This window comes from Variovorax sp. Root473 (assembly GCF_001426505.1).
GTDB lineage: Bacteria > Pseudomonadota > Gammaproteobacteria > Burkholderiales > Burkholderiaceae_C > Variovorax.
On the sequence record NZ_LMEV01000015.1, the window covers coordinates 167771 to 279239 of the forward strand.

The 111469-nt window shown below is 68.1% G+C and carries 115 protein-coding genes, 1 tRNA gene and 1 pseudogene (1 of these 117 only partly in view); 49 read left to right on the top strand and 68 right to left on the bottom strand.

Annotated elements, in window-relative coordinates; all coding sequences use genetic code 11:
• Positions 1-70 precede the first annotated feature (70 nt).
• From ASD34_RS10455 to ASD34_RS10470, 4 genes are all read left to right on the top strand, one after another.
• Positions 71-523, top strand: coding sequence for a MarR family winged helix-turn-helix transcriptional regulator (locus ASD34_RS10455; protein ID WP_056576710.1), 453 nt, complete (start codon positions 71-73; stop codon positions 521-523).
• A gap of 75 nt (positions 524-598) precedes the next feature.
• The gene (locus ASD34_RS10460; protein ID WP_056576713.1) at positions 599-1024 is read left to right on the top strand and encodes an organic hydroperoxide resistance protein; all 426 of its coding nucleotides are present in this window, start codon (positions 599-601) and stop codon (positions 1022-1024) included.
• A 190-nt stretch (positions 1025-1214) separates the two neighbouring features.
• On the top strand, positions 1215-2333 hold the full coding sequence (locus ASD34_RS10465) for a DUF2855 family protein (protein WP_157609673.1): 1119 nt from the start codon (positions 1215-1217) through the stop codon (positions 2331-2333).
• A gap of 33 nt (positions 2334-2366) precedes the next feature.
• Positions 2367-3410: a serine/threonine protein kinase gene (locus ASD34_RS10470; protein ID WP_056576719.1), complete on the top strand. Its 1044-nt coding sequence runs from the start codon at positions 2367-2369 to the stop codon at positions 3408-3410.
• On the opposite strand, the gene ASD34_RS10475 is transcribed toward ASD34_RS10470, so the two are convergent.
• The gene (locus ASD34_RS10475; protein ID WP_056576722.1) at positions 3411-4307 is read right to left on the bottom strand and encodes a LysR family transcriptional regulator; all 897 of its coding nucleotides are present in this window, start codon (positions 4305-4307) and stop codon (positions 3411-3413) included.
• Between the two features lie 90 nt (positions 4308-4397).
• Here ASD34_RS10475 and ASD34_RS10480 point away from each other — a divergent pair, with 90 nt between their 5' ends.
• From ASD34_RS10480 to ASD34_RS10500, 5 genes are read left to right on the top strand one after another with little or no spacing between them, the layout of a single operon-like run.
• Positions 4398-6107: an acyl-CoA dehydrogenase family protein gene (locus ASD34_RS10480; RefSeq protein WP_056576724.1), complete on the top strand. Its 1710-nt coding sequence runs from the start codon at positions 4398-4400 to the stop codon at positions 6105-6107.
• 37 nt (positions 6108-6144) lie between these two features.
• A complete protein-coding gene (locus ASD34_RS10485; protein ID WP_056576727.1) occupies positions 6145-7134 on the top strand; it encodes a Bug family tripartite tricarboxylate transporter substrate binding protein in 990 nt (329 codons plus the stop codon).
• Between the two features lie 31 nt (positions 7135-7165).
• Entirely contained in the window at positions 7166-8125 is a 960-nt protein-coding gene (locus ASD34_RS10490; protein ID WP_056576730.1) for a tripartite tricarboxylate transporter substrate binding protein, read from the top strand.
• Positions 8126-8145: 20 nt separating this feature from the next.
• On the top strand, positions 8146-8619 hold the full coding sequence (locus ASD34_RS10495) for a PaaI family thioesterase (RefSeq protein WP_056576733.1): 474 nt from the start codon (positions 8146-8148) through the stop codon (positions 8617-8619).
• Positions 8616-9761: a CaiB/BaiF CoA transferase family protein gene (locus ASD34_RS10500; protein ID WP_056576736.1), complete on the top strand. Its 1146-nt coding sequence runs from the start codon at positions 8616-8618 to the stop codon at positions 9759-9761. The genes ASD34_RS10495 and ASD34_RS10500 overlap by 4 nt, the downstream gene beginning before the upstream one ends.
• Before the next feature lie 18 nt (positions 9762-9779).
• On the opposite strand, the gene ASD34_RS10505 is transcribed toward ASD34_RS10500, so the two are convergent.
• The 4 genes from ASD34_RS10505 to ASD34_RS10520 all read right to left on the bottom strand — a co-directional run bounded on the left by ASD34_RS10505 (position 9780) and on the right by ASD34_RS10520 (position 14540).
• Entirely contained in the window at positions 9780-10313 is a 534-nt protein-coding gene (locus ASD34_RS10505) for a hypothetical protein (RefSeq protein ID WP_056576739.1), read from the bottom strand.
• On the bottom strand, positions 10310-12355 hold the full coding sequence (gene htpG / locus ASD34_RS10510; RefSeq protein WP_056576741.1) for a molecular chaperone HtpG: 2046 nt from the start codon (positions 12353-12355) through the stop codon (positions 10310-10312). Before htpG ends, ASD34_RS10505 begins: the two co-directional genes overlap by 4 nt.
• Positions 12356-12516: 161 nt before the next feature.
• Complete coding sequence (locus ASD34_RS10515) at positions 12517-13566, bottom strand: ABC transporter substrate-binding protein (RefSeq protein ID WP_056577233.1); 1050 nt, start codon at positions 13564-13566, stop codon at positions 12517-12519.
• A gap of 65 nt (positions 13567-13631) precedes the next feature.
• Complete coding sequence (locus ASD34_RS10520; RefSeq protein ID WP_056576744.1) at positions 13632-14540, bottom strand: LysR substrate-binding domain-containing protein; 909 nt, start codon at positions 14538-14540, stop codon at positions 13632-13634.
• A gap of 100 nt (positions 14541-14640) precedes the next feature.
• Between ASD34_RS10520 and ASD34_RS10525 the strand changes: the two genes are divergently transcribed.
• Together ASD34_RS10525 and aqpZ are read left to right on the top strand one after the other, a co-directional pair.
• Positions 14641-15651 (top strand): zinc-dependent alcohol dehydrogenase family protein, encoded by a 1011-nt coding sequence (locus ASD34_RS10525; RefSeq protein WP_056576746.1) that lies wholly within the window; start codon positions 14641-14643, stop codon positions 15649-15651.
• 163 nt (positions 15652-15814) lie between these two features.
• On the top strand, positions 15815-16519 hold the full coding sequence (gene aqpZ / locus ASD34_RS10530; RefSeq protein ID WP_056576749.1) for an aquaporin Z: 705 nt from the start codon (positions 15815-15817) through the stop codon (positions 16517-16519).
• Between the two features lie 24 nt (positions 16520-16543).
• Here aqpZ and ASD34_RS10535 read toward each other — a convergent pair whose 3' ends face one another.
• The 5 genes from ASD34_RS10535 to ASD34_RS10555 all read right to left on the bottom strand — a co-directional run bounded on the left by ASD34_RS10535 (position 16544) and on the right by ASD34_RS10555 (position 21092).
• Positions 16544-16882 (bottom strand): hypothetical protein, encoded by a 339-nt coding sequence (locus ASD34_RS10535; protein ID WP_056576752.1) that lies wholly within the window; start codon positions 16880-16882, stop codon positions 16544-16546.
• Between the two features lie 141 nt (positions 16883-17023).
• Positions 17024-18382 (bottom strand): sensor histidine kinase, encoded by a 1359-nt coding sequence (locus ASD34_RS10540; RefSeq protein ID WP_056576755.1) that lies wholly within the window; start codon positions 18380-18382, stop codon positions 17024-17026.
• Positions 18379-19035, bottom strand: a complete 657-nt coding sequence (locus tag ASD34_RS10545) for a response regulator (RefSeq protein WP_056576757.1) — start codon at positions 19033-19035, stop codon at positions 18379-18381. Before ASD34_RS10545 ends, ASD34_RS10540 begins: the two co-directional genes overlap by 4 nt.
• A 98-nt stretch (positions 19036-19133) precedes the next feature.
• Positions 19134-20255 carry a winged helix DNA-binding domain-containing protein gene (locus ASD34_RS10550; RefSeq protein ID WP_056576761.1) on the bottom strand — a complete coding sequence of 374 codons (1122 nt, stop codon included), beginning with the start codon at positions 20253-20255 and terminating at the stop codon, positions 19134-19136.
• A gap of 12 nt (positions 20256-20267) precedes the next feature.
• A complete protein-coding gene (locus ASD34_RS10555) occupies positions 20268-21092 on the bottom strand; it encodes a pseudouridine synthase (RefSeq protein WP_056576764.1) in 825 nt (274 codons plus the stop codon).
• Positions 21093-21257: 165 nt separating this feature from the next.
• Here ASD34_RS10555 and ASD34_RS10560 point away from each other — a divergent pair, with 165 nt between their 5' ends.
• The 3 genes from ASD34_RS10560 to ASD34_RS10570 all read left to right on the top strand — a co-directional run bounded on the left by ASD34_RS10560 (position 21258) and on the right by ASD34_RS10570 (position 24121).
• The gene (locus ASD34_RS10560; RefSeq protein ID WP_157609674.1) at positions 21258-22400 is read left to right on the top strand and encodes an MGDG synthase family glycosyltransferase; all 1143 of its coding nucleotides are present in this window, start codon (positions 21258-21260) and stop codon (positions 22398-22400) included.
• Positions 22397-22891, top strand: a complete 495-nt coding sequence (locus ASD34_RS10565; protein ID WP_056576770.1) for a hypothetical protein — start codon at positions 22397-22399, stop codon at positions 22889-22891. The genes ASD34_RS10560 and ASD34_RS10565 overlap by 4 nt, the downstream gene beginning before the upstream one ends.
• A 108-nt stretch (positions 22892-22999) precedes the next feature.
• The gene (locus ASD34_RS10570; RefSeq protein WP_056576772.1) at positions 23000-24121 is read left to right on the top strand and encodes a zinc-binding dehydrogenase; all 1122 of its coding nucleotides are present in this window, start codon (positions 23000-23002) and stop codon (positions 24119-24121) included.
• Positions 24122-24204: 83 nt separating this feature from the next.
• Here the strand turns inward: ASD34_RS10570 and kdpE are convergent, their stop codons facing one another.
• The 20 genes from kdpE to ASD34_RS10660 all read right to left on the bottom strand — a co-directional run bounded on the left by kdpE (position 24205) and on the right by ASD34_RS10660 (position 42644).
• Positions 24205-24906, bottom strand: coding sequence for a two-component system response regulator KdpE (gene kdpE / locus ASD34_RS10575; protein WP_056576775.1), 702 nt, complete (start codon positions 24904-24906; stop codon positions 24205-24207).
• An 8-nt stretch (positions 24907-24914) separates the two neighbouring features.
• Positions 24915-27659, bottom strand: a complete 2745-nt coding sequence (locus tag ASD34_RS10580) for a DUF4118 domain-containing protein (protein WP_056576778.1) — start codon at positions 27657-27659, stop codon at positions 24915-24917.
• Positions 27660-27672: 13 nt separating this feature from the next.
• Positions 27673-27804 carry a hypothetical protein gene (locus ASD34_RS28485; RefSeq protein ID WP_265590126.1) on the bottom strand — a complete coding sequence of 44 codons (132 nt, stop codon included), beginning with the start codon at positions 27802-27804 and terminating at the stop codon, positions 27673-27675.
• Positions 27794-28150, bottom strand: a complete 357-nt coding sequence (locus tag ASD34_RS10585) for a hypothetical protein (protein ID WP_056576781.1) — start codon at positions 28148-28150, stop codon at positions 27794-27796. The genes ASD34_RS28485 and ASD34_RS10585 overlap by 11 nt, the downstream gene beginning before the upstream one ends.
• Positions 28151-28164: 14 nt before the next feature.
• Positions 28165-28758 carry a potassium-transporting ATPase subunit KdpC gene (kdpC, locus tag ASD34_RS10590; protein ID WP_056576785.1) on the bottom strand — a complete coding sequence of 198 codons (594 nt, stop codon included), beginning with the start codon at positions 28756-28758 and terminating at the stop codon, positions 28165-28167.
• A gap of 13 nt (positions 28759-28771) precedes the next feature.
• Positions 28772-30880, bottom strand: a complete 2109-nt coding sequence (kdpB, locus tag ASD34_RS10595; protein ID WP_056576788.1) for a potassium-transporting ATPase subunit KdpB — start codon at positions 30878-30880, stop codon at positions 28772-28774.
• 13 nt (positions 30881-30893) lie between these two features.
• The gene (gene kdpA, locus ASD34_RS10600) at positions 30894-32702 is read right to left on the bottom strand and encodes a potassium-transporting ATPase subunit KdpA (RefSeq protein ID WP_056576791.1); all 1809 of its coding nucleotides are present in this window, start codon (positions 32700-32702) and stop codon (positions 30894-30896) included.
• 1 nt (position 32703) lies between these two features.
• The gene (gene kdpF / locus ASD34_RS10605; protein ID WP_056576794.1) at positions 32704-32802 is read right to left on the bottom strand and encodes a K(+)-transporting ATPase subunit F; all 99 of its coding nucleotides are present in this window, start codon (positions 32800-32802) and stop codon (positions 32704-32706) included.
• Complete coding sequence (locus ASD34_RS27880) at positions 32799-32939, bottom strand: hypothetical protein (protein ID WP_200937568.1); 141 nt, start codon at positions 32937-32939, stop codon at positions 32799-32801. The genes kdpF and ASD34_RS27880 overlap by 4 nt, the downstream gene beginning before the upstream one ends.
• Before the next feature lie 122 nt (positions 32940-33061).
• Positions 33062-34177, bottom strand: coding sequence for a YeeE/YedE family protein (locus ASD34_RS10610; protein ID WP_056576797.1), 1116 nt, complete (start codon positions 34175-34177; stop codon positions 33062-33064).
• A gap of 42 nt (positions 34178-34219) precedes the next feature.
• Positions 34220-35944: a thiosulfohydrolase SoxB gene (gene soxB, locus ASD34_RS10615; protein ID WP_056576799.1), complete on the bottom strand. Its 1725-nt coding sequence runs from the start codon at positions 35942-35944 to the stop codon at positions 34220-34222.
• A 19-nt stretch (positions 35945-35963) separates the two neighbouring features.
• Positions 35964-36617 (bottom strand): sulfur oxidation c-type cytochrome SoxX, encoded by a 654-nt coding sequence (soxX, locus tag ASD34_RS10620; RefSeq protein ID WP_056576802.1) that lies wholly within the window; start codon positions 36615-36617, stop codon positions 35964-35966.
• A gap of 12 nt (positions 36618-36629) precedes the next feature.
• Positions 36630-37436, bottom strand: a complete 807-nt coding sequence (soxA, locus tag ASD34_RS10625; RefSeq protein WP_056576805.1) for a sulfur oxidation c-type cytochrome SoxA — start codon at positions 37434-37436, stop codon at positions 36630-36632.
• A 67-nt stretch (positions 37437-37503) separates the two neighbouring features.
• A complete protein-coding gene (gene soxZ / locus ASD34_RS10630; protein ID WP_172438442.1) occupies positions 37504-37815 on the bottom strand; it encodes a thiosulfate oxidation carrier complex protein SoxZ in 312 nt (103 codons plus the stop codon).
• Positions 37816-37860: 45 nt separating this feature from the next.
• Entirely contained in the window at positions 37861-38319 is a 459-nt protein-coding gene (soxY, locus tag ASD34_RS10635; protein WP_056576806.1) for a thiosulfate oxidation carrier protein SoxY, read from the bottom strand.
• Between the two features lie 19 nt (positions 38320-38338).
• Positions 38339-39391, bottom strand: a complete 1053-nt coding sequence (locus tag ASD34_RS10640) for a c-type cytochrome (protein ID WP_056576809.1) — start codon at positions 39389-39391, stop codon at positions 38339-38341.
• Entirely contained in the window at positions 39375-40736 is a 1362-nt protein-coding gene (soxC, locus tag ASD34_RS10645) for a sulfite dehydrogenase (RefSeq protein WP_056576812.1), read from the bottom strand. The genes ASD34_RS10640 and soxC overlap by 17 nt, the downstream gene beginning before the upstream one ends.
• A gap of 19 nt (positions 40737-40755) precedes the next feature.
• Complete coding sequence (locus ASD34_RS10650) at positions 40756-41073, bottom strand: c-type cytochrome (RefSeq protein ID WP_056576815.1); 318 nt, start codon at positions 41071-41073, stop codon at positions 40756-40758.
• Positions 41074-41217: 144 nt separating this feature from the next.
• On the bottom strand, positions 41218-41688 hold the full coding sequence (locus ASD34_RS10655; protein WP_056576817.1) for a hypothetical protein: 471 nt from the start codon (positions 41686-41688) through the stop codon (positions 41218-41220).
• Entirely contained in the window at positions 41685-42644 is a 960-nt protein-coding gene (locus ASD34_RS10660; RefSeq protein ID WP_056576820.1) for an MBL fold metallo-hydrolase, read from the bottom strand. Before ASD34_RS10660 ends, ASD34_RS10655 begins: the two co-directional genes overlap by 4 nt.
• Positions 42645-42755: 111 nt before the next feature.
• Here ASD34_RS10660 and ASD34_RS10665 point away from each other — a divergent pair, with 111 nt between their 5' ends.
• Positions 42756-43169: a DsrE family protein gene (locus tag ASD34_RS10665; protein ID WP_056576823.1), complete on the top strand. Its 414-nt coding sequence runs from the start codon at positions 42756-42758 to the stop codon at positions 43167-43169.
• A gap of 40 nt (positions 43170-43209) precedes the next feature.
• Here the strand turns inward: ASD34_RS10665 and ASD34_RS10670 are convergent, their stop codons facing one another.
• Positions 43210-43536, bottom strand: a complete 327-nt coding sequence (locus ASD34_RS10670; RefSeq protein WP_056576828.1) for an ArsR/SmtB family transcription factor — start codon at positions 43534-43536, stop codon at positions 43210-43212.
• A gap of 287 nt (positions 43537-43823) precedes the next feature.
• Here ASD34_RS10670 and ASD34_RS10675 point away from each other — a divergent pair, with 287 nt between their 5' ends.
• From ASD34_RS10675 to ASD34_RS28155, 6 genes and pseudogenes are all read left to right on the top strand, one after another.
• Positions 43824-44930, top strand: coding sequence for an efflux RND transporter periplasmic adaptor subunit (locus tag ASD34_RS10675; RefSeq protein ID WP_056576831.1), 1107 nt, complete (start codon positions 43824-43826; stop codon positions 44928-44930).
• Entirely contained in the window at positions 44927-48025 is a 3099-nt protein-coding gene (locus ASD34_RS10680) for a MexW/MexI family multidrug efflux RND transporter permease subunit (RefSeq protein ID WP_056576834.1), read from the top strand. The genes ASD34_RS10675 and ASD34_RS10680 overlap by 4 nt, the downstream gene beginning before the upstream one ends.
• Positions 48026-48038: 13 nt before the next feature.
• Positions 48039-49478 carry an efflux transporter outer membrane subunit gene (locus ASD34_RS10685; RefSeq protein ID WP_157609675.1) on the top strand — a complete coding sequence of 480 codons (1440 nt, stop codon included), beginning with the start codon at positions 48039-48041 and terminating at the stop codon, positions 49476-49478.
• A 38-nt stretch (positions 49479-49516) separates the two neighbouring features.
• Positions 49517-50182 (top strand): helix-turn-helix transcriptional regulator, encoded by a 666-nt coding sequence (locus ASD34_RS10690; protein WP_056577243.1) that lies wholly within the window; start codon positions 49517-49519, stop codon positions 50180-50182.
• Positions 50183-50234: 52 nt separating this feature from the next.
• The coding region (locus ASD34_RS10695) for a superoxide dismutase (RefSeq protein WP_414929868.1) at positions 50235-50561 on the top strand (327 nt) is incomplete at its 3' end.
• A gap of 4 nt (positions 50562-50565) precedes the next feature.
• A pseudogene (locus ASD34_RS28155) lies at positions 50566-50668 on the top strand (Fe-Mn family superoxide dismutase); the annotation flags it as partial.
• A gap of 62 nt (positions 50669-50730) precedes the next feature.
• On the opposite strand, the gene ASD34_RS10700 reads toward ASD34_RS28155, so the two are convergent.
• Together ASD34_RS10700 and ASD34_RS10705 are read right to left on the bottom strand one after the other, a co-directional pair.
• Positions 50731-53292 (bottom strand): hypothetical protein, encoded by a 2562-nt coding sequence (locus ASD34_RS10700; protein ID WP_056576837.1) that lies wholly within the window; start codon positions 53290-53292, stop codon positions 50731-50733.
• A 111-nt stretch (positions 53293-53403) separates the two neighbouring features.
• Positions 53404-53781, bottom strand: coding sequence for a VOC family protein (locus ASD34_RS10705; RefSeq protein ID WP_056576840.1), 378 nt, complete (start codon positions 53779-53781; stop codon positions 53404-53406).
• Between the two features lie 208 nt (positions 53782-53989).
• On the opposite strand from ASD34_RS10705, the gene ASD34_RS10710 reads away from it, so the two are divergent.
• A complete protein-coding gene (locus ASD34_RS10710) occupies positions 53990-54979 on the top strand; it encodes a Bug family tripartite tricarboxylate transporter substrate binding protein (RefSeq protein WP_056576844.1) in 990 nt (329 codons plus the stop codon).
• Positions 54980-55088: 109 nt separating this feature from the next.
• On the opposite strand, the gene ASD34_RS10715 is transcribed toward ASD34_RS10710, so the two are convergent.
• Genes ASD34_RS10715 through ASD34_RS10730 form a run of 4 tightly spaced genes read right to left on the bottom strand, consistent with a single transcriptional unit; the run spans position 55089 to position 57459 of the window.
• Positions 55089-55346 (bottom strand): hypothetical protein, encoded by a 258-nt coding sequence (locus tag ASD34_RS10715; protein WP_056576847.1) that lies wholly within the window; start codon positions 55344-55346, stop codon positions 55089-55091.
• Between the two features lie 16 nt (positions 55347-55362).
• Positions 55363-56136, bottom strand: a complete 774-nt coding sequence (locus ASD34_RS10720) for an SDR family NAD(P)-dependent oxidoreductase (RefSeq protein ID WP_056576850.1) — start codon at positions 56134-56136, stop codon at positions 55363-55365.
• A 58-nt stretch (positions 56137-56194) separates the two neighbouring features.
• A complete protein-coding gene (locus ASD34_RS10725; protein ID WP_056576854.1) occupies positions 56195-56674 on the bottom strand; it encodes a hypothetical protein in 480 nt (159 codons plus the stop codon).
• A 20-nt stretch (positions 56675-56694) separates the two neighbouring features.
• Entirely contained in the window at positions 56695-57459 is a 765-nt protein-coding gene (locus tag ASD34_RS10730) for a Crp/Fnr family transcriptional regulator (protein ID WP_056576857.1), read from the bottom strand.
• 84 nt (positions 57460-57543) lie between these two features.
• On the opposite strand from ASD34_RS10730, the gene ASD34_RS10735 reads away from it, so the two are divergent.
• The 7 genes from ASD34_RS10735 to ASD34_RS10765 all read left to right on the top strand — a co-directional run bounded on the left by ASD34_RS10735 (position 57544) and on the right by ASD34_RS10765 (position 66086).
• Positions 57544-59535: an AMP-dependent synthetase/ligase gene (locus tag ASD34_RS10735; protein ID WP_056576862.1), complete on the top strand. Its 1992-nt coding sequence runs from the start codon at positions 57544-57546 to the stop codon at positions 59533-59535.
• A gap of 55 nt (positions 59536-59590) precedes the next feature.
• Positions 59591-60376 (top strand): ABC transporter ATP-binding protein, encoded by a 786-nt coding sequence (locus ASD34_RS10740; protein ID WP_056576865.1) that lies wholly within the window; start codon positions 59591-59593, stop codon positions 60374-60376.
• 2 nt (positions 60377-60378) lie between these two features.
• A complete protein-coding gene (locus tag ASD34_RS10745; protein WP_056576868.1) occupies positions 60379-61308 on the top strand; it encodes a branched-chain amino acid ABC transporter permease in 930 nt (309 codons plus the stop codon).
• A 1-nt stretch (position 61309) separates the two neighbouring features.
• Positions 61310-62374: a branched-chain amino acid ABC transporter permease gene (locus ASD34_RS10750; protein ID WP_056576871.1), complete on the top strand. Its 1065-nt coding sequence runs from the start codon at positions 61310-61312 to the stop codon at positions 62372-62374.
• Between the two features lie 74 nt (positions 62375-62448).
• A complete protein-coding gene (locus ASD34_RS10755) occupies positions 62449-63780 on the top strand; it encodes an ABC transporter substrate-binding protein (protein ID WP_056576875.1) in 1332 nt (443 codons plus the stop codon).
• A gap of 97 nt (positions 63781-63877) precedes the next feature.
• Entirely contained in the window at positions 63878-64690 is an 813-nt protein-coding gene (locus ASD34_RS10760) for an ABC transporter ATP-binding protein (RefSeq protein ID WP_056576879.1), read from the top strand.
• Positions 64691-64838: 148 nt separating this feature from the next.
• On the top strand, positions 64839-66086 hold the full coding sequence (locus ASD34_RS10765) for a phenylacetate--CoA ligase family protein (protein ID WP_056576882.1): 1248 nt from the start codon (positions 64839-64841) through the stop codon (positions 66084-66086).
• 110 nt (positions 66087-66196) lie between these two features.
• Here ASD34_RS10765 and ASD34_RS10770 read toward each other — a convergent pair whose 3' ends face one another.
• A complete protein-coding gene (locus tag ASD34_RS10770; RefSeq protein ID WP_235510026.1) occupies positions 66197-67480 on the bottom strand; it encodes a M48 family metalloprotease in 1284 nt (427 codons plus the stop codon).
• A gap of 105 nt (positions 67481-67585) precedes the next feature.
• Between ASD34_RS10770 and ASD34_RS10775 the strand changes: the two genes are divergently transcribed.
• The gene (locus ASD34_RS10775; RefSeq protein ID WP_056576885.1) at positions 67586-68560 is read left to right on the top strand and encodes a tripartite tricarboxylate transporter substrate-binding protein; all 975 of its coding nucleotides are present in this window, start codon (positions 67586-67588) and stop codon (positions 68558-68560) included.
• Positions 68561-68643: 83 nt separating this feature from the next.
• Here the strand turns inward: ASD34_RS10775 and ASD34_RS10780 are convergent, their stop codons facing one another.
• The gene (locus tag ASD34_RS10780; protein WP_235510027.1) at positions 68644-70731 is read right to left on the bottom strand and encodes a carboxypeptidase regulatory-like domain-containing protein; all 2088 of its coding nucleotides are present in this window, start codon (positions 70729-70731) and stop codon (positions 68644-68646) included.
• Positions 70732-70945: 214 nt separating this feature from the next.
• Between ASD34_RS10780 and ASD34_RS10785 the strand changes: the two genes are divergently transcribed.
• Entirely contained in the window at positions 70946-71929 is a 984-nt protein-coding gene (locus ASD34_RS10785) for a helix-turn-helix transcriptional regulator (protein ID WP_056577249.1), read from the top strand.
• A gap of 64 nt (positions 71930-71993) precedes the next feature.
• Here the strand turns inward: ASD34_RS10785 and ASD34_RS10790 are convergent, their stop codons facing one another.
• Positions 71994-74123 (bottom strand): PQQ-dependent dehydrogenase, methanol/ethanol family, encoded by a 2130-nt coding sequence (locus ASD34_RS10790; protein ID WP_056576892.1) that lies wholly within the window; start codon positions 74121-74123, stop codon positions 71994-71996.
• 142 nt (positions 74124-74265) lie between these two features.
• On the opposite strand from ASD34_RS10790, the gene ASD34_RS10795 reads away from it, so the two are divergent.
• Complete coding sequence (locus ASD34_RS10795; RefSeq protein WP_056576895.1) at positions 74266-75537, top strand: helix-turn-helix domain-containing protein; 1272 nt, start codon at positions 74266-74268, stop codon at positions 75535-75537.
• Position 75538: 1 nt separating this feature from the next.
• On the opposite strand, the gene ASD34_RS10800 is transcribed toward ASD34_RS10795, so the two are convergent.
• A complete protein-coding gene (locus ASD34_RS10800; RefSeq protein WP_056576899.1) occupies positions 75539-76399 on the bottom strand; it encodes an IclR family transcriptional regulator in 861 nt (286 codons plus the stop codon).
• Positions 76400-76521: 122 nt separating this feature from the next.
• On the opposite strand from ASD34_RS10800, the gene ASD34_RS10805 reads away from it, so the two are divergent.
• From ASD34_RS10805 to ASD34_RS10820, 4 genes are all read left to right on the top strand, one after another.
• Positions 76522-77802 (top strand): 3-isopropylmalate dehydratase large subunit, encoded by a 1281-nt coding sequence (locus ASD34_RS10805; protein ID WP_235510028.1) that lies wholly within the window; start codon positions 76522-76524, stop codon positions 77800-77802.
• A complete protein-coding gene (locus tag ASD34_RS10810) occupies positions 77799-78314 on the top strand; it encodes a 3-isopropylmalate dehydratase (protein WP_056576905.1) in 516 nt (171 codons plus the stop codon). The genes ASD34_RS10805 and ASD34_RS10810 overlap by 4 nt, the downstream gene beginning before the upstream one ends.
• A gap of 94 nt (positions 78315-78408) precedes the next feature.
• The gene (locus ASD34_RS10815) at positions 78409-79290 is read left to right on the top strand and encodes an isocitrate lyase/PEP mutase family protein (RefSeq protein ID WP_056576908.1); all 882 of its coding nucleotides are present in this window, start codon (positions 78409-78411) and stop codon (positions 79288-79290) included.
• A gap of 45 nt (positions 79291-79335) precedes the next feature.
• Complete coding sequence (locus ASD34_RS10820; protein ID WP_157609676.1) at positions 79336-80334, top strand: Bug family tripartite tricarboxylate transporter substrate binding protein; 999 nt, start codon at positions 79336-79338, stop codon at positions 80332-80334.
• Between the two features lie 19 nt (positions 80335-80353).
• Here ASD34_RS10820 and ASD34_RS10825 read toward each other — a convergent pair whose 3' ends face one another.
• The 4 genes from ASD34_RS10825 to xylF form a co-directional block, all read right to left on the bottom strand.
• Positions 80354-81514, bottom strand: a complete 1161-nt coding sequence (locus ASD34_RS10825; protein ID WP_056576914.1) for an ROK family transcriptional regulator — start codon at positions 81512-81514, stop codon at positions 80354-80356.
• Position 81515: 1 nt separating this feature from the next.
• On the bottom strand, positions 81516-82319 hold the full coding sequence (locus ASD34_RS10830; RefSeq protein WP_056576917.1) for an ATP-binding cassette domain-containing protein: 804 nt from the start codon (positions 82317-82319) through the stop codon (positions 81516-81518).
• 1 nt (position 82320) lies between these two features.
• Positions 82321-83511, bottom strand: a complete 1191-nt coding sequence (locus ASD34_RS10835) for a sugar ABC transporter permease (RefSeq protein ID WP_056576920.1) — start codon at positions 83509-83511, stop codon at positions 82321-82323.
• A gap of 140 nt (positions 83512-83651) precedes the next feature.
• Positions 83652-84674 carry a D-xylose ABC transporter substrate-binding protein gene (xylF, locus tag ASD34_RS10840; RefSeq protein ID WP_414929871.1) on the bottom strand — a complete coding sequence of 341 codons (1023 nt, stop codon included), beginning with the start codon at positions 84672-84674 and terminating at the stop codon, positions 83652-83654.
• 292 nt (positions 84675-84966) lie between these two features.
• Here xylF and ASD34_RS10845 point away from each other — a divergent pair, with 292 nt between their 5' ends.
• From ASD34_RS10845 to ASD34_RS10855, 3 genes are read left to right on the top strand one after another with little or no spacing between them, the layout of a single operon-like run.
• Positions 84967-85989 (top strand): thiamine pyrophosphate-dependent dehydrogenase E1 component subunit alpha, encoded by a 1023-nt coding sequence (locus ASD34_RS10845; protein WP_056576926.1) that lies wholly within the window; start codon positions 84967-84969, stop codon positions 85987-85989.
• Entirely contained in the window at positions 85980-86942 is a 963-nt protein-coding gene (locus ASD34_RS10850) for an alpha-ketoacid dehydrogenase subunit beta (RefSeq protein WP_056576929.1), read from the top strand. The genes ASD34_RS10845 and ASD34_RS10850 overlap by 10 nt, the downstream gene beginning before the upstream one ends.
• Before the next feature lie 21 nt (positions 86943-86963).
• Positions 86964-87413, top strand: coding sequence for a MarR family winged helix-turn-helix transcriptional regulator (locus ASD34_RS10855; RefSeq protein ID WP_056576932.1), 450 nt, complete (start codon positions 86964-86966; stop codon positions 87411-87413).
• On the opposite strand, the gene ASD34_RS10860 is transcribed toward ASD34_RS10855, so the two are convergent.
• The gene (locus ASD34_RS10860; protein WP_056576935.1) at positions 87401-88177 is read right to left on the bottom strand and encodes an SDR family oxidoreductase; all 777 of its coding nucleotides are present in this window, start codon (positions 88175-88177) and stop codon (positions 87401-87403) included. The genes ASD34_RS10855 and ASD34_RS10860 overlap by 13 nt on opposite strands.
• A gap of 122 nt (positions 88178-88299) precedes the next feature.
• On the opposite strand from ASD34_RS10860, the gene ASD34_RS10865 reads away from it, so the two are divergent.
• Complete coding sequence (locus ASD34_RS10865) at positions 88300-89229, top strand: LysR family transcriptional regulator (RefSeq protein ID WP_056576938.1); 930 nt, start codon at positions 88300-88302, stop codon at positions 89227-89229.
• Between the two features lie 71 nt (positions 89230-89300).
• Positions 89301-90341: a Bug family tripartite tricarboxylate transporter substrate binding protein gene (locus ASD34_RS10870; RefSeq protein ID WP_056576941.1), complete on the top strand. Its 1041-nt coding sequence runs from the start codon at positions 89301-89303 to the stop codon at positions 90339-90341.
• 18 nt (positions 90342-90359) lie between these two features.
• Here ASD34_RS10870 and ASD34_RS10875 read toward each other — a convergent pair whose 3' ends face one another.
• Positions 90360-90689, bottom strand: a complete 330-nt coding sequence (locus tag ASD34_RS10875) for a DUF1840 domain-containing protein (RefSeq protein WP_056576944.1) — start codon at positions 90687-90689, stop codon at positions 90360-90362.
• Positions 90690-90700: 11 nt separating this feature from the next.
• Positions 90701-91972, bottom strand: a complete 1272-nt coding sequence (locus ASD34_RS10880) for a class I SAM-dependent methyltransferase (protein WP_056576947.1) — start codon at positions 91970-91972, stop codon at positions 90701-90703.
• A gap of 119 nt (positions 91973-92091) precedes the next feature.
• On the opposite strand from ASD34_RS10880, the gene ASD34_RS10885 reads away from it, so the two are divergent.
• The 6 genes from ASD34_RS10885 to ASD34_RS10910 are packed head-to-tail and all read left to right on the top strand — an operon-like array spanning position 92092 to position 99038.
• Entirely contained in the window at positions 92092-94476 is a 2385-nt protein-coding gene (locus ASD34_RS10885; protein WP_056576950.1) for a bifunctional salicylyl-CoA 5-hydroxylase/oxidoreductase, read from the top strand.
• A gap of 1 nt (position 94477) precedes the next feature.
• A complete protein-coding gene (locus ASD34_RS10890; protein ID WP_056576953.1) occupies positions 94478-94957 on the top strand; it encodes a MarR family winged helix-turn-helix transcriptional regulator in 480 nt (159 codons plus the stop codon).
• Positions 94954-95808: an enoyl-CoA hydratase family protein gene (locus ASD34_RS10895; RefSeq protein ID WP_056576957.1), complete on the top strand. Its 855-nt coding sequence runs from the start codon at positions 94954-94956 to the stop codon at positions 95806-95808. Before ASD34_RS10890 ends, ASD34_RS10895 begins: the two co-directional genes overlap by 4 nt.
• 8 nt (positions 95809-95816) lie before the next feature.
• Complete coding sequence (locus ASD34_RS10900; RefSeq protein ID WP_056576960.1) at positions 95817-97010, top strand: acyl-CoA dehydrogenase family protein; 1194 nt, start codon at positions 95817-95819, stop codon at positions 97008-97010.
• Positions 97011-97014: 4 nt separating this feature from the next.
• Positions 97015-98643, top strand: a complete 1629-nt coding sequence (locus tag ASD34_RS10905) for an AMP-binding protein (protein WP_056576963.1) — start codon at positions 97015-97017, stop codon at positions 98641-98643.
• Complete coding sequence (locus tag ASD34_RS10910) at positions 98640-99038, top strand: RidA family protein (RefSeq protein WP_056576966.1); 399 nt, start codon at positions 98640-98642, stop codon at positions 99036-99038. The genes ASD34_RS10905 and ASD34_RS10910 overlap by 4 nt, the downstream gene beginning before the upstream one ends.
• A gap of 205 nt (positions 99039-99243) precedes the next feature.
• On the opposite strand, the gene ASD34_RS10915 is transcribed toward ASD34_RS10910, so the two are convergent.
• The 18 genes from ASD34_RS10915 to rplN form a co-directional block, all read right to left on the bottom strand.
• Positions 99244-99320: transfer RNA gene (locus ASD34_RS10915), tRNA-Met, on the bottom strand.
• An 18-nt stretch (positions 99321-99338) separates the two neighbouring features.
• Positions 99339-99737 (bottom strand): 50S ribosomal protein L17, encoded by a 399-nt coding sequence (gene rplQ, locus ASD34_RS10920; protein ID WP_056576970.1) that lies wholly within the window; start codon positions 99735-99737, stop codon positions 99339-99341.
• An 87-nt stretch (positions 99738-99824) separates the two neighbouring features.
• Positions 99825-100814, bottom strand: coding sequence for a DNA-directed RNA polymerase subunit alpha (locus ASD34_RS10925; RefSeq protein ID WP_056576973.1), 990 nt, complete (start codon positions 100812-100814; stop codon positions 99825-99827).
• Positions 100815-100956: 142 nt separating this feature from the next.
• Positions 100957-101580 carry a 30S ribosomal protein S4 gene (rpsD, locus tag ASD34_RS10930; protein WP_056576976.1) on the bottom strand — a complete coding sequence of 208 codons (624 nt, stop codon included), beginning with the start codon at positions 101578-101580 and terminating at the stop codon, positions 100957-100959.
• A 130-nt stretch (positions 101581-101710) separates the two neighbouring features.
• On the bottom strand, positions 101711-102115 hold the full coding sequence (gene rpsK, locus ASD34_RS10935) for a 30S ribosomal protein S11 (RefSeq protein ID WP_009124825.1): 405 nt from the start codon (positions 102113-102115) through the stop codon (positions 101711-101713).
• Between the two features lie 12 nt (positions 102116-102127).
• Positions 102128-102493 carry a 30S ribosomal protein S13 gene (rpsM, locus tag ASD34_RS10940; protein ID WP_013544105.1) on the bottom strand — a complete coding sequence of 122 codons (366 nt, stop codon included), beginning with the start codon at positions 102491-102493 and terminating at the stop codon, positions 102128-102130.
• Between the two features lie 23 nt (positions 102494-102516).
• Entirely contained in the window at positions 102517-102630 is a 114-nt protein-coding gene (gene rpmJ, locus ASD34_RS27080; protein ID WP_013544106.1) for a 50S ribosomal protein L36, read from the bottom strand.
• 66 nt (positions 102631-102696) lie between these two features.
• Positions 102697-104010, bottom strand: a complete 1314-nt coding sequence (gene secY / locus ASD34_RS10945; RefSeq protein WP_056576979.1) for a preprotein translocase subunit SecY — start codon at positions 104008-104010, stop codon at positions 102697-102699.
• A 27-nt stretch (positions 104011-104037) separates the two neighbouring features.
• Entirely contained in the window at positions 104038-104469 is a 432-nt protein-coding gene (rplO, locus tag ASD34_RS10950) for a 50S ribosomal protein L15 (protein WP_056576982.1), read from the bottom strand.
• A gap of 11 nt (positions 104470-104480) precedes the next feature.
• Positions 104481-104663, bottom strand: a complete 183-nt coding sequence (gene rpmD / locus ASD34_RS10955; RefSeq protein ID WP_019653974.1) for a 50S ribosomal protein L30 — start codon at positions 104661-104663, stop codon at positions 104481-104483.
• A gap of 35 nt (positions 104664-104698) precedes the next feature.
• Positions 104699-105217 (bottom strand): 30S ribosomal protein S5, encoded by a 519-nt coding sequence (gene rpsE / locus ASD34_RS10960; protein WP_056576983.1) that lies wholly within the window; start codon positions 105215-105217, stop codon positions 104699-104701.
• Between the two features lie 18 nt (positions 105218-105235).
• Positions 105236-105601, bottom strand: a complete 366-nt coding sequence (gene rplR / locus ASD34_RS10965; protein ID WP_056577252.1) for a 50S ribosomal protein L18 — start codon at positions 105599-105601, stop codon at positions 105236-105238.
• A gap of 14 nt (positions 105602-105615) precedes the next feature.
• Positions 105616-106149: a 50S ribosomal protein L6 gene (gene rplF, locus ASD34_RS10970; RefSeq protein ID WP_056576986.1), complete on the bottom strand. Its 534-nt coding sequence runs from the start codon at positions 106147-106149 to the stop codon at positions 105616-105618.
• 24 nt (positions 106150-106173) lie between these two features.
• Positions 106174-106569, bottom strand: a complete 396-nt coding sequence (rpsH, locus tag ASD34_RS10975; RefSeq protein WP_056516708.1) for a 30S ribosomal protein S8 — start codon at positions 106567-106569, stop codon at positions 106174-106176.
• 20 nt (positions 106570-106589) lie between these two features.
• Positions 106590-106895, bottom strand: a complete 306-nt coding sequence (rpsN, locus tag ASD34_RS10980) for a 30S ribosomal protein S14 (protein WP_056576989.1) — start codon at positions 106893-106895, stop codon at positions 106590-106592.
• Positions 106896-106903: 8 nt separating this feature from the next.
• Entirely contained in the window at positions 106904-107443 is a 540-nt protein-coding gene (gene rplE / locus ASD34_RS10985) for a 50S ribosomal protein L5 (RefSeq protein WP_056576993.1), read from the bottom strand.
• Between the two features lie 11 nt (positions 107444-107454).
• The gene (rplX, locus tag ASD34_RS10990) at positions 107455-107787 is read right to left on the bottom strand and encodes a 50S ribosomal protein L24 (RefSeq protein ID WP_056576995.1); all 333 of its coding nucleotides are present in this window, start codon (positions 107785-107787) and stop codon (positions 107455-107457) included.
• A gap of 12 nt (positions 107788-107799) precedes the next feature.
• Entirely contained in the window at positions 107800-108168 is a 369-nt protein-coding gene (rplN, locus tag ASD34_RS10995) for a 50S ribosomal protein L14 (protein WP_009124801.1), read from the bottom strand.
• A gap of 254 nt (positions 108169-108422) precedes the next feature.
• On the opposite strand from rplN, the gene ASD34_RS11000 reads away from it, so the two are divergent.
• On the top strand, positions 108423-109568 hold the full coding sequence (locus ASD34_RS11000; protein ID WP_056576998.1) for an esterase-like activity of phytase family protein: 1146 nt from the start codon (positions 108423-108425) through the stop codon (positions 109566-109568).
• Positions 109565-110422, top strand: coding sequence for a pyrroline-5-carboxylate reductase (proC, locus tag ASD34_RS11005; RefSeq protein WP_056577001.1), 858 nt, complete (start codon positions 109565-109567; stop codon positions 110420-110422). Before ASD34_RS11000 ends, proC begins: the two co-directional genes overlap by 4 nt.
• Before the next feature lie 9 nt (positions 110423-110431).
• Here proC and ubiA read toward each other — a convergent pair whose 3' ends face one another.
• Both ubiA and ASD34_RS11015 read right to left on the bottom strand, forming a co-directional pair.
• Positions 110432-111295, bottom strand: coding sequence for a 4-hydroxybenzoate octaprenyltransferase (ubiA, locus tag ASD34_RS11010; protein ID WP_056577005.1), 864 nt, complete (start codon positions 111293-111295; stop codon positions 110432-110434).
• A gap of 99 nt (positions 111296-111394) precedes the next feature.
• A protein-coding gene (locus ASD34_RS11015; protein WP_056577008.1) for a Dps family protein crosses the window boundary here: on the bottom strand, positions 111395-111469 show its final stretch. The gene runs 510 nt beyond the window's last position; the window shows 75 of its 585 coding nt (coding positions 511-585); the start codon falls outside the window, past its right edge; its stop codon occupies positions 111395-111397.

Genomic DNA, 111469 nt, shown 5'->3' on the forward strand with positions numbered 1-111469 from the left:
AAGCAACCGCCAAAACCAATCCCAAACAACTACATTGCACACAATTGAATTGCGAACTACAATTCAGCCCATGCCAACGAAACCCAACACAGACGACCTGCTCAAGCTGGACAACCAGCTCTGCTTCGCCGTCTACTCCGCCTCCTTGGCAATGACCCGCCTCTACAAGCCGCTGCTCGAAAAGCTCCAGCTCACCTACCCCCAATACCTCGTGATGCTCGCCCTCTGGGAGCAAGACGGCCCCACCGTCTCCGCCCTCGGCGAACGCCTCTCGCTGGATTCCGGCACGCTGACCCCGCTGCTCAAGCGCCTCGAAGCCAACGGCTACGTCTCCCGCGTCCGCGATGTTGCAGACGAGCGCCGCGTCCACATCACGCTCACCACCGCAGGCCGCAAGCTCAAGTCCCGTGCCGCCAACGTCCCCGAGTGCCTCATGGCCGCCAGCGAATGCTCAGTGCCCGAGCTGATCGCCCTCACGCAGCAAATCCAGACCTTGCGCGACCGCATCCGCAAAGCCGCCTGATCCACACACAAACACCGAGTTCTCCCCGGCCTCCCAAGGAAGCCCTTTCACCACCCCAAGCCAAAGGAAATCACCATGACCACCAAGCTCGACAAAGTTCTCTACACCGCAGAAGCCCACACCGTCGGCGGCCGTGACGGCGCCGGCAAGTCCAGCGATGGCGCCATTGACGTCAAGCTGAGCTCGCCCGGTTCGGGCAAGCCCGGCACCAACCCCGAACAGCTGTTCGCGGTGGGCTACGCTGCCTGCTTCATCGGCGCCATGAAGGCCGTCGGCCCGAAGATCAGCGTCAAGGTGCCGGAAGACGTCGCCATCGACTCGAAAGTCTCCCTCGGCCCGACGAACGGCGGCGCGGCCTACGGCATCTCGGTGCAACTGGCGATCACGCTGCCCGGCCTCGACGACGCACAGAAGAAGCTGCTGGTCGACACCGCTCACCAGGTCTGCCCGTATTCGAACGCCACCCGCGGCAACATCGACGTGGAACTGACCATCGTCTGATTCCGCTCTGACGGTTTCGTGAAACAAGGCGCCCCGGCCACAAGCCCGGGCGCTTTTTTCATGTCTGTCTCACGGGTGACGCCGAAACGCACGCCGAGATAGCGCCTTTCACCAAGCTTGGCTAATGTGGCCGCACGTCTCGCCTGTCCCGCCCGCCCGTCCTCAACACACACCCGTGGAGATCGACCCCATGAGCACCACCCACCTCCTGATCCGCAAAGACCAGCTCGCCACCGCGCGCCTGCACACCGACACCACCGAACGGCCCCTGGCCGACGGCCAGGTGCGCGTGCGCATCGACAGCTTTGCGCTCACCTCCAACAACATCACCTACGCCGCGTTCGGCGATGCAATGAGCTACTGGCAGTTCTTTCCCTCCGAGGAAGAAGGCTGGGGCAGCATCCCGGTGTGGGGCTTCGCGAGCGTGGTGCAGTCGCTGCACCCGGGCGTGGCCGTGGGCGAACGGCTCTATGGCTACTGGCCGATGGCCACGAGCGCGGTGCTCAGTCCCGACCGGCTCTCGCCCGCGCGCTTCACCGATGCGGCACCGCACCGCGCCGAGCTGCCCGCGGTCTACAACCAGTACTTCCGCTGCAACGCCGACCCGCTGTACACCACCGACACCGAAGACCTGCAGGCGCTGCTGCGCCCGCTGTTCATCACCTCGTGGCTGATCGACGACTTCATGGCCGACAACGACTTCTTCGGCGCCACCACCATGCTGCTGTCGAGCGCCTCGAGCAAGACGGCCTACGGCACGGCCTTCCAGCTGCACCAGCGCGAAGGCATCGAGGTGATCGGCCTCACGTCGCCCGCCAACGTGGGCTTCTGCCAGAGCCTGGGCTGCTACGACCGCGTGGTGACCTATGACGCACTGGACAGCCTCGCGGCCGACACGCCGTGCGTGTATATCGACTTCGCCGGCAACGGCGAACTGCGCACCGCGATCCACGAGCGCTTCGCGAACCTCAAGTACAGCAGCTCGATCGGCGGCACGCACGTCGAGCAGCTCGCGGCCAAGGGCGCGGGCAAGACCCTGGCCGGCCCGCGCGCCACGCTGTTCTTTGCGCCGGCGCAGATCAAGAAGCGCACTGCCGAATGGGGCGCCGACGAATTCGGCCGGCGCATGGTGGCCGCGTGGCACCACTTCCTGGCCACGGTGACCGATGCCAGCAACCCCTGGCTGCACGCCGAGCACCACCACGGCGGCGAGGCGGTGCAGGCGGCCTACGCGCAGGTGCTGTCGGGCAAGGGCGACCCGCGCACGGGCCACATCCTCTCGCTTTACAAACAAGCGGGCGCACGCTGACCGGCACGGGGCCCGTGTGGCGACAATCGCCGCATGACCCCTTCTTCCGTCGCGCCCGCGAACACCCATCCTTACGAGAGCCTCACGCCCGACGTGGTGCTCGACGCGCTCGCGACACTCGGCCTGCACGGCGACGGCCGCCTCACCGGCCTGAACTCCTACGAAAACCGCGTGTACCAGGTCTACCTGGAAGACCCGGCCCCGCACCCTGCCGTCGTCGTCAAGTTCTACCGCCCTGGCCGCTGGAGCGAGGCCGAGATCCTCGAAGAGCATGGCTTCTCGCTCGAACTGGCCGCCGGCGAGGTGCCGGCCGTGCCGCCGCTGGCCTTCGACGGCAAGACGCTGCACCACCACGCCGGCTTCGCCTTCAGCGTAAGCCCCTACCGCGGCGGCCGCGCGCCCGAGCTGGACAACTTCGAGGTGCTCGAATGGGTCGGCCGTTTCCTGGCGCGCATCCACACCGTGGGCAGCGCCAAGCCCTTCGAGGCCCGCCCCGCGCTCGACCTGCAGACCTTCGGCCTGGACTCGCGCGACTGGCTGCTGGAGAACGACAAGATCCCGCTCGACATGCAGCGCGACTGGGAAAAGATGTGCAACGAGGCGCTGGACATGGTCCGCGCCACCGCCCTGGCGCTGCAGCCGCCGGCCTCCGACTTCAAGCCCCGCAAGCTGCGCCTGCACGGCGACGTGCACCCCGGCAACATCCTGTGGACGCCCACCGACCGCCCCGGCGGCGGCCCGCACTTCGTCGACCTGGACGACGCGCGCACGGGCTTCGCGGTGCAAGACCTGTGGATGCTGCTGTCGGGCGACCGCGCGCAACGCACGGCACAGCTGTCGGGCCTGCTCGACGGCTACGAGCAGTTCCGCGAATTCGATCGCCGCGAGCTGGCGCTCATCGAGCCGCTGCGCACGCTGCGGCTCATCCACTACAGCGCCTGGCTGGCGCGCCGCTGGGAAGACCCGATCTTCCCGATCAACTTCCCGTGGTTCGGCTCCAGCGACTACTGGAAAGGCCAGATCCTCGTGCTCGAAGACCAGTGCGAGCAGATGGCCGAGGAGCCGCTGTACGCGTGATCACTGAGTGGCGTTCGCGGCCAAGCTCTGCGCCACGCCTTCGAGCAGCCGCTCGACCAGCACATTGACCGGCCCGGCGCGCCACACGCCGTAGGCCTCCGACTGCGCCACCGCGCGGTCGAGCGGGCGGAACACCGCACCGCGCAGCGCCGAATGCCGCATCGCCTGCGGCACCAGCGCCACACCCATGCCCTGCGACACCAGCGACACCACGGCCAGCCAGTGCCGCACCTCATGGCGCACTTCGGGCGAGAAGCCCGCGTCGGCGCAGATCGACAAAATGCGCTCGTGGTAATCAGGTGACGCCTCGCGCGAGAACAACACGAAGGGCTGCGCGCGCAGGTCGGCCGGCGCCAGCACGCGCTTGCGCGCCAGCGCATGGCCCGCGGGCAGGCAGGCCACGAAGGGCTCCGACAGCAGCAAGCGATGCTGCAGCTCGGCCGGCATGCGGCTGGTGTGAACGAAGCCCAGGTCGAGCCGGTCGTGCAACAACTCGGCGATCTGCACGCCCGAATTGAGTTCGCTCAGCGTGATGCGCACGGCCGGGTGCCGCGCCTGGAACGCGCGCAGCGCGGGCGGCAGGCCGCGATAGAGCATGGCGCCGACGAAGCCGATGCGCAGCCGGCCCGCCGAGCCGGTGGCCACGTCGCGCGCCTCCGTCGCGGCCTCTTCGGCCTGCAGCAGCACGCGCCGCGCCGACACGCGCAGCGCCTCGCCCGCGGGCGTGAGCCGCACTTCCTTGCTGTTGCGCTCGAACAGGCGCGCGCCCACCGAGTCTTCGAGCTGGCGGATCGCCACCGACAGCGGCGGCTGCGACATCGCCAGCCGCCGCGCGGCACGCCCGAAGTGCAGCTCTTCGGCGAGCACGGAGAAGTAGCGCAGGTGCCGCAGTTCCATGAATAGTTAAATCAAATCGTACAAGACCAAATCGATATTAGACACGGATCGTTGACCACCCAACAATGCGGCGAAACAGGAGACGCCCGCATGCCCACACCCGCTGCTTCCGCTGCCACAGCCGCCGCGCACCCGATCCCCGATCGCCATGGCCAGAACCTCTTCACCGCCGACACCGAGCTGCACACGCTGCTCGCGCTGTACCTGCCCGAGGCCCTGCGCACCCACATGCGCCCGCACTTCGAGCGCCTGGGCGACCTGGCAGGCGGCCTGCTCGACGACCTGGCCGGCACCGCCGACCGCAACCCGCCCACGCTGAAGCAGCGCACGCGCACCGGCATCGACGAGCAGAAGGTCATCAAGCACCCGGCCTACGTCGAGATGGAGCGCCTGGCGCTCAGCGAATTCGGCCTGGCGGCCCTCTCGCACCGCGACGAGACGCTGGGCTGGAAGGGCAAGATGCCGCCGCTGGTCAAGTACGTGCTGACCTACCTCTTCGTGCAGGCCGAGTTCGGCCTGTGCTGCCCGGTCTCGATGACCGACTCGCTCACGCGCACGCTGAAGAAGTTCGGCACGCCCGAGCTGGTCGCCAAGTACCTGCCGCGCCTGACCTCGCTGGACTTCGACGAGCTCGCGCAGGGCGCGATGTTCATGACCGAGCAGGCCGCCGGCTCCGACATCGCCGCCACCGCCACCACCGCGCAGCGCCAGGCCGACGGCAGCTGGCGCCTGGCCGGCGACAAGTGGTTCTGCTCCAACCCCGATGCCGGCTTTGCGATGGTGCTGGCGCGCGCCGACGACGCGCCCGCGGGCATGAAGGGCGTGTCGCTGTTCCTGCTGCCGCGCGAGCTCGATGACGGCAGCCTCAACCACTACCGCATCATCCGGCTCAAGGACAAGCTGGGCACGCGCTCGATGGCCAGCGGCGAGATCCGCCTCGAAGGCGCGGTGGCCTACCTCGTGGGCGAGGAAGGCCGCGGCTTCCAGCAGATGGCCGACATGGTCAACAACTCGCGCCTGTCGAACGGCGTGCGTTCCGCCGGCCTGATGCGTCGCGCGGTGGCCGAGGCCGAGTACATCGCCTCCGAGCGCCGTGCCTTCGGCCGCGCGCTGGAGCAGATGCCGCTGATGCAGCGCCAGCTCGACAAGCTGCGCGTGCCGTCCGAGCAGGCCCGCACCATGGTCTGCCAGACTGCGCAGGCGCTCGCGCGCTCCGACGCCGGCGAGCCCGACGCGTACGCGCTGCTGCGCATCCTCACGCCGCTCATCAAGTTCCGCGCCTGCCGCGACGCGCGCCGGGTCACGGGCGATGCGATGGAAGTGCGCGGCGGCTGCGGCTACATCGAGGAGTGGAGCGACCCGCGCCTCGTGCGCGACGCGCACCTGGGCTCGATCTGGGAAGGCACCAGCAACATCGTCGCGCTGGACGTGATCCGCGCCGTGAAGCGCGAAGGCTCGCTGCCCGTGCTGCGCGCCCACGTCGACAAGCTCATCGGCGATGCCACCGGACTCACGCCGGCCTTTGCCGCCGCGCTGCGCGACACCATGGCACGCGCCTGCGCCCTGGCCGAGACCGCCGCGCGCGAAGGCGGCGACGTGCTCGCGCGCCAGGCCGCATCGGCGCTGTACCACTGCACCAGCGCCGCCGCGATGGCCTGGGAGGCCTCGGCCGGCGGGTCCGCCGCGCGCCTGCGCTGGGCGCAGCTCGTGCTGTTGCACCGCGTGCTGCCGCGCGACCCGCTTGCGCCCGACGCGCTGCCCGCCGACTGGCATGACGCCGTCGTCCGCACCACCGCCTGAGCCCCACCTTCCTCAAGAACAACGGAGACACCAACCCATGCGACACCCACTCAGCCTCCTCCTGGGCACCGCCTGCGCCGCACTGCTGCTCGCGGCCACGCCCGCCGCGCATGCGCAATCCGGCGCCTTCCCGACCAGGCCGATGACGCTGGTCGTGCCTTTCCCACCCGGCGGCCCGACCGACGCGATGGCGCGCACGCTCGCCGCCGAACTGCGGGACAAGCTCGGCCAGCCCATGATCGTGGAGAACCGCGCGGGCGCGGGCGGCAACATCGGCGCCGACTACGTGGCGCGCGCCGAGGCCGACGGCCACACGCTGCTGTTCGGCACCTCGGGGCCGCTGGCCATCAACGTCAGCCTGTACCGCAAGATCAGCTACGACCCGACCAAAAGCTTCGCGCCCGTGATCCAGGTCGGGTACCTGCCGAACATCCTGGTGGTGAACCCGGCCCTGCCGGTGAAGAACGTGCCCGAACTGGTCGCCTACGCCAAGGCCAACCCGGGCAAGCTCAGCTATGCCTCGTCGGGCAACGGCGCCTCGTCGCACCTGGCGGGCGTGCTGTTCAACTCGGTGGCCGGCACCGACCTGCTGCACGTGCCGTACAAGGGCACGGGCCCGGCGCTCAACGACCTGCTGGGCAACCAGGTCAGCATGACCTTCACCGACATCCTCACCGCGTTGCCCTACGTCAAGACCGGCAAGCTGCGCGCGCTCGGCGTGGCCACCGCGGCGCGCTCGCAGGCGCTGCCCGACGTGCCGACGATTGCCGAACAAGGGAACAAAGGCTACGACGTGAGCGTGTTCTTCGGCATCGTCGCGCCCGCCGGCACGCCCGCCGACCGCGTGACCAGGCTCAACCAGGCGTTCGCGGAAGTGCTGAACTCGCCGAAGGTCAAGCAGATGTTCGCCAGCCAAGGCCTCGAAGCATCGGCCGACACCTCGCCGCAGAAGCTCGGCCAGTTCATCGTGAGCGAGACGGCGAAGTGGAAGGACGTCGTCAAGAAAGCCGGCGCGCAACTCGACTGAATTTCAACCACCAAGAGGAGACAAGAGAAAAATGAAAAAGCTGTCACACCTGGTCGTCGCCGCCGCGCTGCTCGCAGCCGGCCCCGCGATCGCAGAGACTTATCCCCAGCGTCCCGTGACGCTGATCGTTCCCTACGGCGCAGGCGGCCCCACCGACCAGCACCTGCGCACCGTGGCCGAGGAGGCCGGCAAGGTCCTCAGCCAGCCCGTGGTGCTCGACAACCGCCCCGGCGCCAGCGGCACCAACGGCGCCGCCGCGCTGGTGCGCGCCGCGCCCGACGGCTACACGCTGGCCGTGCTGCCGGCCTCGGTGTACCGCGAGCCCTTCATCAACAAGGTGGCCTTCGATCCGGCGCGCAGCTTCTCGTACGTGGTCATGCTGTCCGACTACACCTTCGGCCTCGCCGTGAAGGCCGATGCGCCGTGGAAGACCTGGAAGGACTTCGCGGCCGACGCCGCACGCCGCCCCGGCAAGATCAACATCGGCGCCACCGGCGCGGTGGGCACCCCGCGCATCGTGATGGACGAGGCCGCCGACGCGGCCAAGGTGCAGTTCAACATGGTGCCCTTCAAGGGCGACGCCGAAGTCACCAACGCCATCCTGGGCGGCCACATCGACGCCGCGCCGCTGTCGGGCGTGGCCGTGCCCCACATCGAGGCCGGCAAGATGCGCTACCTCGCCATGCTCACGCCGCAGCGCGTGAAGCGCTACCCGCAGGTTCCCACGCTGCGCGACGAAGGCGTCGATGCGGTCATCGACTCGCCCTACGGCATCGCCGGGCCCGCCGGCATGGACGCAGCCCGCGTGAAGACGGTGCACGATGCCTTCCACAAGGCGCTCACGTCGCCCGCCAGCCTGCGCGTGCTGGAACAGCTCAACCAGCAGGCCAACGCGATGGACCCCGAGCAGTACCGCCGCTATGCCCTGGCCGCGACCGCGCGCGAGAAAGATCGCGTGGCACGGCTGCGCCAGCGCGGCCTGCTCGACTGACCCTGAAGACTGCAAGCCCCATGTCACACGACACGCCCACCTGGCCGCCCGAAGAGCCCGGCCTTCTCTTCGGCCTGCCGATGCCAATGGCGCGCAGCTTCGCGCTGCGCGGCGAAGCCGTCGGCGGCGACCTGGCGCGCGTGCGCATGCCCTACGACCCGGAGCGCACCAACAGCCGCGGCGACGTGCACGGCGGCGCGATCGCCGTGCTGTTCGACTGCACGCTCGCCAGCGCCGTTCGCGCGCACGCGCCCACGGCCTACGGCGTGGTCACGGTCGACATCACCGTGCACTACACCGCGCCCTGCGCGGGCGACGTGATCGCCACCGCCGTGTGCGAGCGGCGCGGCCGCGCGCTGTGCTTCGCGCGCGGCGAGGCACGCAGCACCGAGGGCGAGTTGCTCGCAATCGCCACCGGCACCTTCAAGCTGGTGGCGCGCGCCGCCGCCGCGCCCACCGCGCCTGTTTCCCTCGACCCAGCCCCCACCCCATGACTTCTTCCGCTTCGACCGGCGCCCTCGCGGGCATCCGCGTGCTCGACATCTCGCGCATCCTCGGCGGCCCGTACTGCGGCCAGATCCTGGGCGACCACGGCGCCGACGTGCTCAAGGTCGAGCCGCCGCAGGGCGACGACACCCGCACCTGGGGCCCTCCCTTCAAGGACGGCGTGGCTTCGTACTACCACGGGCTGAACCGCAACAAGCGCGTGCAGCACCTGGACTTCTCGACCGAGGAAGGCCGCGAGGCGCTGCTGGCACTGGTGGCCGAGGCCGACGTGCTGATCGAGAACTTCAAGACCGGCACGATGGAACGCTGGGGCATCGGCTACGAGACACTGTCGCAGCGCTTTCCGCGCCTGGTGTGGTGCCGCGTGTCGGGCTTCGGTGCCGACGGCCCGCTGGGTGCGCTGCCCGGCTACGACGCCGCGGTGCAGGCCATGACCGGCATCATGAGCATCAACGGCGAAGCCGACGGCGGACCGCTGCGCGTGGGCCTGCCGGTGGTCGACATGGTGACGGGCCTGAACGCGGTGATCGGGGTGCTGCTCGCGCTGCAGGAGCGAAACCGCAGCGGACGCGGCCAGTTCGTCGAAGCGGCGCTGTACGACAGCGGCCTCTCGCTGCTGCATCCGCACGCGGCCAACTGGTTCATGGACGGCACGGCGCCGCGCCGCACCGGCAACGCGCACCCGAACATCTATCCCTACGACGCACTGGCCACCGGCACCGACCCGGTCTTCGTGGCCGTGGGCAACGACCGCCAGTTTGCAAGCTTCTGCCGCTGCATCGGCCTGCCCGCGCTGGCCGACGACCCGCTGTACGCCACGGCCGGCGCACGCTCCATCCACCGCGACGGCCTCAAGCAGCAGCTCGAAGCTGCACTCGCCGCCTTCGACGGTCGCACGCTGGTCGACCAGCTGATGGCCGCCGGCGTGCCCGCCGCCCCCGTGCTGCCCGTGGCTGCCGCGCTGCAGCACCCGCACACGCTGCACCGCGAGATGGTGGTGGAAATGGAAGGCGGCTACCGCGGCATCGGCGCGCCCGTGAAGCTCAGCCGCACGCCAGCCAGCTACCGCCATGCGCCGCTGACGCCAGGCAACGCCTTCCTGCCGACCGACGACGAGGCGGCGCGCTGAGCGCCGGCCGCGTGCCCGTCAGGGCGCGATGGGGTTGCCGGGCGTGCCTGCTTCCCCGGCCACGACCGCTGTTTTCGCAGCGGAGGGGCGGTAGGACACGCGTGCCGCTGGCACGGATGCGGCTGCAGCTTCCGGCGGCCGGGCGATGGGTCGCGTGATGCCGGCCTTGGTGACGGTGACGGGCGTGCCCGATGCCGCAGCAGGCACCACCTGCCCGGGCGCGGGGGCCGTCTCGTACGGGTTGTGCAGCACCACGCTCTTTCCGACCCCAACGCCGGTGCCGACCGGCCCGACGCCGACCCCCACGCCGACACTGGCCGAGCCGGTGACGGCGCCGTTGTCGTGCAGCGCCACGCCCGCGCCGAGCGGGCCCCAGCCGGTGTTCAGGCCGACGGAAAAATTGCCGTCCTTCGTGGCGCCGAGCCCGAGCGAGAGCCCGGGCACCAGCGGAATGCCGATGTGATAGTGCGAACAGCCGCCCACCAGAAGCAACGACAGCAGCGCCGAGCTGGCGACCGCTGCGCGACGAACGATGCGCGGCCGGGCGTTCACACCAGCAGCGCGTTGACGCGCCTCACGTAGGCCGCAGGGTCGGCCGGCAGGCCACCTTCGGCCAGCAGCGCCTGGTCGAACAGGATGTTCGCAAGGTCGTCGAAATGCGCGGAGCCTTCGAGCTTCTTCACCAGCGGGTGCTCGGCGTTGACTTCGAGCACGGGCTTGAGGTCGGGCGCAGGCTGGCCGGCCTGCTTGAGCATGCGCGCGAGCTGCGTGCTCATGCCGCCGTCTTCCACCACGAGGCAGGCGGGCGAGTCGACCAGGCGCGTGGTCACGCGCACGTCTTCGGCCTTGTCCTTGAGCGCCTCCTTCAGCTTCTCGAGCAGCGGCTTGAACGACTCGGCGGCTTCCTCGGCGGCCTTCTTCTCGGCTTCGTCCTGCAGCTTGCCCAGGTCGACCGCGCCCTTGGCCACGCTTTGCAGCGGCGTGCCGTCGAACTCGCTCAGGTAGTTCAGCGCCCACTCGTCGACGCGGTCGGTCATGAGCAGCACCTCGATGCCCTTCTTCTTGAAGACTTCGAGCTGCGGGCTGTTCTTCGCGGCGGCGAGGTTGTCGGCCGTGATGTAGTAGATGGCGTCCTGGCCGTCCTTCATGCGCGCCTTGTAGTCGGCGAAGCTCACGCTCGCGACGTCGCTCGTGGTGGAAGCAAAGCGCAGCAGCTTGGCGATGCGGTCGCGGTTGCCCATGTCCTCGCCCAGGCCTTCCTTCAGCACCGCGCCGAACTCGGCGTAGAACTTGGCGTACTTGCCCGATTCGTCGGCGGCCGCGGCGGCGGTTTCGGCGGCGGTGGGCGTGTTCTTGTCGACCACGTCGCTGACATCGTTCAGGCCTTCGGTCGGCTCGGGGGCCGGCACCGATTCGCCCGAACCCACGTCGATCTTGCCCTCGACGCTGTCGGGCGCGGTCTTCTGCCTCTTCGCCAGGTCTTCGAGCATCGACAGCACGCGCTTGGTGCTGCCTTCGCGGATGGCCTTCACGTCGCGGCTTTCCTGCAGCAGCTCGCGGCTCACGTTCAGCGGCAGGTCGGCCGAATCGATCACGCCCTTCACGAAGCGCAGGTAGTTGGGCAGCAGCGCCTCGGCGTCGTCCATGATGAAGACGCGCTTGACGTACAGCTTGACGCCGGCGCTCTTGTCGCGGTTCCACAGGTCGAAGGGGGCCTTGGCCGGGATGTACAGCAGTTGCGTGTACTCGGTGCTGCCTTCCACGCGGTTGTGGCTCCAGGCCAGCGGCGCCTCGAAATCGTGGCTGATGCTCTTGTAGAACTCTTCGTACTGCTCGGCGGTGATGTCCTTCTTGGGACGGCTCCACAGGGCGTTGGCCTTGTTCACCGTTTCCCACTCGCCGGTCTTCACCATGTCGCCGGGCTGGTCGTTCTCGCCGTCTTTCCACTCTTCCTTTTCCATCAGGATGGGCAGGGAGATGTGGTCGGAGTACTTGCCGACGATCTGCTTGAGCTTCCAGGCGTTGAGGTACTCGTCGGCATCGTCGCGCAGGTGCAGCGTGATGCTGGTGCCGCGCGCGGCGCGCGTGATGTCGGCCACCTCGAAGTCGCCGGCGCCGCCGCTGACCCAGCGCACGCCCTGGTCGGCGGGCAGGCCGGCGCGGCGCGACTCGACCGTGATCTTGTCGGCCACGATGAAGCCCGAGTAGAAGCCCACGCCGAACTGGCCGATGAGCTGTGCGTCGGCCTTCTGGTCGCCGCTCAGGCGGCTCATGAAGTCTTTGGTACCACTCTTGGCGATGGTGCCGAGGTTGTCGATGGCTTCCTGGCGCGACAGGCCGATGCCCTTGTCGGTGAGGGTGAGGGTGCGGGCGGCCTTGTCGAACGACAGGCGCACGTCGAGCTCGGGCTGGTCTTCGTAGAGCTCGGGATGGTCGAGCGCCTCGAAGCGCAGCTTGTCGCACGCGTCGGACGCATTCGAGATCAGCTCGCGCAGGAAGATTTCCTTGTTGGAGTACAGCGCATGCGTGACGAGGTGCAGCAGTTGCGCGACTTCAGCCTGGAACGGGAGTTTGGTATTGGAAGAATCAGCCATGGGAAAGAAAGGGATCGAAGCCAAAAAATTCTAAGGCGAGCTGCCCGCGGGCGGGGCAGCGGCCTTGCCAACTGTATGAACTGGGGTTGTCGCGCCAAAAAACAACGAGTGCAAGGCCGGGCGAACTTTGTCACACGGCTGTCGGCTGCACGCCGCGATTTTCAGCGTGGCTGGGATTCGACCTCGCGCGTCCAGCGGTCGATGAGCCGCTTGCGCTCGGCCGCCTTGCCGTACTTCTCGAAGTCGTACTTGATGAGCTTCACGCTCTCCATCGACGGAATGCGGGGGTCGGGCTTGAAGGTCTTGTTGGCGGGCGACTGCAGACTGCCGGCCCTGGCGCCGATGGACTGGCCCGCAGGGCTCATGAGCCAGTCGTAGTAGCGCCTGGCGTTCTCCTTGTTGCGCGCGCCCTTCACGAGCGCGATGCCGCCGATCTCGAAGCCCGTGCCTTCGCAGGGCGCGGCAGTCTTCACCGGAAATTTGTCGTGCCGCCAGCGCTCGAAGCCGAAGATGAAGCTCACGCCGATCGCCACCTCGCCCTTGGCCACGTTGGGCGCCTGCGCCTGGCCGCTGCGCGTGTAGCTGGTCACGTTCCTGTGCAGCTTCTTCAGGTAGTCGAACGCGGGCTCCTCGCCCATCTGCTGCACCAGCCCCGCGATGACGGTGTAGGCGGTGCCGCTGGTGGCGGGGTGCGAGATCTCGATCTCGCCCTTGTACTCGGGCTTGATGAGGTCGGCCCAGCACTTGGGTTCGGCGAGCTTCTTTTTCTTCAGCAGGTCGGTGTTGAAGCCGAAGCCCATGGCGCTCGTGTAGAAGCCGCCCACCATGTTCTGCGACATGGCGTACTGGCGCACCGACCAGTCGTGCAGGTCGTTGATGTAGGCCGGGCGATACGGATCAAGCAGGCCTTGTTCGGCGGCCTGCAGGAACGGGTCGCCGGTGCCGCCCCACCAGATGTCGGTCTTGGGGTTGGCAGCTTCGGCGCGCAGCTGCGCACCGATCTCGCCCGTGCCCTTGTGGGCCTGCTGCACCTTGATGCCGGTCTCGCGCGTGAAGGCCGTGGCGGCCGCCTCGCACCAGCCCGCGTCGGTGCTGCACAGCGCGTTGACGGTGCCCTGCGCGGCGGCATGCGATGCCCCGAGCAGGAACGCCGCTCCCAGGCAGGCGAAGGCCAGGGCGCTCGCGGGGTGTCGCGGGGCGGATGAAGGCATGCGGATCTCCTCGTTGTTCGACATGGGGTGAAGGCGCAGGATAGCGCCCGCCTGCGTCGGCGGGCTCACCGCGCCGCCAGCAGCGGCGGCAGGTGCGCCACCAGCCAATCGATCACCACGCGCGTCTTCAGCGGCAGGTAGCGGCTCGGCGTACGGATCACGTGCAGCGGAAAACCGAAGGGCTCCGGCTCCTCGAACACGCGCACCAGCGTGCCGGCCGCGAGCGCGTCGGCCGCCAGCCAGGCCGGCAGCCGCGCCAGACCCATGCCGCCGATGGCGGCCTCCAGCAGCACCTCGGCGCTGTCGCAACGCAGGCGCGACGGCAGGGCCGTCTCGACCACCGTTGCGCCTTGGTGAAAGCGCCAGGGCGAGACCTGCCCGTCGCGGGCGTAGTACACGGCCTCGTGCGGCGCGACCAGCGCAGCAAGGTCGCGCGGATGGCCGCGCGCGGCCAGGTACGCGGGCGCCGCGCACAGCAGCATCCACTGCACGCCGACCGGCCGCGCCACGAGACCGGCGCTGTCGTCGAGCTCGCCGCTGCGGATGGCCAGGTCGAGCCCTTCTTCGACGAGGTCGACGCGCCGGTCGTTGAAAGCCAGCTCCAGCGACAGCCGCGGATGCTGGCGCGCCAGGGCCAGCAGCAGCGGCCCGACCTTGAGCCGCCCGAGCATCGCCGGCATGCTCAGGCGCACGAGGCCGGCGGCCGTGTGGCGCGCGGCGTCGGTGAGCGCCTCGGCTGCGTCCAGTTCGGCCAGCGCGCGGCGGCAGCGCTCGTAGTAGCCGTGCCCTTCCTCGGTGAGGCTCTGGCTGCGGGTGGTGCGCAGGAACAGGCGCGTATCAAGCCGCGCCTCGAGCCGCGCGATGCTCTTGGCGACGGCCGAACGGGTGACGTGCAGGCGCTGCGCGGCGAGCGCGAAGCTGCCCGCTTCCACCGCCGCGACGAACTCCTCGATGCCTTGCAGGCGTTGGCTCATTGGATACTTTCAAGCACCATTATTCGGAAAATTATCCACCACCGAATCTATTTGATCGTCAATAGCATCGAGGCCGATCCTTTCCGATGGAGCCTTTCCGATGCAAGAACCCGACGTGCTGCGCCGCTGGCAGCTTCCGACACTGGGCCGCGCCCACCTCGAACAGGCGAACACGCCGATGCCCTCGCCGGGCACAGGCCAGATCCTCGTGCGCGTGGGCGCGGTGGCGCTCAACTACCGCGACCTGCTCATGGTGCGCGACGGCATGGGCATGGCGCTCGACCTGCCTTTCACGCCCGGCTCGGACATGGCGGGCACCGTGGTGGCCGTGGGCCCGGGCGTGCGCCGCTTCGCTGTGGGCGACCGCGTGATCAACACCTTCTGGGGCGGCTGGATCGACAGCCACTGGCACGCCGACACCACGCTGCTCGGCGGCCCCGGGCCCGGCATGCTGGCGTCGCACGTGTGCATCGACGCGAACTGGGCCGTGGCCGCGCCCGCCACGCTGAGCCTCGAAGAGGCGAGCACGCTGCCGTGTGCCGGCCTCACGGCGTGGTTCGCGCTGGTCGAAACCGGCGCCCTGCGCGCAGGCGAGACGGTGCTGGTCCACGGCACCGGTGGCGTGGCGCTGTTCGGTCTGCAGCTCGCGCGGCTGCATGGCGCGCAGGCCATCGTGGTCACGGGCAGCGCCAACAAGCAGGCCGCCGCGCGCGCACTCGGCGCCACGCACGTGCTGGCGCGCGACAGCGACTGGCCCGCCGAGGTGCGCCGGCTCACGCGCGGGCGCGGCGCCGACCACGTGCTCGAACTGTCGAGCGGCCCCGACCTCGACCGCTCGCTGCAGGCCGTGAAACAGGGCGGGCGCGTGTCGATCATCGGCATGCTCGGCGGCGACACGCTGAGCGCGTCGTTCTACGCGATGGTGCTCGGCCGCGTGACGGCGCAAGGCATCGGCGTCGGCCATCGGCGTGCGCTCGAAGACCTCGTGCGCGCGGTCGATGCCAATGCACTGAAGCCGGTGATCGCGGCGCGCTATGGCTTCGATGCGCTGCCTGCCGCGCTCGACCATCTGGAACGCGGTGCGTTCGGCAAGGTCGTCGTGACCATGTGATGCTTCACGCAGGTGCAGATGCTGCAGGGCACAAATCCACGCCAATCGTGAACAGTTGCCGATACGTGCACCGGTTTGCTCGACGCCTTCATTTCCCGTTCCTAGAATGCGCCCGCGCTCGGCCCCCGCCGCACGCGCTTTCTCAACTTCAGGATGGAGCGTTATGGAACACAGTACCTACAAAAAGTGGTCTGCAGAATTCATTGGTACTTTCTGGCTCACGCTCGGAGGCTGCGGAAGCGCAGTTCTGGCAGCGGCCTTTCCGGGCGTCGGCATCGGCCTGCTCGGCGTCTCGCTGGCCTTCGGTTTGACGGTGGTCACTGGCGCCTATGCGCTCGGTCCGATCTCGGGCGGCCACTTCAATCCGGCCGTGTCGATCGGCCTGGCCGCCGCAGGCCGCTTCAAGGCCGGGCAGCTGCCGGGCTACATCGTGTCGCAGGTGCTGGGCGCCATCGCGGCGGCTGGCGTGCTGTACCTGATTGCCACCGGCAAGCCGGGCGCGGACATCGGCGGCTTTGCCACCAACGGCTACGGCGAGCACTCGCCCGGCAAGTACGGCATGACGGCCGCCCTCATCAGCGAAGTGGTGATGACCGCCGTGTTCCTGATCGTGATCCTCGGCGCCACCGCCAAGCGCGCGGCCGCCGGCTTCGCGGGCATGGCCATCGGCCTGTGCCTGACGCTGATCCACCTGGTGTCGATCCCCGTGACCAACACCTCGGTGAACCCGGCGCGCAGCACCGGCCCGGCCCTGTTCGGCCCGTCGTACGCGGTGTCCGAACTGTGGCTGTTCTGGGTCGCCCCGATCGCGGGCGCGATCATCGGCGCGGTGATCTACCGCGCACTGCTCAGCAGCAACGACGACTGAGCTGATGAGCCTTTGGCAGCGGACTCAGCTTCCGCTGCCCGACTTCACCATCGGCAGTGAAGTCGATTGCCCGATGGGCTCCGTGCCCGTCGGGTGCGACGCCGCATAAGCGCCGGCCTGGATGTCGGACACCGGCGTCATCGCACTGACTGCCGGCGCCGACGTCGACTGGCCGATCGGCTCCGTGCCGCTCGGACGTGCCGCCGCCATCGCGCCGGCCTGCACGTCCGGGTTCTCCGGCGAATTCATCTGCAGCGGATGGAAGTCCGAACCATCGGTGGTTTCGGCGGATGCATTGACCGTACCCAGGGCCGCGAACGCGGCGAAGGAAGCAACGGCAAGAAGTCGGAACGAAGTGCGCATGGTGTGTTCTCCTGAGGGCAGGTTGTCTCCGGTCACATGCCGTCGCGCGGACCGCGCGGCAGGACCTGCAGCCACTCTAGGCAGGCTGACTGAGGCCAGCGTGAGCGAAGAATGAGGTGGGCGTGAGCACCGCCGCGCCCTCTATGCCGGCAGCAGCACCCGCGCCCTCAGCCCCGGCCCGTCGTCGCGGTTGCGCAGTTCGATGCGCAGCCCGTGCCGCTCGGCCGCCGTGCGCGCAATCGCCAGGCCCAGCCCGCTGCCGCCCGCCGCCGCGCCCGGCATGCGAAAGAAGCGATCGAACACACGCTCGAGCTCGGCCGGCGGAATGCCGGGTCCGTTGTCGAGCACATCGACCACCGCCTGCCCCTCGACCTGGTGCAGCCGCACATCGACCACGCCGCCTTCGGGCGCGCAGCGCAGCGCGTTGTCGATCAGGTTGTCGAACACGCTGTGCAGTTCGGCGGCGGGCGCGGTGACGACGGCACTGGTGAGACCTTCAAAGCCCACGTCGATGCGCCGCGCGTCGGCGAGCACCATGCGCTGGCCCAGGCTGTCGCGCAGCAGCGTCTCGATGTCGACGCGCTCGCCCAGCGCATCCGACGGCGGCGCGTCCTGCCGCGACAGTTGAAGCAATTGCGCGATCAGATGCTGCGCGCGCGTCACGCCGGCTTCGAGCTGGTTGAATCGCTCGGTGGCTTCGCCGGCCGGCACGTGCGCGCGCAGGTTCTCGATCTGCAGGCCAATGGCGGCCATCGGCGTGCGCAGCTCGTGCGCTGCGTCCTGCACGAAGCGCCGCTGCGTGGCGAAGGCGCTGCGCACGCGCGACAGCAGGTGGTTGAAAGCGCCCACCAGCGGCGCGATCTCGTCGGGCACGCGCGCCAACGACAGCTCGGTCGGGCGGCGCTCGTCCTGCGAAGCCACGTCGCGCGCCACGCCCCGCAGCGAGCGCGAGGCGGCCGACACGATGAGCCACAGCACCAGCAGCGCCGCCGGCAGCAGCAGGGCGATCGGCAGGCCTTCGAGCAGGGCGCGGCGCAGCGCGCGGCGATGGCGGTAGTCCTCGTTCTGCAGCACCTGCACGCGCGGCGCGTCGGCGTGCGGCGCGGGCTCGGCCGTGAACACGCGCCAGCGCGAATGCGCGGGCCCTTCCCCGCGCACGTCGCGAAAGCCGGTGCCGGGCTGCAGCGGCACCGACAGCGCGGGCCACGAACTCGCGCGCAAGGCGGCGCCGTCGGCACTCCACAGCTGCACCACGAACGCGCCGCGCGAGAACGCAGCCTCGCCATCCATCGCGCGCGGGGTCTTGGGCGGATCGTTGCCCGCGTACGACTCGGCCACGAGCCGCATCTGGTCGTCGAGGGCGTTGTGAACGAGATTGCCGTAGGCCAGAAAAGAGAACCACGCCGTGAGCACTGCCGCCACCACATGCAGGGTGACCAGCCACAGCAGCAGCTGGGTGCGCAGCGAACGCGGGCGCCACCAGCGGTGGGCACCGGTCATGCAGCCACTCGCCAACCGAGGCCGCGCACGTTGCGAATCGCGTCGGCGCCGAGCTTGCGGCGCATGCCGTGGATCAGCACGTCGATCGCGTTGCTGGTCACTTCGTCGCCCCAGCCGTAGATGCGGTTCTCGAGCTGCTCGCGCGAGAGGATGGCGCCGGGCCGCTCCAGCAGTGCATGCAGCAGCGCGAATTCGCGCGCAGTGAGCACCTCGCGCGCGCCGTTCACCGCCACCTCGCGCGTCGTGAGGTCCAGCCGCAGCGCGGCAGTGCCAATCAGCGAATGCGCTGCGCCGTCGCGGCGGCGCACCACGGCCCGCATGCGCGCGAGCAGCTCGCGGAACTCGAAGGGCTTGAGCAGGTAGTCGTCGGCGCCGAGGTCCAGGCTGTGGATGCGGTCGTCCAGGCCGTCGCGCGCGGTGAGCACCAGCACGGGCGTGGCGTCGCCGCGTTCGCGCGTGCGGCGCAGCACCACGGTGCCGTCCTGCCGGGGCAGGCCCAGGTCGAGCAGCACGCAGGTGTAGCCGCCGTCGCCGAGGGCGCTTTGCGCCAGCTCGCCGTCGCGCACCCAATCGGCCGACCAGCCCGCGCCCTCCAGCGCCTGCTTCAGGCTGCGCCCGATCATTTCGTCGTCTTCCACCAGCAGCACGCGCATCGCGGCGACTCCTTTGCGCGCAAGGTAGCACGCGACCGGGATGATCGGAAATGGCCCTGCGCCGCGGCGCAGCGTAGGCGCGCAGACTTAGGAGAGGCTTAGGCGGGGCTTAGGACGCGGACCGCGTGCCGCTCGGCTTGTGCATCCTCTGCGTCCGCGGCGAAGGCCAGCAGGCGCAGCGCCTCTTCTTCCACGCCGCGCCGGTCGGCCGCAGACCAGCGCGTGAAAGGCTCCAGCACCACGGTGGCGGCCTGCGTCGCGCGCTCGATCTTCCAGGTGCCCGCCACGAAACCGTCGAGCAGCACCGTGCCGCGCACGATGCCGTTGATGGTGAACACGCGCGCACGGTGCGCCTCGTCGAGCACGCGGCGGCGGTCGGCGTGCGAGAGCAGCAGGTTGTCCCATTCGGCGACCAGGCGCGGTGGCGCGGGCGTGTCGGGGTCGGGGCGTGGCGCGCGCGGCAGGTCGAAGAACTCCTGGCCCTGCTCGCCCGTGAACACGCACAGCTGCGGCCTCAGCCGCTCGGCCACGGACTTCCAGCCGGTGAGGCCCGACCATGCGCCCGCATCGGCCAGCGTCGCGGGGCCGAAGGCGGCGAGGTAGCGCAACAACAGGTCGTCCTGCGTGGCGGTGGCGATCCCGGCGGTGGCATCGCCCAACCAATCACCGAGCGGCTGCAGCAGCGCGTTCTGGTACGCGTTCCAGCTGCCTGCGGGCGGCAGGTGCACCAGTGGCACGTTGTTGCGGATGAGCGCGGCGAGCGAGGCCGGTGCATGGTCTTTCCAGCGCGCCGCGAGCGCCTGGCCGAGGGCGGTGCCGGTGAGCGGCCCGTCGCCCAGCAGCGCACGGCCCGCCGTCACCACGGCCGCGCGGTCGACGCCTTCGAGGGCCCGCGCATGCAGGCCCGACAGGCCGCGCTGGTGCACCGGTTCGAGCAGCGGCCGCCAGGCCTGCGCGTCCGAGGCGGTCATCAGGTGCAGGGTCGCGCGCAGTGTCGACATGCGCACGATGCGGCGCTGCTTCAGCGCGTCGGTCAGCTGCGCGCGGCGAAAGCCTTCGAGCCGGCTCCACAGGCCGATGTACGGCGGGTTGGGGGCCTGCGCCTGCAGCCCGGCCAGCTTCCCGATGGCCTGCACGACCGTCGCCTTGCGCCGCGCCAGCAGCATCTGCCGCGCCAGCGTGGCCCGGTTCAGTGCGCGACGGCTCAGCACCGCGGCCATGCAGATCCTTGGCTAGAACTTTTCGTGCGGCGCCAGATAGCGCCACTGCCCCACCGGCAGGTTGCCCAGCATCACCTTGCCGATGCGCACACGCTTCAGGCCCACCACCTTGAGGCCGACCAGCTCGCACATGCGGCGGATCTGGCGCTTCTTGCCTTCGGTCAGCACGAAGCGCAGCTGCTCGGGGTTCTGCCACTCGACGCGCGCGGGCTTGAGCGCCTGCCCGTCCAGGCTCAGGCCGTGCCGCAGCCGCGCGAGCATGGCGGGCGGAAACACCGCCTGCACGTTGGTGGTGACCGGATCGTCGTCGTCCAGGCGCACCAGCTGGCCGGGGGGCGCGGGCTGGTCCAGGCCGTGGTAGGCCACGCGCACGAGGTATTCCTTGTCCATCACCGAGTCTTCGCCGATGAGCTGGCGCGCAATGCGGCCGTCCTGCGTCATCACGAGCAGCCCGGTGGAGTCGATGTCCAGCCGCCCGCATGGCGCCAGGCCACGCAGCTGCTGCGGGCCGAAGAAGAAGCGCGCGTTGTCCTCCACCCAGCGGTTCTGCGGCGTGAACAGCGTGACCGCCGGCTCGTGGCCGTCCTCGGCCTGCCCGCTGACGTAGCCGATGGGCTTGTTGATGAGGATGGTGACCTGGTTCGCCTGCTGGCCCTTGGCGGCCTTGTCGACCTCGATGCGGTCGTTGGGCGTGACCTTCACGCCCATCTCGGCGGGCTTGCCGTTGACGCGCACCCAGCCCTGCGCGATCCAGTCGTCGGCCTCGCGGCGCGAGCACAGGCCGAGTTCGGCCATGCGTTTGTTGAGGCGGATCGGGGCGGGGGCGTTGTCGGTCATGGGAGCAATGGTTGCGGCTGGCGAGATGGCGGTGCACAGCCCGCGGGACGGGGCGTCCCGTGACATTTTCGCCGATGGCGGACGCCGCGCCATGCCCGGCGCCGATGTGTCGCAATGCGTGGCGATAATGCGCGCCAATCGGCACGCCGCCGGCCTTCTTACTGCATGACCCATCTCCTGATCCTCAGTGTGAGCGCCGGCAACGGCCATGTGCGCGCCGCCCAGGCGCTTGAAGCCACCCTCGCCCGGTCGTTCGCGCCACATACCGCGGTGCACGTCGACGCCATGGCCCATGTGCCGGCGGGCTTTCGCAAGGTGTACACCGACTGGTACCTCCAGCTCGTGAACCGCGCGCCCGAGCTGTGGTCGTACCTGCACCAGCGCACCGACGTCACGCCGCACCACGCGCCCTCGCAGCGGCTGCGCCGCGGCATCGAGCGCCTGAGCACCGGCGCGCTGGTGCGCGAGATCCGCCGCGCCAGGCCCGACGCCGTGGTCTGCACCCACTTCCTGCCGGCCGAGCTGCTGATGCGCGAGCGCAACCGCGGCCGCATCGAGTGCCCCGTATGGCTGCAGATCACCGACTACGACCTGCACAACATGTGGCTGGTGCCGGGCATGACGGGTTACCTCGCGGCCACGGAAGAGGTCGCCTTCCGCCTGCGCGCGCGCGGCATCCCGCCCGAGCGCATCCATGTCACGGGCATTCCGGTGATGCCGGCTTTTTCCGAGCCTGATGCGCCGGAACTCGCGCACGCCACCTGCGCCCGTGCGCTGGGCCTGGACCCTGCGCGCCCGGTGCTGCTGATGGCCTCGGGCGGTGCCGGCGTGGGCGATCTGCCGAGCATGGTCGAGCGCGTGCTGGCGCTGGGCGGCGACACGCCGTTCCAAGTGATCGCCGTGGCCGGCCGCAACGCTGAGGCCCAGGCACGGCTGGAGGCGCTGTCCCAGCGCCATCCGGGCCGCGTGGTGGCCGTCGGCTTCACGAACGAAATGCACAAGATGATGGCCGCGGCCGACCTGGTCGTGACCAAGCCCGGCGGGCTCACGGTGTCGGAGTGCCTGGCGCTGGGCAAGCCAATGCTGCTGATCTCGCCGATTCCGGGGCAGGAAGAGCACAACGCCGGCTTCCTCATGGAGGAAAGCGCCGCCTGGCTGGCCTACGACGCCATCGGCCTGGACTACAAGGTCGCGCGCCTCATGGCCGACCCCGCCAAGCTCGCGGCCATGGCCGCGCGCAGCCGCGCGCTGGGCAAGCCGCAGGCCGCGCGCGCGGTGCTGCAGCGCGTGCTGGACCTCGTCGAATGAGCACCGCCACCACAGACCCGCGGCCGGGCATCGTTCGCACGCTGGTCTACCTCGCGTGGGTCGTGACGATGGCTTTCTTCTTCGCCAACGCGGAGATCCAGATCGAGGGCGGCGCCGGCTGGGCCACGTCGCTGCCCACGTGGCGCATCGAGAACAACCTCTGGCTCGACCTGTTCTGGGGCGGGCGCGCGATGACGGGGTACCACGCCTGGGTGTTCACCTTCATGATGCTCGTGTTCTTCTCGCCGCTGGCCTTCCAGGGACGCTGGACGCTGCGCGACTGGGGGCTGGCGCTCGCGGGACTCATCGTGTTCTGGGTCTGCGAAGACTTCCTGTGGTTCCTCATCAACCCGGCGTTCGGGTTCGAGAACTTCAACCCCACCAAGGCCTTCTGGCACAAGCACTGGCTGTGGGGCGCGCCGGTGGACTACTGGGGCGGGCTCGCGGTGGCACTGCTGATCCTGGTGCGCCGGCACTGGCCGCGCCGCTAGTGTGAAAGGGGTGTCCGCAAGGCGCCAGCGGCCTGCGGCACCCGCTCCTATACTGGCCGCCCCGTGGCCGATGGCCATCTCCGAACGACCTTTCACAGGGGCTTCTCCATGGCACTTCAGCTGCGCTCACTCATCCGCTCCAACGGCGAACTCGAACTCTCGCTGCACGACGACCCGATGCCCGAACCGCAGGCCCACGAGGTGGTGATCCGCGTCGAGGCGGCGCCGATGAACCCGTCGGACCTGGGCCTGCTGTTCGGCGCCGCCGACATGAGCACCGCGGTGGCCTCCGGCACACCCGATCGCCCCGTCATCACGGCCATGGTGCCCGAGCGCGCACGCGCCTCGATGGCGGCGCGGCTCGACCAGTCGATGCCCGTTGGCAACGAAGGCGCGGGCGTGGTGGTAAAGACTGGTTCGTCGCCGGCTGCACAGGCACTGCTGGGCAAGACCGTGGCGGCCATCGGCGGCGCGATGTACGCGCAGTACCGCGCGGTGCCGGCGCAGATGTGCCTCGAACTGCCAGCGGGCACCACGCCGGCCGAAGGCGCGTCGTGCTTCGTGAACCCGCTGACCTCGCTGGGCATGGTCGAGACCATGAAGCGCGAAGGCCACAAGGCGCTGGTGCACACGGCGGCTGCGTCCAACCTGGGCCAGATGCTCAACAAGATCTGCCAGAAGGACGGCATCGACCTCGTCAACATCGTGCGCAAGCCCGAACAAGAGGCGCTGCTGCGCGGCATCGGCGCGAAGTACGTCTGCAACGCGAGCTCGCCCGACTTCCTCGACCAGCTGACCGACGCACTGGTCGCCACCGGCGCCACGCTGGCCTTCGACGCCACGGGCGGCGGCAAGCTCGCCGGCCAGATTCTCGGCTGCATGGAAGCGGCGCTGAACCGCACCGCCAAGGAATACAGCCGCTATGGCTCGACCACGCACAAGCAGGTCTACATCTACGGCGGCCTGGACCGCAGTCCGACCGAGTTCGTGCGCAACTTCGGCATGGCCTGGGGCATGGGCGGCTGGCTGCTGTTCCCGTTCCTGCAGAAGCTCGGCGATGAAGGCACGCAGCGGCTGCGGGCGCGCGTGGTGGCCGAGTTGAAGACGACGTTTGCGAGCCACTACACGCGGAAGGTGTCTCTTGTGGAGGCACTGCAACTCGATGCGATCGGGGTGTATGGGAAGCAGGCGACCGGGGAGAAATTCCTGCTGAATCCGAACAAGGGCTGATTGGGGACGCGCTCTCTCGGGAGCGCGCCCGACAGGCGGTGCGGCGTGGGTGGTTGGAACGCCCCTTCCCTCATTTCGTTTTTTTAGACGACCAACCGGTACCCCACCGCCGTCTCCGTCAACAGATGCTTCGGCTGCGCGGGATCGGCCTCCAGCTTCTGTCGCAGATGCCCCATGTAGATGCGCAGGTAGTGGCTCTGGTCCGTGTGTGACGGGCCCCACACCTCGCGCAGCAGTTGCCGTTGCGTCAGCACGCGGCCGGCGTTGGCCACCAGCACGGACAGCAGCCGGTACTCGGTCGGCGTGAGGTGCACCTCGGCGCCGGCGCGGCGCACGATGCGTGCGGCGCGGTCCAGTTCGATCTCGCCGAAGCGGAACACGGCTTCGGCCGCCGGTTCATCGCCGTTGCTGCTCGCGGCGCGCGGCCGGCGCAGGTTGGCGCGCACGCGGGCCAGCAGCTCGCCGGTGCCGAAGGGCTTGGTGAGGTAGTCGTCGGCGCCGGCGTCGAGGGCGGCGATCTTGTCGGCTTCGTCGGTGCGGGCCGAGAGCACGATGATCGGCACCTGCGACCATCCGCGCACATCGCGGATGAGCGACACGCCGTCGCCGTCGGGCAGGCCCAGGTCGAGCACCAGCAAATCGGGTTGCCGCGTGCCGGCAGCCGCGAGGCCGTCGCGCAGGGTGCCGGCCTCGTGCACCTGCCAGCCTTCGGCCTCGAGCGCGCCGCGCACGAAGCGGCGGATCTGCGGCTCGTCTTCGATCACGATGGCGGTGGGGGATGGCATGGCGGGTTTCAGAGCTGGGCTTCAGCAGGTTCGGGTGGCTCGCGCCGCGGCAAGGTGACCGTGAATTCTGCACCGCCGTCGCGCGCATTCGCCGCGCTGATTTCGCCACCATGAGCGCTCACCACCGCGCGGCAGATGGCCAGGCCGAGGCCGACGCCGGGCGTGGCGGATTCGGCCTCGCCGCGCGTGAACTTGTCGAACAGCGTCTGCTCGCGGCCCTGCAGCGCGGCCGGCAGGCCGGGACCGTGGTCGCGCACCGTGAGCACCAGCGCGGCGGGCTCGGCGCGTGCGCTCACCTCGATGGGCGCGGCGCCGTACTTGGCGGCGTTTTCCAGCAGGTTGACGAGCACGCGCTCGATGAGCACGGCGTCGAACTCGACCAGGGGCAACTCGGGGTCCCAGGCGGTCTGCACGGCGATGCCGCGCAGCGCGGGGCGCGCGGCGCGGATCGCGGCGCCCACCACCTCTTCGACCGACTGCCAGTCGCGCCGCAGGTTCACCGTGCCGCCGGCCACGCCGCTTTCAAGGCGTGCCATGTCGAGCAGGTTGCTGACCAGCGCATGCAGCGCGTGGGCCTGCGTGACGATGGCACGCGCGGCCTCGCCGTGTTCTTCGGGCGGCAGGGTCTGCAGCGATTCGGCCAGCGCGATGAGCGCGGTGAGCGGCGTGCGCACATCGTGCGAGATGGCGCCGAGCAGCGCGTTGCGCAGGCGCTCCGATTCCATCTCGACCACGGCGCGCTGCGCCACTTCGACGTAGTGCACGCGCTCCAGCGCGATGGCGATCTGGCGCGCGAGCGTGTCCAGCTGCTGCGCCTGCTCGGGAATCAGCAGCCAGCGCGGGCGGGCCGGGCACAGCGCGAGCACGCCACGCACGCGCATGGGCGCGCGCAGCGGCACATAGTGCCAGGGCTGTGCCGCGAGCGTGGCGGTGGCCAGGCCGGCGCTCTGGCCGTGGCGGAAGGCCCAGTCGGCCACCTGCGCGTCGAAGCCGGGCGGCGGGTCGGCGGGGGGCACGAGCTGGTCGGCCGCGTCGGTGACGAGCACGCGCGCATGGCCGCCGAAATGGGCCTGCACGGCAGCGGTGCCGAGCGCGACGACCTGGGCGCTTTCGAGCGCGGCCGAGAGTTCGCGCGTGAGTTCGAACAGCGAGCGCGCGCGGCGCTCGCGGCTGGTCGACACGCCGGCCGCGAAGCGCAACCCGGCCGTGAGCTGGCCCACCAGCAGGCCGACGCCGAGCATCACGGCGAAGGTCAGCAGGTACTGCACGTCGCTGACCGCGAAGGACAGGCGCGGTGCGACGAAGAAGTAGTCGAAGGCCGCCACGTTGAGCATCGCCGCGAGCGCCGACGGCCCGCGCCCGAAACGCATCGCCACGCCCACCACGCCGAGCAGGAACAGCATGACGATGTTGGACAGCTCCAGTACGCCCGTGAGCGGCGTGCACAGCAGCGTGAGCGCGATGCTGGTGGCAGCCGCCCAGGCGTAGCCGGGCCAACGGGCTTGCGCGCGCTCGTCGTCTTCGTCGTCGGCACGCGCTGCCGCGAACGGCGCCTGCGACAGGCGGCGCGCGCTGTCGGCGCGGCCGACCTCGAGGATGTCGAGCGCCGGTGCCCGCTGCGCCAGCGCGCGCGACAGCGGCACGGCAGAGCGGGCCCAACGCCGCCAGCCCGTCACGGGCTCGGTGCGTCCGATGACCAGCGTCGCGCAGTTCAGGCGCCGCGCCTGCTCGGACAGTTGCTCCGCCACATCGGCGCCGGTGAGCACGGCCGTGGCCGCGCCCAGCTCTTCCGCCAGCTTGAGCACGGCGAGGATGCGGTCGCGCTGCGCCGCGTCGAGACGCTGAAGCCGCGGTGTCTCGACATAAACCGCATGCCAGCGCACGTTGAGCTGCCCCGCGAGCCGCGCGGCGGTGCGCACGGTCTGCGCCGCGCCCTCGTGCGGCCCGACGCAGGCCAGGATCGCGCCCGAGGTGTTCCAGGCCTGCAGCGCCGCGCCGCCCTGCCCGTTGCCGCCGGGACCTGACTGCTCGACACGCCAGCCGCGCACGTCGTCTTCGACATGTTCGGCGGTGCGGCGCAGGGCGATCTCGCGCAGCGCGATGAGGTTGCCCTTGCGGAAGAAATTCTGTGCGGCGCGCTCGGCCTGCTGCGGCAGGTAGACCTTGCCGGCCGCGAGCCGCGCCGTGAGTTCGTCGGGCGTGACGTCGACCAGCACCACCTCGTCGGCCTCGTCGAGCACGGTGTCGGGCACGGTCTCGTGCACGCGCACGCCGGTGATGGCGCCGACCGTGCCGTTGAGGCTTTCCAGGTGCTGCACGTTGAGCGCCGACCACACCTCGATGCCAGCGGCCAGCAGCTCCTGCACGTCCTGCCAGCGCTTGGCGTGGCGCGAGCCGGGCGCGTTGGTGTGGGCCAGTTCGTCGACCAGCAGCACGGCGGGCTTGCGCGCCAGGGCGGCGTCGAGGTCGAACTCGGCGAGCGTGCGGCCGCGGTACGGCAGCTCGCGCAGCGGCAGCGTGTCGAGCCCCGCGAGCAGCGCGGCGGTCTCGCTGCGGCCGTGGGTCTCGACCACGCCGATGAGCACGTCGCGCCCGGCCTCTCTCTCGCGGCGGGCGGCGCTGAGCATGGCCCAGGTCTTGCCCACGCCGGCGCTGGCACCGAAGTAGATGCGCAGCTTGCCGCGCAGCGCGCGCGCCTCGTCGCTGCGCAGTTGCGCGAGCAGAGCGTCGGGGTCGGGGCGGGTCTCGGGCATGGGAGCGCGCAGATTAGCGCATGGGTCCGTTCTTGCGCCGCCGCGCATGCCGGCGCGCGGTGCGCGACAGCACCCACCAGGCGAAGCCCAGCGGCACGAACAGCGCCGCCATGGCCAGCAGCACGTGCAGCAGGTCAGAGACCATGGCGCAGGCCGCAGCGCGCGAGGTGATCGCGCCAGCTCATGAGCCGGCCGATCTCGCCCGACGGCACGCATTCGATGAGCCGGTGCAGCAGCTCGGCATAGCGCGCAGTCGGAAAGCGGATCATCAGGCGCACGCAGGGCGCGTCGCTTTCCTGCGAGCTGCAGGCATGCAGCAGCGGCTCGCAGCGCACCACGCCGGCCTCGGCGCAGGCGGCGATGCTGCGGCGCACGCGCAGCGCGTCGGCGCAGCAGACGGTGACGTCGAGCACATGGAACTGCGTCGTGCGCGGCGCGATCGGACTTCGCACGACGGCGACAGGATGTTCACGGTAGGCGGCATAGGCCATGGTTGTCTTTCTCCTCAACGCACCGTCGAAGAAGCATCGAGCGCCAGGTTCAGCGCCAGCACGTTGACACGCGATTCGCCCAGCACGCCCCACAGCGGCGCCTGGGTGTTCTTCGCGATCAACGCGTTCACCTGATCGATCGGCACGCCGCGCTCGCGCGCCACGCGGGCGGCCTGGTAATGCGCGGCAGCGGGGCTGATGTCGGGGTCGAGCCCGCTGGCCGAGGCTGTGACGAGGTCCACCGGCACCGGCGCGGTGTTGCCCGGGTCGGCCGCGCGCAGCGCTTCGACGCGCGCCTTCACCGCATCGGCCAGCGCGGGGTTCAGCGGGCCCTGATTGGAACCGCCCGAGGCGGACGCGTTGTAGGGCTGTGGCGCGGTGGCCGACGGGCGGCCCCAGAAGTGCTTCGGGTCGCTGAAGTTCTGGCCGATGAGCGCGGAGCCGACGGGCTTGCCGTCGCGCACGACCAGGCTCCCGGCCGCCTGCGCGGGGAACAGCGCCTGCGCGGCGCCGGTGACGGCCGCCGGGTAGATCAGGCCGGTGAGCGCGCTCAGCAGCGCGAAGAGCACGAGCGCGGGGCGCACGATGCCGCCGTTGTTGTTTTTCATGGTGAAGAACTCCTCAGACGAGATGGACGGCCACGAGCAGCCAGTCGATCAACTTGATGCCGATGAAGGGAACGAGCAGCCCGCCCAGGCCGTAGATGGCGAGGTTGCGGCGCAGCAGCGCGGCGGCGCCCACAGGCCGGTAGCGCACGCCCTTGAGCGCCAGCGGAATCAGAAACACGATGACGAGCGCGTTGAAGATCACCGCCGACAAAATGGCCGACGACGGGCTGGCCAGGCGCATCACGTTGAGCGCGCCGAGCTGCGGGTAGGTCGACACGAAGATCGCCGGAATGATCGCGAAGTACTTCGCCACGTCGTTCGCGATCGAGAAGGTGGTGAGCGAGCCGCGCGTCATGAGCAGCGCCTTGCCGGTCTCCACCACCTCGAGCAGCTTGGTCGGGTTGGAGTCGAGGTCGACCATGTTGCCGGCCTCCTTCGCGGCCTGCGTGCCGCTGCCCATGGCCACGGCCACGTCGGCCTGCGCGAGCGCGGGGGCGTCGTTGGTGCCGTCGCCGGTCATCGCGACCAGCCGGCCTTCGGCCTGGTACTTTCGGATCAGCGCAAGCTTGTCCTCGGGCGTGGCCTCGGCCAGGAAGTCGTCGACGCCGGCTTCGGCGGCAATGGCCGCGGCCGTGAGCTTGTTGTCGCCCGTGATCATCACGGTCTTGATGCCCATGCGGCGCAGCTCGGCAAAGCGCTCCTTGATGCCGGTCTTGACGATGTCCTTGAGCTCGACCACGCCGAGCACGCGGTTGCCTTCGGCCACGGCCAGCGGCGTGCTGCCGCGGCGTGCCGTTTCTTCGGCGGCGCGCAGCATCTCGGCCGGCACGCTGCCACCGAGCGATTCGACGTGGCGGCGCACCGCATCGACCGCGCCCTTGCGCAGCACGACGGCGTCGACGTCCAGGCTGTTCGGCGCGGCCGGCAGGTCGACGCCGCTCATGCGGGTCTGCGCGGTGAAGGGCACGAAGCGCGCGTCATCGACCGACGCCGCTTCGAGGCCGTCGCGGCGCGCCAGCTCGACGATGCTGCGGCCCTCGGGCGTTTCGTCGGCCAGCGAGGCGAGCATCGCGGCGCGGGCAAGGCGGCCCTTGGGCACGCCGGGCGCGGGCAGGAGGGCGCTGGCCTGGCGGTTGCCGTGCGTGATGGTGCCGGTCTTGTCCAGCAGCAGCACGTCGACGTCGCCGGCCGCTTCCACCGCGCGGCCCGAGGTGGCGATCACGTTGGCCTGCATCATGCGGCTCATGCCGGCCACGCCCACGGCCGAAAGCAGGCCGCCGATGGTGGTCGGGATCAGGCACACGAGCAGTGCGACCAGTGCGGTGAGCGACACCACGGTGCCCGCACCCGCCGCCGTCACGCTGAACACCGAGAACGGCAGCAGCGTGACGGTGACCATGAGGAACACGATCGTCAGCGCCACCAGCAGGATGGTCAGCGCGATCTCGTTCGGCGTCTTGTGGCGCTTGGCCGCCTCGACCATGCCGATCATGCGGTCCAGGAACGACTCGCCGGGGTTCACCGAGATGCGCACCACCAGCCAGTCGGACAGCACGCGCGTGCCGCCGGTGACGGCCGAGAAGTCGCCGCCCGACTCGCGCACCACGGGCGCCGATTCGCCGGTGATGGCGCTTTCGTCGACCGAGGCCACGCCTTCGATGACCTCGCCGTCGAGCGGGATCACGTCGCCGGCTTCGACCAGCACGACATCACCCTTGCGCAGGTTGGGCGCCTGCTCGGGCAGCCACGGCGCGCCGTGGTGCGGCTGCTGCTGGTCCTTCAGCTTCTTGGCCCAGGTGTCCTTGCGCAGGCCGCGCAGCGAAGCTGCCTGGGCCTTGCTGCGGCCTTCGGCCAGCGCTTCGGCGAAGTTGGCGAACAGCACGGTGAACCACAGCCACACGGTCACGGCCAGCACGAAGGCGGGCTGCATGCCGGTGTCGCCCGGAAAGCTCAGCGCATGCACCCACAGCAGCGTCGTGAGGATGCTCCCGATGTAGACGATGAACATCACCGGGTTGCGCCACTGGGTGCGCGGGTTCAGCTTGGCGAAGGCGCCCCACAGCGCGGGCTTGACCAGCGCCGCGTCGAACAGCGAGAGGGAAGTTTGGGTTTTGGCAGTCATGGTGCGCTCCTTCTTATTTCCAGAGCACGAGGTGTTCGACGATCGGCCCGAGAGCCAGTGACGGCACATAGTTGAGCAGGCCGACCAGCAGCACGGTGCCGATCAGCAGGAAGACGAACAGCGGGCCGTGCGTGGGCAGCGTGCCGCTGGTGACGGGCAGGCGCTTCTTGGCGGCCAGCGCGCCGGCAATGGCGAGCACCGGCACGATCATGGCGAAGCGCCCGAGCCACATCGCCAAGCCAAGCAGGCCGTTGTAGAACGGTGTGTTGGCCGACAGGCCCGCGAAGGCGCTGCCGTTGTTGTTGGCGGCCGAGGTCAGTGCGTACAGCACCTCGGAGAAGCCGTGCGCGCCGGGGTTGGCAATGCCGGCCGTGCCTGCGCCCGCGCTCACCGCCAGCGCCGTGCCCGCCAGCACCAGCACCGGCGTGACCAGGATGGCGATGGAGATCAGCTTCATCTCACGCACCTCGATCTTCTTGCCGAGGTACTCGGGCGTGCGCCCGATCATCAGGCCCGCGATGAACACCGCGAGCATGGCGAACACCAGCATGCCGTACAGGCCGCTGCCGACGCCGCCGAAGACGACCTCGCCGAGCTGCATCAGCACCATGGGGACCATGCCGCCGATGGGCGTGAGCGAGTCGTGCATGGCGTTCACCGCGCCGCACGAGGCGGCGGTGGTCACGGCGGCGAAGAGGGCCGAGGCGTCGATTCCGAAGCGCACTTCCTTGCCTTCCATGTTGCCGCCGCTTTGCAGCGCGCTGGCCACCTGGTCCACGCCCAGCGGGCCCAGCAGCGGGTTGCCGGCCTGCTCGGCCGGTGTGACGGCCAGCACCGCCACCACGAACAGCACCGTCATCGCCGCGAGCACGGCCCAGCCCTGGCGCAGGTCGCCGACCACGCGGCCGAAGGCGAAGCACAGCGCCGCCGGGATCAGGAAGATCGCCAGCATCTCCAGCAGGTTGCTGAACGCGGTCGGGTTCTCGTAGGGGTGCGCCGAGTTGGCGTTGAAGAAGCCGCCGCCGTTGGTGCCGAGCATCTTGATCGCTTCCTGCGAAGCGACCGGGCCCATGGCGAGCGTCTGCGTCTGTGTGGTGGCGTCTTCCATCACCGGGGCGCCCTTGTCGTCCTTCAGCGGCTGGCCGTCGGGGCCGTTCTTCGGTTGCTGGAAGGCCGTGGCCTCCACCGTCTGCACGCTCTTGTAGGCATCGAAGTTCTGGATCACGCCCTGCCCTGCCAGGCACAGCGCGAGCACGAACGAGATCGGCAGCAGCACCCACAGCGTGACGCGCGTCACGTCGGCCCAGAAGTTGCCGACCAGGCCCTTGCCCTCACGCCCTTCCCCGCGGCGCGCAAAACCGCGCACCAGTGCGAAGGCCACCGCAATGCCGGTGGCGGCGGACAGGAAGTTCTGTACCGCCAGGCCGAGCATCTGCGTGAGGTAGCTCATCGTCGACTCGCCGCCGTAGCCCTGCCAGTTGGTGTTGGCCACGAAGCTCACCGCCGTGTTGAAGGCCGAGTCGGGCGACACCGCGCCCATGCCGGCCGGGTTGAACGGCAGCCCGCCCTGCAGGCGCTGCAAGGCATAGAGAAAGATCGCGCCGATGGCGTTGAACGCCAGCAGCGCCAGCGCGTAGCGCAGCCAGTGCATCGACTGCTCGGGCTGCGTGCCCGCGAGCCGGTACAGCGGTGCTTCGATGCGCTGCATCCAGCGCGGCACGCGCTCGGCGCACAGCGCGGCCAGCAGCTTGCCCAGCGGCCAGGCCAGCACGAGCAGCGCGCCGAGAAAAAGGGCCAGCAAGACCCAGGCCGAGGTTTCCATGTCAGAACTCCTCGGCGCAGATCAGCGCGAACACCAGGTACGCGAACAGGACCACGGCGACCAGCGCGCCGAAGCCGTACAGCACTTCGAGGCCGATCACGATGCATCCCCCGGCGTGCGTGTCGTATCAACGCCCGCGTGCGGCTTCCGCGGTCCTTCGAGCCGGTTCAGCCCGACGACCAGGGCCGCCACCACGGCCCACAGCGCCAGCAGGGCGCCCATCCAGACGATGTCCATTCATCACTCCTGCAAACAAGATGAAACGAGTCTCGGCAGGCGTGCGTAAAACCGGGGGAAAGAGTGAGTGGGGGGGCGTAAAGAAAGCGTAAAAACGGCGCGTCGCAACGGGCGCGCGAGGCTCAGAGCGCGCGCTCGAGCTGCCAGGCCTGGTACTTCAGGCTTACCACCGCACCGATGACGATGCCCGCGATGGCCGGCAGGCTCGCGATGCTCAGCGTCGACAGCGCACTCAGGCCCTGCCCGATGGTGCAGCCCATGGCCGTGACGCCGCCGATGCCCATGAGCACGGCGCCCGTCACATGGTGCGCGAGGTCGCCGGTGCCGGCGAAGCCTTCCCAGCGGAATTCGCGCGACCACAGCGCGTGCAGCGCGGCGCCCGCCACCACGCCGGCGACCGACACGATGCCCAGCGTGAGCCGCTTGTTGGCGTCGCTGTAGAACATGAGCCAGTCGAGCGCGTAGGCCACCGGCGTGACGAAGCTCAGCGCTTCGGCGCGGCCGGAGTTGGTGGCAAGGAACACGTGCTCGAGCGTGAGCGGATGCTCCTCGACCACCGCCCAGTGGCCGCTGAGCCACCACGCGCCGACGACCAGCGCACCGATCAGCATGCCGCCGACGAGGCTGCGCACGTCGCGCGTCTCGCGGCCCCACGCGGCCCACACGAGCAGCGCGCCACCCAGCACAAGGCCGAGCGCAAGGCGCAGCGAAGACGCCTTCAGTTGGAAAGACGCGGCCATCACATCGGGCAGCGATGCATTCATCGCCAGGTCCACATGCACCGCATCGACGGTCGCGACGCGCAGCACCGCGGTGATGCCCTTCAGCGTGGCGAAGGCCGACACGCCCATGAGCACCAGCACCACCAGCGCCTTGAGGTTGCCGCCGCCCAGGCGCACCAGCGTCTTGTTGCCGCAGCCCGAGGACAGCACCATGCCGACGCCGAACAGCAGGCCGCCGACCAGCGCGGCGAGCCAGAGGATCTGGTGCGAGGCGTAGAGCGTGCGGTCGGCATCGACGAGCCCCGCGAACACGAGCGCCGAGAAGCCGATGAGCGCGACGCCGCCGGCCGCGGCCCACTGCTTCACGCGCGTCCAGTCGCCCAGCGCCACCACGTCGCTGATCGCGCCCATGGTGCAAAAGCGCGTGGCGCGCGCGACGGCGCCGAACACCGCCGACAGCACGAAGGCCGCCACGAGCGCGAGCGTGGTGAGAAGGGAAAGCTGCGCGATGGACATGCCCCGATTCTAGGGAGCGACCCCGCGCGTGCGGGGGCCCATTCAGCCCAGGCCGGGGTTCGGCGCGATGTTCTTCAGCACGGGTTCGTCGAGCCGGCGCGTGGTCACAACCTTGCGCGACTTCAGCCACGGCTCGATGACCTCCCACACCGGCTTGTTGCCGGCGGTGCGCGCCTCTTCGCTCACGGGCGCCCAGCCCGCGACCTTGTAGCTGCGGCTGGCGTCGATGGGCTTGCCGCCCAGGCGCATGTCCTGGATGCGCTGGCCCATGGCGGCCGTCGGGTCGCAGGTGTACTGCAGCCCGCCCACGCGCACCATGTCGCCGCCCTGCTGGTAGTAGGGGTCGGGGTTGAAGAGGTTGTCGCACACGTCTTCGAGCACGGTCTTGAGCGTCTCGCCGGTCATCTGCGTGACGGTGGCGTACGAGTACGTGGTGGCGGTCATGTCCATCAGCCACTCGCGCGTGATCGGCTGGCCCGGCAGCAGCGAGGTGCCCCAGCGAAAGCCCGGCGAGAAGGCGATGGGCGCGTCCTGCACTTCCATGAGTGCGTCGAGCAGCAACTGGTCGCCGGTGCCGTTGAAGTTGCCGCGCCGGTACAGCACGCCGTCGGTGTGCGCGAGGGTTTCGGACAGCTTGGCTTCGTAGGGCGCACGCACGCGGGTGATGAGCGCGTCCATCTCCTTGTCGGCCGGGATCAGGTCGGAGAACACGGGCAGCAGGCGGTAGCGGAAATCGCTCACCTTCTTGCCCTTGACGTCGAAGTCGATGACGCCGAGGAACTTGCCGTTGGAGCCGCCGTTGACCACGATGGTCTTGCCGCCCGCGTTGCTCACCAGCGTGGGCATGGGCGTGCCGTCGTGCGTGTGGCCGCCCAGGATGGCGTCGATGCCGGTGACGCGGCTGGCCATCTTCAGGTCGACGTCCATGCCGTTGTGCGACAGCACCACCACCACCTGCGCGCCCTTGCCGCGCGCCTCGTTCACCACGCGCTGCAGGTTGTCGTCCTGGATGCCGAAGGTCCAGTCGGCCACCATGTAGCGCGGGTTGGCGATGGGCGTGTACGGAAAGGCCTGGCCGATGATGGCGCAGGGCACGCCGTTGATCTCGCGCATCACATAGGGCTTGAACACCGGGTCGCCGAAGTCGGCGGTCTTGACGTTCTGCGCCACGAACTCGACCTTGCCCGCAAAGTCCTTCTCGATGATCTGCTGCACCCGCGCCATGCCGTAGGTGAACTCCCAGTGCCCGGTCATCACGTCGACACCGAGCAGCTTGCAGGCGTCGACCATGTCCTGCGCGTCGGTCCACAGCGACGTGGCCGAGCCCTGCCAGGTGTCGCCGCCGTCGAGCAGCAGCGCGCCGGGGCGGCTGGCCTTGAGCTGCTTGACCAGCGTGGCCAGGTGCGCGAAGCCGCCGACCTTGCCGTAGCGTTGCGCGGCCTTGTCGAAGTCGAGGTAGGTGAGCGCATGCGCCATGCGCGTGCCGGGCTTCACGCCGGCGGCCTTGAGCAGGTGCTCGCCCACCAGGTGCGGCACCTTGCCGCGCATGTTCCCCACGCCGATGTTGACGCCCGGTTCTCGGAAGTACAGCGGCTTGAGCTGCGCGTGGCAGTCGGTCATATGCAGCATCGACACGTTGCCGAAGGCCGGCACGGTGTACATGCCGTCGAGGCCGGCGGCCACGCTGCTGCCGTGGCGGCCCAGGCCCAGGCCGGCGACAGCGCCGGCACCGAGCATCTGGACGAACTCGCGCTTGGAAAGGTTCATGAAGAGGGAAGCCAGGCGTTCAGCGGTTGACGGGAGACTGGGGGTCGAGCAGCAAGCCCATCACGTCGCGGATCTGCTTCTCGTTGAGGATGCCGGAATGGCCGACGCGCGGCATGTTCGAGCAGGCGTTGTAGGCGCGCGCGTTCCACAGCTTGCCCCAGGTGTATTCGACGATGGGCTTGGACGCGGCGCTGGCCGGGTCGCTCACGCCGCGCAGCTTGCCGTAGTGATACAGGCTCGGGCCGAGCGTGCCGAAGGAGATTTCGTCCTTCGACATCTGGTGGCAGTTGTAGCAGTTGCCGCCGTTGGCCGCATTGGCGGCGTCGGTCCAGGTGAGGCCGCGGCCGTTCTGCGCGATCTTCTCGCCCTCGCGCCAGTCGCCGACGAACTTGCCGTCCGAAGGCCATCGCACGGTCTTCATGTTGGCGGCTTCGATCTCCTTGGTGCGCTGCTCGTCCAGCGGCTTGCCGCTGGCCTCGGCCTCGCTGCACGCAAGGTTGGCCGGGTCTTGCACGAGGCGGTCGACCTTGGCGATGCCCTGGTCGCGGAAGGAGCGCTGCAGCGCGTCGGCGGTGAGCTTGTCGAGCTCGGCGGCGCTGTCGACGGACGCGCAACCGAACACGGTGAGTGCGCAGGCCACGGCGGCCAGGCCGAAGAAATGATCAGTCTTCATGGCGTGGCTCCTTCAGCGCTTGATGGCGGGCGCGGTGGTCTTGCCGCCCTTGCCGTTGACGCCCATGTACACGGCCAGTGCCACGGTCACGTCGCTGGCGTAGCCCGGGTACGGAAAGCGCTGCTGGCGGAAGCAGTCGTTGAGCCGGCGCTGCATGCCCCACAGCTCGCCCGACGACACGCGGTAGGCGGGCCATGCGCCGAAGCCGTCGCCCGCGCCGGGGTTCTTCGTGAGGTTGGGCAGGTCCTGCAGGCGGATGCGCTTGCCGTCGGCGCCGTGGCAGGTGGCGCAGGCAAAGTCGTGCGGGCCGGCGCGCAGGAAGAACAGGCGCTTGCCCACTTCGTAGGCACGGCGCTCGCTGGCATGCGACTGCGGCAGGTTCAGCGGCAGGCCTTTCGATTCGGCCGAGATCCACGCCACCAGACCTTCGAGGTTCTTCTGTTCGCCCTGGCCGAACGGCGTCTTGGCGATGGCGGCGGCGTCGAAGCCCTGCAGCGTTTCCATGCAGGTGAGCAGGCGCGACTCCATGTCCTGCACGCGGCCGGTATCGGGAAAGTAGCGCGGCAGTTCGGCGAACGCGCCCTTTACCACGCCCGGGCCCTTGCCGAGGTCGCACTTCTCCATCGACGCGGCCTTGGGCCCGCGCTTCTGTTTCCAGAGGTCTTCGCCCTTGGCCTCGAACAGTTCGGCGGGGTTGCCGTCCTGCAGCAGCGCGCGGTACTCGGCGATGCCTTCGGCCGTGGTCTTCTGCGCCGCGGCGGGTGCAATGCTGCCGGCCAGCAACAGCAGGCCAAGGCTCAGGCTTGTGGTTGTCCTCATGGGGCCGCCTTTTTTTCTCGTGGGAAACAGCACGAATCCGCAGACGGACGCGTGCGCGAAGAAAGCGTCAGCTGACGGTGGCTTCGTCGGTGCGGGTGTCGCCGCGGTTGTCCTTCCAGGTCACGGCGATCTTGTCGCCGGCCTTCGCGCCCTTCAGCGTGAACTGCATGAAGGGGTTCTTCGACACCGCCGGGCCCCAGTCGGCCGTGAGCACGGTCTTGCCGTTGAGCGAGGCCGTGACCTCCTGGATGAACCAGGCGGGGATGGTCTTGCCGGCGGCGTCCTTGCGCTGGCCGGTTTCCATTTCGTGCGCCATGAGGATGCGCACGGTCGTCTTGTCGCCCGCGGCCTGGGCGCGGATGCGCATGGGATCTGCCATGGTGGTCTCCTTCTTCTCGTCGTGTTCTGTGTGTGAAGCCGTCGCTCAGCCGCCGCAGCCGCCGAGCGTGACCTTGACTTCCTTCTTGGCGAAGAGCGCCTTGCCGTCGTTCATGACCGCGATCGCGTACACGTCGGACGACTGGCCCAGCTTGGCGCGCGTGGTGAAGTTCGACTCGACGAACTCCGAGGTGTTGAAGATCGCGACCACGGCGTTGGGGTTCTTCTCGACCAGCAGCATGAGCTGCTTCACGCCGGGCAGGGCGGTGGCCACGCTGAGCGGCACCACGGCGCCGTTCTCGGCGATGTCGGGGCCGGTGATGGTGACGTCCTTGCTCTCGGTGGGCGCGCCGGTGACGCCCACGGCCTTGAGCGCGTCGGCCACGCTCTTGGCGTCGAAGGCGTCTTTGGAATACGCGAGGGCGGTGGCGGGGAGCCAGCCGGCGGTGGCCGCCAGGCCCGCGAGGGCGGCGGACTGCGTGAGCATCTGTCTGCGGTTTTTCATGGGGTTGTCTCCTGTCGAATCATGGTCCGGCGCTGTCGGCGAGCCAGCGTGCGATGGCCTTGGCATCATCGTCGCCGAGGGTCTGCGGCGGCATCGGGATCGCCCCCCAGACGCCGGTGCTGCCTGCCTTGATCTTCTGCAGCAGATGGTCGGTCTGGCCGGGGTACTTTTTCGCGATGTCCGAGAAGGCGGGGCCGACGAGCTTCTGCGTCATGCCGTGGCAGGCGGTGCAGCTGTTCTTCTCGAGCAACGCGACGGGCGCCTTCGGTGCGGCCGCGGCCGGCGCCGTGGTCTTCACGGCGGCGGGCGGTGCGGTGGAAATGCCACGCTGCGCGCCCACCAACCGGTTCTGGTCGGCGAGGTTGCCGTGACTGCCGCGCGCATGCGGCGGCAGCTGCGCCACCGTCGACGCAGCGGGCACGCAGTCGCGCATGCAGGCCACGGCCGACACGTCGGGCCTGGCCGCGCGGCCGAACTCGCCGCCGGGCCACATCGCGTGCGCGGTGGTGCCGCCGTTGCGGTTGGGCATGCGGGCCTGCACCTCGCGGATGTTCTTGTCGGACAGCGTGAAGTCGTCGGGCACGATGCCGCCGAGGTTCAGCATGTAGGCGGTGACGGCATACACGTCGTCCGGCGTCAGCGACTTGGGCTGGTTCCACGGCATGGCCCGGTACACGTAGTCCCACACGGTCGACAGGCTCGTGACCTTCATCAGCGTGGTGCGACCCGGGAAGGCGGGGTCTTTCAGGCGCGCGACGTGACCGCTCTTGATGTCCTCGGCCGTGGTGCCGCCGACGATGGGGCTGAACACCTGGTTCGATTCGCCGAACACGCCGTGGCACGAGGCGCACTTGCCTTCCCACAGGTCCTGCCCGCGCGTGACCGAGCCCGAGCCGGGCGGCAGGCCTTTGAAGTCGGGACGCACGTCGATGTCCCACGCGGCCACTTCCTTGGGCGTGGCGTCGCGGCCGATGCCGGCGTAGCCCGACGTCTTCGGCTGTGCCACGGCTGCAGCACTCACGCCGAAAGCGAGGGCCAGCACCAGCAGTGCGCGCTCAGGAAAGCTGGACATTCGCCACCTCCCCGTTCGCCTGCACCTGCCACGACTGGATGGCGTTGTTGTGATAGATCGAGCGCGTGCCGCGCACCGCGCGCAGCTGCTTGTAGCTGGGCTGCACGTAGCCGGTGTCGTCCATCGCGCGGCTCTGGATGATCGCGGGCGTGCCGTCCCACACCCAGTCGATGTTGAAGCGCGTGAGGCACTTCGAGAGCACCGGCGATTCGAGCCGCGCGGTGCGCCAGTTGCGCCCGCCGTCCACGCTCACGTCCACGCGCTTGACCTTGCCGCGGCCCGACCACGCGAGGCCGGTGATGTTGTAGAAGCCTTTGTCGAGCAGCATCTGCCCGCCCGAAGGCGTGGTCACGACGCTCTTGCATTCCTGGATGCTGGTGTACTGGCGGTGCTGGCCGTCGGGCATCAGGTCGACGTAGTGCACGTTCTCGTCCTTGGTGCCGTAGGGCTGGTCGCCCAGTTCGATGCGGCGCAGGTACTTGACCCAGCTCACGCCCTGCACGCCCGGCACCACCAGGCGCAGCGGGTAGCCCTGCTCGGGGCGCAGCATCTCGCCGTTCTGGCCGTAGGCCACGAGCACCTCGCCCGAGCGGATGAGGCTCATGGGGATGGTGCGCGTCATGGAAGAACCGTCAGCGCCTTCGGCCAGCACGAAGCGCTCGCCCTTGAGGTCAGCGCCCGCCATCTCGAGCAGCGTGATCAGCGGCACGCCGGTGAATTCGCTGCACGACAGCATGCCGTGCGTGTACTGGGCCGTCGGCACCGCGACATTGCCCCACTCCATGCCGGTGTTGGCGCCACACTCGATGAAGTGAAAGCGCGACACCGACGGCAGCCGCATCAGCTCGTCGAGCGTGAAGACCTTCGGCGCCTTCACCATGCCGTTGACCATCAGGCGGTGCTTCGACGGGTCGATGTCCCACCATCCCTGGTGGTGCCGCTCGAAATGCAGGCCGCTGGGCGTGACGATGCCGAACAGCGACTGCAGCGGCGCGAACGACACCGAGGCCTGCGCGGTCGGCGTGAGCCCCGGGCTCTGGCGGCGCTGCACGTTGGCTTCGTATTTCGAAGGCTTGCCGTAGCCGTCGGTGACGACCGGCTGCCCGAGGCCCGTGCTGTGCGCGGGCAGATTCAGGATCGCGGGATCGCCATCGCCGACAGCCGGGCGCGGCTGCGCGAGCGCGGACGACGTGGCCGTGCCTGCCACGGCGGCAGCGAAGGCGTTGCGGATGAAGTCGCGCCGCCCCTTGCCGGCTTCGGCGAAGACGGCGCGCACGCCCTGTGCGTCGAGAAAGTTCTCGGGTGCCTTGCGCACCTGCCCGGTCTGCTGGATGTTGCCGCTCATGGCGTGGCGTCCGTGCGCCTTACTTGGCGCCGCCCAACACCCAGGCGGCCAGCGCCTTGGCATCGGCCTCGCTCATCGCAGGCTGCGCGGGCATGGGCACGGCGCCCCACTTGCCGGTGCTGCCCTTCTGGATGCTCGCGGTGAGCACGGCGAGCGCGTCGGCCTGGCCGGTGTACTTCTTCGCGACATCGAGGTAGGCGGGACCGACCAGCTTCTTGTCGACCGCGTGGCACGCGAGGCAGGCGTTCTTCTGGGCCAGTTCCTTGTTCGCAAGGGCCGGCGTCGACAGCAATACAGCAGTGACAGCAACGGCGAGCGACGGCAACAGCAACTTCAATTCGGTCTCCTCGAAACGCGCCCCGAAGCGGCTGGTTTCATCGTTAAATAAGTAAATCGTTATGTATTGATTTTAGGGACGATCGCGCGCAAGGGAAGGGCTTTGGCCTTGGGGGAAACCCGTGCGGTTTCTCGCGGCGCCAGGTCAGCTGCGGACGGCGGTGCGCGCGTGCTGCAGGCGTGCTTCGAGGTAGGCGCCGTAGAAGTCCGAGTCGCCGCCGGTCAACCGCTCGGCGACCTCGCGGCCGTGGCGGCCGAAGAAGAGCACGGTCGGTGCGACGCTGACGTTCCACGCCTTGATGAGCGCGTCGTGCGTGCGCGCTGCGCCGTCGAAATCACGCACGCCGCGCGAATCGCGAAAGTCGATCTGCACCACGGGCAGGCCGGCCGCGAGTTCAGGCACGAGGTAGTTCTCGCGCACGACCTTGCAGAAGGGACAGCCCTGCAGGCTGGCCATGACAACCAGCGGTTGCGCGCGGGCCAGCGCCGCCGCGAGCGCGCCGGCCAGCGAGGCGGGCGCGGGCAGCTGCACGTCGGCCGCATGCACGGCCATCGGCGCGACGCACCACGCGGCAAGACCCGCGACGAGTTGCCGGCGCGTGCGGTCGCCGCTCATCGCGCCTCCTGCTCCAGCAGCAGGTAGGTGTTGTAGGCGTTCATGCGGTTGGCCACCTTGAACAGCGGCCAGGCCTCGAAGCGCGACCAGTCGGTGGCGGCGTAGGCCTCGTCGAAGGGTGTCATCTCGGTGGCGGCCTTCTGCATCGCGCCGCGCAGAAAGACGAGGTAGTCGCGCGTCTGCCGCAGGTCTTGCGCCGGGTCGTCCGACGCGGGGCCGTGGCCCGGCACGATGGTGCGCGCATCGAGCGCGAGCAGCGCGTCGAGCGACGCGATCCAGTGCCGGCTGTCGGCCGAGCCCACGTAGGGCGTGCGGTTGCGGAACACGATGTCGCCGGTGAACAGCACCTTCTGCTGCGGCAGGAAGATGGCAAGGTCTTCCGGCGTGTGCGCAGGGCCGGCGGGCTGGATCACGAAGCGCGTGCCGCCGATGGTGAGCTCGGTGCGCGCATCGATCCACACGTCGGCCGGCACCAGCTTCGTGCCCGCGTCGATCCACGGTGCGAGCTCCTGGCGCGAGGCCTCGAGGCGCAGCCGCGCGGTGTCGGACGTGAGGTAGCTCTTGCCCCGCGCGTGCGCCACGATCTGCGCGCCCAGCGCCTTGAACACCTGCAGGCCGTAGATGTGGTCGGCGTGGTAATGCGTGAGGATGACGTGGCTGATCGGCTTGGGCGTGAGCTTGCGGATCTCTTGCACCATGCGCTCGGCAACGGCGGGCGAGCCCAGCGCGTCGATCATCACGACGCTGTCGCGCGTGACGACGAAGCCGGCGTTCGAGATGAAGTTCTGGTTCTCCTTCGAGCCCAGCGCGGGGATGCCCTGCACATAGTAGATGTCGGGCGCTACGGGCAGCGGGCGGATCTCGGGCGCCGCGACTGCAGCACTGGCGCTCAGCCAGAGCGCAGCGCACATCAGCAGCGCCTTCGCGCGAACGGCGGTGGGCCGGCACGGGAACATCGTGGGTCGTCTCCTGCGGGCTCGGCGGCGAGGGCCGCGGGCTTGCCCGGCTGTAAATATAAGCAGAAGATGATATTTTGCGGGCAACGACAACAGCCAGAGGGTTTCCCCATGAGACACGCATTCATCGCTTTCCTGTTCGCCCTCGTGGCTTCGTTCGCGCACGCGCAGGACGTCAAGGTGGTCTATCACGTCAACACCGGCGTGGAGAGCAGCGCCGCCATCCTGGCGAACATCACGAACCACCTGAACGCGGACCCGAAGGCGAAGATCGTCGTGGTCACGCACGGCCCCGGCATCGACTTCCTGCTGACCGACGCCAAGGACAGCAAGGGCCGCGAGTTCAGCGGCCCGGTGAGCGCGCTGGCGGGGCGCGGCGTGGAGTTCAAGGTGTGCAACAACACGCTCACCACGCGCAACATCGATGCGGGCAAGCTGCTGATGGAAACCAAGGTGGTGCCCTCGGGTGTGGCCGAGGTGGCGCGGCTGCAGGCCAAGGAAGGCTACGTCTACCTGAAGCCCTGAGGGGCCCAACCGAAGAAGGCCTGACGGCCTTTTTCTCTTCCTATTCCTGCTCGATGGCGATCTGCACGCAGATGCTGCGGCACAGCGCCACCACGGTCTCGTTCGCGATGCTGTAGTAGATGCTCACGCCGTCGCGGCGCCGTGCGAGCACGCCCGCCTGGTAGAGCGTGTTCAGGTGCTGCGACATGTTGGGCTGCGTGGTGTCGATCTGCGCAAGCAGCTCGCTCACGTTCTTCTCGCCGTTGCACAGCAGGCTCACGATCTTCAGCCGCATGGGCGCGGCCATGGCCCGGAACAGGTCGGCGGCCATGTCGAAGACCTCGTCCTCGGTGACAGCCGGGGACTTCTTGCGGGGTTTGGTGGCCATGCTGAATAGGTTCATGCGCAGGTCGCAATGTACATCGGCGCCTGGCGCGACGAGCGATGTCCCGGCAGCCGTACGGCGATTGGCCATGGCCGCCGCGTCACAAACGCGGCGCGCTGCCCGTCTTCGGGATGCGGGGATGTCCCCGCGCCACCACCCGGAGCACCCCGCATGCACGCGCAACCAAGGATAGCCCTGCCCTATCGAGGCCATTGCCACGTCTTTCTCGACAGCGTTCGGACGCGATCTAATAATCAAAGCACTTTCTTTGATTAAAAATCGGGTTGCGTATGAACAAACAATCAAGGACCTGGCTCGGCGCCGGTCTCACGGTCGCGGTGCTGGGCGCGGCGGGCTACGGGCTCGTGGCGAAATTCCAGCCGGCCCATGCACAGGGCGGCGCCATGCCGCCGGCCAAGGTGGCGGTGGCCCCCGCGCGGCAGACCGAGATGGCGCGCTTTCTCGGCGGCATCGGCACGCTGGAGGCCCACCGGCAGGTCGAGGTGCCGGCCGAAGTGGAGGGGCGGGTCGCGAAGATCCTGTTCACGCCGGGCGCGCAGGTGCGTGCCGGCCAACTGCTGGTGCAGCTGAACGACGCGCCCGAGCAGGGCGACTTCGAACGGTTGCGCGCACAGCAGTCGAACGCGCGCACCGCGCTGGAACGCACGCGCCGCCTGCTGCCGCAGCAGGCCGCCACGCAGGAGCAGATGGAGCAGGCGCAGGCCGCCTTCGACCAGGCCAGTGGCGAGCTGCGGCGCGTGCAGGCGCTCATCGAGCAGAAGCACATCAAGGCGCCGTTCGACGGCGTGCTGGGCATCCGCAAGGTCAACCTCGGACAGTTCGTGCGCGCCGGTGATGCGCTGGTGTCGCTGACCGACAGCCGCACGCTGTTCGCCAACCTCACGCTGCCCGAGACCGCGTTGCCGGCACTCAAACGCAACCAGGCGGTGGCGCTCGCGGTCGATGCGTATCCGGGCCGCGTGTTTCCCGCCAAGCTCAGCGCCATCGAACCGATGATCGGCAGCGACACGCGCACCGTGCGGCTGCAAGCCACGGTCGACAACGCCGACGGCGCACTCACGCCCGGCATGTACGTCAACGGCAAGGTCGCGCTGCCCGCGCGCGCCGACGCCATCGCGGTGCCTGAGACCGCCATCACCTACAGCACGCACGGCGACTCGGTGTTCGTGGTGCGCGCCGGCGAGAAGGGCGACGGCTTCTCGGTGCAGCAGGTGTTCGTGAAGACCGGCGAGCGGCAGGACGGCCTGGTCGTGGTCGAGCAGGGCCTGAAGGCCGGCGAGCAGGTCGTCACCTCGGGCCAGCTTCGCTTGTACAACGGCGCCGCCGTGGCGCCGGCTGCGAAGGACACGCTGGCCCTGCAGGACGCGAAGTCATGAAGTTCACCGACCTCTTCGTGCGCCGGCCCGTGCTGGCGCTGGTGGTGAGCACGCTCATCCTGCTGCTCGGCGCGCGTGCGCTGGGCGACCTGCCGGTGCGCCAGTACCCGCTGACCGAGAGCACCACGCTCACCATCACCACGCAGTACCCCGGCGCCTCGCCGGAGCTGATGCAGGGCTTCGTCACGCAGCCGATCGCGCAGGCGGTGGCGACCATCGAGAACGTCGACTACCTCTCGTCGTCGTCCACGCTGGGCCGCAGCGTAATCAGCGTGCGCATGAAGCTCAACGCCGACGCCAACCAGGCGCTCACGCAAGCGATGGCGCAGGTCAGCCAGGTGAAGTACCGGCTGCCGGCCGAGGCCTTCGACCCGGTGATCCTCAAGTCGGCGGGCGAAGCCACGGCCGTGGCGTACGTGGGCTTCTCGAGCAAGACGATGCCGGTGCCGCAGCTCACCGACTACCTCTCGCGCGTGGTGCAGCCGCAGTTCGCATCGATCGAAGGCGTCTCGGGTGTCGAGGTGTCGGGCGGGCAGACGCTGGCGATGCGCGTGTGGCTCGACGCCAACCGCATGGCCGCGCGCGGCATCTCGGCCGGCGAGCTGGCCGACGCGCTGCGCCAGAACAACGTGCAGGCCGCACCCGGGCAGGTGAAGGGCCTGTACGTGGTGTCGAACATCCGCGTGAACACCGACCTGGTGAACGTGGCCGAGTTCCGCGACATGGTCATCAAGCGCGACGGTAACGCCATCGTGCGGCTGGGCGACGTGGCCACGGTGGAACTGGGCGCGGCGAGTGTCGACAGCAGCGCGACGATGGACGGCGACAAGGCCATCTACCTGGGCCTGCAGGCGGCGCCCAACGGCAACCCGCTGGTGATCGTGAAGCGCATCCGCGACCTGCTGCCCGGCATCAAGCAGAACCTCCCTCCGGGCGTGGAGGTGCAGCTGCCCTTCGAGCTCGCGCGCTTCATCGAGGCCTCGATCGACGAGGTGCAGAAGACGCTGCTCGAAGCCATCGCCATCGTGGTGCTGGTGATCTTCCTGTGCCTGGGCTCGCTGCGCGCGGTGCTGATTCCGGTGGTGACGATTCCGCTGTCGATGCTGGGCGCGGCGGCGCTGATGCTGCTGTTCGGCTTCAGCATCAACCTGCTCACGCTGCTCGCGATGGTGCTGGCCATCGGGCTGGTGGTGGACGACGCCATCGTGGTGGTGGAGAACGTGCACCGCCACATCGAGGAAGGCAAGTCGCGCGTGCAGGCCGCGTTGATCGGCGCACGCGAAGTGGCCGGCCCGGTGATCGCGATGACGCTCACGCTGGCCGCGGTGTACGCGCCCATCGGCCTCATGGGCGGGCTCACGGGGTCGCTCTTCAAGGAATTCGCCTTCACGCTGGCGGGCGCGGTGGTGGTGTCGGGCGTGATCGCGCTCACGCTATCGCCGGTGATGAGCTCGTTCCTGCTGCCGCAGGACGCCACGGCGGGCCGCATGGCGCGTTATGCCGAAGCCTTCTTCCACAAGCTCGCCACGTCCTATGGGCGGCTGCTCGATGTGTCGCTGCACCACCGCTGGGTCACGGGCGTGCTGGCCGCGGCTGTGCTCGTGAGCCTGCCCTTTCTGTACCACGCGGCGCAGCGCGAGCTGGCACCCGGTGAAGACCAGGCGATGGTGATGACCGTCATCAAGTCGCCGCAGCACGCCAACATCGACTACGTCGAGAAGTTCGGCCAGAAGTGGGACGAGGTGCTGGCCCAACTGCCCGAGAACACCGGCCGCTGGCTCATCAACGGCTCGGACGGTGTCTCCAACAGCATCGGCGGCGTGCAGCTGTCCGACTGGAAAGACCGCCAGCGCAACGCCGACCAGATCCAGGCCGACGTGCAGGGCGGCATGAACGAGGTCGAGGGCAGCAGCGTGTTCGCCTTTCAGTTGCCGTCGCTTCCCGGTTCGACGGGTGGGCTTCCGGTGCAGATGGTGATCCGCAGCGCGGGCGACCACGCCACCGTGTTCGAGGCGATGGAAACACTGAAGAAGGCGGCGCGCGAGAGCGGCAAGTTCGCCGTGGTCGACAGCGACCTGGAGTTCAACAACCCCGTGACCGAAGTGCGCGTGGACCGCGCCAAGGCCAACAGCATGGGCGTGACCATGAAGGCCATCGGCGACACGCTGGCGGTGCTGGTGGGCGAGAACTACGTCAACCGCTTCGGCATGGACGGCCGCTCGTACGACGTGATCCCGCAGTCGCCGCGCGACCAGCGGCTCACGGCCGAGGCCCTGTCGCGCTACTTCGTGAAGAGCGCGAGCGGCCAGCCCGTGCCGCTGGCCAACCTGGTGACGCTGTCGACCAGCGTGGGGCCCAACAAGCTCACGCAGTTCAATCAGCTCAACGCCTCGACCTTCCAGGCCATTCCGATGCCGGGCGTGACCATGGGCGATGCCGTGGCGTTCCTGAGCGAAGAGGCCAAGAAGCTGCCGGCCGGCTTCAGCTACGACTGGCAGTCGGACGCGCGCCAGTTCACGCAGGAAGGCTCGGCGCTGGTGATGGCCTTCGTGTTCGCGATCGTGGTGATCTACCTGGTGCTGGCCGCTCAGTACGAGAGCCTGCGCGACCCGCTCATCATCCTGATCAGCGTGCCGATGTCGATCTGCGGCGCGCTGGTGCCGCTGGCGCTGGGCTTTGCCACCATCAACATCTACACGCAGATCGGGCTGGTGACGCTCATCGGTCTCATCAGCAAGCACGGCATCCTGATGGTGGAATTTGCCAACGAAATTCAGGAGCGCCAGAACCTGGTGCGCCGCGCCGCCATCGAGCAGGCCGCGCGCATCCGGCTGCGCCCGATCTTGATGACCACGGCTGCGATGGTGGTGGGCCTGGTGCCGTTGCTGTTCGCCAGCGGCGCGGGTGCCAACAGCCGCTTCAGCATCGGCCTGGTGATCGTGGTCGGCATGCTGGTGGGCACGCTGTTCACGCTGTTCGTGCTGCCCACGATGTACACGCTGCTGGCACGCGACCACCGCACGGTGGGCCGCTCGCAGCGCACCGCCGAACTCGAGGCGCTCGTGGCGCGCGAGCCCGCGGGCGATACCGCCTGACGACACCGGGAGCATGACCATGACAAGAAGACTCTTCCCTTACGCCGCGCCGTTCGCACTCAGCATGCTGGTGCTGGCCGGCTGCGCGGTCGGCCCGACCTACACCGCGCCGAACGATGCGCCGGTGGCCATCTCCGCACCCGAGCGCGCGCTGTTCGCGCCCGACGCGGTGCAGCGCGACTGGTGGCGCCAGCTCGACGATCCGCAGCTCGATGCGCTCATCGACCGCGCGCTGGCCGGCAACCACGACATCCGCATCGCGCAAGCCCGGCTGCTCGAAGCCCGCGCGATGCAGACCGAAGCCGAGCTCGACCGCCTGCCCGTGGTGACGCTGGGCGCCAGCAAGACACGCAGCATCGCGCAAGGCAACGGCGTGCCGGCCGATGCGCGCACGCTGGCGCAGAGCAGCCGCGCGGGCTTCGACGCCGGCTGGGAGATCGACCTGTTCGGCCGCCTGCAGCGCCTGGACGAAGCCGCCACCGCGCGCGCCCAGGCCAGCGCCGCCGACCTCGAACAGGTGCGCATCGTGGCCGTGGCCGAACTGGCGCGCAACTACTACGAGATGCGCGGCGCCGAGCAACGCATGGCCGTGACGCACCGCACCCTCGACAGCCTGCGCCAGAGCCTGCGCGTGACCGAGGCGCAGGTGCGCACCGGGCGCGGCCTCGAAGGCGACCTGGCAAGCGCGCAGGCCAACCTGGCCAGCACCGAGAGCCAGCTGCCCGCGCTCGAAACCACGCGCCGACAGGCGGCCTACCGCGTCGCGGTGCTGGCCGGCTTGCGCCCGGCCGAGCTGGAACCCCTGCTGCAGCCGCAACCCTTGCGCGTGCTCGACAAGCGCCTGCCCATCGGCGACCTCGGCGAGCTGCTGCGCCGCCGGCCCGACGTGCTGCGCGCCGAGCGCGGCCTGGCCGCCAGCACCGCCGACGTGGGCGCGGCCACGGCCGAGCTGTACCCGCGCGTCGACATCGGCGGCTTCCTGGGCTTCATCGCGCTGCGCGGTGCCGACCTGGGCAGTTCGTCGAGCCGCGCCTTCAGCGTCACGCCCGGCGTGAGCTGGCCTGCCCTGCGGCTGGGTTCGGTCAAGGCCCGCCTGCGCGGCGCCGAGGCCCGTGCCGACGGCGAGCGCGCCGTCTACGAACAGACCGTGCTGCGCGCCATCGAGGACGTGGAGAACGCCCTCACCGGCTACGGCCAGAACCAGCTGCGCCTGCAACGGCTGCTGGAGGCCTCGGCCCGCAGCGGCCGTGCCGCCGAGCTGGCCCAGGTGCGCTACCGCGAAGGCGCCGCGCCCTACCTGAGCGTGCTCGACGCGCAGCGCACCCTGCTGCGCGTGCAGGATGCCGTGGCCGAGGCGGAAACGGCTTCTTTCACCAGCCTCGTGGCGCTTTACAAAGCACTGGGCGGGGGGTGGCAAGCGCCCACGGATGCGAAGGGAGTGCCAACCACCTGACAATGACGCTGTTTTCTCCCCTCACGACCGAAGCCGCCATGTCCGCCCCCGATGCCACCAAGCCCACCTGGATGCCGCACCAGCCGGCAGACCGCATCCTCTCCACGCTGAAGACCCGTGGCGCGCTCGGCATCCCCGACATCGCCAAGGTGCTGAACGTGACGGTCGAGGCGGTGCGCCAGCAGATGTCCAAGCTCGAAGCCGAAGGGCTGGTCGACGCCGAGAGCCGCTCCAGCGGCCGCGGCCGCCCGACCCAGATCTGGCGGCTCACCGGCGAGGGCCACAAGCGCTTTCCCGACACGCACGCCGAGATGACGGTGCAGATGATCAGCGCCGTGATCAGCGTGTTCGGCGAGAAGGGCATGGACCAGCTCATCGGCGCGCGCGAAGCCGCCATGCGCGCCACCTACACCGAGGCCATGCGCGGCGCGCGCAACCTCGAGACGCGGCTCGAACGGCTCGCGGACATCCGCAGCCGCGAGGGCTACATGGCCGAGTACCGCGCCGAGGGCGACGGCTTTCTCTTCATCGAGAACCACTGTCCCATCTGCACCGCGGCGCAGGCCTGCACCGGCTTTTGCCGCAGCGAGCTGCAGCTCTTCGACGAAGTGCTGGGGCCCGAGGCCGACGTGAGCCGTGTCGAGCACGTGCTCGCGGGCGCGCGGCGTTGCGCGTACCGCGTGGTGCCCAAGGCCATCGCCTGAATCGCCCACGCATTTTTCGTTTCATTCACCAACCAGAAAGAAAGGCTCCACCATGGAACACACCCTTCCCCCGCTGCCGTACGCCATCGACGCACTGGCGCCCGAGTATTCGCAGGAAACCCTCGAGTTCCACCACGGCAAGCACCACAACGCCTACGTGGTGAACCTGAACAACCTGCAAAAGGGCACCGAGTTCGAAGCGATGACGCTCGAGGAGATCGTCAAGAAGTCCAGCGGCGGCATCTACAACAACGCCGCGCAGATCTGGAACCACACCTTCTTCTGGAACTGCATGAAGCCCCAAGGTGGCGGCGCCCCGACGGGCGCGCTGGCCAAGGCCATCGACGCCAAGTGGGGCAGCTACGACGCCTTCAAGGAANNNNGCACGCGTACTACATCGACTACCGCAACCTGCGCCCGAAGTTCGTCGAGACCTTCCTGGCCAAGCTGGTCAACTGGGACTTTGCGGCCAAGAACTTCGGCTGAAGTCCGCGTTCTCGCCATGAAGGAAGCCGACCTGCGGGTCGGCTTTTTTGTGGGCGCTCGGTTCAGCGCGGTGCCGTCACCATCCAGTCGATCCAGCGCGCGACGTGCGCCTGGTCGAGGTCGAAGTAGTGCGTGTGGGCGCCAAGGCCGAGGCAGGCCTCGTGCTCGGGCGCGGCGCCCCATGCCGGCGACGCTGTCACCTGCGCATACGACTTGTCGTCGGGGCCCCAGAGCCAGCGCCCGACGTAGTCGCCGGCCGTGTACAGGTTGACCCAGCGGTCCACGCCGACCTGCGCCGCGCTCGGCCCGCCGCCGTTCGCGGCTTCCGTCGTCACCCACGCATAGAGGTGCGGAAAGCGCGCCGCATACAGCTGGCGCAGCGGGCAGCCGGCCGTGAGCAGCAGCAGCCGGCTCCTGTTCAGCGCCGTCCAGAGTTCGGTCACGCGCGTGTCAACCTTCTGCGCGGCGCGGAACTGCAGGTAGCGCAGCAGTTCCGTCGAGATCACCGTGCCCTGGCTGTGGGCCACGACCACGATGCGGTCGTAGCCCTGCGCCGCCACGTGCTCCAGCAGCGACACGTAGCGCGAGAAGATGCGCGCACGCGGAATGGCGCGGCGCGGGAACTCGCGGAAGTGGCCATCGACGTCGAGCGCCACATCGAGCGGCATGCGCAGGCCCGGCACGGCGCGCGACAGGAACCCCCCGAGCAGCGAGACGGCCGCGGCCAGCGTGGCGGCGGTGAAGATCAGCGGCTTGAGGCCGGTCTGCGACAGCGCCGACACCCAGACGACCGCGTCGTCGATCCGCCCGCCGACCGAGACACCGCATTGCTTGAGCACCAGCAGCAGCGCGACCGCGCAGGCAATCAACACGCTGGCACTCGTGAGGAAGGTGACGAAAAAGTCGAGCCGCCGGTAGCCCGCGCCAAGCCAGTGGCCCAGGCGCTCCGAGGTTCCGAAGGCCACCTTGAGTTCGGCGAACAGGCTGGGCACCAGCACCGCCACGAGGTAGGCCAGCAGCGACAGCGTGAGCCCCGCCGTCAGGGCGAAGGCCTGCGTGCTCTTCTCGTAGCGGCCGTGCAGGAAGTTCGCACCGTCGGCCCAGTAGATGCCCTTGCCGAACCAGAACGGCGCGTAGTCCACGTTCTTCGCGCCGAGCTCCACGATGTTCGTGAGCACGGCCCAGAACACCATCGACAGCGCCACGAACGCGGCCACCGACACGAAGAGCCCGAGCCGACCCGTGGCGATGCTGGCGCGCGCGGCTGCATCGCGATCGGGCACCGACTGACCGGCAACGAGCCAACCGATGAGCAGCACGCCGGCCACGCCCCACCAGGCCACGACGCCCAGCAGCAGGTACTCGACCACCCGCATGCCGGCGCGCACCCAGTGGCGCAGGTCGTCCGTGCCGCCTGCCGCTGCGGCGTTGAGTGCCACGTGCAGCAGCAGCGCGGCCGCGGTCAGCGCCATCAGGCCCAGGCCCCAGGTGCGCGCCGCCGGAAAGCGGTCGCGTGCGATGCGCAAGGCGCGGTCGGCCAACGCGGCGAGCAGCGCCAGCCAGGTCAGTCCGACGACCCAGTGCGCGGGCAGTTGCGCCCACAGGAGCCATCCCGCCAGCAAGGCATACAGGCCCACCACGATGCGCCCGGAAAGCCCGGGGCGCGCCTGGTAGCTGTACCACCAGACGGCCAGCACAGGCACGGCCACCGCCAGCACCCGGCGCAGCAGTTCGGTGAGCGACAGCGCACTCGGTGCGGGCTCGACCCGCGCCAGTGCGCCGAGCCCCGCGATCACCAGCCCGATGAGCAACAGCTGCAGGAAGAGGTTGGCCAGCAGGTTCGCAAAGGCCCAGTCGAGCGTGGTCTGCAGCGACGCCAGGCAGGCCCAGCGCCGCGCGCCCGGCGGGCGGGGCTTTCTGTTCACGCCGGCCGCCTCGGCGGCGCGGTCCACCGCATCGCGGCCCAGCTGCGAGAGGCGGAACACGATGGTGAACAGCTCGGCGACGATGCGCGCCACCGAGCCGGGCAGCCGCGACAGGTCGGCCCAGTACATCTCGTGCACGTCGATGCGCTGCTGCACCGGCTGCCCGTGGGCATCGGTGGCGTCGCGCGTCATGCGCACGCGCGTGGCCTCGTAGGCCTCGTGGTCGGGCTCGGCCCGCTGCGACTTGAACAGCAGGTAGTCGCTGAAGGCGATGTCGGGGTTGCTCTTCTTCAGCTCGCGCGGCGTGAGCGGCCCGCGCCCCTTGGCCGCGCGCACCACGCCCGCGTCGTCGGACTCGGCGCTCGATATCCAGTCGTCGGCGCTGAAGTCGGAGGTCTTCGACTGCCGCATCGCCTTGCGCACGGGCGGCACGTAGGCCTTCTGCGCAGCACCGCCTTGCGCCGACGTCGGATGGCCCGTGCGCCGCTGCACCATCGACGTCAGCGGCGGCACCGGCAGGAGGTGGCTGTCGCAGTCGGCCTGGCGGTAGGTCGCGCCGGGGCCGGGGTGGTTGAGCATCAGCGAGGCGATGGCGCGGGCCGTGTCTCCGGCCTTCTGGTCGGCCACGCCGTGGATGGCGATGACCGCGACGCGCTCGGGACGCGCGGGCGTTGACGGGTCGGGCGACGGTGCGCGCATGGGATGACTCCTCCATGCCATGCCGGTGCATGGCAGGAGGGATTGTCCGCAGCGCGCCGTCTTTGGCTTCCCCCAAAAGAGGGATGCCGGATGGTCAGGGGCCCGTGGACCTCAGCCGCCGATCAGGTGCAGGATGTTCCCGTCCGGGTCCTTGAACCACGCCATCTTCATGCCGTCCGCGAGGTGAAGATCGCCTTCGCGCTTCGTCCCGGGCATGTCGTAGTGCTCGAAGCGCACGCCCTTGGCCTGGAGCGCGGCAACGAGGCGCCCGATGTCCGCGCCGACCTGCCAGCTCACGGCCGTGGCCTGGTTCGTGCCCGCGAACGACGAGCGGTACACCTGGACGCGCGCGTTGCCGCTGCGGTAGACGACGACCTCGTCGCCCTCCGAATCGACCTGCGCAAGGCCGAGGGTGTCTTCGTAGAAACGGCGCGCCACGGTCATGTCTTTCACCGCGAGATTCGCCACTGCATCGATGTTTCCGAGCATGGGTGTCTCCTGTGGGGGGAATGGACATTTCATCTTCGACGGCCGGATGGCCCTGTCAAGTCGGCGCCGTCCGATACGGGGCCCATCGCAAAGCACGAAAATGGGGGGATGCCCCTTCCGGCACACTGCACCGTGGGTGCAGTGAGGTCGAAAGACCTCCATCGACATTGCCGCGCCCCCATCCGCTCAGACCGAGAGAGACAATCCCATGATCCGAAGAAAACTCACCCGCTCGCTGGCCCTCGTGCTCGCACTTCCCCTGGCGTTCGGCACCGTGGCCGCACAAGCCCAGACCGCCGCCTACCCCGCCAAGCCCATCCGCATGGTCGTGCCCTTCCCGCCCGGCGGCGGCACCGACATCCTGGCGCGCCTGGTCGCGCAGAAGCTCACCGAAGCCAACCACTGGACCGTGGTGCCCGACAACCGCGGCGGCGCCGGCGGCACCATCGGCATCGCCGAGGCGGCGCGCGCCGCGCCCACGGGCTACGACATCGTGATGGGCCAGAAGGACAACATGGTCGTCGCGCCCTGGCTCTACAAGAGCCTGAGCTACAACCCGGTAAAGGACCTCACGGCCGTGGCCCACGTGGCCTACACGCCCGTGGTGATCGTCACGCAGGCCAACTCGAAGTTCAAGACGCTCGACGACGTGGTGAAGGCCGCGCGCGCCGCGCCCGACACCGTCACCTACGGCTCGCCGGGCAACGGCACCACCATCCACCTGGCCGGCGAGATCTTCAACGGCGCGGCCAAGATCAAGATGCGCCACGTGCCCTACAAGGGCTCCAACGCCGCCATGATGGACGTGCTCGCGGGCAACGTCGACCTGATGGTGTCGTCGGTGCCCTCGGCGCTGGCGCAGATCAAGGCCGGCAAGCTGCGCCCGCTGGCCGTGACCTCGGCCAAGCGCAGCACCTCGCTGCCCGACACGCCCACCGTGGCCGAGCTGGGCTACAAGGACTTCGACGTGAGCACCTGGTACGGCATCTTCGTGCCCGCCGGCACGCCCAAGGACGTCGTCGCCACGCTGAATGCGGCGGTCAACAAGCTGCTGGCCACGCCCGAGATGAAGGCGGCCATCATTGCGCAGGGCGCCGAGCCGCAGGGCATGACGCCGGAGCAGTTCGGCACGCTGCTGAAGACCGACTACGAGAAGTGGAAGGGGATCGTGCAGGCCTCGGGCGCGACGATCGAGTAAGGCTGGTTTTCACCAGGAACACCGCGGAACCGGCTTTGCCGGGCCGCTGGTGTTGCCCCGGTAGGGGGTTGGCGAAGCGACACGAAGTGCGCGAAGCCTGGGGGCGAGCTCAATCAGGCACGAACTTCGTATTGAAGATCTCCACGTCCGCCGCGTCCTCGAACGTCGCCACCTGCCCCATCTTCCCGTCGCTCATGCGGCAGGCCGAGAACAGGCTGTAGCGGCCCTTGAAATAGAACTCGTCCATCACGATCAGCGCGTACGGGTACGGCACGAACACCTGGTGCTCGAAGACGATGCGGTGCACGTTCCTCGGCGACGGGAAGAGCTTGTAGTCGAGCGTGTCGATGGACTTTGCGGTGGCCATGATGATGTCGCCGTGTTCAGGCCGGGTCGCGCACGTCGGCCACGGGGTTGCTGCCGAAGTCCGCGCGGGCCAGGTAGGCGAGCACCTTGGCCGCGGCGCCCTGGGGGCTGTCGAGCCGGCCTTCTTCCTTCATGCTCACGAAGCGCGTGCGATCCGGGAACTGTTCGGCCGACGCGCCGCGCAGCTGCACCTGCATGTCGGTGTCGATGATGCCGGGCGCCAGCGACACGATGCGCGCGCCGTTCGGTGCATGTGCTTCCTCGAGCGCCACGGCCCGCGAGAAATGGTCCATGCCGGCCTTGGCCGCGCAGTACGGCGCCTGGCTGCCCAGGGCGTTGCGGCCCAGGCCCGACGAGATGTTCAGCACCTTGCGCGCGCCGCGCCATTCGCGCGTGCCGCCGAGGAAAGCGGCCGTGAGCAGCATCGGCGCTTCGAGCCCGATGCGCAGTGCCTGGGCCAGTTCAGCCGGCACGGCGCGCGACAGCGGCGCGGGATTGCCGACGGTGCCGGCGTTGTTGATGAGCGTGACGCTGTCGAAGCGCTGGCCGTCCAGCGTCTGGAGCCAGTCCGACAGGCGCGCTGCGGCGGCCATGGGGTCGGACAGGTCCTGCGCCCATTGCGTCAGTTCGGCGCCGCCGGCCTTGGCGGCCTCGGCGAGTTCGGGCGAGGGCTTGCGCGCAATGCCGAGCACCGCGTGGCCGGCCTGCAGCAGCTGTTCGGCCATGGCACGGCCCAGGCCGCGCGAGGCGCCGGTGATGACGGTGAGGTGGGAAGAGGCGAAGGTGGTCATGGGTGTGTGGGGGCAGGAGAAGGCCGCAAGGCTAAGGGATATCGAAAGGCCGCGTGCATCAGCCGGTACGGAACTGACCGCGCAGGAAGTTGCGGTGGCGGGCAATGTGCTGCAGCTGCGCCGGTGCGATGGTCCCGCCGAGGTCGACCTCGTCCGCGCCGTTGAGCACCGCATTGGCGTTGGCCATGGCGCGCGCCACGACCTCTTCCTCGCTCACGCCGAGCTGCGCCGCCAGATCAAGCGCGACGCGGCGCATGGCGCGCTGCGACAGCATCCACATCGCGCCGAAGCGGTCCCAGGCCAGCGCGGCCTCTTCCGACTTTTCGCGGTCGGCCAGGATGTCTTTCAGCGGGCGCGCCAGGATCTCGTTGAGCGCCTCGATCTGTTCGCCCAGGGCCTCGGCGCGGTCGATGGCTTCTTCGAGCGTCGGGCCGTCGTCTTCCTCGTTGCGGGCCTGCGTGGCCTGTTGCTGCGGCGGCGGCAGAAAGCTCGCCTGTGCGTCGGCGGGCACGATCTGCAGGTGGTCGGAGAGAGCCATGTTCTTTTCTTCTTTCAGGTTCAGTTCGAGGTGCTGCCGTTCTTGCGGCTGGACACCGCGGTGGCGCGCAGGCCCGGCAAATCAAGCACGCGCAGGCCGCCGTACTCGACGCGGATCAGCCCTTGCGCCGACAGCGCATTGAGCGCCTCGTTCACGCGCTGGCGCGACAGGCCGACAAGATACGCCAGCTCCTGCTGCGTGATGCGCAAGACCTCGCCCACGCCGGGGTACAGCACGGGGTTGAACAGCGACACCAGGTTGCGCGCCACGCGCGCGTCGGGGTTGTTGAGGCGATCGATCTCCAGCGCCGCGATGAACTGCCCGAGCCGCTCGTTGAGCTGGTTCATCACGAAACGGTTGAAGCCGATGGAATGGTCGAGCAGCCAGTGGAAACTCTCGATCGGCAGCCCCGCCACGAGGCTGCGGCGCAGCGCCTGGATGTTGTAGCGGTAGGGCTCGCGCTTCATCACCGTGCCTTCGCCGAACCAGCCGCCGGGCGGCACGCCGGTGTAGGTGACCGAGCCGCCGTCGGCGTTGTCGTTGCTCATCTTCAAGAGGCCTTCGACCACGCCGAACCAGTAGGTGGGCGAGCGGCCGACGCGGCACACGAGGTCGCCGGGCTCGGCCTCGCCGACCACGAGCGTGGCCTCGGCGCGGCGGCGCTCGGTGGGCGTGAGCGTGGGCAGCCACGGAATGCCACCGAGTTCGGTGCCGTTGGGAGGGCGAACCCGGTCCTTGATCGAACCGCCGAGCACGTTGTGTGGATGTGGATTGCCAGGAGGCATCGGGAAACTCCGGGGAGTAGTGTCCCTAGGATTGTCGTTGGAACGACAACCGGGCGTCAAAGTGAGACCTACGATCCGGCCACTGTGCAAACCACCGCCCCCACCTTCCCCCGTCTGCTGCTCGCGCATGCCGAGGCCCGTCCCGAGGCCCCCGCCGTGCGCGAAAAAGACCTTGGCATCTGGCAAACCTGGACCTGGAACGCCGTGGCGCAGGAAGTGCGCGAGATGGCCTGCGGTCTGGCGAGCCTTGGCTTCAAGGCCTTCGACAACCTTGCGATCGTCGGTGCCAACCGGCCGCACCTGTACATGGCGGTGCTCGCCGCGCAAAGCCTGCGCGGCGTGCCCGTGCCGCTTTACCAGGACGCGGTGGCCAGCGAGATGGTCTTCATGCTGAACGATGCGGGCATCGAGTTCGTGATCGTCGAAGACCAGGAGCAGGTCGACAAGCTGCTCGAGTGCCGCGAACTCCAGCAGGCACAGGAAGGCCGGGAAGGCCAGTCGTCGGGCATCCGCCACATCATCTACGACGACCCCAAGGGCCTGCGCCACTACGACCAGCCGGGGCTCATGAGCTACGAGCAGCTGCGCGAGCTGGGCCGCGCCTTCGACAAGGTCAACGCCGGCTACTACGACCGCGCCGTGGCCAGCGGCGAAGCCACCGACGTCGGCGTGATCCTCTACACCTCGGGCACCACCGGCCGCCCCAAGGGCGTGTGCCAGACGCACGCCAGCTTCATCGCGGCGGGCCGTGGCGGCGTCGAGACCGACAAGCTCGGCCCCGGCGACAACATCATGAGCTACCTGCCGATGGCGTGGGTGGGCGACCACCTGTTCTCGGTGGCGCAGTGGCTGGTGGGCGGCTTCACGCTCAACTGCCCCGAGTCGGCCGAGACGGTGATGAACGACATGCGCGAGATCGGCCCGAGCTACTACTTCGGCCCGCCGCGCACCTTCGAAGGCCTGCTGACGGCCGTGTCGATCCGCATGGAAGACGCGGCCGCACCCAAGCGCTGGCTGTACGCGAAGTTCATGGCGCTGGCACAGCGCGTGGGCGCCGACATCCTCAACGGTGCGCCGGTGAGCACGGGCGACCGGGTCATGTACAGCCTGGGCAACCTGCTGATCTACGGCCCGCTGCGCAACGTGCTGGGCATGAGCCGCATCCGCGTGGCCTACACGGCCGGCGCGGCCATCGGGCCCGACCTGTTCCGCTTCTACCGCTCGATCGGCGTGAACCTCAAGCAGTTCTACGGCCAGACCGAGACCTGCGCCTACGTGTGCCTGCAGCAGGACGGCAAGGTCAAGCTGCAGACCGTGGGCACGGCGGCGCCCGGCATCGAGCTCAAGATCGCCGACGACGGCGAGGTGCTGGTGCGCGGCGTGTCGGTGCTCAAGGAGTACTACAAGCGCCCCGACGCCACCGCCGAAGTGCTCGATGCCAACGGCTACTTCCACACCGGCGACGCCGGCGTGCTCGACAGCGAAGGTCACCTGCGCATCATCGACCGCGCAAAAGACGTGGGCAAGCTCAACGGTCCGGCCGGCACCTGCATGGGCGCCATCTTTGCGCCCAACTACATCGAGAACAAGCTCAAGTTCTTCCCGCAGATCAAGGAAGCCGTGTGCTTCGGCAACGGCCGCGACGAGGTCTGCGCCTTCATCAACATCGACTTCGAGGCCGTGGGCAACTGGGCCGAACGCCGCGGCCTGGCCTACGGCGGCTATGTCGACCTGGCCGGCAAGCCCGAGGTGCTGACGCTGGTGGCCGAGTGCATCGCCAAGGTCAACGCCGACCTCGCCGCCGAAGACGGCATGGGCGAGACGCAGATCGCGCGCTTCCTCGTGCTGCACAAGGAACTCGACCCCGACGACGACGAGCTGACCCGCACGCGCAAGGTGCGCCGCGGCTTCATCGCCGAGAAATACGCGGTGCTGGTCGATGCGCTCTACGGCGGCAAGACCGAGCAGTACATCGAGACCCAGGTCAAGTTCGAGGACGGACGCACGGGCGCCGTCAGCGCCACGCTGAAGATCAACGACGCCAGGACCTTCCCCATCGTGAAGGCCGCAGCATGAGCCGCCGGGCCGTCCCCAAGGCGAATACCGCAGCGCGTAGCGCGAAGGTCATCGAATGAGCAATCGGAAAATCGGCGACGTCATCCTCGACGTCCAGAACATCAGCCTGAGCTTCGGCGGCGTGAAAGCGCTGACCGACATCAGCTTCAACGTGCGCGAGCACGAGGTGCGGGCCATCATCGGGCCCAACGGCGCGGGCAAGAGCTCGATGCTGAACTGCATCAACGGCGTGTACTGGCCGCAGCAGGGCTCCATCACTTTCCGCGGCCAGACCTTCAAGCACATGAACTCGCGCCAGGTGGCGGAGATGGGCGTGGCGCGAACCTTCCAGAACCTGGCGCTGTTCAAGGGCATGAGCGTGCTCGACAACATCATGACGGGCCGCAACCTCAAGATGAAGAGCGGCCTGCTTGCGCAGGCGCTGCGCTGGGGCCCGGCCGAACGCGAGGAGCTGCAGCACCGCGAGTTCGTCGAACACATCATCGACTTCCTGGAAATCCAGGCACACCGCAAGACGCCGGTGGGCCGCCTGCCCTACGGTCTGCAAAAGCGCGTCGACCTGGGCCGCGCGCTCGCGATGGAACCGCAGGTGCTGCTGCTGGACGAACCCATGGCGGGCATGAACGTCGAAGAGAAGCAGGACATGAGCCGCTTCATCCTCGATGTGAACGACGAATTCGGCGCAACCATCGTCTTGATCGAGCACGACATGGGCGTGGTGATGGACATCTCCGACCGCGTGGTGGTGCTGGACTACGGCAAGAAGATCGGCGACGGCACGCCGGATGAAGTTCGGAACAACGAAGACGTGATCCGGGCGTACCTCGGCGTGGAGCATTGACCATGGGATTTTTCCTCGAAACCCTTTTCGGCGGCCTCATGGTCGGCATGCTGTATTCGCTGATCGCGATCGGCTTCGTGCTGATCTACAAGGCCTCGGGCGTCTTCAACTTCGCGCAGGGCGCGATGGTGCTGTTTGCCGCGCTGGCCATGGCACGCTTTGCCGAATGGTTCCCGCAGTGGTTCGGTTTCGAGAGCCTGCTGCTCGCGAACATCCTGGCCTTCATCGCGGCCATGGCGGTGATGATCGTCGTGGCCTGGCTCATCGAGCGGCTCGCGCTGAGCAAGCTGGTGAACCAGGAAGGCATCACGCTGCTGATGGCCACGCTGGGCATCGCCTACTTTCTCGACGGCGTGGGCCAGACGATCTTCGGCAACGACATCTACAAGATCGACGTCGGCATGCCCAAGGAACCGCTGATGGTGCTGCAAGGCACCTTCGAAGGCGGCCTGCTGCTGAGCCAGGAAGACCTGGTGGCGGCGGCGGTGTCGGCTGCGCTGGTGGTGGTGCTGGCCATCTTCTTCCAGAAGACCGCCACGGGCCGGGCGCTGCGTGCGGTGGCCGACGACCACCAGGCCGCGCAGTCGATCGGCATTCCGCTGTCGCGCATCTGGGTGATCGTGTGGTCGGTGGCCGGCTTCTCGGCGCTGGTGGCCGGGATCATCTGGGGTTCCAAGCTCGGCGTGCAGTTCTCGCTCTCGCTGGTGGCGCTGAAGGCGCTGCCGGTGGTGATCCTCGGCGGGCTGACCTCGATTCCCGGCGCCATCATCGGCGGCCTGCTGATCGGCGTCGGCGAGAAGCTGTCTGAAATCTATCTCGGCCCCATGCTTGGTGGCGGCATCGAGATCTGGTTTGCCTATGTTCTTGCACTGGTCTTCCTGCTCGTGCGGCCCCAAGGGCTGTTCGGCGAAAAGATCATCGATCGGGTCTGACATGTTCTACAGAGAAAACGGCCAGTTCAAGTCGAGCTACCGCGCCGACCAACAGATCTTCCCGATCGCGCAGGACCGCCTGGCGATCCTGGTGCTGCTGCTCGTGGCGTTCGTCGTGGTGCCGATGGGCGTGTCCGACTACTGGATGCGCGCCATCCTCACGCCCTTTTTGATCCTGTCGCTGGCGGCGCTGGGCCTGAACATCCTGGTCGGCTACTGCGGCCAGATCTCGCTGGGCACGGGCGCCTTCATGGCGGTGGGCGCGTATGCGGCCTACAACTTCCAGGTGCGCATCGAAGGCATGCCGCTCATCGCCTCGCTGCTGCTGGGCGGGCTCTGTGCGACGGTGATCGGCGTGCTCTTCGGCATTCCGAGCCTGCGCATCAAGGGCCTGTACCTGGCCGTTGCAACGCTGGCCGCGCAATTCTTCACCGACTGGGCGTTCCTGCGCATCACCTGGTTCACCAACAACTCGTCCTCGGGCTCGGTGAGCGTGGCGGGACTGAACGTGTTCGGCGTGCCGATCGAATCGCCGGTGCAGAAGTACCTGTTCTGCCTGTTCTTCGTGGTGGTGTTCGCGCTGCTCGCAAAGAACCTGGTGCGCAGCGCCATCGGCCGCGAGTGGATGGCGATGCGCGACATGGACGTGGCGGCCGCGGTGATCGGCATCCGCCCGGTGTACGCCAAGCTCACGGCCTTCGCGGTGAGCAGCTTCATCGTCGGCGTGGCCGGCGCGCTGTGGGGCTTCATTCACCTGGGGGCATGGGAGCCGGCGGCGTTCAGCATCGATCGCTCGTTCCAGCTGCTGTTCATGGTGATCATCGGCGGGCTCGGCTCGATCATGGGCAGCTTCTTCGGCGCCGCGTTCATCGTGCTCTTGCCGCTCTTCCTGAACCAGCTGCCCGCGTGGCTGGGCTTCTCGATTTCCACCGCGCTGGCCTCGCACCTGGAGACCATGATCTTCGGCGCGCTGATCGTGTTCTTCCTGATCGTGGAGCCGCACGGCCTGGCACGGCTGTGGTCCACGGCCAAGGAAAAGCTGCGGCTGTGGCCCTTCCCGCACTGACAACGCATTTCAAGAGTTCCCGTTCGTTCGCACGTAAAAACCCGGCACCGAGGTGCCCACAAAAGGAGACAGGCATGACATTGAAATCGCTCGCTCTGACCGCCGCCCTGGTGGCCACCACCCTGGGCACGGCGCTGGCACCTTCGCTCGCGCAAGCCCAGGCCAAGGAACAGTTCTTCCCGCTGCTGGTGTACCGCACCGGCCCCTACGCGCCCAACGGCACGCCCTGGGCCAACGGCAAGCAGGACTACATCAAGCTGGTCAACGCGACCGGCGGCATCAACGGCGTGAAGATCGCCTATGAAGAGTGCGAGACCGGCTACGCCACCGACAAAGGCGTGGAGTGCTACGAACGCCTGAAGGGCCGTCCGGGCGTGGCCCTGTTCGATCCGCAGGCCACCGGCATCACCTTCGCGCTGACCGACAAGGTGCCCACCGACAAGATCCCGCTCATCACGCTGGGCTACGGCCTCTCGGCCTCGCAGGACGGCGGCGTGTTCAAGTGGAACTTCCCGCTCATGGGCTCCTACTGGACCGCGGCCGACATCCTGATCCAGCACATCGGCAAAAAAGAAGGCGGCATGGACAAGCTCAAGGGCAAGAAGATCGCCCTCGTGTACCACGACTCGCCGTTCGGCAAGGAACCGATCCCGCTGCTGCAGGAGCGCGCCAAGCAGAACGGTTTCGAACTCTCGCTGATCCCGGTGACCGCGCCCGGCGTGGAACAGAAGTCGGCCTGGCTGCAGGTGCGCCAGTCGCGTCCCGACTTCGTGCTGCTGTGGGGCTGGGGCGTGATGAACTCCACCGCCCTGAAGGAAGCCGTGGCCACGGGCTACCCGCGCGAGAAGATGTACGGCGTGTGGTGGGCCGGCGCCGAACCCGACGTGAAGGACGTCGGCGCCAACGCCAAGGGCTACAACGCGCTCGCGCTGAACACCTCGGGCACGCAGCCCAAGGTGATCCAGGACATCCTCAAGCAGGTGCACGACAAGGGCCAGGGCACGGGCCCGAAGGACGAAGTGGGCTCGGTGCTCTACACGCGCGGCGTGATCATCCAGATGCTGACCATCGAGGCCGTCAAGCGTGCGCAAGAGCGCTTCGGCAAGGGCAAGGTCATGACCGGCGAGCAGGTGCGCTGGGGCATGGAGAACCTCGCGCTCGACCAGAAGAAGCTCGACGCACTGGGCTTCTCGGGCGTGATGCGTCCGGTGAGCACCTCGTGCCAGGACCACATGGGCTCCAGCTGGGCCCGCGTGCACACGTGGGACGGCGCGAAGTGGGGCGGCATGTCCGACTGGTACGAGGCCGACAGCCAGATCATCAAGCCGATGGTGAAGGCTGCTGCCGACAAGTACGCCGGCGAAAAGAAGATCACCCGCCGCGAAGCCGCGGATTGCCAGTCCTGATGCACTGACCAGAAAAGGAAGTGCCGTGGCGGCTCGCGAGAGCCGCCATTCGCAAGGACGGCGATGTGCCGTTCTTGCGAATGCTTCGGACCACACCATGAGCGAACCCAAGATCCTTCTCAACGTCAACGGCATCGAGGTCATCTACAACCACGTGATCCTCGTGCTCAAGGGCGTGTCGCTGACCGTGCCCGAAAGCGGCATCGTGGCGCTGCTCGGCGGCAACGGCGCCGGCAAGACGACCACGCTGCGCGCCGTGAGCAACCTGCTCGCGGGCGAACGCGGCGCCGTGACCAAGGGCACCATCGAGCTGCGTGGCGAGCGCATCGAGGCGCTGTCGCCGGCCGAGCTGGTCAAGCGCGGGCTGATCCAGGTGATGGAAGGCCGCCACTGCTTCGCCCACCTGACCATCGAAGAGAACCTGATGACCGGCGCCTACACGCGCACCGACGGCAAGCCCGCGGTGCAGGAGACGCTGGAGAAGGTCTACGCGTACTTCCCGCGCCTGAAGACACGCCGCACCTCGCAGGCGGCCTATACCTCGGGCGGCGAGCAGCAGATGTGCGCGATCGGCCGCGCGCTGATGGCCAACCCGACGATGGTGCTGCTCGACGAGCCCTCGATGGGCCTGGCGCCGCAGATCGTGGAAGAGGTGTTCGAGATCGTGAAGGACCTGAACACCAAGGAAAAAGTGACCTTCCTCCTGGCCGAGCAGAACACCAACATGGCGCTGCGCTACGCCGACTACGGCTACATCCTGGAGAACGGCCGCATCGTGATGGACGGCGAGGCCCAGAGCCTGCGCGAGAACGAGGATGTGAAGGAGTTCTACCTCGGCGTGGGCGGCGCGGACCGCAAGAGCTTCCGTGATGTAAAGAGCTACAAGCGCCGCAAACGCTGGCTTGCTTGACGCTCCCCCAGTCTTCGCGCACTGCGTGTCGCTTCGCCAACCCCCTCGCCGGGGGCAATACCAGCGGCCCGGCAAAGCCGGTTCCGCGGTATTCCCGAAAGAGTCAGTTGAGCGCCTTGAACAGAACAGAAAGATGAAGGGTACGGACATGACCGACCACTACGACAAGCTCGAGATCCGCGACCCCGCCGAACGCGAACGTGACCTGCTGGCCGCGCTGCCCCGGCAGATCGCCCAGGCACAGACTGCAACGTCCGCCTTCACGAAGATCCTCGACGGCGTGAAGCCCGGCGACGTCATTTCGCGCGAGGCACTCGCGAAGCTGCCCGTCACGCGCAAGTCGGAACTGCTCGAGCTGCAGAAGGCACGCCGCGCCGACGACCCCTTCGGCGGCTTTGCGTCGATCGTGCGCGGGCCGCGCATGCCGCGCATCTTCGCGAGCCCCGGCACCATCTACGAACCCGAGGGCGAGGCGCGCGACTACTGGCGCACCGCGCGGGCCCTGCATGCGGCGGGCTTTCGCAGCGGCGAGCTGATCCACAACAGCTTCAGCTATCACATGACGCCGGCCGGCTCCATCATGGAAAGCGGCGCGCACGCCCTGGGCTGCACCATCTTCGCGGGCGGCACGGGCCAGACCGAGCAGCAGCTCGAAGCCATCGTCGACCTCAAGCCCGACGGCTATGCGGGCACGCCGAGCTTCCTGAAGATCCTGCTGGAGAAGGCCGAAGAAAAGGGTCAGAAGCTGCCCTGGTTCACCAAGGCGCTCGTCTCTGGCGAGGCCTTTCCGCCCAGCTTGCACGACTGGATTGCCGCGCACGGTGTGCAGGGCATCCAGTGCTACGCCACCGCCGACCTGGGCCTCATCGCGTATGAAACCAGCGCACGCCAGGGCCTGGTGATCGACGAGGGCGTGCTGGTCGAGATCGTGCGCCCCGGCACCGGCGATCCGGTGCCCGACGGCGAGGTAGGCGAGATCGTCGTCACCACCTTCAACCCCGACTATCCGCTGGTGCGCTTCGGCACCGGCGACCTCTCGGCCGTGCTCGCGGGCACCTGCCCCACGGGCCGCACCAACCAGCGCATCAAGGGCTGGCTCGGCCGCGCCGACCAGACCACCAAGGTGCGCGGCATGTTCGTGCACCCGTCGCAGGTCGCCGAGGTCGTGCGGCGCTTTCCCGAGATCGTGCGTGCGCGGCTGGTGGTGTCGGGCGAGATGGGCGACGACCAGATGACCTTCAGGCTCGAATGCGCAGGTGCCCCGGCCGGGCTCGACACGCGCATTGCCGACGCGGTGCGCGAAGTGACCAAGCTGCGCGGCACCATCGAGCTGGTGGCGCCGGGCACCCTGCCGAACGACGGCAAGGTGATCGAGGACGCGCGCAGCTACAAGTAGGGGCGCCGCGTGGGTCGGTGGCAAGGGGCTTTCGCATGGCCCTCTTTCTTGCACACGGCCCTGGGATTCGCAACGCTGAAGACGGATCCGCCCCTCGCTCCCCCCACCCGCTACTTCTTGCAGCTGGCCGGCAGCGCGGCGTCCTTCAACCCGTCCCCCGCGCTGCAGTGCCATGCGATGCCCGCGTCGGTCGACGACGGCTCCATGCGCAGCGTGCCCTTCGGCGTGGCCACCTCCACCACCATGCTGTCCGGGTCGAGCGTGAGCGCCGCACCATTCGGCAGGTTGCCCGGCAGGCCGACGGCGGCCAGGGTGTCGGGGATCTCTGCCTTTTCTTCGTAGTGGCGCGTGAGCGCGTCGCGCACCGGTGCGCCCTGGGTCCAGGCTTGCGCGACGGCGGCGCGGGCTTGGTACTCCTGGTAGGCAGGGATGGCTGCAGCCGCCATGACGCCGATGACCGCCACCACGATCAGCACCCCCGCCGCGCCGCCGCCGGCCCGGCCCGCGTAGGGCACGAAGAGCGCGAGCAGGTACGCCACCGGGTTGCGCTCGGGCAGCTTGGCACCCGGGTCGATGGCGCGTGCGACGCGCTTGGTGAGCCAGGGATAGCCGGCGATGAGCTCATGGAACGAACCCCAGAAGCCGCGATTGGCCACCGACTGGGCGGCGTAGCGCTGCAGGTTCACGTTGCGCCACTGCTGCGCACCGGCGGCCAGCGCCACCAGCGCGCGCGGCGCGGAGTCGACCTCGCGGCAGCAGGCGGCGCCGTGCAGGTCGCAGGTGTATTCCTTGGCGCGCGCATAGGCCGCGCCCAGGAGTGGCAGCCAGAGCACGGGCGCGCGCCAGATGTGGCCCGTGAGGTGGCCGCGGCGGATGTGGCCCAGCTCGTGGCCCATGTAGAAGTGGATGCCGTCGGGCTGCGCCTCCATGGCGTCGACCACGTCGGACAGCAGCACCACGAAATTGCGGCCGAAGAAGCGCGTGGCAAAAGCATTGAAGATGCCGTTGCCGTGCAGCAGGTAGGCCTCGGGCGGCTGTTCGATGCCCAGGCGGGTGCAGCAGTCGACAAAGCGCGCGTGCAGCTCGGGCAGTTGCTGGGGCGACAGCTTCACGCCCGTGCCCTTGATCCAGGCGATGACCGCCGATTGCGCGAACACGTAGCCGATGAAGCCCAGCAGCACGTACAGCAGCGCGATGCCCAGCGTGCCGACGACGATCAGCGCCCAGGCCAGCAGGCCCAGCACGAGCGTGAGTTTGCCGAGCCAGCGCTCGCGCGGATAGACCCAGGGATCCATTGATTTCTTCTCCTCGATGCCGCCCGTCGGGCTGGCCTGTTTGTGGTTGTGGTCGCCCCGGCGCAGGTGCGCGGGACGCCCGCGATCATGCCCCAGCATGGGGCGGATTCGGTGACAGTCCTAAGGGCTATTCGGTATGGGTCAGCCCCTGGTCAGCCGATAAGATCGCGACCCTTTCCATTTAAAAACTCCGTCGGAGACATCATGAAGAAACTGTTCGCCCTCGCGGCGATTGCCGCGGCCGCCGTCGGCGCACACGCCCAGGATTTCCCCGCAGGCAAGCCCGTGACGCTGGTGGTGCCCTTCTCGGCCGGCGGCCCGACCGACCGCGTGGCCCGCGACCTGGCCGAGTCGCTGCAGAAGACGCTGGGCACCACGATCATCGTGGACAACACCGCCGGCGCCGGCAGCTCGATCGGCACCGCCAAGGTGGCCCGCGCCAACCCCGACGGCTACACGCTGCTGCTGAACCACATCGGCATGTCGACGATGCCGGCGCTGTACCGCAAGCTGCCGTTCAGCGTCGAGAACGACTTCGAATACCTCGGCATGGTCAATGAAGTGCCAATGACGCTCATTGGCAAGCCCGGCCTGCCCGCCAACAACTACAAGGAACTGACGACCTGGATCGCTGCCAATAAGGGCAAGATCAACCTGGGCAACGCCGGCCTGGGCGCCGCCTCGCACCTGTGCGGCCTGCTGTTCCAGAGCGCGCTGAAGGTCGAGATGACGCCCGTGCCGTACAAGGGCACCGCGCCGGCCATCGCCGACCTGCTGGGCGGCCAGATTGACCTGCTGTGCGACCAGACCACCAACACCACGTCGCAGATCGAGGCCAAGAAGGTCAAGGCCTACGCCGTGACCACCAGCAAGCGCCTGACCACGCCCGCGCTCAAAGACCTGCCCACGCTGGACGAGTCGGGCCTGAAGGGTTTTGAAGTGTCGATCTGGCACGGCGTGTACGCCCCCAAGGGCACGCCCGCACCGGTGCTGAAGAAGATCAACGAAGCCATCCGCGCGGCCATGAAGGACCCGGCGTTCATCAAGCGCGAAGAAGGCCTGGGCGCCGTGATCACCACCGACAAGCGCGTCGAGCCGGCCGAGCACAAGAAGTTCGTCGCCGCCGAAATCGCCAAGTGGGGCCCGATCATCAAGGCGGCTGGCGTGTACGCCGACTGATCCTTTCGGTCTCCCAAGAAGAAAGCCGCCGGCCCTTTCGGGTCGGCGGCTTTTTTCATCCGGTGTGACAGCAGGAAAAAGAATCAGGGCATCGAGACGGTCCACACCTCGAAGTTCTTGCGCACATCGACCTGGCGGGCGGTGCGTGCCGTGAAGATGAAGGAGCTGACCGACGAGCCCTGCGCGTACTGGTAGGCGTTGTTGCCGACGCTCGTGCAGTGGTTGTCGCTCTGCGAGTTCACGGGCTGGCAGTAGATGACGGCCTTGCGCGCCGAGGTGCGCACGGTGATCGAATCGGTGAAGCGATTGTTGTTGGGACCGCGGCCGGCCACCAGGAAGGTGGTCGGGGCGTAGGCGCCGCTGGGCACCGACCAGCCGTCCTGGTTGCCCTCGGCGCTGAAGTCGATGTTGTTGGCGCCGGGGTCGGACGGCACCGGCGCGCCGAACACGATGCCGCGCGGAACGCCGTCGATCTCCTGCATCAGCTCGGCGCGCAGGGCCGGCGTCATGTCCATGGTCGGCAACTGCATGGCTTCGGCGAGGGTCGGCGCGCGCGAGAAGGTGCGTGCGTACTGCACCGGGTTGGTCCCGCCGGCTGCCAGGAAGAACTCGAGCTTCCAGACTGCCTGGTCGGGAATGGCGCCCAGCTGTGCGTCGTCGAACTGCGGCGATGCGAAGAGATTGCCGGGTTCGATGCTGCTCGGATTGCCGCCTTGCGCCGGGTCCACGTAGCGTGCGGCCATGCGCCACAGCGAGGAGTTCAGCGCGCCGTTGGGGGTGCCGTCGGTGGTGAGCACCAGGGTCGTCAGCCCGGCCCGGGGCACCAGCACCAGCTCGCGGCCGGGCAGCGCGGACGAGGTGGCCACCACCTTCGTGAAGATCGAGTCGCCGTTGCCGTCGAGCACGTTGTCCACCGCGACGTTGTAGCCGGCGGCGTGGTACATCAGGTTCGCGTGCTTGAGGAAGTCCTTCAGCTCCTGCTGCGGACGCACGGCGGCGCGGTAGGCGTTGCTGTTGCCGGTGAGCTTGAGCGCGCCATTCACGATCTTCGCGTTGAACACGTCGTTGTCGGTGTTGCCCACGCTGTCGGTCCAGCGGTAGGTCAGCGCGATGTCGCCGCCCGGGTGGAAATATTCGAAGTTGCCGCGGTCGTGCTTCAGATTCGTGGGGCCGAAACGGAACAGGCTTTCGAAAGGCCGGCGCGGGCCGCTCGACGCACGGCCGATGTGCAGGCCGGCCGTCACGAAGCTGGCCGGGTCGTCGCCCACGAACAGCGTGCGGCACGCCGGGGCGACCACGTTGGCGGCCTCGCCGAAGGCGTTGCCGTCAGCGCCGATGGTGCTGTCCACGCGCTCGTTCAGCGGCAGCGCGTAGCAGGCGTTGAGGCGATCGAGCAGGTCTTTCACCATCGCCGGCGTGGGCGGCGGAACGAGGGTCGCGACATTGACCGCGGGCAGCGGCGCGATGGTGCTCTCACCGGTGCGGAAGACGATCGACACCGGCGCGCTCTCCTCGCTCGCGGGCTGCGCCTTGACGGTGATTTCGACGTTGGCCGCGACGCCGTCGGGGCGCACCGAGACATTGACGGTGTCGAGCACGCGGTCCTGCCCGGTGCCGTTGGCCTGGAACTCGCCGCTCATCGGGTCAATGCTGAGGTTGAGCGCGTCCAGCAGCGGCTTGAGCGCGGCCACGAGCTGGGCGGCCTTGTCGCTGATCGCGCTGGCGGTGACGGCACCGGCGTCGGCCTGGACGGCGGCGGCCAGCTTCGAGGGGTCGCCGTTGGGCGCCAGCTGCGCCACCACGACGGTGGTCAGCGGCGTCACGTTGGTGGTGCCGGTGGCGGCGCTGGCGGTGGTGCTGTAGAGCGTGAGGTCGTCGCGCACGGCCTGGATCACCAGCGGTGCCTTGGTGCCGGCGGGCAGCACGCAGCTGTAGCTGCCTTCGGCCGGCACGGTCACTTCGCAGACCTTGGCGCCGGTCTGGTCGAACACAGTGAGCGCGGCGCCGGCAAAGGCCGCGCCTGTGGCCACGGTGCCGCTCAACGTGCCGGGCGACTCGGCGGCGGGCGGGGTGCCGCCGTTGCCGGTGCCGACGGGGAAGGCAAAGCCTGCGCCGCCTCCGCCACCGCCGCCGCCGCAGGCGCCGAGGATCAACAGGGTGGCAAGGGACAAGGCGTGGGGGATTCTGGAGGTGGGATGAGGCATCGTGGGTCTCTCGAAAAGGGAAAGGGCCTGGGCAGCAACCGAGGGCGCTGCAAACCATAGCTTTCACCCTCAGAAATCAAATGATGCAAATGCACCATTCTTGAAACCATTCGACCAGGCTTGGCGTGCGTCCCCCGAACATGGGATGGGCAGGGCGCGCAGCGGCTGGAAGACTTCGCGCATGACGTCCCCGGCCGGCGCTCCGCGCGATTTCAGCGAACTCCTGCTGCGGCTGTACCGCCTCTCGCACGAACTGCCCATCGAGGCCTTCCAGGACGCGGCACTCGACCTCGTCAAGCCCGTGCTGCCCTTCGACTCGTCGATGTGGGGCACCGCCACCCGCACCGACCGTGGCATCGACATCCACACGATCCACCTGCACAACCAGCCGCTCGAGATGGTCACGGCCTACGAGCAGGTCAAGCATATGGACACGGCCGCCGCCGAGGTGGCCAAGCAGCCGCACGCCACGCTCGCCTTCAACGCCCAGGCGTGGTTCTGCCGCGACGACCAGGCCGAACTGCGCGCCTACGGCCGTCGCTTCGAACAGGCCAACTTCTTCATCACCTCGGATTCCAACCCGCAGACGAGCTTCGTCCACTGGCTCAGCCTGTTCCGCGCCGATCCTGACGCCTACGGCACGGAGCAGGAGCGGCAGCTGCTCGACAGCCTCGCGCCGCACGTGATGCAGGCGCTGGCGCTGAACCGCGTGATGCACCTGGACCGCCTTGAGGCGGGCAGTGCGTCGCCCGGCGGCTCGGCCATCGGCGACCTGCGCGGCGTGCTGTACCACGCCGACCGGCTGTTCGAGGCCACGCTGAAGGCCGAGTGGCCGTCGTGGCACGGCCGCGCGCTGCCCGATGCGCTGCTGCAGCACTTCTTGCAGGGCCACGCGCGCTTCAACGGGCGCGAGATCGTGGTCACGCACCGTGTCGAGCAGCACCTGCTGTTCCTCAAGTGCCGCCATCGCTGCCGCGCCGACAGCCTCACGCCGCGCGAGCACACCATCGCCGAGCTGCTGGCGCGCGGCGACACCCACAAGGAAGTGGCCGTCATCCTGAACCGCTCGCCGGCCACGGTGCGCAACCACATCCAGTCGATCTACGACAAGCTGCAGGTGGGCAACGTGGCGGGGCTGATCCACGAACTGCGGCTGGCGGGCTGACGAGCGCCCTGCCCCAAAAGAAAAGGCGCCGTCGGCGCCTTTTCTGTTTGAGTCCGCGATACTTTTACTTCGGCCGGATCGCGTCCGCCGTGCCCTGGATGAAGGCCTTGATGCTCTCGATGTCGTCGCCCGAGAGCTTGCCCGTGAAGTCGGGCATGCCGCGCGACATGGCCGGGCCCTTGAGCACGAACTTGTCGAGGTTCTCGATGTAGGCGGGGTCGAGGTAGCCCAGGTTCGGGATGTTGCCGCCGCGGTCCACGCCCGGCACGCCGTGGCAGAACACGCAGTTGCTCACGTACAGCATGGTGCCGGCCTGGACCTTGGCGGGGTCGTACTTCACGCCCTGCACCAGCTTGGCCATGCGGTACTCCACGAAGTCGGGCATCTTGGCCGTGCCGCCGACCGCGAAGGTGTAGACCGTGCCCGGCCCCTGCCGCTCGGTGGCGCGCTGCGCCAGGCCGTACACGCCGCCCCAGCCCACCGCGACCGACACGTACTGCTTGCCGTCCACCATGTAGGTCGCGGGCGCCGCGACCACGCCAGTGCCGGTGGGCGTTTCCCAGAGCTTCTCGCCGGTCTTGGCGTGGTAGGCCACGAGGCGGCCGTCGGCCGTGCCCTGGAACACGAGGTTGCCGGCGGTGGTCAGCGTGCCGCCGTTCCACGGCGAGGCGTAGTCCACGCCCCAGGCTTCCTTCTGCTTGACCGGGTCCCAGGCCACGAGACGGCCGAAGGGCTTGCTCGTGGGCGGCTCGGCGTTGGCGAATTTGCCCAGGTTCCACCCCAGCGCCGCGTGCGGGCGGCCGGGCGCGTTCTCGTCGAACTTCCAGGCCTTGTCGTCCATCAGGTTGATCGGCACGTGCTGGGCGGGCAGGTAAGCCAGGCCGGTCTGCGGGTTGTAGGACATCGGGTGCCAGTTGTGCGCGCCGAACGGGCCCGGGATGCTGTCGCCCGGCTTCTCGTTCTGCCGCGCGGCGGCGACCTCGATGGGCCGGCCGTTCTTGTCGTAGCCCGTGGCCCAGTTGACCTCGACGAAGTTCTTCGCGGAGATGAACTTGCCGTTGGTGCGGTCGATGACGAAGAAGAAGCCGTTCTTCGGCGCGTGCAGCAGCACCTTGCGTGCCTTGCCGTCGAGCTTCACGTCGGCCAGGATCATCGACTGGGTCGAGGTGTAGTCCCAGTTGTCGCCGGGCGTCTCCTGGTAGTGCCACTTGTACTTGCCGGTGTCGGGGTCGAGCGCGACCACCGAGCCCAGGTAGAGGTTGTCGCCGCCCTTGGGGCTGCGCGCCTTGGCTGCCCAGGGCGAGCCGTTGCCGGTGCCCACGTACATCAGGTTGAGCTCGGGGTCGAAGGCGAAGCTGTCCCACGCGGTGCCGCCGCCGCCGGCTTCCCAGTACTTGCCGCTGGGGTCCCAGGTCTTGGCGGCGCGCGCCATCGACTCGTCCTCGAAGGGCTTGCTCGGATCGCCGGGCACCACGAACCAGCGCCACTTCTGGTCGCCGGTCTTCGCATCGTAGGCGGTGACGTAGCCGCGCACGCCGTACTCGGCGCCGCCGTTGCCGATGATGACCTTGCCCTTGAACACGCGCGGCGCGCCGGTGATGGTGTAGCTGCCCTTCTGGCCGTCGATGGTGTTCTTCTCCCAGACCTTCTGGCCGGTGGCGGCGTCGAGCGCGATCAGGCGGCCGTCGTAGGCGGCCACGTAGACGCGGCCGTCGTACAGCGCCACGCCGCGGTTGACCACGTCGCAGCAGCCCCTGAAGCCCTTGGTCCGGTCGACCTGCGGATCGAAGGTCCAGATCTTCTGGCCCGTGCGCGTGTCGATCGCATGCACGATGCTCCACGAGGCCGTGACGTACATGATGCCGTCGACCACCAGCGGCGTGGCTTCCACGCCGCGTGTCGATTCGAGGTTGTACGACCAGACCAGCCCGAGCTGCTTCACGTTGCCGGTGTTCACCTGGTCGAGCCGGCTGAAGCGCGTCTCGGCGTTGTCCAACCCGTAGCTGGGCCAGTCGGGCGTCTTCTTCGCCGCGTTGGCGCGCACGAAGTTGCTGTCGACGCGCTTGGCAGCCGCGCCGGCGCGGTCCTGTGGGGAGGCTGCCGTCTGGGCGAGCGCCGGGGCCGCAAGGCCCAGGCACAGCAAGGCGCCCGCGAGCAGGCGCCGCCCGGAAAGAGGCTGTGTGGTCGTCTTCATCGTGGTCTGTCTCCTTCGTCGTTCTGCCCCAAGGATCGTTCGCGCGGCCCCGGCCTTCACCCCCGGGATTTCCCCAATCAAGCCTTGTTCCATTGCGGAACACATTCGAGACAGTCTTGATTCCAGAAGAGGTGGCGAACCCATGGCGCTCGACAGGCTCGGCACGGCGGATGCGCCGCGCCAACTCTTTGCCAGCACGCCTGCGCAGCGCGTGGCGCTGGCGCGGCAGCAGTTCTTCGAAGAAGGCGTGCGCCCCTCGGGGCTGGTCGGCGAGGCGGTGCTCCAGTCGTGGATGCGCTGCAGCCGCACCCACACCGACCGGCAGCGCGTGGTGGCGTTCGACGCGGTCACGCCCAGCCGGCTGCACACCACGCTCGCGCGCAACCGCGAGCTGCTGGATGTGGCGCGGCACGAACTCGCGCAGATGGAGCACGTGCTCGCGGGCACCGACTGCCGCGTGATCCTCACCGACCGCGACGGCGTGGTGGTGCACGTCACGAGCGAGCCCGCCGGCACGCACCAGCCCGTGCTGCGCCAGACCGCGCGCCTGGGCGTGAACATCTCCGAGCACGTCGTTGGCACCACGGCGCCGGGCATCGTGGCCAGCACCGGGCAGGCCTGCACCGTGGACGGCGCCGAGCACTACTACGACGTGCTGCGCCACATGCAGTGCGCCGCTGCGCCGATCCGCGACGTGAGCGGCCGGCTCGCCGGCGTGCTCGACCTCACGGTGGAAGCGCGGCGCTTCGGCTTCGATGCGGCCTCGATGGTCGCGCTGCACGCCACCATCATCGAGAACCGGCTGCTGCAGGCGCAGTCGCGCGACCACCTGATCCTGCGCTTCCAGGCCAGCCCCACGCTGCTGGGCACGCCGCTCGAAGCGCTCGCGGGCATCGCGCCCGACGGCACCATCGCGTGGCTCAACAACGCCGGCGCGCGGCTGCTGGGACGTCTGCCGGAAGCACCTGACGACCGCGACGTGGAGTGCCTGCTGGGCCACGACCTCGCGAGCCTGCTGCGGCTCGGCCGGCGCGAAGCCGCGCAGCCGCTGCGGCTGGCGAGCGGGCTCGGCGTGTGGATGCAGGCACAGCTCAAGGGCGCGGACGGCGCGGATTTCCGGCACGCGGTGGCCATGCCGGGCACGGCGAGCGCGCAGATCGATGCGCCAGCGGCGATCGAGGTGCATGCGGAGCAGGCCCCGCAACGTCCCGCCCCCAGCGGCACCGGGCCGACACCGCCCGCCGAAACGCTGCGCGAGCACAGCCGCAAGCTCATCGAAGACACGCTCGCCGCGCACGGCGGCAACGTGTCGCAGGCAGCGCGGCAGCTCAATGTGTCGCGCGGCACGCTGTACCGGCGGCTGCGCCGGTGGGGGCACGGGAGCGACGAATCGGACGCCGCTTCAGCGGCTTAGCTCAATCGCCCTCGCGGCCCGAAGGCTGCGCCACCGACTCCGCTGCGAGCAGGACGCAGATCGCGCGCACCTGCTGCTGGATGACCTTCGCCACTTCGGCGCGCCGCGCCGGCCCCATGCGGCTGGAGATCGCCGCCACGCTCACCGCCGCGATCGGGTTGTCGGGCGGAAAGGCCACGCCGATGGCCGCGGCGCCCGGCGTGGCCGCGCTGTCCAGGAACGAGTAGCCCTGCGCGCGCGTCTGCGCGATGGCGTCGCGCAGGAAGCCCGGCTCGAAGGCGGCGCCGAACTTGGCATAGCGCGCTTCGTTGGCCGCCACGATCAGCTCGGCTTCCGCCTCCGGGAGCGCGCTCAGGATGGCAAGGCCGCCGGCGCCTACACCCATGGGCCGGCGAATGCCCACGTCCAGCGTCAGCGCCTTGATCGGATACGCGCCCAGCGCCCGGCTGGTGCAGATCGATTCGGGGCCGCGCCGCTCGCTCAGGTAGACCGTGTCGTGCGTCAGCTCGGCAATGGTGCGCAGCGCGGGCTCGCACAGCTCGCTCAACTGGTAGCGCGGCTCGGCCAGCATGCCCAGCTCATGCAGCAGCGGTCCCAGGTGGTACTTGCGGGTGAGCAGGTCGCGCACCAGCAGCCCTTCGACCTCCAGCCGCTGGAGCATGCGAAAGCAGGTGGACATGGGCAGGCCGCTGAGGCTCACGACATCGGCAATGCGCATGCCGCGCCGCCCGCGCGAGGCCACCACGCGCAGCATGCCCACCACGCGCTCGATGCTCTGCGTGCCCGAGCGCGCACCACTCGCGGGCGGTAGCGGGGGGGCGGACGAAGCGGTCTTCGGGGCGACTCGGCGTTTAGTTTCCACGATGCGGCAGTAATTGGGGTTGCTCCCAAAACGGGAAGCAATTCTCTCCAATGTAATCGGAGTCATCAAATCCCTGACTGCCATATCGTGGAAGCTGAAAGCCAAACCAGATGCCCCAGACGATGACTGAAAAGATCCTGGCCCGCGCCGCCGGAAGGCCGCGCGTGGTGCCGGGAGAAGAGATCACGGCGCGCCCCGACTTCGTGATCGCCTACGACTTTCCCGGCTACACCGACGTGTTCTTCAAGGAGACGCGCGAGGACTTCGGGATCGAGAAGGTGGCCAGCCCCGAACGCTTCGTGCTGTTCATCGACCACATGGTGCCGGCCACCGCGCCGAAGGAAGAAGAGCTGCACAAGATCACCCGCGCGTGGGGCAAGGAGCAAGGCGTGCCGGTGCATGAGCGCGAGGGCATCGGCCACCAGGTCGCAGCCGAGCTGGGCTATGCCACGCCAGGCGCCTTCGCCGTGCACTTCGACGGCCATGTGAGCCAGCTGGGCGCCTTCGGCACCTTCGCCTTCGGCGCGCGCAAGGGCGTGCTCGAATCCTTCGTCACCGAGACGCTCACGATGACCGTGCCGGCCACGGTGAAGGTCGAACTGACGGGCACGCTGCAGCCCGGCGTGATGGCGCGCGACGTGTTCCACCACATGGTCCGCGTGATGGGGCCGGCCTCATGCCGCTTCAAGGTGGTGGAGTTGTGCGGACCGGTGATCGACGCCATGAGCATCGAAGGCCGCCAGACCATTTGCGGCCAGGCCATGTTCCTGGGCGCGACCACCATGCTCATCGCGCCCGATGCCAGGACGCTGGCCTATGTGCAGGGGCGCTCGAAAGTCGCGCTGGAGCCGGTGTACCCCGATGCCGATGCCGTCTACGACCAGGTGCTGACGATCGACGTCTCGGCGCTGGAACCCATCGTCGTGATTCCGCCGAGCCCCGCCAACACGCGCGACTTGAAAGACTTCACCGGCGTGCAGGTGCACACCGGCTACCTCGGCTCATGCGCCAGCGGCCGGCTCGAGGACCTGCGCATCGCCGCCGACGTGCTGCGCGGCCGCCGTATCCAGCCGGGTTTCCAGCTGCACGTGGTGCCGACATCGAAGGCGATCATGGCGGCTGCCGCGCGCGAGGGGCTGATCGAGGTGCTGGTCGAAGCCGGCGCCTTCATCAGTTCGCCCAGCTGCGACTACTGCTTCGGGCGCATCGCCACGATGACCGACGGCCAGCGCGCCGTGTCCACCGGCACGCTCAACACACCGGGGCGCATGGGCAGCGTGGATTCGGAGATCTACATCTGCAACGCGGCCGTGGTCGCGGCCTCCGCGCTCGAAGGCCGCATCGCCGACCCGCGCCCCTACCTGGCAGAGGCCGCCAGAGCCGCAGCGGGAGCGCTCCCATGAGCCTCATGAATCTGCACGGCCGCGCCGCCTGGGTCTTCGAGGAAGACGACTACGACATCGACCTCATCGTCGGCGTGCGCAACATCAAGATCACCGACGTGAAGGAGCTGGCCGCACTGGCCATGGCCGACTACACACCGGGCTTCGCGGCCAGCGTGAAGCCGGGCGACCTGCTGGTCGGCGGCCACAACTTCGGCTACGGCCACCCTCACTACCCGGCCATGCGCGCCATGCGGCACCTGGGCATCACCGCGGTGATCGCCGAGTCGTTCTCTCCGGGCTTTTTCCGCGGCGAAACGAGCATGGGCTTTCCGCTCATCAGCTGCCCGGGCATCCGCGCGGCCACGCAGCGCGGCGATGAGCTCACGGTCGACTGGCGCACGAACGAAGTGAAAAACCTGCGCTCGGGCCAGACCCTGGCGCTGCAGCCCTTCTCGGATTCCGAGCGCGGCATGCTGGACGCGGGCGGACTCATTCCGTACCTGAAGCGCCGCATGGCTCCCACGGGGTGAGCGGGCTGAACGGCCGGCACCTTTTTTCCTGCAGTGAGTTCACAGCGCAGCGCCCCCCTCGGATCGCTACGCCCTTTTTTTCTGGAGACACACGATGACTTCATCCCGCCAGGCGCTGCGCCAGCGCATCACCCACGGCCCGACCCTCTGGTTCGGCGGCGCGCAGGACGCGCTGTCGGCCCTGCTGGTCGACCAGTCGGATTTCGACGGCATCTTCAGCACGGGCTTCGGCATCTCGGCCGCACTGCTGGGCCAGCCCGACATGGAGCTGTACACGCTCAGCGAGAACGTCGCCACCGTGAACCGCATGGCCAACGTCGTGCGCAAGCCGATCTTCGTGGACGCGGACACGGGCTACGGCAGCGTGCTCAACGTGGGGCGCGCCGTGCGCGAGTTCGAGAAGGCCGGTGCCGCGGCACTGCAGCTCGAAGACCAGCTCAGTCCCAAGCGCTGCCCGGCCGCCGCGGCGCCCTCCACGCTGGTGTCCATCGCCGACGCGGTCGCGCGCATCCGGGCCGCCCTCGATGCGCGCACCGACCCCGACCTGCTGATCGTCGCGCGCACCGACGCCCAGGACCCCGGCGAGGCCATGGAGCGCGCCGCCCGCTACGCCGAGGCAGGCGCCGACCTCATCCAGCCCATCTCGCGCACCTTCAGCAGCTACGAGCAATTGGTGCAGCTGCGTGAAGCCTGCGGCCGCCGGCTGTCGCTGATGCTGATGGCCGGCACCTGGATGACGGCACTGAGCCGCGAGCAGATCGAAAGCGTGGCGGCGTTCGCCAGCTATCCGATTGCCGGCCTGCTGACCACCGTGCACACGGTACAGGCCAACCTGCGCGAACTGTCGCGCCGCCGCTCGGGCGATTTCGCCGACCTGCCCTTCGCGCAGACGTCGATGACGGACTTCAAGGAGCTCATCGGCTGGCACACGCTCGAAGCGCGGCAGGCCCATTACGAAATCGGCGACGCCCGCTGAGTCCGGTTCCTTCGTTCACCTCTCAAGAAAAAATCAGGAGCACACGTGCGCACTTTCACTCTCATCGGCCGTGTCGTCACGGCAGGATCTCTGGCCCTGGGCCTTGGCACGGTCGCCATGGCGCAAGGCAGCGGCGCCTATCCGACCAAGCCGATCCGCCTGGTCGTCCCCTACCCGCCGGGCGGCGCCACCGACGTGGCCGCGCGCATGCTGAGCCCGCGCCTGCAGGAAGAGCTGGGCCAGACCGTCGTGGTCGAGAACCGCCCCGGTGCCGGTGGCAACATCGCCATGATCAACGTGGCGCAAAGCGCCCCCGACGGCTACACGCTGGCGGTCACGCTCACGGGCATGCTGTCGATCAACCCCGTCATCTACAAGAAGGCCGGCTTCCAGGCGTCGGACTTCGTGCCCGTGGCGCGCGTGTCGCTGGCGCCGCTGCTGCTGGTGGTGCCCGAGAAGTCGCCGTACAAGAACGTGCAGGAGCTGCTGGCCGCCGGCAAGAAGGCCGGCAAGGGTGGCCTACCCTACGGATCGGCCGGCGCGGGCGGGCTGTCGCACCTGGCGTCGGAAGCGTTTAATGCCAACGCCGACAGCAACTTCACGCACGTGCCCTACAAGGGCGGCGCGCCGCTGGTGCAGGCGCTGATGGCCAACGAGGTGACCTGGGGCCTGCTGGGCACCGGCGATGTGCGCGGCTTCATCCAGTCGGGCAAGCTCAGGGCCATCGGGCAGTTGCGCAACGGCCGTTCCGAGCTGTGGCCCGAGGTGCCGACCCTGACCGAGCAGGGCGTGCCCGGCGGCGTGGACTTCGACGTCTGGTTCGGCGTCGTGGCACCCGCGAAAACGCCCGCCCCGGTGGTCAAGCTGCTGGGCGAGAAGATCGCCAGGATCACCGCCGAGCCCGCGTTCCGCAAGCGGCTCAACGACCTGGGCGGCGTGGCGCCGGCGACCGGCAACACGCCCGAAGCCTTTGCCGATGTGCTCAAGCGCGAGTTGGCCATCCTGCCGAAGGCGGCGCAGGAAGCGGGCTTGCAACTCGACTGAGCCCGGACCCGCCCCACGCTCAGGCAGCGGTGGCCAGGCCCTGCGCGGCGCGCGCGCGGCGCGTGCGGGCGTCGGGCTGCAGCGGCCTTAAGTATTCGTGCAGCGCCAGCGCCGCGGCGCCCACCGCGGGCGCGAGCGCTTCGTAGCGCGCGGTGCACAGATCGGGCGCGGGCATGCCGGCGCGCTCTGCATAGGCCTTCACGGCTTCGAACGCGGTCTGCACGAACGCCGGATGCTCCGCGCAGACCTTGCCCCCGAGCACGATCGCGCGCGGGTTGAAAGTGACCCACAAGTTCTGCAGCAGCACGCCGAAGAACGCGGCGGCGCGCGCCATGTCGGTGCCTTCGCGCGTCAGCACGCGCGAGCCGAAGAAGGCCTCGGCACAGCCGCGCCGGCCACACGAGCACAGCGGTCCGTCGAGCTGCAGGATGGTGTGGCCGATCTCGCCGGCCATGCCTTGCGCGCCCGTGAAGAGGCGGTCGTTCAGCACCACGCCAGCGCCCACGCCGACGTCGCTGCTGACGAAGATCAGCGGGTCTTCGCCCTCGCCTGCGGCGAACTCGTACTCGCCGAGCGCCGCCGCATCGGCGTCGTTCTGCAGCTGCACGGTGACGCCGGGCAGGCCCGCCGCAGCCAGGGCTTTTTCGAGCGCGGGCAGCAGGTTCACGTTGCGCCAGCCGAGGTTGGGCGCGAAGCGGACCACGCCTGTGCAGTCGTCCACCGTCCCCGGCACGCACACGCCGATGCTCGACAGGCGCAGGCCGCGCCGGTCGAGGTGCGCGTGCGCGGCCGCCGCCATGCGCGCGAGCTGCGCGCACACGCGCGCGGGCGTGCCGTCGTCCAGCGGCTGGGCGTCCGCATGCAGCACCTCGCCCTGCAGCGAGACGCACACGAGGCGCAAGGTTTCGACGGCGATCTCCACGCCCATTAGCGCGCGCACGCCGACGTTGATCTGCAGCGGCGTGGATGGCCGGCCGAGCCCGTCGGCCACGGCCGCACCCGACTCGCTGAGCCAGCCTTCGTCGAGCAGTTCGCGCACCAGCAAACTCACGGTCGACTTGGTGAGCCCGCTTTCGCTCGCGAGCCGCGCGCGCGACAGGCCCGGCTGCGCGCGCAGCAACCGCAGCAGCACGCTGCGGTTCAGCCGCTTCAACAGCTGCTGGTCGCCGATGGTCTTCATGTCATGCCGCTGCAGTGGCTGCTGTTGCGGCGTGGTGCGCTTGTTCCCGCCCCTCGGGCCGCTTGCCGGCAATGATCATCCCGAGCACCTCGTCCTCGGTGACATCGGCCGTGCGATAAGTGCCCACGAGCTTGCCGTTCTTCATCACCGCGAGCCGGTCGCTCAGCGAGAACACATCGGGCATGTCGTGCGTGATGAGGAAGATGCCGACGCCGTCGTCCTTCAGCTGCCGGACGAGGCGACCGACCATCGCCGTTTCTTCGGGGCCGAGCGCGGCGCAGGGCTCGTCCATGATGAGGATGCGCGCGTTGAAGTACAGCGCCCGCGAGATCGCCACCACCTGCCGCTGTCCACCCGACAGGCGCCGCACCGGGATGCGGATGTTGGTGAAGTTCTTGTTCAGGCGCTGGAACACCTTGCGCGCCTGCACTTCCATGAAGTGGTCGTCCAGCGTGTTCCACGCCGTCATCTTCTCGCGGCCGAGAAAGAGGTTGGCCACCGAATCGAGGTTGTCGGCCAGCGCGAGCGTCTGGTAGATGGTCTCGATGCCCTGGGCCTGCGCCTCGGCAGGCGTGCGGATGTGGACCTTCTCGCCCGCGATGAGCGTGTCGCCCGAATCGATCGGGTAGGCGCCCGCGAGCATCTTCATCAGCGTCGACTTGCCTGCGCCGTTGTGGCCCAGCAGCGCGACCACTTCGCCGGGATAGAGGTTGATGCTCACGCCGTCCACGGCCTTCACGCCGCCGAAGGCCTTGCGGATCTCGCGCAGCTCGACGAGCGGTTTGGTCTTGTCGATGTCGGCCATGTCAGTTCTCCCCGAACTTGCGGCGGTACAGCACGTCGAAGACGACGGCCACGATCAGCACCTGGCCGATGATCACCATCCGCTTGCCGATCGGCACGTCGAGCAGCAGCATGCCGCTGTCGAGCGATTGCATGATGAGCGCGCCCAGCACCGAGCCGAAGATCGAGCCGGTGCCGCCCGCGAGCGCCGTGCCGCCGATGACGGCCGCCGCGATCACGTACAGCTCCATGCCCGTGCCCAGCGAGTTGGTGCCCGCGTTGAGCCGCGCGATCGACACGATGGCGGCGATGGTGACGAGCACCGCGAGCAGCGCGAACAGCATGAGCGTGACGCGCTTGACCGGAATGCCCACCAGCGCCGCCGCGTCGGGGTTGCCGCCCATCGCGAACACGTAGCGCCCGAAGCGCGTGCGGTGCACGATGAACGACAGCACGATCGCCACCGCGGCCCAGATCAGCACCGGAATCGGAATGCCCTGCGGCTCGCTCTTGGAGGAGATCTGGTAGCTGTTCATCACCCAGGCGAAGCCGGCCACCACCGCCACCGGCACTGCGGTGAGCAGCACGTCGAGCCACAGCGCCTCGGTCGGCATGTCGTGGCGCTGGCGCGCGCGGCGCTTTTGCACCATGCGTCCGAACAGCACCAGCGCCACGAAGGCCGCGAGCACCCAACTGGCGGTGACGCCGATGCCGCCGTCGTAGCCGCCGCCCAGGCGCTGGAAGAACTCGTCGTTCACCGGCTGCGTCTTGCCGTCGGCCACGAGGAAGGCCGCGCCGCGGAACGACATCAGGCCGCCGAGCGTGACCACGAACGAGGGCACGCCGAGCACGGCCGTGAGCCAGCCCTGGTAGATCGACACCAGCAGCGCCACCGCGAGCCCCGCGAGGCAGGCCGTGGGCCACGACCAGCCCGAGGTGTACTGCAGGTAGGCAATGAGCACGCCGACGAAGCCCATCACCGAGCCCACCGACAGGTCGATGTGGCGCGCCACGATGACCAGCACCATCACCGTGGAGACGATGCCGACCACGGCCGTCTGCTGCGCGACGTTGTAGAGGTTCTCGGGCGACAGGAACACGCCGCCCGACATGATGCTGAACGCCACCGCCATCACGGCCAGCAGCACGCACATCAGGAGCAGGCGCAGGTCGATGCCGGTGCGGCGCCACCAGCCGGGTGTTGGATCGCTCATTCTTCAGACCCTCTCAGGACGGACTACAGGTGCGCAACCGCCCACCGGCAGGCCCTTGCGGGTCGGCCGGAAGCCATGTTGCGAAGAGATGGAGCGGCGCGTTCAGCAAGAACGCCGAGCGCGCCGGTGCGCAGCGTTGCTTACTTGCAGGCCGCCGGTGCGTTCGCACCCGAGACGCCCTTGCAGAGCTCGTCCTTCTTGATCCAGCCGGCCTTCACGACCACGTCGAGGTTGTCGCGCGTGATGGGCACGGGTGTGAGCAGGCGCGAGGAGAGCGCGACCTTCTTCGGGCCCGAGTTCCACTGTGCGGCCTTCTCGACCGGCTTGCCCTGCGACAGTGCGATGGCGGCGGAGGCGGCCTCGCGGCCGAGCTCGCGCGAGTCCTTGAAGATGGTGGCCGTCTGCGTGCCGAGCGCGATGCGGTTCAGCGCGGCAAAGTCGGCGTCCTGGCCCGACACCGGAATGCCGCGCAGGCCCTTGGCCGTGAGCGCCGCCACCGCGCCGCCCGCCGTGCCGTCGTTGGCCGCCACCACCGCGTCGACCTTGTTGCCGTTCTTGGTGAGGATCTGCTCCATGTTCTTCTGCGCGACCTCGGGCTTCCAGCCTTCGGTGTACTCATCGCCGACGATCTTGATGTCGCCCTTCTTGATCGAAGGCTCGAGCACCTCCTGCTGTCCCGCGCGGAGGAAGTCGGCGTTGGGGTCGCTCGGCGAGCCCTTGATGATCACGTAGTTGCCCTTGGGCTTGACCTTGAGCACCTCGCGCGCCTCCATGCGCCCGACCTCGACGTTGTCGAAGGTGATGTAGAACACGCCGGGCGCCTCGATGAGACGGTCGTATGCCACCACCGGCACCTTCTGCCGCGTGGCCTTGGTCACGGCGGGCAGGATCGCGTCCTTGTCCATCGCCAGCACGATGAGCGCCTTCGCGCCCTTGGACATCAGGCCCTCGATGTCGCCCAGCTGCTTCTCGGGCGAGCCACCCGCGTCGGCGCTGATGTACTTCGCGCCGAGTTTTTCGAGCTGCGCCTTGATCGCGGCCTCGTCGGTCTTCCAGCGCTCCTCCTGGAAGTTGGACCAGCTCACGCCGACCACGGTCTGCGCCATGGCGCCCACGGCCGTGAGACCGAAAGCCAAGGCGGCCAGGGTGTGTTTCGTTGTCAGTTGCATGGGTGTCTCTCCAGAACGGTGTGCCGAGCGTGTGCTGGCGTGCCGGGTAGTTAGTTTGAGTGGCGAACTAACTATCCCATTCCCGTTGCGCGATGGGCACCCGGGAATTCCCGAGCGGAAAAAAGCCCACGCACGCGGGATCCGGCGGCTATCCGCATGCAACGGAAAACCCCTGGAGACAGTTGCTGTCTCCAGGGAAGAGCGAAGGGTTAGCCCGGTACGTCGAATCCATCTCGCTTGATACGATTTTTCTCAAAGCGTCGAATCCTCCGGCGTTGGAGACAAGATGGACCCGAGCAATTCACCCAGCGCTGGCGAGGCGCTGTACCGCGTCATGGTGCGCATCCGCGCCTTCGAGAATGCCGCCGAAACCGCCAGCCAGGGCGGCGTCAGCGCCTACGGCCAGCAGGCGGGCGGGGCCGCCAAGGTGCGCGGGCCGCTGCACCTGTCGACCGGGCAGGAGGCCGTGCCGGCGGGCGTGTGCGCGCATCTGCGCACGAGCGACTACCTCACCTCCACGCACCGCGGCCACGGCCATACGCTGGCCAAGGGCGCGGACCTCACGCGGATGATGTGCGAGCTGTTCGGCAAGGCCACGGGCTTCAACGGCGGCAAGGGCGGCTCGATGCACATCGCGGACTTCTCGGTCGGCATGCTCGGCGCCAACGGCGTGGTGGCGGCGGGCTTGCCGATTGCCGTCGGTGCGGCGCATGCGCAGAAGCTCCTGCAGCAAGGCGACGACCTCACGGTCTGCTTCTTTGGCGACGGCGCGATCAACCGCGGCCCGTTCCTCGAAGCGCTCAACTGGGCCCGCGTGTACGACCTGCCCGTGCTCTTCGTCTGCGAAGACAACCGCTGGAGCGCGACCACCGCGAGCGGCCCGATGACGGCGGGCGACGGCGCCTCGGCGCGCGCCGCGTCGATGGACATCGCGGCCACGCAGGTCGACGGCAACGACGTGTTCGCGGTGCATGAAGCCGCGGCGCGCCTGGTGGCCGAGGTGCGCAGCGGCGCGGGGCCGCGCCTGCTGCACGCGCTCACCTACCGCGTGAAGGGCCATGTGTCGGTCGACCTCGCGGCGTATCGCGACCCGGCCGAGCTGGCCGCCGCGCTGGAGACCGACCCGATCGCGCACGCGCGCGGTCACCTGCTCGACACCGGCGTGCCCGCCGCGACGCTCGACGCCATCGAGAACGCCGCGCGCGACGAGGTGGACACCGCCCTCGCCGTGGCCGATGCAGCGCCCTGGCCCGAAGCCAGCGCCGCCTTCACCGACGTGCAGACCACGGGAGCAGGCCAATGGCTGTGACGACGCTGAGTTATTCCGAAGCCGCCGTGCGCGCGCTGCAGCAGGAGATGGACGCCGACCCGCGCGTGGTCGTGCTCGGCGAGGACGTGGGCCGCGGCGGCATCTTCGGCCAGTACAAGGGACTGCAGCAGCAGTACGGCGCCGGGCGCGTGATCGACACGCCGATCAGCGAGGCCGCGATCATGGGCGCCGGCGTGGGCATGGCGCTCGCGGGGCTGCGTCCCGTGGTCGAGATGCGCGTGGTCGACTTCGCGCTGTGCGGCATGGACGAGCTGGTGAACCAGGCCGCGAAGAACCGCTTCATGTTCGGCGGCCAGGGCCGCGTGCCGCTCGTGGCGCGCATGCCGGGCGGCATCTGGGACGCGTCGGCGGCGCAGCATTCGCAGTCGCTCGAGGCCTGGTTCGCACACCTGCCGGGCGTGGTGGTGGTGAGCCCGTCGACGCCGCAGGACAACCACGGCCTGCTGCGCGCGGCGCTGCAATGCGGCGACCCGGTGGTCTACATCGAGCACAAGACGTTGTGGGGCGTGCGCGGCGAGGTGGACGAGACGCTGGTCGTGCCGCTGGGCAAGGCGGCGCGCGTGCGCGAGGGCAACGCGCTCACGCTCGTGAGCTGGAGCAAGCAGATGCAGCCTTGCGCCGCGGCCTGCGACGCGCTGGCGGCCGAGGGCATCGCGGTCGACCTGATCGACCTGCGCACGCTGTGGCCGTGGGACCGCGAGACGGTGTTGTCATCGTGCGCGCGCACGGGGCGATTGCTGGTCGTGCATGAAGCGGTGCAGGCCGCAGGCTTCGGCGCCGAGATCGCCGCGAGCGCCGCCGAGGCCACGGGCTGCCGCGTCGCGCGGCTGGGCGCGCCGCGCATTCCGGTCGGCTATGCACCGGTGCTGGAGGCGCAGTCGCGCGTGGGTGTCGATGCGATCGTGGCGGCGGCGAAGAAGCTGGCGGGCTGACACCCCCCAACCCGGACGGCCATGGACCCGCTCTTCTTCAAGCTGGTGCGGGTGGTCAACCTCACGGCGCGGCCGTTCCATGAGCGCGTGGGGCGCGAGCACCAGCTCACGCTGAACGAGTGGCGCACGCTGGCCGTGCTCGCCACGCAGCCGGGGCTCACGGGCGCGCAGGTGGCCGATCTCACCGGCCTGGACAAGATGGCCGTGAGCCGCGCGCTGGCGGGGCTGAAGCGCCACAAGCGCATGCAGCGCCGCGGCGACCCGACCGACCAGCGCTGCAGCCGGCTCTACCTCACGGCCGCCGGCAAGGCGCTGCACGCGACGGTCGGCGCGCTCGGGCGGCAGCGCGAGGCCGAGCTGTTCGCGGGCGTCGATGCGAACGAGCTGGCCCGGCTGAGCGACACGCTCGACACGCTGATCCGCGCCGTCGAGCGCGCACCCGACAACAGCGCAACCGATCAGACCGTGTAGCCGCCGTCCACGCTCAGGTTGGCGCCGGTGACGAAGCCGCCATCGGGGCCCACGAGGTACGCGACCATGCCGGCGATTTCTTCGGCGCGGCCGTGGCGCGGCAGCACCATCACGTCGTGCATCGACGACGCGCGTGGGCCGGTGGCGGGGTTCATGGCGGTGTCGATGGGGCCGGGCTGCACGTTGTTCACCGTGATGCCGCGCGGGCCGAGGTCACGCGCCAGGCCGCGCGTGAGGCCGACGATGGCGGCCTTGCTCATCGCGTAGACGCTGGCGCCCGCGTCGAACACGCGCTCGGCGTTGACGCTGCCGATGTTGACGATGCGACCCGTGCCGTCGCCCATGTGGCGCGCGGCGGCCTGGACGGCCACGAAGGTGGCGCGCACGTTGACGTCGATGGTGCGGTCGAAGTCGTCGAGCGAGAAGGTGTCGAGGTCGCCGCCGAGGTACACGCCGGCGTTGTTCACGAGGATGTCGAGGCGCTCGAAGGCGCGTGCGCCCTGCGCAATGGCGGCCGTCAGCGCGGCGGCGTCGCCCGCGTCGGCGCGGATGGCGAGTGCGCGGCCGCCGGCGGCCTGGATCTCGCCGGCGAGCTTGTCGGCCTCGGCCTGCGCGCTGACGTAGGTGAAGGCCACGGCCGCGCCGTCGCGCGCCAGCCGGCGCACGATGGCGGCGCCGATGCCGCGCGAACCGCCGGTGACGAAGGCGACCTTGCCGGCCAGAACAGGGGAGGAAGACGAAGAAGACACAGAGGTGGAAGCCATGATTTTTCCGATCAGTTGAGGAGGAAGGCCTTCAGTGTCGGAATTCCATTGCCTCTGCGGTAGCCATCAATGAGCCCGATCAGATTCAACCAAAAGTTGAAGATGAACGACAAAATGACGGCATGGAACCGCTCAATCACCTTGAATCCTTCGTGCAGAGCGCCGAGGGCGGCAGCTTTTCCGCGGCCGCGCGGCGACTGGGGCTGACGCCTGCGGCGGTCAGCAAGAGCGTGGCACGGCTGGAGGCGCGGCTGGGCGTGCGGCTGTTCCAGCGCAGCACGCGGCGGCTCACGCTGACCGAGGCCGGCGAGCGTTTCCTGGCGCAGGTCGGCGGCGCGCTGGCCACGCTGCAGGACGCGGTGGCCGGCCTCGCGCAGGACGACGGCCAGCCGTCGGGCACGCTCAAGGTGAGCATGGGCCAGGCCTTCGGGCGCGAGCATGTGCTGCCGTTCATGGGCGACTTTCTGGCCCGCTATCCGGGCATCGTGCCCGACTGGCATTTCGACAACCAGCAGGTCGACCTGATCGGCGAGGGCTTCGACGCGGCCATCGGCGGCGGCATCGCGCTGTCGCCCGGCGTGGTGGCGCGCGAGCTCGCACGCATCCACGTGGTCGCGGTGGCGGCGCCGGCCTATCTGGCGGGGCGCGCGCTGCCCGCGCACCCGGGCGAGCTGGCGCGCTTCGACGTGCTGCTGCGCCGCTCCTCGCCCACGGGCCGGCTGCGGCCCTGGACGCTGCGGCATGCGAGCGGCGAGGAAACCATCGTCGATTTGCCGCCGCGCCCGCGCGCGATCTTCAACGACCCCGAAGCGATCGCGCAGGCGGCACTCTTGGGGCTCGGCGTCGCGATGCTGCCGATGCCTTTCGTGGAACGCGGCCTGCGCAGCGGCGCGCTGGTGCGGCTGCTGCCCGAGTGGTACCAGGATTCGGGCGCCGTGTGGATCTACTACCCGAGCAAGAAGTTGCTGCCGCCCAAGACGCGGGTGTTCGTCGACTTCGTGCTGGCGCGCTTTCGCGAGGCGCGTTTCTCGCAGCGGATGCAGGTGGGCTGAGCCACATCGCCCCCAACGGGCCGGGGTTTTTACCCGCGACGCCTGCCGCGCCCGCCTGTACAAACGCGCGCATGACTTCTATCTCTCGCTCTTCTTCCGCCACCTCCACTTCATCTGCCCGCCGCTTCGCGCTCGTCGCCACCGCGGCAGCCACGCTCGCGCTGCTGGGCGGCACCGCGCACGCCCAAGGCACCTGGCCGACCAAGCCGGTGCGCATCGTCGTGCCCTTTGCGGCCGGCGGCACCACCGACATCCTGGCGCGTGCCGTGGCGCCCGAACTCTCGAAGGCCTTCGGCCAGCAGTTCATCGTGGACAACCGCGCGGGCGCCGGCGGCAACGTGGGCGCCGAAATTGTCGCGCGCGCGCCCAACGACGGCTACACGCTGCTGATGGGCACGGTGGGCACGCACGGCATCAACCGCGCGCTGTACCCCAAGCTGCCCTTCGACCCGATCAAGGATTTCGCGCCCATCACACTGGTGGCCGCCGTGCCGAACGTGATGGAGATGAACGCCGAGACGGCCAAGCGGCTGAACATCCGCAACGTGCAGGATTTCATCAAGTACGCCAAGGCCAACCCCGGCAAGCTGAACATGGCCTCGAGCGGCAGCGGCACCTCGATCCACCTGGCAGGCGAACTCTTCAAGAGCATGACCGGCACCTTCATGGCCCACATCCCGTACAAGGGATCGGGCCCGGCGCTGCTGGACATGGTGGGCGGCAACGCCGACGTGATGTTCGACAACCTGCCCTCGTCGATGGCGCAGATCAAGGGCGGCAAGCTCACGGCGCTGGCCGTGACCAGTTCGCAGCGCTCGCCCGCGCTGCCCGATGTGCCGACAGTGGAAGAAGCCGGCGGCCCCGCGCTCAAGGGCTACGAGGCGAGCTCATGGTTCGGGTTGCTGGCACCGGCCGGCACCTCGCCCGAGATCGTGAACCGCATCCAGCAGGAAGTCGCGAAGTCGCTGGGCACGCCGGCGATCAAGGAAAAGATGCTGGCCCAGGGCGCGATCCCGAGCGGCAATTCGCCGGCCGACTTCACGAAGCTCATCGCGAGTGAGCACGTGAAGTGGGCGAAGGTCGTGAAGGAGTCGGGCGCAAAGGTGGACTGATCACGAGCCGGGGACCGCTCAGGTCCCCCAGGTCACGTCCTTGCTCTCGGCCTGTGAGTCCTTGAGCATGTGCAGCAGCGGCGCGGCGCGCTGGTGCAGGCCGACATGCTGCTTCTCGGCATCGGTGTCGTGGCCTTCGACCGCGTGCTCGTCGTGGTTGTGCGCGGCGGGCTTGGTGTTTTCGCGGGCCAGGGCCGCCTCGAGGGCGGCGATGGCGGCGGGAATCTGCTCGACCGTGATGATGCCCTGCGGCGCAGCCGGCTTGCCGACGATGTCGAGCAGTTGCCGCGCATGCACCTCGAGCATCACGAAGTCAGGCGCGGCCCGGGATTTGAAGCGGTAGAGCATGGTGTCCTCACTTATTTGTAGATGTAGTCACGGGCAAAAGGGTACACCGATTGCGCACCGCGCAAGACGCCCGCGCGCCCTACATTGCCGTCAGGCTTTGTCGACAACATCTGATGCAAGGAGATCCATCCCTGCTCGAAACTCATCGCCGAGCCCGCAAGGTACAGGCGGTAGGCGCGAAGAATGCGCTCGGCGTTCTGGCCCTGGCGCCCGCCGCTGCGGCTGAGCACCTCGCGCGCGGCATCGAGCTGTGCCTCGAGCGCATCCGACCAGGCCCACAGCGTGCGCGCGTAGTGCGGGCGCAGGCTTTCGGTATCGACCATCTCCAGCCCGGCCGCCGCGGTCTCGCGCAACACGTGCGTCACGTGCAGCAGCTCGCCGCCGGGGAAGATGTATTTCTCGATGAAGTCGCCCATGCCCGCGCCGAGCTGGCGGTAGTTCAGCTCACCCGAGGTGATGCCGTGGTTGAGCACCAGCCCGCCCGGCTTGAGCAGCGTGTGGATCTTGCGAAAGTAGGTCGGCATGTTGGCCGCGCCCACGTGCTCGAACATGCCCACCGACGAGATCTTGTCGAAAGGCTGCGCGTCGGGCAGCTCGCGGTAGTCGCGCAGCTCCACGCGCACGCGGCCCTGCAGGCCTTTTTCCTCGATGAGCCGCTGCACGTGCGCGTGCTGGTTCTTCGACAGGGTGATGCCCGTGGCGTCCACGCCGTAGTGCTCGGCCGCCCACATCAGCAACGCGCCCCAGCCCGAGCCGATGTCCAGGTAGCGCTCGCCGGGCTGCAGCATGAGCTTGCGGCAGATGTGGTCGAGCTTGGCTTCCTGCGCCTGCGCCAGCGTGAGCTCGGGCGTGCGGAAGTAGGCGCATGAATAGACGCGGCGCGGGTCCAGCCACAGCGCGTAGAAATCGTCGGAGACGTCGTAGTGGAACTCGATCTGCGCGGCGTCCTTGCGCAGCGAGTGCGAACCGCGCGACTTGGCACGGTGCTGCAGGCGGCTCCACCAGCTGGTGTCGGTCTCGGCGGGGTTGCCGGGCAACAGGCCGACGGTGGCGTCGATCAGGTCGCGCATGGCCCCCTCGATCTGCACCTTGCCCTCGACGTAGGCCTCGCCGATGGCCCCGACCTGCCGGCCGGCCAGCTTGGCCAGCACCGACCACTCCTTGAAAGCCAGCGTCACGCGTGAACCCGCCTGGGCGACCCGGCGCCCGTCGGGCAACTCCAGTGCGATGGGCACGGGCAGCGAGGCCAGCTGCGACTCGATCTTGGGTATCAAGTGTTGCATGGGGCCATGGTATTGATTTTTCCAAGAGTTTGCATGACATCGCATCCGCGAGCGGGCCGAAAGCCTCTGCAGAGAAGCCCTCGTTGACAACAGATTGTTTATGTCTAAACTATTCAACCATGAACAGCTTGACCACCTCCCGCCTCGCGCCCGCCTCGGACCTCCAGCGCATCCTGTGCATCGGTGGGGGTCCGGCCGGCCTGTATTTCGCCCTGCTGATGAAGGCCCGCAACCCGGCGCTGCAGATCACGGTGGTCGAACGCAACCGCCCCTTCGACACTTTCGGCTGGGGCGTGGTGCTGAGCGACCAGACGCTGGGCAACCTGCGCGCGGCCGACGGCCCCACGGCCGCGCTCATCGGCAACGAGTTCCACCACTGGGACGACATCCAGGTCTTCTTCAAGGGTCGCCAGGTGCGTTCGGGCGGCCATGGCTTCTGCGGCATCGGCCGCAAGCGGCTGCTGAACATCCTGCAGGAACGCTGCCTCGAACTCGGCGTGGAGCTGGTGTTCGAAACCGACGCCACCGACGACCAGGCGATTGCCGCGCAGTACAAGGCCGACCTCGTCATTGCCAGCGACGGCCTCAACAGCCGCATCCGCCAGCGCTACGCCGACGTGTTCAAGCCCGACATCGACCTGCGCAACTGCCGCTTCGTGTGGCTGGGCACGCACCAGACCTTCGACGCCTTCACCTTCGCCTTCGAACAGACCGAGCACGGCTGGTTCCAGGCCCATGCCTACCAGTTCGACGACAAGACCTCGACCTTCATCGTCGAGACGCCCGAAGCCGTGTGGAAGGCCCACGGCCTCGACCAGATGGAGCAACCCGAGGCCATCGCCTTCTGCGAGAAGCTGTTCGCCAAGTACCTCGGCGGCCACGCGCTCATCAGCAACGCCACGCACCTGCGCGGCTCGGCCAACTGGATCCGCTTTCCGCGCGTGGTGTGCGAGCGCTGGACGCACCGCATCGACGTCGAAGGCCGCTCGGTACCCGTCGTGCTCATGGGCGACGCTGCGCACACGGCACACTTCTCGATCGGCTCGGGCACCAAGCTCGCGCTGGAAGACGCGATCGACCTGGCCAACGAATTCGAACAGGGCGGCACGCTCGACCACGTGCTCGAAGGCTATGAAGCCCGCCGCAGCGTCGAGGTGCTGAAGATCCAGAACGCCGCGCGCAACTCCACCGAATGGTTCGAGAACGTGCCGCGCTATACGGGCATGGAGATCGAGCAGTTCGCATACTCGTTGCTCACACGCTCGCAGCGCATCAGCCACGAGAACCTGCGCGTGCGCGACACGCAATGGCTCGGCGGCTACGAGCAGTGGCTGGCGGGCGGCAAGGCCGTGGCACCGATGCTGATGCCGCTGAAGGTGCGCGGCGTCGAGCTGAAGAACCGCATCGTCGTCTCGCCGATGGCCACCTACAGCGCGGTCGACGGCGTGCCGCAAGACTTCCTGCTGGTGCACCTGGGCGCGCGCGCACTCGGCGGCGCTGCGATGGTGTGCGTCGAAATGACGAGCCCGACACCCGAAGGCCGCATCACGCCGGCCTGCACGGGCCTGTACAACGACACGCAGCAGGCCGCGTTCAAGCGCATCGTCGACTTCGTGCACACCCAGTCGAGCGCGAAGATCGCCATCCAGATCGGCCACAGCGGCCCCAAGGGCTCGACGCGCGTAGGCTGGGAAGGCACCGACGAGCCGCTCGAAAGCGGCAACTGGCCGCTGCTCGCCGCGAGCGCCCTGCCCTACGGCGAACAGAACCAGCTGCCGGCCGCGATCACGCGCGCAGAGATGGACACGCTGCGCGACCAGTTCGTCGACTCGACGCGCCGCGCCGTCGAATGCGGCTTCGACTGGCTCGAACTGCACTGCGCGCACGGCTACCTGCTGTCGGCCTTCATCAGCCCGCTCACCAACCAGCGCACCGACGAGTACGGCGGCGACATCGAAACACGTTGCCGCTATCCGCTCGAAGTGTTCCGCGCGATGCGCGCCGTGTGGCCGGCCGACAAGCCGATGAGCGTGCGCATCTCGGCACACGACTGGGCACCCGGCGGCAACACCGACGCCGACGCCGTGGTGGTCGCGCGCCTCTTCAAGGAAGCCGGCGCCGACTTCATCGACGTGTCGTCGGGCCAGACCACGCGCGCCGCCAAGCCCGTGTACGGCCGCATGTACCAGACGCCGTTCGCCGACCGCATCCGCAACGAGGTCGGCATCTCGACCATCGCGGTGGGCGCCATCACCGATGCCGACCAGGCCAACAGCATCATCGCGGCCGGCCGCGCCGACCTGTGCGCCGTGGCGCGCCCGCACCTGGCCGACCCGGCGTGGACGCTGCACGAAGCCGCCAAGCTGCAAAGCCGCGACGTCGACTGGCCCAAGCAGTACCTGAGCGGCCGCGACCAGATGTACCGCGAGATCGCCAAGCAGCAGCAGATCGCCGCGGCCACCGCTGCCGCAGGCCGTGCGGCCGACACCGAAGAGACGCACTGACATGGACCTCGAAGCACGCGCCCACAGCGAGCACCCCGAGGCACTGCGCCTCTGGCTGCGCTTGCTCACCTGCACGCAGCTGGTGGAAAAGCAGGTGCGCAACGGACTGCGCGCGCAGTTCGCCACCACGCTGCCGCGCTTCGATCTCATGTCGCAGCTCGAACGCTCACCCGACGGGCTGAAGATGAACGAGCTCTCGCGCCGCATGATGGTCACGGGCGGCAACGTCACCGGCATCACCGACCAGCTCGTGACCGAAGGGCTGGTAGAGCGCATCAACGTCGAAGGCGACCGCCGCGCCTGGCGCGTGCGCCTCACGCCGCGCGGACGCAAGCTCTTCAACGAGATGGCGCAACAGCACGAAGACTGGATCGTCGAGGCTTTTTCAAGCCTCAACCCCAAGGAGATCGCGCAGCTTCACAAGCTGCTCGGCAAGGTCAAGCAACATTCCCACAGCAGCCAATTGGCGGAGACCGCATGAAGCACTACATCGGCGCAAGCAATCCCATGCACGCGCAATTCGAACCCAAGGCCGACTACCAAGCCGAGCACTTTGCCTGGCGCTATGAAGCCGGTGTCGGCACCATCACGCTGAACCGTCCCGAGCGCAAGAACCCGCTGACCTTCGATTCGTACGCCGAGCTGCGCGACCTGTTCCGCGCGCTGACCTACGCGACCGACGTGAAGGTGATCGTCGTCACTGGCGCCGGCGGCAACTTCTGCTCGGGCGGCGACGTGCATGAAATCATCGGCCCGCTGACCGGCATGCGCATGCCCGAGCTGCTCGAGTTCACGCGCATGACGGGCGACCTCGTCAAAGCCATTCGCAACTGCCCGCAGCCCATCGTGGGTGCCATCGACGGCGTGTGCGCCGGCGCCGGCGCGATGATCGCGCTGGCCTGCGACCTGCGCTACGGCACGCCCGCCACGCGCACCGCATTCCTGTTCACCCGCGTGGGCCTGGCCGGCGCCGACATGGGCGCCTGCGCACTGCTGCCGCGTGTCATCGGCCAGGGCCGCGCCTCGGAGCTGCTGTTCACCGGCCGCGCCATGACCGCTGAAGAAGGCCAGGCCTGGGGCTTCTTCAACGGCCTGCACGACAGCGCCTCGCTGCTCGATGCCGCCACCAAGGTCGCGCGCGACCTGGCCGAAGGCCCGAGCTTCGCGCACGGCATGACCAAGACCATGCTCGCGCAAGAGTGGTCGATGACCATCGACCAGGCCATCGAAGCCGAAGCGCAGGCGCAAGCGATCTGCATGCAGACCGAAGACTTCAAGCGCGCCTACGAGGCCTTCGCGGCCAAGCGCAAGCCGGTGTTCGGCGGAGACTGACACGCATCATGATGACCAAGATTCCCGCCCCACCTTCGACCGCGCACCTCGCGCTGCCGTTCTTCGACGACGCGCACCGCGCGCTCGCCAACGACCTGCTGCCCTGGTGCGCCGCACAGGAGATCGATGAGCGCGACGACCGCGCCGCCTGCCGTGAATGGGTGCGCCGTCTCGGCGACGCCGGCTGGCTGCGCTACGCGGTGCCCGGCAGTGCCGGCGGTGCGCTCGAACGCCTCGATTCGCGCGCGCTCGTGCTGCTGCGCGAAACGCTCGGCTACCACTCGCCACTGGCCGACTTCGCCTTCGCGATGCAAGGCCTGGGCAGCGGCGCGATCACGCTGGACGGCACGCCCGAGCAGCAATCGCAGTACCTCACGGCCGTGGGCCAGGGCAAGAAGATCGCGGCCTTTGCACTCAGCGAGCCCGAGGCCGGCTCCGACGTCGCGGCGATGGCGATGCGCGCCGAGCCCACCGGCGACGGCTGGTGCCTGAACGGCGAGAAGACCTGGATCAGCAACGGCGGCATCGCCGACTTCTATTGCGTGTTCGCGAAGACCGACCCCACGGCCGGCACGCGTGGCATCACCGTGTTCATCGTCGACGCGACGACGCGGGGGCTCGACACCTCTTCGCACATCGACGTGATGGCGCCGCACCCGCTGGCCACCTTGCGCTTCGACAACTGCATCGTGCCGCGCACGGTACAGCTGGGCACGCTGAACGGCGGCTTCAAGCTCGCGATGCGCACGCTCGACATCTTCCGCGCCTCGGTGGCCGCTGCCGCGCTGGGCATGGGGCGCCGCGCGCTCGCCGAAGCCATCGCGCACGCCAAGGGCCGCCGCATGTTTGGCCAGACGCTCGCCGACTTCCAGCTCACGCAGGCCAAGCTCGGCGAGATGGCCGCGCTGATCGACAGCGCCGCGCTGCTGACCTACCGCGCCGCGTGGATGCGCGACGACGCGGAGCGCCGCGGCGCGCCGGCGGTCGGCGATGTGTCGGCCGCCGCAGCCATGGCCAAGATGTGCGCCACCGAGAACGCGAGCCGCGTGATCGACATGGCGCTGCAGATGCACGGGGGCCTTGGCGTGAAGGTCGGCACCAAGATCGAAAGCCTGTACCGGGACATCCGCTCGCTGCGCATCTATGAAGGCGCGACGGAAGTCCAGCAACTGATCATCGGCAAATCCGTTTTGCGGGGGTGAAACCGTGTCTGCCCAAGTCGATCGCTTCGTTCATGACCGCCTGCCGCCTGCCGCGCAGCTGCCGGTCTTTCGCTACGACCTGCCCGAGCTGCAGTTTCCCGACCAGCTGAACCTGGTCGAGGAACTGCTGGACAAGGCGGTCGCCAAGGGCTTCGGCGACAAGCCGATGCTGCGCTCGCCCGCCGGCGTGCTCACCTACGCCCAGGCGGGCGTCGAGGTGAACCGCATCGCCCAAGTGCTGGTCGAGGATCTCGGCCTCGTGCCCGGCAACCGCGTGCTGCTGCGCGGCGGCAACTCGGTGTGGATGGCGTTGTCGTGGCTGGCCGTGGTCAAGGCCGGGTTGATCGCGGTGGCGACCATGCCGCTGCTGCGCGCCAAGGAGCTCGGCGAGATCATCGAGAAGTCGCAGCCCGTGGCCGCGCTGTGCGAAGGCCGCCTGCTCGACGAGCTCGTGGCCGCGCAGCAGGCGCACCCCGTGCTCGCGACGGTGATTGCCTTCAACCAGCCCGATGCGCCCGACTCGCTGTCGGCGCGCGCGGCCGCCAAGAGCGGCGTGTTCTCCGCCTGCCCCACGGCCGCCGACGACATCGCGCTGCTCGCCTTCACCTCGGGCACCACGGGCAAGCCCAAGGCGCCCGTCACCACGCACCGCGACGTCGTCGCCATGTGCCAGACCTGGCCGCGCCACGTGCTGCGTGCACGCAGCGATGACATCGTGGTCGGCACGCCGCCGCTGGCCTTCACCTTCGGGCTCGGCGGCCTGCTGATCTTTCCGATGTGGGCCGGTGCGTCGGTGTACTTTCCCGAGGGCGCTTTCTCGCCGGAAGCGCTTGTGAAGCTCATCAACGAGGTCGGCGCGACCATCTGCTACACCGCGCCCACCTTTTATCGCCAGATGGCGCCCTTCGTCCGGCAGCACGGGGCGCCGAGCCTGCGCATTTGCGTGAGCGCAGGCGAGGCGCTTCCCGACGCCACGCGCCAGCTCTGGAAGGAGACCACGGGCATCGAGATGCTCGACGGCATCGGTGGCACCGAGGTGTTCCACATCTACATCTCGGCCGCCGGCGACGAAGTGCGCCGCGGCGCCGTCGGCAAGGCGGTGCCAGGGTTCACGGCCAAGGTGGTCGACGACCAGGGCAACGAAGTGCCGCGCGGGACGGTCGGCAAGCTGGCGCTGCAAGGGCCGGTCGGCTGCCGCTACCTCGACGATCCGCGCCAGGCCGACTACGTGAAGAACGGCTGGAACTACCCTGGCGACTCGTTCGTGCAGGACGACGACGGCTACTTCTTCTACCAGGCGCGTGCGGACGACATGATCATCACGGCCGGCTACAACGTCGGCGGCCCGGAGGTGGAAGACGCGCTGCTCAAGCACCCGGCCGTGGCCGAGTGCGGCGTGATCGGCAAGCCCGACACCGACCGCGGCATGGTCGTGAAAGCCTTCTGCGTGCTCAAGCCCGGCCACACCGGCGACGCGGCGATGGTGAAGACCCTGCAGGACCACGTGAAAGCCACCATCGCCCCCTTCAAGTACCCGCGGGAGATCGAGTTCGTGACGGCGCTGCCGCGCACCGAAACCGGCAAACTCCAGCGCTTCAAATTGAGACAACTCAACAGCAACACACCATCATGACGAACAAACTCATTCAGCCTCCGGGCTGGCTGCCCCCGAAGGGCTATGCAAACGGCATCGCGGCGCGCGGCACCCAGGTGTTCGTCGGCGGCCAGATCGGCTGGAATGCCCAGCAACAGTTCGAATCCGACGATTTCATCGACCAGTGCGGCCAGGCACTGCGCAACATCGCCGAGGTGCTGCGCGAAGCCGGCGCCGGCCCGGAGCACATGGTGCGCATGACCTGGTACGTGACGGACCGCGACGAATACAGCCGGCGCCTGTCCGAGCTCGGCCCGGTCTATCGCGACGCGCTGGGTCGCAACTTCCCGGCCATGACCTGCGTGCAGGTGGCGGCGCTGGTGGAGCACCGCGCGAAGGTGGAGATCGAGGTCACGGCGGTCATTCCAGACTGATCCGGCGCGTGACTGCGCCTCGTCGCAGTCCCTCAGCCGCCTTAGTTGCGCACGTTCTCGAAACCTGCCTCTTTGCGGGGCCGGCCCAGAAACAGAAAAGCCCTCTTCGCGAGGGCTTTCTTTTGCGCCTGATTCCGATCGGGAATTTCCAAAAGAATCGGCTCAAAGAAAAAGGCCCTTTGATTTCTCAAAGGGCCTTTTAAATTGGTTGCGCGAGCAAGATTTGAACTTGCGACCTTTGGGTTATGAGCCCAACGAGCTACCAGGCTGCTCCATCGCGCGGCAAGTATAAATTATAGCTTATTCAGCGGCGTTTTGCTCAGCGCCAGCATCTTTAATTTCAGCACGGTCGACCAGTTCGACGAGCGCCATCGGGGCGTTGTCGCCCACGCGGAAGCCCATCTTCAGGATGCGGGTGTAGCCGCCCGGACGCGCTGCGAAACGCGGGCCGAGTTCGCCGAAGAGCTTGACGACGCTGTCGCGGCTGCGCAGGCGGTCGAAGGCCAGACGCTTGTTGGCGAGCGTGGGCTTCTTGGCCAGGGTGATCATCGGTTCGATGACGCGGCGCAGTTCCTTGGCCTTGGGGACCGTGGTCTTGATGACTTCGTGCTCGATGAGCGAATTCATCATGTTCTGCAGCATCGCGAGGCGGTGCGAGCTGGTGCGGTTGAGTTTGCGAAGTCCGTGTCCGTGACGCATGGTGCTTTTCCTTTACTTTATTAAACAGGCAGCCGTATCAGGTACTGCCCGGGCACGAGCCCTCAGGGGGCTCAATTCAAACAAAAATCAACGCTTGTCGAGACCAGCCGGCGGCCAGCTTTCAAGCTTCATACCCAAGGTGAGGCCACGCGAAGCGAGGACTTCCTTGATTTCGTTGAGCGACTTGCGACCCAGGTTCGGGGTCTTGAGCAACTCGTTCTCGGTGCGCTGGATCAGGTCACCGATGTAGTAGATGTTTTCGGCCTTCAGGCAGTTGGCCGAACGCACCGTCAGTTCGAGTTCGTCGACAGGGCGCAGCAGGATCGGATCGAATTGCTGGGCGCTGCGCGGTGCGGGTGCATCGAATGCAGCAAGTTCGCCGCCTTCGAGCTGCGCGAACACGGCGAGCTGCTCAACCAGGATTTTAGCCGATGCGCGAACCGCATCTTCGGCGCTGATCGCACCGTTGGTCTCGATCTCGACCAGCAGCTTGTCCAGGTCGGTACGCTGTTCGACGCGGGCGCTTTCGACGGTGTAGCTCACGCGCTTGACGGGCGAGAACGATGCGTCGAGAACGATGCGGCCGATCGACTTGGTCGGCTCGTCGGCGTAGCGACGCATCGTGCCGGGCACGTAGCCGCGACCCTTTTCAACCTTGATCTGCATGTCGAGCTTGCCGCCTTGCGACAGGTGCGCGATCACGTGGTCAGGGTTGATGATCTCGACGTCGTGCGGGGTCTGGATGTCCGATGCGAGGACCGGGCCTTCGCCGTCCTTGCGCAGGCTCAGCGTGACTTCGTCGCGGTTGTGGAGCTTGAACACCACGCCCTTGAGATTCAGCAGGATGTTGACGACGTCTTCCTGCACGCCGTCGATCGACGAGTACTCATGCAGAACGCCAGCAATCGTGACTTCGGTGGCCGAGTAGCCGACCATGGACGACAGCAGAACGCGACGCAGCGCGTTGCCGAGCGTATGGCCGTAGCCGCGCTCGAAAGGCTCGAGCGTGACCTTGGCCTTGTTGGCGGCAAGTTGCTCGACCTGGATGGTCTTGGGTTTCAGCAGGGTGGTTTGCATGCAGACTTCCTCTCAATACCCCCGGCTCGTTACACCGGTAAGGCTGGTGAAGCGCCTGATCCGCAACAAAGTGCGGAGCAGGAACGTGAACAACAATATCAATCTCCCGCCGGCGCAAAGATGCACTGGCGGGTAGAGAAAATCAACGCGAATACAGTTCGACGATCAGCGATTCGTTGATGTCGGCTGCGAATTCGTCGCGATCCGGGACCTTCTTGAAGGTGCCTTCGGCCTTGTCGGCGTTCACATCGACCCAGGCCGGCATGCCGACTTGCTGGGCGAGTTGCAGCGCTTCGACAATGCGGTTCTGCTTCTTGGACTTTTCGCGCACGGCGATCACGTCACCGGTCTTGACCAGGTACGACGGGATGTTGACCGACTGGCCGTTCACGGTGATCGCCTTGTGCGACACGAGCTGGCGTGCTTCGGCGCGCGTCGAACCGAAGCCCATGCGGTAGACCACGTTGTCCAGGCGCGACTCGAGAATGAACAGCAGGTTGGCACCGGTGTTGCCACGGCGGCGATCGGCTTCTTCGAAGTAGCGGCGGAACTGCTTCTCGAGCACGCCGTACATGCGCTTGACCTTCTGCTTCTCACGCAGCTGCAGACCGTAGTCGGAGGTGCGCTGACCCGAGGTGCGACCGTGCTGGCCGGGCTTGGAGTCGAACTTGGCCTTGTCCTGGATCGAACGGCGGGCGCTCTTCAGGAACAGGTCGGTGCCTTCACGGCGGGAAAGTTTGGCCTTGGGGCCGAGGTAACGTGCCACGGTATTTCCTTGGTGTCATCTGCCGCAGTTGCCTGCGGGAGCCGTCGGCGGAAGTGCCGATGGCGGTGGGCTTAGTGAAAAAACAAATGCGCAGCCGCTCGAAAGCTGGCTGCGCCTTGCGGACTGACGATCAGATGCGGCGACGCTTCTGGGGACGGCAGCCGTTGTGCGGAACGGGCGTCACGTCGGCAATGGAATTGATCCGGATGCCGAGCGCAGCCAGTGCGCGCACCGACGACTCGCGACCAGGACCGGGGCCCTTGATCTCGACGTCGAGGTTCTTGATACCTTGTTCGACAGCAGCACGGCCGGCCACTTCGGAAGCGACCTGCGCAGCGAACGGGGTCGACTTGCGCGAGCCCTTGAAGCCCTGGCCACCCGACGAAGCCCACGACAGGGCGTTGCCCTGGCGATCGGTGATCGTGATGATGGTGTTGTTGAACGAGGCATGCACGTGGGCGATACCGTCCGCAACGTTCTTGCGAACCTTCTTGCGAACGCGCTGTGCGGCGTTGTTTGCAGGTGCTTTAGCCATGCTTGTCTATCCTTATTTCTTCAGGGACTGCGCAGCCTTGCGCGGACCCTTGCGGGTGCGGGCATTGGTGCGCGTGCGCTGGCCGCGCATCGGCAGGCCGCGACGGTGACGGAAGCCGCGATAGCAGCCGATGTCCATCAAACGCTTGATGTTCATCGTCGTCTCGCGACGCAGATCGCCTTCGATCGTGAACAGAGCGATCTGGTCGCGGATCTTTTCGAGATCGGCGTCGGTCAGATCCTTGATCTTCTTCGAATATTCGATGCCGCTCGCTTCGCAGATTTGACGGGCGCGGGTGCGACCGATACCGAAAATGGCGGTCAGGCCGATTTCAGCGTGCTTGTGCGGCGGGATGTTGATGCCAGCAATACGTGCCATGTGCGTCCTCTAATACTCTTCAATCAACCCTGGCGCTGCTTGTGGCGCGGGTCGGTGCAAATCACACGCACCACACCTTTACGGCGGATGACCTTGCAATTACGGCAGATGGTTTTGACCGAAGCCGAAACTCTCATTTCATTCTCCTAAAACTGTTTAACGTGGCGGTCTACCGCCCGGACTCAATACTGAAACTCACAGCCCTACGATGTCTTGAAGTTCGCCTTCTTCAGCAGCGATTCGTACTGCTGGGACATCATGTAGTTTTGCACCTGGGCCATGAAGTCCATCGTGACGACCACGATGATCAGCAGGGAGGTACCACCGAAGTAGAACGGCACGTTGTACTTCAGGATCAGGAACTCGGGCAGCAGGCAGACGAAGGTGATGTACACCGCGCCGGCCAACGTCAGGCGAACCAGAATCTTGTCGATATAGCGAGCGGTCTGGTCACCCGGGCGAATGCCAGGAATGAACGCACCACTCTTCTTCAGGTTGTCGGCCGTTTCCTTGCTGTTGAACACGAGTGCCGTGTAGAAGAAGCAGAAGAAAACGATCGCAGCGGCATACAGCAGCACGTAGATCGGCTCGCCCGGACGCAGTGCGCTGGCGATGTCCTTGATCCAGCGGAAGCCACCGTCACCAGCGCTGAACCAGCCCACCACCGTTGCCGGCAGCAGAATGATCGACGACGCGAAGATCGGAGGAATCACACCGGCCATGTTCAGCTTCAGGGGCAGGTGCGACGACTGACCGCCGTAGACCTTGTTGCCAACCTGGCGCCGCGCATAGTTCACGAGGATCTTGCGCTGACCGCGTTCCACGAACACCACGAAGTAGGTGACCAGCACCACAACCGCGATGATGAAGAGCGCAACGATGGGGTTCATCGCACCGGTCGTCACCAGCGAAGCCAGGCCACCGATCGCACCGGGCAGACCGGCCGCGATACCTGCAAAGATCAGGATCGAGATGCCGTTGCCCAGGCCGCGTTCGGTGATCTGCTCGCCGAGCCACATCAGGAACATCGAACCAGCGGTCAGGCTCACCATGGCGGTCAGGCGGAAGCCGAAACCGGGGGCGATCACCAGACCGGCCGACGATTCGAGGGCCACTGCGATGCTGAACGACTGGAACAGAGCCAGGCCGAGCGCGCCATAGCGCGTGTACTGCGTGATCTTGCGGCGACCGGCCTCGCCTTCCTTCTTCAATTGCTCGAAGGTCGGAAGCACGTAGGTCATCAGCTGCATGATGATCGACGCCGAGATGTACGGCATGATCCCCAACGCGAACACGGTGAAACGCGACAGCGCCCCGCCCGAGAACATGTTGAACAGGCTCAGAATGCCGCCCTGCTGGCCCTGGAACAACGCTGCCAGCTGATCCGGGTTGATACCCGGCACAGGAATGTGCGCGCCAATCCGGTAGACCACGAGCGCGAGCAGCAAAAAGACGAGCCGACGACGGAGGTCGCCGAACTTGCCTGTTTTTGCGATCGTTGCCGCGTTAGTTGCCACGAAGAACTTCTTTCAGTCCGAAGGTGATCAGGCGAGGCTGCCGCCGGCTGCTTCGATCGCAGCCTTGGCACCAGCGGTCGCCCCCACGCCCGTCAGCTTGACGGCCTTGGTGAGTTCGCCGGTCTTGATGATCTTGACGACCTTGGCGAGCTGGCCCACGAGGCCGGCTTGCTTCAGTGCCAGGACATCGACTTCGGCCAGGCCGAGCTGCTCGAGCGCAGTCAGCGTGACTTCGGCGTTGTACTTCAGCAGGTGCGACTTGAAGCCGCGCTTGGGCAGGCGACGCTGCAGAGGCATTTGACCGCCTTCGAAGCCCACCTTGTGGAAGCCGCCTGCGCGCGACTTCTGGCCCTTGTGACCGCGACCTGCGGTCTTGCCGATGCCCGAGCCGATGCCGCGGCCGACGCGACGCTTGGCGTGCTTGGCGCCAGCTGCCGGCTTGATGCCATTGAGTTCCATATCAGTCTCTCTTACAGAACTTTGACCAGATAACTGATCTTGTTGATCATGCCGCGCACCGCGGGCGTGTCTTGCAGCTCGCTCACGCTGTTGAGCTTGCGCAGGCCGAGGCCACGCACGGTCGCGCGATGCGATTCCTTGGTGCCAATCGGGCTCTTGACCAATTGCACCTTGAGGGTTTGTTGTTGCGTCATTTGAATGCTTCCTTCAGCCTTGCGAGAGCTTGCGCTCAGGCGAAGATTTCTTCGACGGTGAGACCGCGCTTGGCAGCCACTTGGCCGGCCGTCGTCGAGTTCTTCAACCCGTCGAGCGTGGCGCGAACCATGTTGTAGGGGTTCGACGAACCATGGCTCTTGGCCACGATGTCGGTGATGCCCATGACTTCGAACACGGCGCGCATCGGGCCGCCGGCAATGATGCCGGTACCCTTGGGAGCCGGGTACATCACGACGGTGGCGGCACCGTGGTGACCTTGCACCTGGTGGTGCAGCGTACCGTTCTTGATCGGAGCCTTGAACAGGTTGCGGCGAGCCTCTTCCATTGCCTTCTGCACGGCAGCAGGCACTTCCTTGGACTTGCCCTTGCCCATGCCGACGCGGCCATCGCCGTCACCGACCACGGTCAGCGCTGCGAAACCGAGGATACGACCACCCTTCACCACCTTGGTGACGCGGTTGATCGCGATCATCTTCTCGCGCAGACCGTCCTCAGGACCTTCGTTCTGCGTTCTTGCTTGAATCTTTGCCATTTTGAATCTCGTGTCCGATTAGAACTGCAGACCGGCTTCGCGGGCTGCCTCGGCCAGCGCCTTGACGCGGCCGTGGTAGGCGAAACCTGCGCGATCGAAAGCGACCTTCTCGACGCCGGCAGCCTTCGCCTTTTCAGCGATGCGCTTGCCGATGGCGGTGGCAGCGGCGGCATTGCCACCCTTGCCCGAGGCGCCGAGTGCTGCGCGCACTTCGGCTTCGGCGGTCGATGCGGTTGCGATCACCTTGGTGCCGTCGTCGGAAATGACGGTGGCATAGATGTGCAGGTTGGTGCGGTTCACCGTGAGGCGAGCCACGCCCTGCGTCGCGATGCGGATGCGGGTCTGGCGCGAGCGGCGAAGACGCTGTGCTTTTTTGGTCAACATCATTTTGCTGCCCCTTACTTCTTCTTGGTCTCTTTGATCACGATCTTCTCGTCCGCATAGCGAATGCCCTTGCCCTTGTAAGGCTCTGGCGGACGAACAGCGCGGATCTCAGCGGCGATCTGGCCGACGCGTTGACGGTCAGCGCCCTTGATCACCACTTCGGTCGGGGTCGCGGTGGTCACCGTGATGCCTTGCGGCATGTCGATGTTGACCGGGTGCGAGTAACCGACTTGCAGGTTCAGCTTGGCGCCGGACGCTGCAGCCTTGTAGCCGACGCCGACCAGGTTCAGCTTCTTCTCGAAGCCCTTGGTCACGCCAACCACCATGTTGTTCACCAGCTGGCGAATCGTGCCGCTCATCGCATTCGCTTCACGCGATTCGTTGGCGGGCTCGAAGCTCAGCTTGCCGTCGTTGTTGACGATGTTCACCAGCGCATTGCGAGCCAGGCTGAGCGTGCCGCCCGTGCCCTTGACGCTGATCTGGTCTTCCTTGATCGACACATCCACTCCTGCGGGGATGGCGACCGGCATTTTTCCTACTCGGGACATTTCAGTAACTCCTCGATGTCTCGGTTAGGCGACGTAGCACAGAACTTCGCCACCGACGCCGGTAGCGCGAGCCTTGCGGTCGGTCATCACGCCCTGGGGGGTCGTGACGATCGCAACGCCGAGGCCGTTCTGGACTTGCGGGATGGCGGCACTGGCCTTGTAGACGCGCAGGCCGGGGCGGCTCACGCGCTCGATACGTTCGATGACCGGGCGGCCAGCGTAGTACTTCAGCGTGATGACGAGCTCGGACTTGCCGGCATCGGTCTTTACTTCGAAACCGTCGATGTAGCCTTCGTCCTTCAGGACTTGTGCAATCGCAGCCTTCACCTTGGAAGACGGGATCGACACAGTGGGCTTCGCCACCATCTGCGCGTTACGGATACGCGTCAGCAGGTCGGCAATGGGATCACTCATGCTCATGTTGTTTGCTCCTGCCTGGCTTACCAGCTGGCCTTGGTGACACCGGGGATGTCGCCGTTGAAAGCCAGTTCGCGGATCTTGGCGCGGGCCAGACCGAATTGACGGAAGGTGCCACGGGGGCGACCGGTGATTTCGCAACGGTTGCGCTGGCGCGTGGGGTTCGCGTTGCGCGGGAGCTTCTGCAGGGCCAGGCGGGCCGCTGCGCGCTCTTCGTCGCTCTTCTTCGCGTCGTTGGAAGTTGCCTTCAGTTCTGCGTGCTTCGCAGCGAACTTGGCAACCAGCTTGTCGCGCTTGAGTTCGCGCTGGATCAAAGATGCTTTAGCCACAGATCACCTCAGTTCTTGAACGGGAAACGGAAGCCAGCGAGAAGCGCCTTGGCTTCTTCGTCGGTCTTGGCCGTCGTCGTGATGCTGATATTGAGACCGCGCAAGGCGTCGACCTTGTCGTACTCGATCTCAGGAAAAATGATCTGCTCTTTGACGCCGATGTTGTAGTTGCCACGGCCGTCGAATGCGCGACCCGAGATACCACGGAAGTCACGCACGCGGGGCAGGGCCACGGTGACGAAACGATCCAGGAACTCGTACATGTGCACGCCACGCAGCGTGACCATGCAGCCGATCGGCTGGTTTTCGCGGATCTTGAAGCCGGCAATGGCCTTCTTCGACTTGGTGACCACGGGCTTCTGGCCAGCGATCTTGGTCAGGTCGGCGACAGCGTTGTCGAGGACCTTCTTGTCGGCGACTGCCTCACCCACACCCATGTTCAGGGTGATCTTGGTGAGACGCGGAACCTGCATCGGCGACTTGTAGCCGAACTTTTCCGTCAGGTCTTTCGCGATCTTTTCGCGATAGTGTTGTTGGAGACGTGCCATGTGAGTACCTTTTAGGCGAACTTGATTTCGTCGCCGCTCGACTTGAAGACGCGAACAGCCACGCGCTTGCCGTCGGCACCTTGGGTGATCTTGATGCCCACGCGATCGGCCTTGCCGGTCGCAGCATTGAAGATCGCCACGTTGGATTGGTGGATCGGCATGGTCTTCTCGACGATGCCACCGGTCGTACCCTTGAGGGGGTTCGGCTTGGTGTGCTTCTTGACGAGGTTGATGCCGTCGACGATCACATGCGAGTCGTCTGCGCGCAGCGACACGACGCCGCGCTTGCCCTTGTCACGACCGGCCAACACGATGACCTGGTCGCCTTTGCGAATCTTGTTCATGGCGTTGTGTCCTTAGAGAACTTCGGGTGCCAGCGACACGATCTTCATGAACTTCTCGGTGCGCAGTTCGCGCGTGACCGGTCCGAAGATGCGGGTGCCGATAGGCTCCAGCTTGGCGTTGAGCAGCACGGCGGCATTGCCGTCGAACTTGACGAGCGAACCGTCAGCGCGACGGATGCCCTTGGCGGTGCGGACCACCACTGCACTGTAGATCTCGCCCTTCTTGACGCGACCACGCGGAGCGGCTTCCTTGATGCTGACCTTGATGACGTCGCCCACGCTGGCGTAACGCCGCTTGGAGCCACCGAGCACCTTGATACACAGGACGGATTTCGCGCCCGTGTTGTCGGCCACTTCGAGCCGGGATTCAGTTTGGATCATTTCTTGATATTCCCAACTTGTACCGATGAGCCTCCAGGAGGGAGACACCGCGGTCAGTCTTGGGCCCGTCGTCCACGCCCCGAACCACTCGAGACGCTTCCGCTTTGGGCTGAAAGCTTCGCCTTTTGAAAGCGAAGCCCGCGATTGTGGCATCCATGCTCCGGGATGTCAACTGCCTCATTACACGAACTTCGACAGCCGCTAGACTTTGTGGCGTGCGCGCCCCTCTCCACCCCCATGTTTCGCAGCCTTCCATGCTGCGCCGACAGCTGCTGGCGGGCGGCGCAGGATTGCTGGGACTGGGTTCGCTGGGGCTCGCAGGCTGCCGCAGCGCAGCCCCTGCCTCAGACACCGGCCGGCTGCGACCCCTGGGGGAAGCCCGCTGGGCGCATCGACTGCATATAGACAGAGACAGCACCCCAGTGGGCGGCCTGTCGGGCATCGACTACGACACGGTCGGAGGTGAGTACCTGCTTCTCAGCGATGACCGATCAGACTTGGCTCCGATCCGTTGCTACACGGCGCGATGGCCACTGCCCGGCGACACCGCCCCTGAACCCGGCGGCGTTGTCCAGCTGCAACGCCCCGGCGGGGGTCTTTGGCCCGGGCGGCGCCAGGCAATCGCCGGTTTGCCCGTTCCCGACCCCGAAGCCCTGCGCCTGCGTCCCTCGACCGGCACCCTGCTCTGGACCAGCGAAGGCGACATCGCCCGCGGGTTTGGCCCCGCCCTGTATGAATCAGCGCGCGACGGCCGCTTCCTGCGCGAATTCACCCTGCCGGCGATGTTTGCCCCGGACCCGACCGGGCACCGCGGCCCGCGTGACAACCTGACGTTCGAAGGCCTGGCCCTCACGCCCGACGACCGCTCGGCCTGGCTCGCGATGGAAAACGCTCTGGTCCAGGACGGCCCGCCCCCGACCACCTCCGCTCCCGGCGGCCCTTGCCGCTTCACCCAGGTCGACCTGTCGACCGGCCGCGCCGGGCGCCAGATCGCCTACGCGCCCGACGCCATCCCGTTGCGCCCGCGGGTGCCAGGCACCTACGCCGACAACGGCGTGAGCGAGGTGCTGATGCTCGACGCCCATCGCATGCTGGTGCTGGAGCGCGCCTACGCCACAGGCGCCGGCAATTCGCTGCGCCTGTATGAGATCGACACCCGGGCCGCCGACGACGTGCTCGCCATCGATGTCCTCGCCCCCGGCAACCACCGGCCGGCCGCCAAGACGCTCGTGGCCGACTTCGCCACCCTCGGCCTTGCGCGCCTCGACAACACCGAGGGCATGTGCTGGGGCCCTCCGTTGCCCGACGGCCGCCGCCTGCTGGTGGTCGTGAGCGACGACAATTTCAACCCACTGCAAGTGACGCAGTTCGCCGCCTTCGCCTACACCGACCGACCATGACCATCGCCGTGACCTTCCTGCCCCGCACCGCGCCGGGTCCCCTGCCCCCCATCGCCTTCATCGGCGGCGGCAACATGGCCAGCGCCATCATCGGCGGCCTGATCCAGCAAGGCGTTGCCGCCGACAACTTCGAGGTCGTCGAGCCCTTCGAAGACGCCCGCACCAGGCTCGCCCAGTCCTACGGCATCGTCGCCCAGGCCGAGGCCACCGAGGCTCTCGCGCGCTGCGCCGTGGTGGTGTGGGCGGTCAAGCCCCAGACCTTCGCGGAAGCCGCGCGCCCGGTGCGCGCCTTTGCCGGCGACGCCCTGCACCTGAGCGTGGCCGCGGGCATTCCGTCCGACAGCATCGCCCGCTGGCTCGGCACCGAGCGCGTGGTGCGCGCCATGCCCAACACGCCCGCGCTGGTGGGCAAGGGCATGACCGGGCTGTTCGCGCGGGCTGGCGTCGAAGGCGCCGACCGTGCACGCGTCGGCCAGCTGCTGGCACCGACCGGCGAGCTGATCTGGGTCGACGCCGAGCCCGCGCTCGACGCGGTGACCGCCATGTCGGGCTCCGGCCCGGCCTACGTGTTCTATTTCATCGAGGCGATGACCGAGGCCGGCGTCGAGATGGGCCTCACGCCCGACCAGGCCCAGCGGCTGGCCATCGGCACGTTCACCGGCGCCTCGGCACTGGCGCACAGCGCGACCGAGCCGCCGTCGGTGCTGCGCGAACGCGTGACCTCCAAGGGCGGCACGACCTACGCGGCCCTGAGCGCGCTCGAAGCCTCCGATGTGAAGGGGCAGTTCAAGACCGCCATCCGCGCCGCGCAGAAGCGCGCGGCCGAGCTGGGCGAGGAGTTCGGGCGCGGCTGAACCGGCGGGTTATCGGGCGGTGTAGCCCGCCACGATGCCGACGAACACCGCGAAACCCAGCCAGTGGTTTTCACGGAACGCCTTGAAGCAGCCCTCGCGCGTGCGGTCATGGATCAGGCGCCAGTGCCAGAGCGCCTGGGCCGCTGCCACGGCAATGCCCAGGTAGAACAGCACGCCCAGCGACCGGCTGGCCCCAGCCCAGATCCAGACCGCCAGGAAGATCGCGTAGCTGGCCATCACGGCCGCCACGTCGAAGCGGCCGAAGGTGATGGCCGAGGTCTTCATGCCGATCTTCAGGTCATCGTCGCGGTCCACCATGGCGTACTCGGTGTCGTAGGCCAGCACCCAGAACAGGTTGCCCGCCAGCAGCCACCAGGCGAAGGCCGGCACCGTCGACTGCACCGCGGCAAAGGCCATGGGAATGCCGAAGCTGAAGGCGATGCCCAGCACCGCCTGCGGGATCGACACGAAGCGCTTGGCAAACGGATAGATCAGCGTAATCGCCAATGCCGCGAACGACCACAGCACCGTCGTGCGGTTGGTGGTGAGCACCAGCCCGAAAGACAGCAGCGCCAGCACCGCGCCCAGGCCCAGCGCTTCCCTGACCGACAAGGCGCCGCTCGTCACGGGGCGCTGGGCGGTGCGCTTCACATGGCGATCGAACTCGCGGTCGGCCACGTCGTTGACGCAGCAGCCCGCGCTGCGCATCAGGAACGTGCCCAGCGTGAACACCACGACGAGGTGCCAACCGGGCCAGCCATCGGCCACGAACCAGAGCGCGCCCAGCGTGGGCCACAGCAACAGCAGCCAGCCGGCCGGCCGGTTCCAGCGGATCAGATCGAGGTAGAGCGCAAAACGGCGGGCGAGAGGCATGCGGAAAGCGACAAGGCAGACGTCAAAAGAGCGGCCATTGTGCCGCTCTCCGAAGGGCTCCCGGCACACCCGAGGTGCCGGGAGATCAGGCAGACGTCATCACTCTTCGAGCAGCGAGCGCAGCATCCAGGCCGTCTGGTCGTGCACCGTGCAGCGCGCGGTCAGCATGTCGGC

Bases quoted from the DNA above. Each gene is read 5' to 3' on its own strand.
- ASD34_RS10455 (WP_056576710.1), top strand. From the start codon at position 71: ATGCCAACGAAACCCAACACAGACGACCTGCTCAAGCTGGACAACCAG.
- ASD34_RS10460 (WP_056576713.1), top strand. From the start codon at position 599: ATGACCACCAAGCTCGACAAAGTTCTCTACACCGCAGAAGCCCACACC.
- ASD34_RS10465 (WP_157609673.1), top strand. From the start codon at position 1,215: ATGAGCACCACCCACCTCCTGATCCGCAAAGACCAGCTCGCCACCGCG.
- ASD34_RS10470 (WP_056576719.1), top strand. From the start codon at position 2,367: ATGACCCCTTCTTCCGTCGCGCCCGCGAACACCCATCCTTACGAGAGC.
- ASD34_RS10475 (WP_056576722.1), bottom strand. From the start codon at position 4,307: ATGGAACTGCGGCACCTGCGCTACTTCTCCGTGCTCGCCGAAGAGCTG.
- ASD34_RS10480 (WP_056576724.1), top strand. From the start codon at position 4,398: ATGCCCACACCCGCTGCTTCCGCTGCCACAGCCGCCGCGCACCCGATC.
- ASD34_RS10485 (WP_056576727.1), top strand. From the start codon at position 6,145: ATGCGACACCCACTCAGCCTCCTCCTGGGCACCGCCTGCGCCGCACTG.
- ASD34_RS10490 (WP_056576730.1), top strand. From the start codon at position 7,166: ATGAAAAAGCTGTCACACCTGGTCGTCGCCGCCGCGCTGCTCGCAGCC.
- ASD34_RS10495 (WP_056576733.1), top strand. From the start codon at position 8,146: ATGTCACACGACACGCCCACCTGGCCGCCCGAAGAGCCCGGCCTTCTC.
- ASD34_RS10500 (WP_056576736.1), top strand. From the start codon at position 8,616: ATGACTTCTTCCGCTTCGACCGGCGCCCTCGCGGGCATCCGCGTGCTC.
- htpG (WP_056576741.1), bottom strand. From the start codon at position 12,355: ATGGCTGATTCTTCCAATACCAAACTCCCGTTCCAGGCTGAAGTCGCG.
- ASD34_RS10515 (WP_056577233.1), bottom strand. From the start codon at position 13,566: ATGCCTTCATCCGCCCCGCGACACCCCGCGAGCGCCCTGGCCTTCGCC.
- ASD34_RS10520 (WP_056576744.1), bottom strand. From the start codon at position 14,540: ATGAGCCAACGCCTGCAAGGCATCGAGGAGTTCGTCGCGGCGGTGGAA.
- ASD34_RS10525 (WP_056576746.1), top strand. From the start codon at position 14,641: ATGCAAGAACCCGACGTGCTGCGCCGCTGGCAGCTTCCGACACTGGGC.
- aqpZ (WP_056576749.1), top strand. From the start codon at position 15,815: ATGGAACACAGTACCTACAAAAAGTGGTCTGCAGAATTCATTGGTACT.
- ASD34_RS10535 (WP_056576752.1), bottom strand. From the start codon at position 16,882: ATGCGCACTTCGTTCCGACTTCTTGCCGTTGCTTCCTTCGCCGCGTTC.
- ASD34_RS10540 (WP_056576755.1), bottom strand. From the start codon at position 18,382: ATGACCGGTGCCCACCGCTGGTGGCGCCCGCGTTCGCTGCGCACCCAG.
- ASD34_RS10545 (WP_056576757.1), bottom strand. From the start codon at position 19,035: ATGCGCGTGCTGCTGGTGGAAGACGACGAAATGATCGGGCGCAGCCTG.
- ASD34_RS10550 (WP_056576761.1), bottom strand. From the start codon at position 20,255: ATGGCCGCGGTGCTGAGCCGTCGCGCACTGAACCGGGCCACGCTGGCG.
- ASD34_RS10555 (WP_056576764.1), bottom strand. From the start codon at position 21,092: ATGACCGACAACGCCCCCGCCCCGATCCGCCTCAACAAACGCATGGCC.
- ASD34_RS10560 (WP_157609674.1), top strand. From the start codon at position 21,258: ATGACCCATCTCCTGATCCTCAGTGTGAGCGCCGGCAACGGCCATGTG.
- ASD34_RS10565 (WP_056576770.1), top strand. From the start codon at position 22,397: ATGAGCACCGCCACCACAGACCCGCGGCCGGGCATCGTTCGCACGCTG.
- ASD34_RS10570 (WP_056576772.1), top strand. From the start codon at position 23,000: ATGGCACTTCAGCTGCGCTCACTCATCCGCTCCAACGGCGAACTCGAA.
- kdpE (WP_056576775.1), bottom strand. From the start codon at position 24,906: ATGCCATCCCCCACCGCCATCGTGATCGAAGACGAGCCGCAGATCCGC.
- ASD34_RS10580 (WP_056576778.1), bottom strand. From the start codon at position 27,659: ATGCCCGAGACCCGCCCCGACCCCGACGCTCTGCTCGCGCAACTGCGC.
- ASD34_RS28485 (WP_265590126.1), bottom strand. From the start codon at position 27,804: ATGGTCTCTGACCTGCTGCACGTGCTGCTGGCCATGGCGGCGCTGTTC.
- ASD34_RS10585 (WP_056576781.1), bottom strand. From the start codon at position 28,150: ATGGCCTATGCCGCCTACCGTGAACATCCTGTCGCCGTCGTGCGAAGT.
- kdpC (WP_056576785.1), bottom strand. From the start codon at position 28,758: ATGAAAAACAACAACGGCGGCATCGTGCGCCCCGCGCTCGTGCTCTTC.
- kdpB (WP_056576788.1), bottom strand. From the start codon at position 30,880: ATGACTGCCAAAACCCAAACTTCCCTCTCGCTGTTCGACGCGGCGCTG.
- kdpA (WP_056576791.1), bottom strand. From the start codon at position 32,702: ATGGAAACCTCGGCCTGGGTCTTGCTGGCCCTTTTTCTCGGCGCGCTG.
- ASD34_RS27880 (WP_200937568.1), bottom strand. From the start codon at position 32,939: ATGGACATCGTCTGGATGGGCGCCCTGCTGGCGCTGTGGGCCGTGGTG.
- ASD34_RS10610 (WP_056576797.1), bottom strand. From the start codon at position 34,177: ATGTCCATCGCGCAGCTTTCCCTTCTCACCACGCTCGCGCTCGTGGCG.
- soxB (WP_056576799.1), bottom strand. From the start codon at position 35,944: ATGAACCTTTCCAAGCGCGAGTTCGTCCAGATGCTCGGTGCCGGCGCT.
- soxX (WP_056576802.1), bottom strand. From the start codon at position 36,617: ATGAAGACTGATCATTTCTTCGGCCTGGCCGCCGTGGCCTGCGCACTC.
- soxA (WP_056576805.1), bottom strand. From the start codon at position 37,436: ATGAGGACAACCACAAGCCTGAGCCTTGGCCTGCTGTTGCTGGCCGGC.
- soxZ (WP_172438442.1), bottom strand. From the start codon at position 37,815: ATGGCAGATCCCATGCGCATCCGCGCCCAGGCCGCGGGCGACAAGACG.
- soxY (WP_056576806.1), bottom strand. From the start codon at position 38,319: ATGAAAAACCGCAGACAGATGCTCACGCAGTCCGCCGCCCTCGCGGGC.
- ASD34_RS10640 (WP_056576809.1), bottom strand. From the start codon at position 39,391: ATGTCCAGCTTTCCTGAGCGCGCACTGCTGGTGCTGGCCCTCGCTTTC.
- soxC (WP_056576812.1), bottom strand. From the start codon at position 40,736: ATGAGCGGCAACATCCAGCAGACCGGGCAGGTGCGCAAGGCACCCGAG.
- ASD34_RS10655 (WP_056576817.1), bottom strand. From the start codon at position 41,688: ATGAGCGGCGACCGCACGCGCCGGCAACTCGTCGCGGGTCTTGCCGCG.
- ASD34_RS10660 (WP_056576820.1), bottom strand. From the start codon at position 42,644: ATGTTCCCGTGCCGGCCCACCGCCGTTCGCGCGAAGGCGCTGCTGATG.
- ASD34_RS10665 (WP_056576823.1), top strand. From the start codon at position 42,756: ATGAGACACGCATTCATCGCTTTCCTGTTCGCCCTCGTGGCTTCGTTC.
- ASD34_RS10670 (WP_056576828.1), bottom strand. From the start codon at position 43,536: ATGGCCACCAAACCCCGCAAGAAGTCCCCGGCTGTCACCGAGGACGAG.
- ASD34_RS10675 (WP_056576831.1), top strand. From the start codon at position 43,824: ATGAACAAACAATCAAGGACCTGGCTCGGCGCCGGTCTCACGGTCGCG.
- ASD34_RS10680 (WP_056576834.1), top strand. From the start codon at position 44,927: ATGAAGTTCACCGACCTCTTCGTGCGCCGGCCCGTGCTGGCGCTGGTG.
- ASD34_RS10685 (WP_157609675.1), top strand. From the start codon at position 48,039: ATGACCATGACAAGAAGACTCTTCCCTTACGCCGCGCCGTTCGCACTC.
- ASD34_RS10690 (WP_056577243.1), top strand. From the start codon at position 49,517: ATGTCCGCCCCCGATGCCACCAAGCCCACCTGGATGCCGCACCAGCCG.
- ASD34_RS10700 (WP_056576837.1), bottom strand. From the start codon at position 53,292: ATGCGCGCACCGTCGCCCGACCCGTCAACGCCCGCGCGTCCCGAGCGC.
- ASD34_RS10705 (WP_056576840.1), bottom strand. From the start codon at position 53,781: ATGCTCGGAAACATCGATGCAGTGGCGAATCTCGCGGTGAAAGACATG.
- ASD34_RS10710 (WP_056576844.1), top strand. From the start codon at position 53,990: ATGATCCGAAGAAAACTCACCCGCTCGCTGGCCCTCGTGCTCGCACTT.
- ASD34_RS10715 (WP_056576847.1), bottom strand. From the start codon at position 55,346: ATGGCCACCGCAAAGTCCATCGACACGCTCGACTACAAGCTCTTCCCG.
- ASD34_RS10720 (WP_056576850.1), bottom strand. From the start codon at position 56,136: ATGACCACCTTCGCCTCTTCCCACCTCACCGTCATCACCGGCGCCTCG.
- ASD34_RS10725 (WP_056576854.1), bottom strand. From the start codon at position 56,674: ATGGCTCTCTCCGACCACCTGCAGATCGTGCCCGCCGACGCACAGGCG.
- ASD34_RS10730 (WP_056576857.1), bottom strand. From the start codon at position 57,459: ATGCCTCCTGGCAATCCACATCCACACAACGTGCTCGGCGGTTCGATC.
- ASD34_RS10740 (WP_056576865.1), top strand. From the start codon at position 59,591: ATGAGCAATCGGAAAATCGGCGACGTCATCCTCGACGTCCAGAACATC.
- ASD34_RS10745 (WP_056576868.1), top strand. From the start codon at position 60,379: ATGGGATTTTTCCTCGAAACCCTTTTCGGCGGCCTCATGGTCGGCATG.
- ASD34_RS10750 (WP_056576871.1), top strand. From the start codon at position 61,310: ATGTTCTACAGAGAAAACGGCCAGTTCAAGTCGAGCTACCGCGCCGAC.
- ASD34_RS10755 (WP_056576875.1), top strand. From the start codon at position 62,449: ATGACATTGAAATCGCTCGCTCTGACCGCCGCCCTGGTGGCCACCACC.
- ASD34_RS10760 (WP_056576879.1), top strand. From the start codon at position 63,878: ATGAGCGAACCCAAGATCCTTCTCAACGTCAACGGCATCGAGGTCATC.
- ASD34_RS10765 (WP_056576882.1), top strand. From the start codon at position 64,839: ATGACCGACCACTACGACAAGCTCGAGATCCGCGACCCCGCCGAACGC.
- ASD34_RS10770 (WP_235510026.1), bottom strand. From the start codon at position 67,480: ATGCTGGGGCATGATCGCGGGCGTCCCGCGCACCTGCGCCGGGGCGAC.
- ASD34_RS10775 (WP_056576885.1), top strand. From the start codon at position 67,586: ATGAAGAAACTGTTCGCCCTCGCGGCGATTGCCGCGGCCGCCGTCGGC.
- ASD34_RS10785 (WP_056577249.1), top strand. From the start codon at position 70,946: ATGACGTCCCCGGCCGGCGCTCCGCGCGATTTCAGCGAACTCCTGCTG.
- ASD34_RS10790 (WP_056576892.1), bottom strand. From the start codon at position 74,123: ATGAAGACGACCACACAGCCTCTTTCCGGGCGGCGCCTGCTCGCGGGC.
- ASD34_RS10795 (WP_056576895.1), top strand. From the start codon at position 74,266: ATGGCGCTCGACAGGCTCGGCACGGCGGATGCGCCGCGCCAACTCTTT.
- ASD34_RS10805 (WP_235510028.1), top strand. From the start codon at position 76,522: ATGACTGAAAAGATCCTGGCCCGCGCCGCCGGAAGGCCGCGCGTGGTG.
- ASD34_RS10810 (WP_056576905.1), top strand. From the start codon at position 77,799: ATGAGCCTCATGAATCTGCACGGCCGCGCCGCCTGGGTCTTCGAGGAA.
- ASD34_RS10815 (WP_056576908.1), top strand. From the start codon at position 78,409: ATGACTTCATCCCGCCAGGCGCTGCGCCAGCGCATCACCCACGGCCCG.
- ASD34_RS10825 (WP_056576914.1), bottom strand. From the start codon at position 81,514: ATGAAGACCATCGGCGACCAGCAGCTGTTGAAGCGGCTGAACCGCAGC.
- ASD34_RS10830 (WP_056576917.1), bottom strand. From the start codon at position 82,319: ATGGCCGACATCGACAAGACCAAACCGCTCGTCGAGCTGCGCGAGATC.
- ASD34_RS10835 (WP_056576920.1), bottom strand. From the start codon at position 83,511: ATGAGCGATCCAACACCCGGCTGGTGGCGCCGCACCGGCATCGACCTG.
- ASD34_RS10845 (WP_056576926.1), top strand. From the start codon at position 84,967: ATGGACCCGAGCAATTCACCCAGCGCTGGCGAGGCGCTGTACCGCGTC.
- ASD34_RS10850 (WP_056576929.1), top strand. From the start codon at position 85,980: ATGGCTGTGACGACGCTGAGTTATTCCGAAGCCGCCGTGCGCGCGCTG.
- ASD34_RS10855 (WP_056576932.1), top strand. From the start codon at position 86,964: ATGGACCCGCTCTTCTTCAAGCTGGTGCGGGTGGTCAACCTCACGGCG.
- ASD34_RS10860 (WP_056576935.1), bottom strand. From the start codon at position 88,177: ATGGCTTCCACCTCTGTGTCTTCTTCGTCTTCCTCCCCTGTTCTGGCC.
- ASD34_RS10865 (WP_056576938.1), top strand. From the start codon at position 88,300: ATGGAACCGCTCAATCACCTTGAATCCTTCGTGCAGAGCGCCGAGGGC.
- ASD34_RS10870 (WP_056576941.1), top strand. From the start codon at position 89,301: ATGACTTCTATCTCTCGCTCTTCTTCCGCCACCTCCACTTCATCTGCC.
- ASD34_RS10875 (WP_056576944.1), bottom strand. From the start codon at position 90,689: ATGCTCTACCGCTTCAAATCCCGGGCCGCGCCTGACTTCGTGATGCTC.
- ASD34_RS10880 (WP_056576947.1), bottom strand. From the start codon at position 91,972: ATGCAACACTTGATACCCAAGATCGAGTCGCAGCTGGCCTCGCTGCCC.
- ASD34_RS10885 (WP_056576950.1), top strand. From the start codon at position 92,092: ATGAACAGCTTGACCACCTCCCGCCTCGCGCCCGCCTCGGACCTCCAG.
- ASD34_RS10890 (WP_056576953.1), top strand. From the start codon at position 94,478: ATGGACCTCGAAGCACGCGCCCACAGCGAGCACCCCGAGGCACTGCGC.
- ASD34_RS10895 (WP_056576957.1), top strand. From the start codon at position 94,954: ATGAAGCACTACATCGGCGCAAGCAATCCCATGCACGCGCAATTCGAA.
- ASD34_RS10900 (WP_056576960.1), top strand. From the start codon at position 95,817: ATGATGACCAAGATTCCCGCCCCACCTTCGACCGCGCACCTCGCGCTG.
- ASD34_RS10910 (WP_056576966.1), top strand. From the start codon at position 98,640: ATGACGAACAAACTCATTCAGCCTCCGGGCTGGCTGCCCCCGAAGGGC.
- rplQ (WP_056576970.1), bottom strand. From the start codon at position 99,737: ATGCGTCACGGACACGGACTTCGCAAACTCAACCGCACCAGCTCGCAC.
- ASD34_RS10925 (WP_056576973.1), bottom strand. From the start codon at position 100,814: ATGCAAACCACCCTGCTGAAACCCAAGACCATCCAGGTCGAGCAACTT.
- rpsK (WP_009124825.1), bottom strand. From the start codon at position 102,115: ATGGCTAAAGCACCTGCAAACAACGCCGCACAGCGCGTTCGCAAGAAG.
- rpsM (WP_013544105.1), bottom strand. From the start codon at position 102,493: ATGGCACGTATTGCTGGCATCAACATCCCGCCGCACAAGCACGCTGAA.
- rpmJ (WP_013544106.1), bottom strand. From the start codon at position 102,630: ATGAGAGTTTCGGCTTCGGTCAAAACCATCTGCCGTAATTGCAAGGTC.
- rplO (WP_056576982.1), bottom strand. From the start codon at position 104,469: ATGGAACTCAATGGCATCAAGCCGGCAGCTGGCGCCAAGCACGCCAAG.
- rpmD (WP_019653974.1), bottom strand. From the start codon at position 104,663: ATGACGCAACAACAAACCCTCAAGGTGCAATTGGTCAAGAGCCCGATT.
- rpsE (WP_056576983.1), bottom strand. From the start codon at position 105,217: ATGGCAAAGATTCAAGCAAGAACGCAGAACGAAGGTCCTGAGGACGGT.
- rplR (WP_056577252.1), bottom strand. From the start codon at position 105,601: ATGTTGACCAAAAAAGCACAGCGTCTTCGCCGCTCGCGCCAGACCCGC.
- rplF (WP_056576986.1), bottom strand. From the start codon at position 106,149: ATGTCCCGAGTAGGAAAAATGCCGGTCGCCATCCCCGCAGGAGTGGAT.
- rpsH (WP_056516708.1), bottom strand. From the start codon at position 106,569: ATGAGCATGAGTGATCCCATTGCCGACCTGCTGACGCGTATCCGTAAC.
- rplE (WP_056576993.1), bottom strand. From the start codon at position 107,443: ATGGCACGTCTCCAACAACACTATCGCGAAAAGATCGCGAAAGACCTG.
- rplX (WP_056576995.1), bottom strand. From the start codon at position 107,787: ATGAACAAGATTCGCAAAGGCGACCAGGTCATCGTGTTGGCCGGTCGT.
- rplN (WP_009124801.1), bottom strand. From the start codon at position 108,168: ATGATCCAAACTGAATCCCGGCTCGAAGTGGCCGACAACACGGGCGCG.
- ASD34_RS11000 (WP_056576998.1), top strand. From the start codon at position 108,423: ATGCTGCGCCGACAGCTGCTGGCGGGCGGCGCAGGATTGCTGGGACTG.
- proC (WP_056577001.1), top strand. From the start codon at position 109,565: ATGACCATCGCCGTGACCTTCCTGCCCCGCACCGCGCCGGGTCCCCTG.
- ubiA (WP_056577005.1), bottom strand. From the start codon at position 111,295: ATGCCTCTCGCCCGCCGTTTTGCGCTCTACCTCGATCTGATCCGCTGG.